Raw genomic sequence first — 113,647 nt, forward strand, 5'->3', positions numbered from 1 at the left:
GAGCTCGTCTCGCGATCTTTTGATCTTCTAAAAGATCGCGAGACGAGCTCGCTCCTACAAGCGTTAAGGCTTAGGCGCGCAGCAGGGTTTTCCAGGCGCGGTTCTGGTACACGGCAATGGCTTGTTGCTTGCGCGCGTTGAGCAGCAGGTCATTGCTCTCGGCGTCGTCAGTGATTGGCAAGTTCGCCAATTCTTGCAACTTGTTCATCTCACCGTACAAGCGATCGACTTCCGGGATCTCCAGCACGCCACGCGCCAGGCGCAACCAGGCCTGAATGCGCTCAATGCGCGGCAGTTGTTCGGCCAAGTCTTCTGGTTGCTGCTGGTAGCGGTTCAGACGCAGCGCAATGGCCTCGTCCGACAGCAAGCGCGGCAGCCAACTGGCCAATTGTGCAGCGCCCTGACGGTTGCCACGGGTGGTGCCACGGTCGACGGTCCAGCTGCGGGCCAGCAGCCAGCGCGAGGTGTTCAGCGAGAACTGGCCCCAGCGCGGGTCTTGCAGCTCTTCAAGGAACTGCTCAGGGGCGGCTTTACGCACGTCCTCATCGTCCTGGCCGATTTGCACAATCGGGCGCCAGTCTTCAAGCAGGGCATCCAGCTCGGCCCGCAGGGTGTGGGTCGACTGGCGCGGGGCGGCCTGGCCGAGGCTGCTGACCAGTGCACGCAGGTCAATCAACTGGTGCAGCCAGTCTTGCAGCAAGCGCCAGTGACCATTGAAGCGGTATTGCTCAGCCAAGCGCTGGCTGTTGCCCAACAGGTGCCAGGCCAACGCGGCAAAGGCGTCGTCCAGCGGCGTTTCCGGGGTCAACTCAGGGGCAGGCAGGGTGATGGTGTAGCTGTTGGCATCGAACAGGCGGTAGCCGCGCTCAGCCTTGCTGATGTCGCATGGCATCAGCGGCAGTTTTTCCGCCAGTTCGGCGGCCAGTTCCAGCAGGGCAGCTGGCTCGCCTTCGCGCAGCTCGAGCTCCAGCTCGCAGATTTCTTCTTTCTGCTTGCCGGCAATCACGTGGCCCAGGTCCAGCGCGGCTTCGATCACCACCTTGGCTTTGCCACGGCCCCACGAGATTTCAGCGCGCTCGCGAACGAAATCGGTGGTGAAGATCGGCTTCAGGGTTTTTTTGTCCAGCTCGGCCAGTTCGTCAGGCCAGCATTCGCCTTCGAGCTTTTTGATGTCGAGCTTGGCCTTGGGCAAGTGCCAGTCGTATTCGTTGCGCTCAGACAGCCCGGCAATGCTTTGGCCGCGGGTCTTGAGGGTTTGAATCACCTCTTCGCCATCGCGGCGCAAGCGCAGGGCAACCTTGGCCTTGGCCAGATCGCGCTCAGGCGTGTCGAAGTACTGGTTTAACAACTCACGGCTTTCCCAGCCACTTTTGTTGCGTTTTTTCAGCAGAGGGTGCTCGCGCAAGGCGGCGAGGGTTTCTCGGCTGACGCGGAGCTTGATTTCGGTTTCTTTTTGCATGGCCGGAAAATCCAGGAACGGTGCGCAGCCGGGGAAAGTGTGGCTGCCAAGGCCGTGCAGTGTACAGGACTCACCGCCCCGGCGCGTCGCGCGGGTTTATTCTGTGGCGCAGATGGCTCTATGATGGGCCTCGCCCAGCCAACAGGAAGCCAGCGCATGCCCTTACCGTCCCTCAAAGAGCAATTCGCTGCGTTGATCAGCACGCCGTCGGTCAGTTGTACTCAGCCCCATCTGGATCAGTCCAACCGCGCCGTGATCGATTTGCTGGCCACGTGGCTGGGTGAGTTGAGCTTCAGTTGCGATATCCAGCAGGTCAGCCCTGGCAAGTTCAACTTGCTCGCCAGTTTCGGCAGCGGCCCCGGCGGTCTGGTACTGGCCGGCCACAGCGACACGGTGCCGTATGACGAAGCCCTGTGGCAGACCGATCCGCTCAAGTTGACCGAAGTGGACAATCGCTGGGTAGGCCTGGGCAGTTGCGACATGAAGGGCTTTTTCGCCTTGATCATCGAAGCCGTGCGCCCGCTGCTGGACCAACCGTTCAAGCAGCCGTTGCTGATTCTGGCCACCTGTGACGAAGAAACCTCCATGGCCGGTGCACGTGCGCTGGTCGAGGCCGGGCGGCCGCTGGGGCGTGCCGCGGTGATTGGCGAACCGACCGGGCTCAAACCCATCCGCATGCACAAAGGCGTGATGATGGAGCGCATTGATATTCTGGGGCGCAGTGGCCATTCATCGGACCCAAGCCTGGGCCACAGCGCGCTGGACGCCATGCACGACGCGATCACCGAGCTCAAAGGGCTGCGCCAGCAATGGCTGAACGAGTACCGCAACCCACAGTTCAGCGTGCCGCAACCGACCCTCAACTTTGGCTGCATCCATGGTGGCGACAACCCGAACCGGATTTGTGGCCAATGCTCGCTGGAATTCGACCTGCGGCCTTTGCCAGGCATGGACCCGGCGCTGTTGCGTTCAATCATTCGCAGCAAACTCGACCCGTTGGCCGAGCGCCATCAGGTCAACATCGACTTCGCCCCGATTGCGGCGGGTGTGGCGCCGTTCGAGCAGGCCGCTGACAGCGAACTGGTGCGCGTGGCCGAGCGGCTCACCGGGCATCGCGCCGAAGCAGTAGCGTTTGGCACCGAAGCACCTTATCTTCAGCAGCTTGGCTGCGAGACCATCGTGTTGGGCCCGGGTGACATCACCTGCGCGCATCAGCCCGGTGAACACCTCGAAATGTCACGTTTGCAGCCGACAGTGCGTCTATTAAGCCAACTGATCGAACATTATTGCCTGACCCCGGCCCAGTAAATGGCCGCAGGCCCGACCCGTATACACAAGGAGAGCACGCGTGTTGCCAAGTTTGTTTCGACGATAACTACCAGCCTGCTGTGCGTTTGCTGTTTTTGCCCTTTTTAGGCGGCTCATTTTTTACAGGCTTTGGTTATGCACGATTACGTTAACTGGCTGCGTCATGCTTCCCCTTACATCAATGCTCACCGCGACTGCACCTTTGTCGTCATGCTCCCTGGCGACGGTGTAGCGCACCCCAACTTTGGCAACATCGTCCACGACCTGGTGCTGCTGCACAGCCTCGGCGTGCGGCTGGTGCTGGTTCATGGTTCGCGCCCGCAAATCGAAAGCCGTCTTGAAGCCCGTGGCCTGCAGCCGCATTACCACAAAGGCATGCGCATCACCGACGCCGCGACGCTGGAGTGCGTGATGGACGCCGTGGGCCAATTGCGCATTGCGATTGAAGCGCGCTTGTCCATGGACATGGCCTCATCGCCCATGCAGGGCTCGCGTTTGCGCGTGGCCAGCGGCAACCTGGTGACCGCACGGCCGATTGGCGTGCTCGATGGCGTGGACTACCACCATACCGGCGAAGTGCGCCGGGTCGACCGCAAGGGCATCAACCGCCTGCTGGACGAGCGCTCTATCGTGCTGTTGTCGCCCTTGGGCTACTCGCCCACCGGCGAAACCTTCAACCTGGCCTGCGAAGACGTTGCCACCCGCGCCGCCATCGACCTGGGCGCTGACAAACTGCTGCTGTTTGGCGCTGAGTCCGGGTTACTGGATGAACAAGGGCGGCTGGTGCGTGAGTTGCGGCCGCAGCAAATCCCGGCGCATATGAAGCGTCTGGGCAGTGATTACCAGGCGGAATTGCTTGAAGCGGCTGCCGAGGCGTGCAGCGGTGGTGTGGCCCGCAGCCACATCGTCAGCTATGCCGAAGACGGTGCGCTGCTGACCGAACTGTTTACCCGCCACGGCGGCGGCACCCTGGTTGCCCAGGAACAATTCGAAGTCACCCGCGAAGCGGCGATTGAAGACGTGGGCGGTTTGCTGGACCTGATCAGCCCGCTGGAAGAGCAGGGCATCTTGGTGCGCCGTTCACGGGAAGTGCTGGAGCGTGAAATCGAGCAATTCAGCGTGGTTGAGCGTGAAGGCATGATCATCGCCTGCGCGGCGCTGTATCAGATTGCGGATTCGGATGCCGGTGAACTGGCGTGCTTGGCGGTCAACCCGGAGTACCGTCATGGCCGTCGGGGTGATGAGTTGCTGGAGCGCATCGAAAGCCGTGCACGGGCGCAGGGGCTGAAAACCCTGTTCGTCCTCACGACACGCACGGCTCACTGGTTCCGCGAGCGCGGCTTTGAACCCAGCAGCGTCGAACGCCTGCCAGCAGCGCGGGCGTCGCTGTACAACTTCCAGCGCAACTCCAAGATCTTTGAAAAGGCGCTGTAAAACATACAAGGCCTGTAGCCGCTGACGAGGCACGAAGGCTGCGATGGGTTGCGAAGCGACCCTGGACGGCGGTCCTGCGGCCCGCATCGCAGCCTTCGTGCCTCGACAGCGACTACAGAGTCGCTGTGTCGCTGTGTCGCCTTAGTTACTGATCGCCAAAATACTCGCCTGGTACGAGGCCACGAACAGGTCGAAATCACCTTCTTCGATTTTCTCGGTCTCGGCTTGTTCGAGCAGTGATTGCTTGGCTTTGGCTTCGAATGCGGCCTGGTCTTCCGGGCTCAGCGGGGTGTCGCGGAAGTACTCCGCGTGGGCCTGGCTCTGGCGCATCGAAAACTGGGCGAAGCTTTCTTTGTGTTCAGTCATGTTGGCCAACACTTTGGCCGACGGGGTCAGGGACACGTCCTTAACCTTGGCAAACTGATCGTCCAGTGCCTTGCTGTGGGCGTCGCCGCCATGGACTTGGTCCAGCAATGCCGCCACCGGGGCGATTTTTTCCAGCAGTTCTGCCGCCCACTCTTTCAGTTCGACCGCTTGGCCCTGACGCTGCAATTGCAGACCCGGGCGGCGACCTTCTTTGACCACGCTCAAGAAGTTGGACGTGCAGTTGCCGCATTCGCTGCTCTCGAACTGCGGGCTCTCTTGCAGTGCGCAATACAGCAGGAAGGCATCCAGAAAGCGCGCTTGCGGCAGGTCGATGCCCACCGGCAGGAACGGGTTGATGTCCAGCAGGCGCACTTCAACGTACTGCACGCCACGGGCCACCAGGGCCTGGATCGGGCGCTCGCCGGTGTAGGTCACGCGCTTGGGGCGAATGTTGGAGTAGTACTCGTTTTCGATTTGCAGAATGTTGGTGTTCAGTTGCACCCATTCGCCATCTTTGTGCGTACCGATCTCGACATACGGCGGGTACGGCGTCGCCACGGCCTTGCGCAGGCTGTCGGTGTAGCTGTCGAGGTTGTTGTAGCAAGGCGTGAGGCCCGCCTGGGCGTTGCTCTGGTAACCCAGGTCGCTCATGCGCAGGCTGGTGGCGAACGGCAGGTACAGCGTGTCGGCATCCAGTTGCTCCAACTGGTGCGAACGGCCGCGCAAGAAGCCGGCATCCAGCGCAGGTGAGGCGCCAAACAAGTACATCAGCAACCAGCTGTAACGGCGGAAGTTACGAATCAGCGCGATGTAGGCGTCCGACTGGTAATCACGGTCGGTACCGACAAAGCCCTCTGCTTGCTTGAGCACCGGCCACAGGGCTTCAGGCAGGCTGAAGTTGTAGTGGATCCCGGCGATGCACTGCATGGTCTTGCCGTAACGCAGGGCCAGGCCCTTGCGGTATACGTACTTGAGCTGACCGATGTTGGACGTGCCGTAGTAGGCAATCGGGATGTCTTCTTCGGCCGGCAACGGGCACGGCATCGAAGGGCTCCACAGGAACTCGTTACCAAGTTTGCTGTAGGCAAAACGGTGAATCTTGTCGAGGCTGGCCAGCGTGTCCGCAGGGTCGGGCAGGGCCGGGGTGATGAACTCCAGCAGCGACTCGGAATAGTCAGTGGTGATTTGGTCGTTGGTCAGCGCCGACCCCAGTTCTTCAGGATGCGGGGTCTGCGCCAGTCGTGCATCGGCCGTTACGCGCAGGCATTCGCGCTCGATACCATGCAGGCACTGCTCGAGCAAAGAGAGGTGTGTGCGCTCGCCAAGTAAGTTCAGGCGGCGGTTGAGAAGTTCGCTCAAGTTAGATTCCTTCACGCGTCAGTCGCCCCAATATGGGGGTGGTCAGGACGGTCTACAAGGGTGAAGTTATACCGGCGTGGTCGCCTGGCTTTGTAGGGGTGATGCTCAGCCCCGTCCCTGTTTCGGTATTACGGCGCTCCGAGCGCATTTCGGCACTGCTTTCACAGTGCCGAAATTAACTCAAATGACCTGATGACCGCTACAGGACAGCGAACGTGCCTTGTGCTTTAGCGACCAGTTTGTCGCCTTGCATGACGTCCGCTTCGACGACAAACGTCCGTCGGCCGGGGTGGATGACCTTGGCGATGCACAGCACATCGCCATCGGAAACGGAGCGCAAGTAGTTGATCTTGCACTCGATCGTCACGCTTTGGCGGTCAAAACCATGGGCGCCGGAACAGGCCAGCCCCATGGTGATGTCGACCAGGCTGAAAATCACCCCGCCGTGCATTTTGCCGCCACGGTTGCGCAGCTGCGGCTCAAGGCTTAGCGCGACGTGCGCAATGCCGTCTTCTACCGACTCGACGCGACAACCGATCAACTCGCTGAACGCGCTTTGGGTCAAACCCTCAGGCAGCGTCATTAGCGTTTCTTCAGCTGTTTGGCATTGGCGAACAGCGAAGCCATTGCGTTGTTGGCCGGGGCAGCGGCGACTGTCTCTTTGCGTGGGGCCGAGTTTTGCTGACGAGGCGCCGAACCTGGGCGGGCACCGCGCGCGCCGTCGATTTTCTCGCCGGGGGTATCGCTCATGCGCATCGACAGGCCAACGCGTTTACGCGGGATGTCGACTTCCATGACCTTGACCTTGACCACGTCACCGGCTTTAACGGCTTCACGCGGGTCTTTGATGAACTTCTCGGACAAGGCCGAGATGTGCACCAAACCGTCCTGATGCACGCCAATATCGACGAACGCACCGAAGTTGGTCACGTTGGTGACCACGCCTTCGAGGATCATCCCCAGCTCCAGGTCTTTAAGGTCTTCAACCCCTTCCTGGAACTCTGCCGTCTTGAACTCGGGACGCGGATCGCGGCCGGGTTTTTCCAGCTCTTGCAGGATGTCGGTGACGGTCGGCAGGCCGAAGGATTCGTCGGTGAATTTTTTCGGGTCCAGACGCTTGAGGAAGCCGGCGTCGCCGATCAGCGAGCGAATGTCACGCTCGGTGTCCGAGGCGATGCGCTTCACCAGCGGGTAGGCTTCCGGGTGAACGGCCGAGGCGTCGAGCGGGTTGTCACCGTTCATGACGCGCAAGAAACCGGCGGCCTGTTCAAAGGTTTTTTCGCCCAGACGGCTGACTTTTTTCAGCGCTGCACGGGTTTTGAAGGCGCCGTTTTCATCACGGTGGGCCACGATGTTTTGCGCCAAGGTGGCGTTAAGGCCGGAAATACGCGCCAGCAGCGCGACCGAAGCGGTGTTCACGTCCACGCCCACGGCGTTTACGCAGTCCTCGACCACGGCGTCCAGGCCGCGTGCCAGCTTGAGCTGGGACACGTCGTGCTGGTATTGGCCGACACCAATGGATTTCGGGTCGATTTTTACCAGCTCGGCCAGCGGATCTTGCAGGCGGCGGGCGATCGACACGGCGCCACGGATCGACACGTCGAGGTCCGGGAATTCCGTGGCGGCCAGTTCAGAGGCCGAGTAAACCGATGCACCGGCTTCGGACACCATCACCTTGGTGACTTTAAGGGCCGGGTATTTCTTGATCAGCTCAAGGGCCAACTTGTCGCTTTCGCGGCTGGCGGTACCATTGCCGATGGCGATCAGCTCAACCGAATGCTTGGCGCACAGGGCGGCCATGATCGCGATGGTCTGATCCCACTTGTTGTGCGGCACGTGCGGGTACACCGTGGCGTGCTCAAGCAGTTTGCCGGTGGCATCGACCACGGCGATCTTGCAGCCGGTGCGCAGGCCCGGGTCCAGGCCCAGCGTGGCACGCGGGCCAGCAGGGGCGGCCAGCAACAGGTCGTGCAGGTTGTGGGCAAACACGTTGATTGCTTCGGTTTCAGCGGCGTCGCGCAGTTCACCCAGCAGGTCGGTTTCGAGGTGAGTGTAGAGCTTGACCTTCCAGGTCCAGCGCACCACTTCGCTCAGCCATTTGTCTGCCGGGCGGTTTTGGTTTTCCAGGCCGAAGCGCTGGGCAATCATCATTTCGCCAGGGTGCATCGTGCCGGGCAGTTCTTCACCAACCTTGAGCGACGAGCTGAGGATGCCTTCGTTGCGGCCCCGGAAAATCGCCAGCGCACGGTGCGACGGCATGCTTTTGAGCGGTTCGTCGTGTTCGAAGTAATCGCGGAACTTGGCGCCTTCTTCCTCTTTGCCAGCGATAACGCGGGCGCTGAGGGTGGCTTCCTGCTTCAAGAAGCTGCGCAGTTTATCCAGCAGGCTGGCGTCTTCGGCGAAGCGCTCCATGAGGATGTACTTGGCGCCATCGAGGGCAGCCTTGACGTCTGCCACGCCTTTTTCGGCGTCAACAAAACGTGCGGCTTCGGTGTCCGGGCTGAGGTTGGGGTCGTTGAACAGGCCGTCAGCCAGTTCGCCGAGACCGGCTTCCAGGGCGATCTGGCCCTTGGTGCGGCGCTTTTGCTTGTAAGGCAGATACAAGTCTTCGAGGCGGGTCTTGGTGTCGGCCAGCTTGATGTCACGGGCCAGTTCAGGCGTCAATTTGCCTTGTTCTTCGATGCTGGCGAGGATGCTGATGCGCCGTTCGTCGAGTTCACGCAGGTAGCGCAAGCGTTCTTCCAGATGACGTAACTGGGTGTCATCCAGGCTGCCTGTCACTTCCTTACGGTAGCGAGAGATGAAGGGTACGGTGGAGCCTTCATCCAGAAGAGCGACGGCCGCTTCGACCTGCTGCGGGCGCACGCCAAGTTCTTCGGCGATGCGGCTGTTGATGCTGTCCATAAAACCACCTGACAAATTGTGATGCAGGCTCGCAGGCCCGGGCTGTAAGGCTTGCGAGACTGGTTGAGCGGCCCGAAGGGCGCCGCTACCTGGGCCAAAAGGGCAGCCTGTTGACCCGTGAAATCAGCACATTACGGCAGGTATTGAAAAAATAAATCCTGGCGCAATGTTTGAAAAACCGAGATTGCCTGACACAAAAGGCGGCGCATTATAACCAGCGTTCCCGGATTCAGGGGATTGCGCGCTTCACCCGCTATACTCGACGCACTGGCCGTGAAGGAAAAATCTGCTAACAATGCACACGATGCGTATAACAGCAGCTAAGCCATAATGCGCGCCGAGATCACAGGAGCATCTAATGAGCAGCATTGCACAACCGGCTGAAGGCGAAAAAATTCTTATCGTTGATGACGATCCAGGGCTGAGCAGCCTGCTGGAGCGTTTCTTCGTCAGCAAGGGCTACCGTGCCCGCGCTGTGCCGAACGTCGAGCAAATGGACCGTTTGCTGGCTCGTGAGGTATTTAACCTGGTGGTACTGGACCTGATGCTACCCGGCGAAGACGGGCTGTCTGTCTGCCGCCGCCTGCGTGCCGCGGGTAATCGGGTGCCGATCATCATGCTCACCGCCAAGGGCGACGAGCTGAGCCGCATCAAGGGCCTGGAATTGGGCGCTGATGACTACCTGGCCAAACCTTTCAACCCTGATGAACTGATGGCGCGTGTGCGTGCCGTGTTGCGTCGTCAGTCGGCGCCTGTACCGGGCGCACCGGGCAGCGAAGATGAAAGCGTCACCTTTGGTGATTACGAGTTATCCCTGGCCACGCGCGAACTCAAGCGTGGCGATGAAGTACACATGCTCACCACCGGTGAGTTTGCCGTACTCAAGGCGTTGGTCATGCATGCGCGCGAGCCGTTGACCCGCGACAAGCTGATGAACCTGGCCCGTGGCCGTGAGTGGGATGCACTGGAGCGTTCAATCGACGTTCAAATCTCCCGCCTGCGCCGCATGATCGAGCCGGACCCTTCCAAACCGCGCTACATCCAGACGGTCTGGGGTGTCGGTTATGTATTCGTGCCGGATGGCAACGCAACCAAGTGATGTCGCCTGTGCAGGCGCGAGTCACCCAGTGGCCTTAGGGCGCCGGGTGGCTCGCACTTCATTCTATTGCGGGTCTTGGTACTCGTCCCTGCAACGTGTAAAGCGCCATCTATGAAAACCCCTCTGTGGTTCCCCCAAAGTTTTTTCTCTCGCACCCTCTGGCTGGTGCTCATCGTCGTCCTGTTCTCCAAGGCATTGACCTTGGTTTATCTGTTGATGAACGAAGATATGTTGGTCGACCGCCAATACAGCCACGGCGTGGGCCTGGTGCTGCGCGCCTATTGGGCGGCCGATGAAGAGAACCGCGCCAAGATCGCCGATGCTGCAACGCTGACGCGTGTGGTGGGCGGCGGGGTGCCAGAAGGCGAGCAACACTGGCCTTACAGCGAGATCTACGAGCGTCAGATGCAGGCCGAACTGGGCGCCGACACCGAAGTGCGTTTACGCATGCACTCGCCCCCGGCTCTGTGGGTACGTGCCCCGAGTCTGGGCGATGGCTGGCTGAAGGTACCGTTGTACCCGCACCCGCTGCGTGGGCAAAAAATCTGGAGCGTACTGGGCTGGTTCCTGGCCATCGGGTTGTTATCCACCGCCTCGGCGTGGATTTTCGTCAGTCAGCTCAATCAGCCACTTAAACGGCTGGTTTATGCGGCCAGGCAGTTGGGACAGGGGCGCAGTGTGCGCCTGCCGATCAGTGATACACCGAGCGAAATGACCGAGGTGTACAGCGCCTTCAACCAGATGGCTGAAGATGTGGAGCAGGCAGGCCGCGAGCGCGAACTGATGCTGGCGGGTGTGTCCCATGACTTGCGCACGCCGTTGACGCGCTTGCGTTTGTCGCTGGAGTTGATGGGCAACCACAACGACCTGACTGACGACATGGTGCGCGACATTGAAGACATGGACGCCATTCTGGATCAGTTTTTGGCGTTTATCCGCGACGGTCGCGATGAGCCGGTTGAAGAAGTTGACCTGTGCGAACTGATCCGCGAAGTCGTTGCGCCGTATAACCAGAATGACGAACAGGTGCGCTTGCGCTTGCAGCCCATTCAGCCGTTTGCGTTGCGTCGGGTATCGATGAAGCGCCTGCTCAATAACTTGATCGGCAACGCCTTGCACCATGCGGGGGATGACGTTGAAGTGGCCGCCTATGTATCGGGCGACACCAGCGCGCCTTACGTGGTGCTAAGTGTGATGGACCGCGGTGCAGGCATTGACCCGTCGGAGCTTGAAGACATCTTCAACCCGTTTATTCGCGGTGACCGTGCCCGAGGCGGCAAAGGCACAGGCCTGGGCCTGGCGATTGTAAAACGCATCGCCTCCATGCACGGCGGCAACGTTGAGCTGCGCAACCGTGCCGGGGGTGGCCTGGAAGCCAGAGTCCGGCTGCCGCTGGGTTTGATGTTGCCGCGCGGCGCTGTGTAGGCGGACTTGTAATGTGTAGGAGCGAGCTTGCTCGCGATCTTTTGATCCTTTAAAAGATCGCGAGCAAGCTCGCTCCTACAAGGTTTTCGGGGCGCCAGTAACGACTGTTAACCTTTGCCTTTAGTCCGCGTCATGTTCGGGCCGCTGTTTTTTTCCAGATGCTCAATGATGATCCCCGCCACATTTTTGCCCGTGGTGGTTTCGATCCCTTCAAGCCCCGGCGATGAGTTGACCTCCAGCACCAGCGGGCCGTGGTTGGAGCGCAGAATATCAACCCCCGCCACGCTCAAACCCATGACCTTGGCTGCACGAATGGCCGTCATGCGTTCTTCGGGGGTGATTTTGATCAGGCTGGCGCTGCCGCCACGGTGCAGGTTGGAGCGGAACTCGCCTGGCTTGGCCTGGCGCTTCATGGCGGCAATCACCTTGTCGCCCACCACGAAGCAACGGATATCGGCACCGCCCGCTTCCTTGATGTATTCCTGCACCATGATGTTTTGCTTGAGGCCCATAAAGGCTTCGATCACCGACTCGGCCGCCGTCGCGGTTTCACACAGCACCACGCCAATGCCTTGCGTGCCTTCCAGCACCTTGATCACCAGCGGTGCGCCGTTAACCATCTCGATCAAGTCCGGGATGTCATCCGGCGAGTGAGCAAAGCCGGTTACCGGCAAGCCCAGGCCACGACGCGAGAGCAATTGCAGCGAGCGCAATTTGTCACGTGAACGGGCAATGGCCACCGACTCATTGAGCGGGAACACGCCCATCATTTCGAACTGGCGCAACACCGCGCAGCCGTAGAACGTCACGGATGCACCAATGCGCGGGATCACTGCATCAAAGCCTTCCAGCGGCTTGCCACGGTAATGGATCTGCGGCTTATGACTGGCAATGTTCATATAGGCGCGCAAGGTATCGATCACCACCATCTGATGGCCTCGTTCGGTCCCGGCCTCAACCAGGCGACGAGTGGAATACAGACGCGGGTTGCGCGACAGCACAGCGATCTTCATGCAGCACCTTTGGAGGAGGTAGTAGTCACCGGAAACACCGGCTTGTCTTGAACGTATTTTTGCCCCGGGTTAACGACCAACTGGCCGTCGACCAGCGCTTTTGAGCCCAGCAACAGGCGGTAGCGCATCGATTTGCGGCAAGCGAGGGTGAATTCGACTTGCCACACATGATCACCCAGGGCCAAGTCAGTGCGTATGACATAGCGCACCTGTGTGTGACCGTTTGAGCTCTTAATGGTTTTAATCGCCACTAACGGCGCTTCGCAGCGACGGTGGCGCAGTTGTACCAACGTGCCCAAATGGGCATTGAAACGTACCCACTCGACGCCATCGCGCTCAAAAGGCTCGATCTCGGTGGCGTGCAAGCTGGAGGTACTGGCGCCGGTGTCGATTTTCGCGCGCAGGCCGGCAACGCCCAAATCGGGCAGCGCCACCCACTCGCGCAGACCGACAACGGTCAAATGATCAAATGTCTTCAATATAAGTAACCAGCGATTAACGTATTCAGGTTGCAGGAAAGGCCCTGCAGGTCACACATGAAAGCCAACAGGCGGTATTCACGCAGAATAGCTGGCAAATGGCGACAGTTTTCCTACGGGGGGATGCAATGCAGTGATTGAGCTGCAGTGTTGGCAGATGAGCATTCTATCGGGCGTATTCCTTCCTTGGTTCATCAAAAGTAGTAGTACAGTTCTGTGAATTTAAATGAAGGGGCTTCCAATGGCGCAGAAACAGGAAGAGGACGACAAAGTCCGGCTGGACAAATGGCTATGGGCCGCACGCTTCTATAAAACCCGGGCGTTGGCCAAGGCGGCCATTGAAAGTGGCAAGGTTCACTGCCGTGGCGAGCGTTGCAAGCCCAGCAAAGAGCCGCGTGTGGGTGATGAGTTGCAGATTCGGGTAGGGCTTGAAGAGCGCACCGTCGAAGTCAAAGCCTTGTCAGTCGTACGTCGTGGCGCCCCTGAGGCGCAAACGCTGTATGCCGAAACCGAACAAAGCATCGCCAAGCGCGAAAACGCGGCCGCGCTGCGCAAGGCCGGGGCGATGGGGATCAGTACTGACGGCAAACCGACCAAAAAACAACGTCGCCAACTGCACCAGTTGCATGATGTGAGCGATTTGTAACAACGGCGACGGCGGGTACGTTGTGGGCTGCCATTGCTTTGCCGTGCGTCGTGTCTGTGCAGACATGACTTGTAACTGCGTAGGTGAAACGCCATATAGGGTTATTAGCCAGCGGCCTGTTAAAGCCCCACCTACATTAAGTAACCCATTCAGAACTCTATTCTTATGTCCGATCTACTTAAAAACGACCTTCAAAAAGACGCCACCCAACGCTTTATGTTTGACACCTGCGATGCCCGTGGCGAGCTGGTTTCGCTGGAGCACAGCTACGCAGAAGTGTTGGCCAAACATAACTACCCAGAACCGGTCCAGCAATTGCTGGGCGAGTTGATGGCGGCAGCGGCGTTGCTGGTGGGCAACCAGAAAAACGACGGTTTGCTGAGCCTGCAAGCACGTTCCGAAGGCCCGGTGCCACTGTTGACCATCGAGTGCACCAGCGAGCGCGAAATCCGTGGCCTGGCCCGTTTTGATCCTGAGCAGATTGCCCCGGATGCCACCTTGGCCGACCTGCTGCCAGACGGCCTGCTGGCCATTACCGTTGTGCCAAAAGTGGGCGAACGCTCCCAGGGTTTTGTGGACCTGGATGGCGAAACGCTGGCGGATTGCTTTACCAATTACTTCGTCATGTCTCAGCAAGTGCCTACGCGCTTCTGGCTGAAAGCGGACGGTCTGCGTGCACGTGGCATGTTCTTACAGCAACTGCCGGTCGACGTGATCGATGACGAAGAGGAGCGTGCCGATAAGTGGAAAGAACTGCTGATGCTGGGCGATACGCTCAAGGCTGAAGAGCTGATGGGGCTGGACAACGAAACCATCCTGCACCGTCTGTACCACGAAGAAACCGTGCGCGTGTTCGACTCAGAAGCACTTGAGTTCAAATGCAGCTGCTCGCGTGAGCGTTCAGGCAATGCATTGACCAGCCTGGGCCATGAAGATGCGCTCAATCTGGTGGCCGAACACGGTGGTCATATCGAGATCGATTGCCAGTTTTGTAACGCTCAATACCTGTTCGATGCGGCCGATGTGGATCAATTATTCTCCGGCGCGGGTGTTCAGTCGCCTTCCAATACTCATCACTAAAACGTTTCAGCGCAGGTGAAACACCTGTCAATTACCGTTCTTGCGCGGTTCTGACAGGTGGGCCCTACTCTTTTTGGCCATTTCTGGCATAATCCGGCCCACTTTTTTCGCGGTAGTAGTGCAACTATTTCTACTACAAAACGTTTGGCGCACTCGGCCAATGGCCGACGGGGAACCTCATGACGCAAGCTAATAACGCCGTGCACATCGATCTGAGCATCGACGAACTGGTAAAAGAAGCCCTGAACCGTGGTGAAGGCGAGCTTGCCGACAGCGGTGCACTGGTTGTTCGTACCGGCCATCGCACGGGTCGTTCACCTGCTGACCGCTTCATTGTTGAAGAACCGACCACTCAGGACGCAATCGCCTGGGGCCCGATCAACCGCAAGTTCCCGGCCGACAAGTTCGACGCGCTGTGGGACCGTGTTTCGGCTTACGTGGCTGAGCGTGAGCGTTTCGTTTCTCACGTTCATGTAGGCTCTGATCCGGCGCACTACCTGCCCGTCAAAATGACCACCGAAACCGCGTGGCACAACCTGTTTGGCCGTTGCCTGTTCATCAACCCGGAACAGTACAACCCGGCGGGCAAAGACGAGTGGCAAATCATCAACGCACCGAACTTCGTGTGCGAGCCAGAGCGTGATGGCACCAACTCCGACGGTTGCGTGATCATCAACTTTGCAGCCAAAAAAGTGCTGATCGCAGGCATGCGTTACGCCGGCGAAATGAAAAAAGCCCTGTTCTCGGTTCAAAACTTCCTGCTGCCAGCAGTCGACGTTCTGCCGATGCACTGTGCGGCCAACATGGGCGAAGAGGGCGACGTGACCCTGTTCTTCGGCCTGTCGGGCACCGGTAAAACCACCCTGTCGGCTGACGAAAGCCGTTACCTGATCGGTGACGACGAACACGGCTGGGGCGTGGGCGTGGTGTTCAACATCGAAGGCGGTTGCTATGCCAAGTGCATCGACCTGTCCGAGAAAAACGAGCCGGTGATCTGGAAAGCCATCCAGCACGGCGCGGTACTGGAAAACGTTGTTATTGATCCAGTCACCAAAAAAGCGGACTACGCAGACGACAGCCTGACGCAAAACAGCCGTGCTGCTTACCCGCGTGAACTGATCGAAAAACGCGCACCGAAAAACCTCGGTGGCGAGCCAAACGCTGTGATCTTCCTGACCTGCGACCTGACCGGCGTTCTGCCACCGGTGTCGATCCTCAGTGAAGAACAAGCGGCTTACCACTTCCTGTCGGGTTACACCGCACTGGTGGGTTCGACTGAAATGGGTTCGGGCAGCGGCATCAAGTCGACCTTCTCTACCTGCTTCGGCGCACCATTCTTCCCACGTCCTGCTGGCGAATACGCAGAGCTGCTGATCAAGCGCATCCGCGGTTTCGGCTCCAAGGTTTACCTGGTTAACACCGGTTGGACTGGCGGCGGCTACGGCGTTGGCAAGCGCTTCAACATCCCGACCACCCGTGGCGTGATTGCAGCGATCCAGAGCGGTGCTCTGATCGGCGCAGAAACCGAGCACCTGGACACCATCAACCTCGACGTGCCATTGGCCGTACCGGGTGTTGACACTGCCCTGCTGAACCCACGTAACACCTGGGCTGACAAAGCAGCCTACGACGAAGCGGCCAAAGCCCTGGCTAGCCTGTTCGTTGAGAACTTTAAAAAGTTCGACGTCAGCGACGCGATCAAAGCTGCTGGCCCGAAGCTGTAAGTATCGGTTAGCGCATTGATCTACAAAAAAACCGCCTGAAAGGGCGGTTTTTTTGTGCCTGAAGATTTAAGGATCGCGAGACAAGCTCGCTCCTACAGGTCCCGTTCAGGCTTCTAGAGCTTGTGTGTCCCAATGCCCGAGTGTGATGGCTTCATACAGCATGCCAATGGTCAGCGGTACCTTGTTGCCCCGGCCTTTGGCGTTACGCTTGAAATGCGGGTCGTTGCCCGCTGGCTGGAAATAGCGATACGCATCGTAATCGGCCAGTTCCAGCCCGAAGCGCTCTTCCAAGCTTTCCATCAAATGCTGGGCATCGCTGCCATTGCAACCCAGGTCGAGGTTGATAGAGGTCTTGAGGCTGATGGTCTTGTGCTCGGGCAGGCCGATTTCTTCATGCAGCAACTGCATCAGCTCGCGCAGGGCTGGTGTGTCGGGGAGGGTGCTGGCGAGTTTCATGATCAGAGATCCATGTGGTCATCAAAGACAGGTCTTCAGGCGAATCGTCAGCACCATAAACCAAATTAAAAATCGATGCTCCGTGCTTCAGGTGGGTTCGTGAGGTTGCCATTCAAGGCTCTGGACAGCGACGAGCGCTTGACCCTGTATCATCCCCTCTCAATTTGCCCCCGACCTTTTCTCGATTCGCCGCAAACCCTGCGCTACGGTTCAGGACTCAGCGGCGGTCAATGGAGTGACAGCGATGTACAACACCCTGGAACAGGTTTTCGGTTATCCACAGTTTCGCGCAGGCCAAGAGGCGGCGATCAGTGCGGTGCTGGCCGGGCGTTCGGCGGCGGCGATTTTTCCGACGGGGTCGGGCAAGTCGTTGTGTTACCAGTTGCCGGCGTTGTTGCTGCCGCATCTGACGCTGGTGGTGTCGCCGCTGCTGGCGCTGATGCAGGATCAGTTGGCGTTTTTGCAGCGTCATGGCATTGCCGCCGCCAGTATCGACTCGGTGCAAAGCCGCGATGAGGCCAGCGCTGTCATGGCGCGGGCCAAGGCGGGGGAGTTGAAGATTCTGATGGTGTCGGTCGAGCGCCTGAAGAACGAACGCTTTCGCCACTTTTTGCAGCAGGTACCCATTTCGTTACTGGTGGTGGACGAGGCGCACTGTATTTCTGAGTGGGGGCATAACTTTCGCCCGGATTACTTGAAGCTACCGGACTACCAGCACCAGTTCAATATCCCGCAAGCTTTGCTGCTGACGGCCACGGCTACGCCCGCTGTGATCGCTGACATGCAGCGCAAATTTGCGATTGCCGAGTCGGATGTCGTCACCACCGGTTTTTATCGCGCCAACCTGGATTTGTGGGTCGAGCCCGTCACCGGCACGGCCAAGCGTCAGCGCTTGGTACAGTGGATGGGCGAGCGTCCAGGCCAGCCGAGCATTGTGTATGTCACGTTGCAAAAAACCGCCGAGCAGATCGCCCAACACCTGAGCCAACACGGGATCAGCGCTAACGCTTACCACGCAGGCTTGCCCCACGAGCAACGGGAAAGCATCCAGCGCCAGTTCATGGCGGGCCAACTCAATTGCATCGTTGCGACCATCGCCTTCGGCATGGGCATCGACAAAAGTGACATCCGCAACGTGGTGCATTTTGACCTGCCCAAGTCGATTGAAAATTACAGCCAGGAAATCGGCCGCTCCGGTCGCGATGGCGCAACGTCCGAGTGTCTGGTCCTGGCCAATCGCGACAGCCTCAATGTCCTGGAAAACTTTGTGTATGGCGACACGCCAGAGCTGCAAGGCATTCGCTGTGTGCTGGAAGAACTGAGTGCAGCGATTGCCGAAGGGCAGTGGGAGTTCATGCTGATGCCGCTGTCGGACCAGAGCAACATCCGCCAGTTACCCCTCAAAACCCTCTTGGTGCAGCTGGAGTTACGCGGCCTGATCGCCCCGCGCTACGCCTATTTTGCCGAGTACCGTTTCAAGTTCTTGATTGAACCCGACACCTTGCTGGCCAAGTTTGAAGGCGAGCGTCAACAGTTTGTAGCGGCGATTATCCAAACCTCCAGCCGTGCCCGGACCTGGGCCACGGTGAACTTTGACACCCTGTACGAACAGCATCAGGCGGACCGCAATCGAGTGGTCAAGGCACTGGATTACTTTCATGAGAAGGGCTGGATCGAGCTTGAAAGCAAGCAGATGACAGAGGTCTATAACGTGCTGGTGACGGAGGTGGATGCACAGGCGCTGAGCCTTGAATTGCATCAGTACTTCACCGCCCATGAGCATAGTGAAATTGCGCGCATTCACGCAATGTTGGCGCTGTTCTCCAGTGACACCTGCCTGAGTCATCGACTGGCGCAGTACTTTGGCGATGAGCAGGCGCCGCAGCAGTGCGGGCATTGTTCTGTGTGTGCGGGGCAGATTGCGCGCTTGCCCGATCCGCCCGCGCTGGCGCCGCTTGTGGATAAAAACTTTGAAGCGCTGTGCGGTGCTTTTATCCACAAGCATCAGGAGTACACAGGCAGTTATCCACCGGCAGAACGTGTGACCCGGTTTTTGTGCGGCATCAGCGTGCCGTTATTCACCAAGATCAAAGCGCGTTCGATTGCAGGTTTTGCCGCGCTGGAAAACTACCCCTACGCCGACGTACGCCACTGGGCCGAACACCACCTGGCAGATGAGTGGATTTGAACCGGTGGGAGCGGGCTTGCTCGCGATAGCATCGACGCGGTGTACCTGGATACACCGAGTCGTCTGAATCGCGAGCAAGCCCGCTCCCACACTTTATTCCCCCAGAAGTTCTTTCAACACGCGAGTGAAGTCCCGGCTGCTCACATCTTCATCTGCATGGCGCCTGTCACGCACCACCCATTGGCCGTTCACCACCACGTCACGGACCTGCCGATCGCCGCCGGCAAACAACCAGCGGTTGAGAATCCCGTCTTCCTGCGCCGTCGCCAGATACGGGTCGTTGCCGTCGAGTACCAGCCAGTCAGCCCGCTGGCCCACGGCCAACCCGGCTACCGGCTGGCCCATCGCCTGTGCACCGCCCGCCACGGCGGCGTCGTACAGGGTGCGCCCGATCATCGGCTGGTCACTGCGGTACAGGCGGTTGCGCCGTTGATCGCGTAAACGCTGGCCGTATTCCAGCCAGCGCAACTCTTCAACCACGCTCAGCGACACATGGCTGTCCGAGCCAATGCCCATGCGGCCGTTTTGCGCGAGGTAGTCCACGGCCGGGAAAATACCGTCGCCCAGGTTGGCTTCTGTGGTCAGGCACAGCCCGGCCACGGCCTGGCTGTGCGCCATAAGGCGCACTTCGTCGGGGGTCGCGTGGGTGGCATGCACCAGGCACCAGCGCGCGTCGACTTCAACGTTGTCATACAGCCATTGGATTGGGCGTTTGCCGCTCCAGCTCAGGCAGTCATCGACTTCCTTTTGCTGCTCGGCGATGTGGATATGCACCGGGCACGCCGTGTCGCTGGCGCGCAGCACGTCGTGTAGTTGTTCGGGGGTGACCGCTCGCAGCGAGTGGAAACACAGGCCCAGTTGTTGCGCCGGTTGTTGCGCCAACAGGGGCTTTAACTGTTGCTGCAAGCTCAGGTATTGCTCGGTGCTGTTGATAAAACGGCGCTGGCCATCGTTAGGCGCCTGGCCGCCAAAACCGGAATGGCTGTACAGAACCGGCAGCAACGTCAAGCCTATGCCGGTGGAGCGCGCCGCTTCACTGATGCGCAGCGCCAGCTCGGCCGGGTCGGCGTAAGGCTGGCCCGACAGGTCGTGGTGCACGTAATGGAATTCCGCCACCGAGGTGTACCCGGCCTTGAGCATTTCGATGTACAACTGGCGGGCGATGACGCCCAATTGCTCGGGGCTGATTTTGCCGACCAGCCGGTACATCAGGTCGCGCCAGGTCCAGAAGCTGTCGTTGGGGTTGCCCGCCACTTCGGCCAAACCGGCCATGGCCCGCTGAAACGCATGGGAGTGCAGATTCGGCATGCCCGGTAACACCGGGCCGTTCAAGCGTTGTGCGCCTTGGGCATCGGCATTGGCTTGAATACGGGTCAGAAAGCCGTCGGCCCCGACCTCGATGCGGACATGAGTAGCCCAGCCTGTGGGTAACAGCGCACGTTCGGCGAAGAAGACGGACATCGGTTGAGCACCCCATCGTGGAAATTTGTATATACATATACAGACGTTTGCCTGCCCGGTAAACTCCGGCAAGCTACGCCCCTTAACTCATGAACAAGGATTGCCTGTGTCGACTCCGCCTGTCGTGCCCCCGCTGGCCGCCCACATGGGCGACAGTCCAGCCCCGCTTTACGCTCGCGTAAAACAGATGATCACTCAGCAAATCGAGAGCGGTAACTGGCCGCCGCATTACCGTGTGCCGTCTGAAAGCGAGCTGGTCAGCCAACTGGGCTTCAGCCGCATGACCATCAACCGGGCGCTGCGTGAAATGACCGCAGACGGTCTGCTGGTGCGCATGCAGGGTGTTGGCACCTTCGTGGCCGAGCCAAAAACGCAATCCGCGCTGTTTGAAGTCAACAACATTGCCGACGAAATCGCCGCCCGTGGCCATAAGCACACCTGCAAAGTGATCAGCCTGGCCGAAGAACTGGCCGGTTCCGAGCGCGCCGCCGTCCTCGACATGCGTGAAGGGCAGAAAGTGTTTCATTCGTTGATCGTGCATTACGAAAACGGTATCCCCGTGCAAATTGAGGACCGTTTCGTCAACGCGCTCGTCGCCCCGGACTACCTCAAGCAAGATTTCACTCGGCAAACGCCTTACGCCTATCTGTCGCAGGTCGCACCGCTGACCGAAGGTGAGCACGTGGTCGAAGCGATTTTGGCTGACCCCAAAGAGTGCAAGCTGCTGCAAATTGAAGCCAGCGAGCCGTGCCTGCTGATTCGCCGTCGCACGTGGTCGGGCCGTCAACCAGTGACTGCTGCTCGTCTGATCCACCCCGGTTCCCGTCATCGCCTGGAAGGACGTTTCAGCAAATGAGTGAACTCAGCGTTTTACGCGCCGCCGATTACCCGCGCATGCCGTGGAAAAACGGCGGCGGCAGCACAGAAGAAATCACCCGCGATGCCGGTGAAGGCCTAGATGGCTTCGGCTGGCGCTTATCGATTGCCGACATTGGCGAGTCGGGCGGTTTTTCGCGTTTCGACGGCTACCAGCGAGTCATCACCGTGCTGCAAGGCGCGGGTATGCACCTGCAAGTGGACGGCGAGCAGAGCCGGGCGTTGTTACCGTTCGATGCCTTTGCCTTCAAGGGTGACAGCGAGGTCAGATGCGGCTTGATCGACGGGCCGATCCGCGACTTCAACCTGATCTACGCACCGCAGCGTTACAGCGCCCGTCTGCAATGGCTGCAAGCCGGTAGCCGCCTCTTCACCCCGGCGCAGACCGTGCTGGTATTCGCTGCCGATGAACACGTTGACGTGCACGTGGGTAACATGCGGCACGAACAACTGGGCCGTTACGATTGCCTGCAACTGAACGGTAATCGTGAGCTGCTTGAGATCGCCATCACCGGCCGTAGCTGCGTGATTGAGTTGAATAGGGTCTGAAAATGTGGGAGCGGGCTTGCTCGCGATAGCATCACTGCGATGTGCCTGATACACGGCGTTGTTTGCATCGCGAGCAAGCCCGCTCCCACAAGTCGAGTTAAGCCACGCCCCATCTTGTTACCTAACGCCCCAAAAAGACGCAAAACGCCCTTCAAGTAACATCCCTTTACTCTCCCTTCTGCATATTCACGCAAACCTTGTGCGTGCCTCAACGCCTTCATTTCCGGGCCTTTAAACAACTTTCGCGATGTTTTAATTGACAGCAAAGTCACGTTGGCCGCTTACTTGCATATGCTTGTATGTACAAGTACATAAGTGTTCACCTGCCCAGCACTGAGGAGTTACCCGTGACTTCAACTACCCCTAAATCGCCTGTCGCGTCCAACCGTCACCGCGAAGGTGAGATCCGCGCCGCCCGTGGCACTCAGCTCACGGCTAAAAGCTGGATGACTGAAGCACCCCTGCGGATGCTGATGAACAACCTTGATCCACAGGTGGCAGAAAACCCGACCGAGCTGGTGGTGTATGGCGGTATTGGTCGTGCGGCGCGTAACTGGGAGTGCTACGACAAAATCGTCGAAAGCCTGACCAACCTCAATGACGACGAAACCCTGCTGGTGCAATCGGGCAAGCCGGTCGGCGTGTTCAAAACCCACAGCAACGCACCACGGGTACTGATCGCCAACTCCAACCTGGTGCCGCATTGGGCCACGTGGGAACACTTCAACGAACTCGACGCCAAAGGCCTGGCCATGTACGGCCAGATGACCGCCGGCAGCTGGATCTACATCGGCAGCCAGGGCATCGTTCAGGGCACTTACGAAACCTTTGTTGAGGCCGGTCGCCAGCATTACAACGGCAGCCTGGTCGGCAAATGGGTACTCACCGCAGGTTTAGGCGGCATGGGCGGCGCACAACCGCTGGCCGCGACCCTGGCGGGCGCATGCTCACTGAACATCGAATGCCAACAAAGCCGCATCGACTTCCGCTTGGCCACGCGCTACGTCGACGAACAAGCCGCCGACCTGGATGACGCCCTGGCCCGCATCGCCAAATACACCGCCGAAGGCAAGGCGATTTCCATCGCGCTGTGCGGTAACGCCGCTGAACTGCTGCCAGAAATGGTGCGCCGTGGCATCCGTCCGGACATGGTCACCGACCAGACCAGCGCCCACGACCCACTCAATGGCTACCTGCCAAAAGGCTGGACCTGGGAGCAGTACCGCGACCGCGCCGTGACCGATCCGGCGGGCGTGGTCAAAGCCGCCAAAGCTTCAATGGGCGAACACGTAGAAGCCATGCTGGCGTTCCAGAAAGCGGGCATTCCGACCTTCGACTACGGCAACAACATCCGCCAGATGGCCAAAGAAGTGGGCGTTGAAGCTGCGTTCGACTTCCCGGGCTTTGTTCCGGCGTACATCCGCCCACTGTTCTGTCGTGGCATTGGCCCGTTCCGTTGGGTTGCACTGTCGGGCGATGCAGAAGACATCTACAAAACCGACGCCAAGGTCAAAGAACTGATCCCTGACGACGACCACCTGCACAACTGGCTGGACATGGCCCGCGAGCGCATCAGCTTCCAGGGTTTGCCAGCGCGTATTTGCTGGGTTGGCCTGGGCCAGCGCGCCAAATTGGGCCTGGCGTTCAACGAAATGGTGCGCAGCGGTGAGCTCAAAGCGCCGATCGTGATCGGCCGTGACCACCTGGACTCGGGTTCGGTGTCCAGCCCGAACCGTGAAACCGAATCGATGCAAGACGGTTCGGACGCCGTCTCTGACTGGCCGCTGCTCAACGCCTTGCTCAATACCGCCAGCGGCGCGACCTGGGTATCGCTGCACCACGGTGGCGGCGTTGGCATGGGCTTCTCGCAGCACTCGGGCATGGTGATTGTGTGTGACGGCACCGACGAAGCGGCCGAGCGCATCGCCCGTGTGCTGCACAACGACCCGGCGACCGGTGTGATGCGCCATGCGGATGCGGGTTACCAGATCGCCATCGACTGCGCCAACGAACAGGGCCTGAATCTGCCGATGGTCAACGGCTAACTCAAACGCACAACCTGCAGGAGCTTTATTGTGAATCGTTTAAACCTGATCCCGGGCCAATTGAGCCTTGCCCAACTGCGTAACATTTATCAGCAACCGGTGAGTCTCAGCCTGGACGACAGTGCTTCTAAGCAGATTGATGCCAGTGTGGCGTGCGTTGAACAGATCCTGATAGAAAACCGCACCACCTACGGCATCAATACCGGCTTTGGTTTGTTGGCGTCGACCAAGATTGCCAGCGAAGACCTTGAAAACCTTCAGCGATCGTTGGTGTTGTCTCACGCGGCGGGTGTCGGCGAGCCGCTAAGCGACGATATGGTGCGCTTGATCATGGTACTTAAGGTCAACAGCTTGAGCCGCGGCTTTTCTGGTATTCGCCGGATTGTCATCGACGCGTTAATTGCGCTGATTAATGCCCAAGTCTACCCACACATCCCACTCAAAGGCTCGGTGGGTGCTTCGGGGGACTTGGCACCGTTGGCACACATGTCGCTGGTGTTGCTGGGCGAAGGTAAAGCACGCCACAACGGTGAGTGGCTGGATGCCGTTGCGGCCCTGAAACAAGCAGGTTTAGAGCCGCTGACGTTGGCCGCTAAAGAGGGGCTGGCCTTGCTCAACGGTACTCAAGTATCGACGGCATATGCATTGCGTGGCCTGTTTGAAGGCGAGGATTTGTTCGCTGCCGCAATGGCATGCGGTGGCTTAACCGTTGAAGCGGTGTTGGGCTCGCGCTCGCCCTTTGACCCGCGCATCCATGCCGCGCGCGGCCAGCGTGGGCAAATCGATGCTGCCGCGCTGTACCGCGACCTGCTGGGTACGAGCAGCGAGGTGTCGGAGTCGCACAAAAACTGCGACAAAGTACAAGATCCGTATTCCTTACGCTGTCAGCCACAAGTGATGGGCGCCTGCCTGACTCAGTTTCGTCAGGCGGCTGAAGTGTTGGGCATAGAAGCCAACGCTGTGTCGGATAACCCGTTGGTGTTCGCCGAGCAAGGTGATGTGATTTCTGGCGGCAATTTCCACGCTGAGCCCGTCGCCATGGCCGCTGACAACATAGCCTTGGCGATTGCAGAAATCGGCTCGCTGAGCGAACGACGTATCTCTTTAATGATGGACAAGCATATGTCGCAGTTGCCGCCGTTTCTGGTGGCCAATGGCGGCGTCAATTCGGGCTTCATGATTGCCCAAGTGACCGCTGCCGCATTGGCCAGCGAGAACAAGGCGCTGGCGCACCCGCACAGCGTTGACAGTATTCCGACCTCGGCCAACCAGGAGGATCATGTATCCATGGCTCCTGCGGCAGGTAAACGGTTGTGGGAAATGGCCGCGAATACGCGCGGCGTGCTGGCAATTGAATGGTTGGCTGCTTGCCAAGGGCTGGACTTGCGCGACGGTTTGAAAACGTCGGCCAAACTTGAGATTGCCCGCATGACCCTGCGCAGCAAAGTCGCGACCTATGAAAAGGATCGCTTTTTTGCCCCGGACATTGATGCAGCTATTCAACTGCTGACCTCGCGTTGTTTAAATGCGCTGCTGCCTGCCCAGGCTCTACCAAGCCTGTAACCAACGAGAGCGCAGAGCGCGCCTTTTTGGCGTGATCTGCGTACCTGTTTTCGCCGACAAAAATAATTAAGGACGCGAAATGCAAAACCAAACTCAAGGTTTGAAACGCGGGCTGTCAGCTCGCCATATCCGATTTATGGCGCTGGGCTCAGCGATCGGAACGGGTCTGTTTTATGGTTCAGCCGCTGCTATCCAGATGGCTGGCCCCGCTGTTTTATTGGCCTACCTGATCGGGGGGGCAGCTGTTTTTATGGTGATGCGTGCGTTGGGCGAAATGGCTGTGCGCGACCCAGTGTCTGGCTCGTTCGGTCATTACGCCAGCACCTATTTGGGGCCTATGTCCGGTTTTATTCTCGGTTGGACCTATGCCTTTGAAATGATCATCGTGTGTTTAGCCGATATCACCGCATTTGGTATTTACATGGGGTTCTGGTTCCCCGATGTGGCTCGCTGGATCTGGGTTTTGGGAATCGTCCTGCTCATCGGTGGGTTGAACCTGTGCAACGTTAAAGTCTTCGGCGAAATGGAGTTCTGGCTGTCGTTACTTAAAGTGGCGGCCATTGTGGCAATGATTTTGGCCGGTTTTGGCATCATGTTGTTCGGCATAGGCACGTCCGGTACTGACGCTGCTGCCACAGGCATTAGTAATCTGTGGGCTTATGGCGGCTTTCTGCCCAACGGTGTTGGCGGTTTGATCGCTTCGTTTGCGGTCGTAATGTTTGCGTTCGGGGGGATTGAAATTATCGGCATCACCGCCGGTGAAGCCAAAGATCCGCAGCGCGTTATCCCCAAAGCGATCAATGCTGTGCCGTTACGTATCCTGTTGTTTTACGTGTTGACCCTGTTCGTATTGATGGCCATTTACCCGTGGACTCAGATCGGTAGCCAGGGCAGCCCATTTGTGCAAATTTTTGACAGCCTCGGCATCAGTTCAGCCGCCACCCTTCTAAATATTGTTGTTATCTCGGCCGCCGTGTCTGCGATCAACAGCGATATCTTCGGGGCGGGCCGCATGATGTTTGGTTTGGCCCAGCAAGGTCAGGCGCCAAAAGGCTTTGCCAAAATATCCCGTCATGGTGTGCCGTGGATGACTGTTCTGGTGATGGGCGTCACGTTGTTGGGAGGGGTACTGCTCAACTATCTGATCCCTAAAGACATCTTCCTGGTTATCGCCTCTATTGCGACCTTCGCGACGGTATGGGTGTGGTTGATGATTCTGGTCACTCAAGTCGCCATGCGTCGCTCAATGACTCGCGAGCAGGTAGCGGAGCTCAAGTTCCCGGTGCCTTTTTGGCCGTATGCGCCCATTGCTGCCATTGTGTTTATGGTGTTCATCTTTGGCGTGCTGGGCTATTTCCCTGAAACCCAAGCAGCGCTGATAGTAGGAGCGGTCTGGATTGTGTTGCTGATAGTGGCCTATTTGTTGTGGGTGAAGCCTGCTGCGGGTCAGGCGCTTGAAGTGGCTCCCAAGGTTTCCTAGGCGCGTCATTATTCCCCGGCCGATGATTATGTGGACCGTTTTGTTCAACGCCGTGCCGTGGCCGTTTAGCGTTAGAAAGGTGAGCGATGAGTAACGTACAGAATGAAGCACCCGTGATCGCTGCCGTGATCATCGACAATGCCCGCCTGCGCTGGCAAGACGTGGTCGCGGTTGCCCGGCATGGCGCGCGGCTGGAGCTGTCGGCGCAGGCCTGGGCGCGCATCGACAACGCGCAGGCCATCGTGCAGCGCATTGTCCAGAGCGGCGAACGTGCCTACGGCATCAACACCGGCCTGGGCGGTTTGAGCAACGTTTCGTTGCAGCACGAGCAACTCAGCGCGCTGTCGCGCAACACCTTGCTCAGCCATGCCTGCGGCGTCGGCCCGGCGCTGAGCAATGAACAGACCCGCGCGATCATTTGCGCGGCGGTGATTCAATACAGCCAGGGCAAGTCCGGCCTGCACCGTCAGGTGGTCGAAGCACTGCTGGCGCTGCTCAACCTCCAGATCACCCCGCAAGTGCCGTCCCAGGGTTCGGTCGGCTATTTGACCCACATGGCGCACATCGGCGTCGGCCTGCTGGGCGTGGGCGATGTCAGCTACCGTGGGCAGATCGTCCCCGCGCAGCAAGCGTTGGCCGCCGAAGACTTGAGCCCGGTGCAACTGGGCGCCAAAGACGGTCTGTGCCTGGTCAATGGCACGCCGTGCATGACCGGCCTGAGCTGCCTGGCGCTGGCCGATGCCGCGCAGGTGTTGCAGTGGGCCGATGTGACCGGCGCCATGAGTTTTGAAGCGCTGCGCGGCCAGATCGACGCCTTCGACCCTGAGATCCTCGCACTCAAGCCCCACGCGGGCATGCAGCAGGTTGGCCGCCACTTGCGCCGCTTGCTGGCCGACAGTGAGGTCATCGCCAGCAGCAAAGGCGTGCGCACCCAGGACGCCCTGAGCCTGCGCTCCATCCCGCAGGTGCATGGCGCCGCACGGGACCAGTTCAATCACTCGGTGGTGCAAATCGAAACCGAGCTCAACTCGGTCAATGACAACCCGATGGTGCTGGGCACGCCCGACGCCTACCGGGTGGTCAGCCAGGCCAACCCGCACGGGCAGTCCGTTGCACTGGCCGCCGACGGGCTGGCCATCGCCATGGCCGAGATCGGTTCAATTGCCGAGCGCCGGCTCGACCGTCTGATCAACCCGCATGTCAGCGACCTTCCGGCGTTTTTGGTCAGCCAGCCGGGCGTCAACTCGGGAATGATGATCACCCAGTACGTCGCCGCCTCACTGTGCGCGCAAAACCGCCAGTTGGCGCAACCCGCCGTGCTCGACAACTACGTGACCTCGGCCCTGCAGGAAGACCACTTGAGCCTGGGCACCAATGCTGCGCTCAAGCTGTTGCAAGTGCTGGAGAACGCTACCCAGGTGCTGGCCATCGAGTACTTGCTGGCTGCGCAGGCGTTTGAGTTCCATCAGCCCAAGCACTTCGGTGCCGGTACCCAGGTGGCCTGGCGCTTACTGCGTGAACACGTTGCGCCTTACGATCAAGACCGCTGGCTGGCCCCTGACATTGCCAAGAGCGCGGCGATCCTCAAAGACCCGCTGGCGTTGCAGTCACTGGCCGCTTACCTGGCGTGAGTCATCAAGGGAGTGATGCAATGAAAACGCTTTGGCAACACTGCAATGCCGCGACCATGGCCAATGGCACGTATTCGATCATCGAAGACGCCGCCATCGTGACCCGCGAGGGCTTCATTGAGTGGATCGGCCCGCGCCAGCAGGTCCCCGCCGGTGAATACGGCCACACCATCGGCCTGGACGGCGCGTGGGTCACGCCGGGGCTCATCGACTGCCACACCCACACGGTGTTTGGCGGCAACCGCAGTGGCGAGTTTGAACAGCGTCTGCAAGGCGTGAGCTATGCCGAAATTGCCGCTGCCGGGGGCGGCATCGCCAGCACCGTGCGTGCGACCCGTGCCGCCAGCGAAGACGAATTGTTCGCCAGCGCGCGTCAGCGTTTGCTGAATTTGCTGCGCGACGGCGTGACCACGGTCGAGATCAAGTCCGGTTATGGCCTGAGCCTGGAGAGCGAGCGCAAAATTTTGCGGGTGATTCGCCGTTTGGGCCAAGAGCTGCCAGTGACGGTGCGCAGCACCTGTTTGGCGGCGCACGCCTTGCCGCCCGAGTACAAAGACCGGGCAGACGATTACATCGAGCACATTTGCACGCACATGCTCCCCGCGCTGGCCGCCGAGGGGCTGGTGGACGCGGTGGATGCGTTCTGCGAGTACCTGGCGTTCTCGCCAGAGCAGGTCGAGCGGGTGTTCAAGGTGGCGCAGCAACTGGGCTTGCCGGTCAAGCTGCATGCTGAGCAACTGTCGTCGCTGCATGGCTCAAGCCTGGCGGCGCGGTATCAGGCGTTGTCGGCAGACCATCTGGAGTTCATGACCGAAGAAGACGCTGTTGCCATGGCTCAATCCGGGACCGTGGCCGTGCTGTTGCCGGGGGCGTTCTACTTTTTGCGCGAAACCCAGTTGCCACCCATGGAGGCCCTGCGCAAACACGGGGTAAAAATCGCCATCGCCAGCGACCTCAACCCCGGTACGTCGCCGGGCTTGTCGTTGCGCTTGATGCTGAACATGGCCTGCACCCTGTTCCGCATGACCCCCGAAGAGGCGCTGGCAGGCGTGACTCAGCGCGCCGCCACGGCCTTGGGCCTGGGCGAGAGCCACGGCTCGCTGGAGCCCGGCAAAGTGGCCGACTTCGTCGCCTGGAACATTGATCGCCCGGCAGACCTTGCGTACTGGTTGGGTGGGGATCTGGACAAACGCGTCGTGCGCAACGGCGTCGAGCTTTAGGAGAACAGGCTGTGGATAAGGTTCTGACATTCAAACAAGGCCGCGTGCCGTTGCTGATCAGCATGCCCCACGCGGGCATAAAACTGACCCCGGCGGTGCAGGCGGGCTTGATCCCCGAAGCGCAAAGCCTGCCGGACACGGACTGGCACATCCCCAAGTTGTACGAATTTGCCGCAGAACTGGGGGCCAGCACCTTGGCGGCCGAGTATTCGCGGTTTGTGATCGACCTCAACCGGCCCGAAGACGACGCGCCGATGTACGTGGGCGCGACCACCGGGTTGTTCCCGGCCACGCTGTTTGATGGCGTGCCGCTGTTTCGCGAAGGGCAAGCGCCATCAAAGCAAGAGCGCGCGACTTACCTGGAACGCATCTGGCAGCCGTATCACCAGACCTTGCAGCAAGAGCTCAAACGCCTCAAAGACCAGTTTGGCTATGCGTTGCTGTTTGACGCGCACTCTATTCGCTCACACATCCCGCACTTGTTTGAGGGGCGTTTGCCGGATTTCAACCTGGGCACGTTCAATGGCGCCAGCTGTGCGCCGCAACTTGCGGGTGATCTTGAAGCGATCTGCGCCGAACACCCGGCTTATCGTCATGTGCTCAACGGGCGCTTCAAGGGTGGCCACATCACCCGGCATTACGGCAGCCCGGTGGACAACATCCATGCCGTGCAACTGGAATTGGCCCAAAGCACCTACATGGAAGAGTTCGAACCCTTCAACTATCGCGAAGACCTGGCGGCGCCGACGCAGGGGGTGCTCAAGCAATTGCTGACGCGGATGATCGAGTGGGGCCAGGAGCGCTACGTGAAGGACTGATGGTCTGAAACCTGTGAGGTGGGAGCGGGCTTGCTCGCGATCCAGGCAACGCGGTCCGGCAGGCAGGCCGCGTTGATCCTTTCGCGAGCAAGCCCGCTCCCACAGGATTCTGTGGGGTCTTCAACAGGATTTTTATAACCCCATGCTCATTCCGCCAATCGGGTTTATGATGCCAAACGGCACTATTTTTTGATGTCCCCACCAGGGATGACCTCAACCCTCCCGCGGAGTGTGTAATGCAGACCTTGTTCCCGCAGATCAAACCCTACGCCCGGCACGATCTTGCTGTTGATGGGCCGCATGTCTTGTATGTCGACGAAAGCGGTACGCCCGACGGCCTGCCGGTGGTCTTTGTGCACGGCGGGCCAGGGTCGGGGTGTGACGCCAACAGCCGCTGTTATTTCGATCCGGGCGTGTACCGCATCATTACCTTCGATCAGCGCGGCTGCGGCCGCTCGACTCCACATGCCAGCCTGGACAACAACACCACGTGGGATCTGGTTGCGGACATGGAGCGGATTCGTCTGTTTCTGGGCATCGACAAGTGGGTGCTGTTTGGCGGCTCCTGGGGCTCGACCCTGTCGCTGGCTTACGCGCAAAGCCACCCGGATCGGGTCCACGGGCTGATCCTGCGCGGTATCTTTTTGGCCCGCCCGCAAGAAATTGAATGGTTCTACCAGGCCGGTGCCAGCCGTCTGTTCCCGGATTACTGGCAGGACTACATTGCGCCGATCCCGCCGGAGGAGCGCGACGACTTGCTCGGTGCCTTCCACAAGCGCCTGACGGGCAATGACCAGATCGCGCAAATGCACGCGGCCAAGGCCTGGTCGACCTGGGAAGGCCGCACCGCAACGCTGCGCCCCAACCCGCAAGTGGTTGAGCGCTTCTGCGACCCGCACCGGGCGTTGTCGATTGCCCGCATCGAATGCCACTACTTCACCAACAGCGCGTTCCTTGAGCCGGATCAACTGATCCGCGACATGCACAAAATCGCCCATTTGCCGGGCGTGATCGTGCATGGCCGCTACGACGTGATTTGCCCGCTGGACAACGCCTGGGAGCTTCACCAGAACTGGCCGGGCAGCGAACTGCAAGTGATCCGCGAAGCCGGCCACGCAGCCTCTGAGCCCGGAATCACCGATGCCTTGGTACGGGCTGCCGAGCAAATGGCTCGCAGCCTGCTCAACTTGCAGCCGGACGAAGCATGAAGGGTCTGCTGCAACGCGTAAAAGGCGCGCGGGTAGAGGTGGGCGGGGAGATTGTCGGTTCGATTGATCAGGGTTTGCTGGTGCTGTTGGCCGTCGAACCCGAGGACACCGAGGCCCATGCGGCCAAAATGCTGCACAAGCTGCTCAATTACCGGGTGTTCAGCGATGCCGAGGGCAAAATGAACCTGTCGCTGAAGGATATCGGCGGCGGTTTGCTGCTGGTGTCGCAATTTACCCTGGCCGCCGACACCAAAAGCGGCTTGCGCCCCAGTTTCTCCACCGCGGCCCCACCCTCCATGGCCGAGGCAATGTTTGAGCACGTCCTGGCTGAAGCCAAACGCCTGCATCCGACGGTCGAATCAGGCCGTTTTGGCGCCGATATGCAGGTGCATTTGGTCAATGATGGCCCTGTGACATTTCTGTTACAGATCTAAAACCTTGAAAATCTGTGTTTTCGTCAGAAAACATTAAGTTTTAGTTAGAAATACTTGGCGACAATAGATGCGTTGTAACGCGGGCTACTAGATAATCCCCGACTACCATAGAGACTAATCCGATACGTCAGGGGAATCATTCTTCCCTTTGACGGTCGGAACAGTGCTCGCCAACCCGGCATTTAGATCGCTGGCCGTTGGTTTCATCATCTGTTTTCGGCGAGGTTGCTCGTGATTGTTAGTCCATTAAATGCACCAAAAAGGTCTGCCAAGCGGTTACGCAACGCACTGGTGACGGGCTCTGCGCTCTTTTGCTTGCTCGGTGCGGGTCAACTGTGGGCCTTCAGTCTGGATGACGTAGCGGTTCAGGCTAAAGCCCTGGCCGAACAGAAATACCAAGCGCCGCGCAGCAATCTGCCAAACGAATTCCGTGACATGAAATTCGCGGACTATCAAAAGATTCAGTTCAAGCGCGAGAAATCCCAGTGGGCGGGCGACAAGACCCCGTTCAAGCTGTCCTTCTATCACCAGGGCATGCATTTCGACACGCCGGTGAAAATCAACGAAGTGACCGCCGACAAGGTTGAAGAGATCAAGTACGACCCGAGTCGTTTTGATTTCGGCGACGTCAAATTCGACCCTAAAGCCACCGAGAACCTCGGCTGGGCCGGTTTCCGCGTGTTGTACCCGATCAACAAGGCCGACAAACAAGACGAAATCATGACCATGCTGGGCGCGAGCTACTTCCGCGTGATCGGCAAAGGTCAGACTTACGGCTTGTCGGCACGTGGCATGGCGATTGATACCGCGCTGCCATCGGGCGAAGAGTTCCCGCGCTTTACCGAGTTCTGGGTTGAACGCCCAAAACCCAACGACAAACACCTGGTGATCTTTGCCTTGCTGGATTCGCCACGGGCGACCGGTGCTTACCGCTTCATCCTGCGCCCTGGCGTAGACACAGTGGTAGACGTGAAGGCACAAATGTACCTGCGTGACAAAGTGGGCAAGCTGGGCATCGCTCCGCTGACCAGCATGTACCTGTTCGGTGCGAACCAGCCGTCCAAAGTCCTCAACTACCGCCACGAGCTGCACGACTCGTCGGGCCTGGCGATCCATGCCGGCAACGGTGAGTGGATCTGGCGTCCGCTGAACAACCCGAAACACCTGTCGGTGAGCAACTTCGCCGTTGAAAACCCGCGCGGCTTTGGTTTGCTGCAACGTGGCCGTGACTTCAGCCAGTTTGAAGACCTCGACGACCGCTACGACAAGCGTCCAAGCGCCTGGATCGAGCCACAAGGTGACTGGGGCAAGGGCTCCGTTGACCTGGTAGAAATCCCGACAGCTGACGAAACCAACGACAACATCGTTGCGTTCTGGAGCCCGGGTACTCTGCCAGAGCCAGGCAAGCCATTTGATTACGCTTACCGCCTGCACTGGACCCTGGACGAAGCAGCACTGCACCCGGCTGACAGCGCCTGGGTTAAACAAACCATGCGTTCGACCGGTGACGTCAAGCAATCCAACCTGATCCGTCAGCCTGACGGCAGCGTGGCTTACCTGGTGGACTTCGAAGGCCCGGCTCTGGCCAAACTGCCTGCTGATGCGCCTGTGCGCAGCCAGGTGAGTGTGGGTGACAACGCCGATCTGGTTGAAAACAACCTGCGTTACAACCCTGAAACCAAAGGCTGGCGCTTGACCCTGCGCTTGAAAGTCAAAGACCCGAGCAAGTCCACGGAACTGCGTGCGGCACTGGTCCAGGACGTTGAGCAAGCCCCGGCAACCGTGGCCAAGGCTGAGAAAGTGGCGGCCAAGGTGCACGAGAAGAAAGAGCCAAAAGAAGCAAAAGCCAAGGACGCCAAGGATGCCAAGGGCACCCCGGCGCCTGCCGCCGAAGCTGCCCCTGCCACCCCAGAGCCGGTGAAGACTGAAAAAGTACTGACCGAGACCTGGAGCTATCAGTTGCCAGCCGATGAGTAATGCTCACTCTCAGCCAGTCTCGCTTGGCGAGTATCTGGCCCATCTGCCACTGAACGATGAGCAGCGCGCCGAACTGGCGAGCTGCACCTCGTTCGCCGAGTTGCATGAACGCCTGTCGGCGCGCGCGGACATCGACACCGCCGAGGCCGCCCAGGCTTCGGTGGCTTCGCGTCTGAACCTGAGCACGGCTCAAGAGCTTGAGGACGCAGAAATGCTCGCCCTCGACGCCAGTGGCCGGGTGATGCTCAAGGCCACGCCGCCGATTCGTCGTACCAAGGTGGTCCCGGAGCCATGGCGCACCAATATTCTGGTGCGTGGCTGGCGCCGCATGACCGGGCGCAGCAACCCTGCGTTGCCGAAAAAAGACGAAAATGTGCTGCCCAAGGCCCGCTGGCGTACGGTGGGTTCGATCCGCCGTTACATCCTGCTGGTGCTGATGCTGGGTCAAACCATCGTCGCGGGCTGGTACATGAAAGGCATCATGCCGTACCAGGGCTGGTCATTTGTTGACCTGGAAGAGGTGCTGCACCAGCCGTTGCTGCAAACCGCACAACAAGTGCTGCCGTACGCCTTGCAGACCAGCATCCTGATCCTCTTCGGGATTTTGTTTTGCTGGGTGTCTGCGGGCTTCTGGACCGCCTTGATGGGCTTCCTTGAACTGCTGACCGGGCATGACAAGTACCGCATTTCCGGCGCCAGTGCTGGCGATGAGCCGATCCCTGAGCAAGCGCGTACAGCGCTGGTGATGCCGATTTGTAACGAAGACGTCACCCGTGTGTTCGCGGGCTTGCGGGCAACGTTTGAATCGGTGGCTGCCACAGGTGATCTGGACCGCTTTGACTTCTTTGTCCTGAGCGACAGTAACGACCCCGATATTTGTGTCGCAGAACAACAGGCCTGGCTGGATGTGTGCCGCGAGACAGAAGGCTTCGGGCGGATTTTCTATCGCCGTCGTCGCCGTCGTGTGAAGCGTAAAAGCGGCAACCTCGACGACTTCTGCCGTCGTTGGGGCGGTGATTACAAGTACATGGTGGTGCTCGACGCCGACAGCGTCATGAGCGGCGAATGCCTGACCAGCCTGGTGCGCCTGATGGAAGCCACGCCAGACGCAGGCATTATCCAGACCGCGCCACGGGCGTCGGGCATGGACACCCTGTATGCACGCATGCAGCAGTTTGCAACGCGCGTATACGGCCCGCTGTTCACCGCCGGTTTGCACTTCTGGCAGTTGGGTGAATCCCACTACTGGGGCCACAACGCGATCATCCGCATGAAGCCGTTTATCGAGCACTGTGCCCTGGCGCCGTTGCCGGGCAAGGGCGCGTTTGCGGGGGCGATTTTGTCCCACGACTTCGTTGAAGCCGCGCTGATGCGCCGTGCCGGTTGGGGCGTGTGGATCGCTTATGACTTGCCGGGCAGCTACGAAGAACTGCCGCCTAACTTGCTGGACGAACTCAAGCGTGACCGCCGCTGGTGCCACGGTAACTTGATGAACTTCCGCCTGTTCCTGGTCAAAGGCATGCACCCGGTGCACCGTGCGGTGTTCCTGACCGGCGTGATGTCCTACTTGTCGGCACCGTTGTGGTTCTTCTTCCTGCTGCTGTCGACGGCCTTGCTGGCGGTCAACACGCTGATGGAACCGCAGTACTTCATGGAGCCGCGCCAGCTGTATCCGTTGTGGCCACAATGGCACCCGGAAAAGGCAGTCGCGCTGTTCTCGACCACCATCGTGCTGCTGTTCCTGCCCAAACTGCTGAGCATCATCCTGATCTGGGCCAAGGGCGCCAAAGAGTTCGGCGGCAAGTTCAAGGTCACCGTGTCGATGCTGCTCGAAATGCTCTTTTCGATGCTGCTGGCGCCGGTGCGCATGATCTTCCACACCCGTTTTGTTCTGGCTGCCTTCCTGGGCTGGGCCGCGACCTGGAACTCGCCACAACGTGACGACGATTCCACGCCGTGGAGCGAAGCGGTACGCCGTCATGGCCCGCAAACCCTATTGGGTGCTGCGTGGGCCTGCGTGGTGTTGTGGCTGAACCCGAGCTTCCTGTGGTGGCTGGTGCCGATTGTCGGCTCGCTGATGCTGTCGATTCCGGTGTCGGTGCTTTCCAGCCGGGTTAAGCCGGGCCTCAAGTCGCGTGACGAAAAGCTGTTCCTGATTCCTGAGGAATACGCGCCGCCGCGTGAGTTGTCGGCGACCGAGGAGTACACCCACGAGAACCGCTACCACGCGCTTCACGATGGCTTTGTACGGGCCGTGGTGGACCCGCAGCAAAATGCCCTGGCGTGCGCCTTGGCGACCTCGCGTCACCGTGAAGCCGAGCCGATCGAATGGCTGCGCGCCGAGCGCGTGCGTCATGCGATCAAGGTCGGCCCGAACGGTTTGAACAACAACGAGCGTATGGCGTTGTTGAGCGACCCGGTGGCGTTGGCCCGTCTGCACGCGTTGGTGTGGACTGACGGCCACGAGGACTGGCTCAAAGCCTGGCGTGATTCGGTGGCCGCCGATAACCACGCACCGTTGCTGGCGTTGCAGCCAGCGGCGTGATCCCAATCTCGCTCGCACCTCTACAGGGGGCGAGCGAGAAACGGTTTTTCGTAGCAGTTGCCGAAGGCTACGTCCGGCGGCAAAGCCGTCGTAAAACCCTACACTGCGCCGAACCTGATAAATCCCGCACTTAGCTTTTACGATCGCTTCGCAATCGAACGCAGCCTCGCAAAGCTCGGCAGCTGCTACGAAATGAGCCTCAGCATTCCCCCGCCTGTCGTGCTTTTAACGCGCAAAACTCGTCTCAAAACCTTCTGTGAGTTAGCATCCGTCCCCGAATGGGTGAGTGCCCGGCTTTGTTGGCTTTATCAAGCAAGCCCGCCGCAGGCCAACACCTTTATTGAGTCGGTTGAGGGGAGGTTGATGATGAAGAAGTTTCTGACGAAGCTGCTGTGCGGCGCCACTGCATTACTGGCAGTCAGCGCAGCCCATGCAGGCTCCATTGACGACGCGGTCAAACGCGGCACGCTGAAAGTCGGTATGGACCCAACGTACATGCCGTTTGAAATGACCAACAAGCGCGGTCAGATCATTGGTTTTGAAGTTGACCTGCTCAAAGCCATGGCCAAGTCCATGGGCGTCAAGCTGGAACTGGTGTCCACGGCCTACGACGGTATCATCCCGGCCCTCATGACCAACAAGTTCGACATGATCGGCAGCGGCATGACCCTGACCCAAGAGCGCAACCTGCGCCTGAACTTCAGCGAACCCTTCATTGTTGTGGGCCAAACTCTGCTGATCCGCAAGGAGCTGGCAGACAAGGTCAAGTCCTACAAAGACCTCAACGATCCACAGTACCGCCTGACCTCCAAAATCGGCACCACGGGTGAAATCGTCGCGCGCAAGCTGATGTCCAAAGCCCAGTACCACGGCTACGACAACGAGCCAGAAGCGGTGCTGGACGTGGTTAACGGCAAGGCAGACGCGTTTATCTACGACGCGCCTTACAACGTTGTAGCGGTCAACAAGTTCGGCAACGGCAAGCTGGAGTTCCTCGACAAGCCGTTCACCTACGAACCGTTGGCGTTTGGTCTGAAGAAAGGCGACTACGACAGCATCAACTACATCAATAACTTCCTGCACCAGATCCACGAAGACGGCACCTACGATCGCATCCATGACAAGTGGTTCAAAGACACCGCTTGGCTCAAAGACATGGAATAAGGCTGTTAAACCATTCGTCAACTTGCTCGCGCCTGCACACCACCTGTAGGCGCGGGCTTGCTCGCGATGGCGGCCTCCCTAGCGACACAAAACGTGGAACCTGAAAGTGATCAAACAAAAGAAAGCCCAGTGGCCCTGGCACGTCTTGACCGTGCTGATCCTCATCGGTCTGGCGGGGGCGCTGTATTACGCCACCTCGCTGATGTCCTACGAGTGGCGCTGGAACCGAGTCCCGCAGTACTTCGCCTATCAGGCCGAAGAAGCTCAGCGGGCCGCTGAAACCTCCACCGTGATTGAAGTGATACACAACGGCGGCAAAGCCGAAGTTGTACTGCGCGGCGACGATGGCGCTGAACAGCGTGTGACCGTTGCTGACAACAGCCTGCAATTGGCTGAGGGCGACGATGTCGCTGAAGGCGATGTGATCGGTGTGAACCGACATTGGGCTGCCGGGCCGCTGCTGCTGGGCCTGTGGACCACCGTTTGGCTGTCGCTGGTGTCTGGCGTGCTGGGTTTGCTGATCGGGCTGGCCACGGGCCTGTGCCGGCTGTCAAACAACCCGACTCTGCGTGACCTGTCGACGTTGTACGTCGAGCTGGTACGCGGTACGCCGTTGCTGGTGCAGATTTTTATCTTCTACTTCTTTATTGGCACCGTGCTGAACCTGTCCCGCGAATTTGCCGGCATTGCCGCGCTGTCGCTGTTCACGGGCGCGTACGTGGCCGAAATCATCCGCGCGGGCGTCCAGTCCATCGCCCGTGGGCAAAACGAAGCGGCACGCTCGCTGGGCCTCAACGCCAGCCAGTCGATGCGCTACGTGGTCCTGCCGCAAGCGTTCAAACGGGTGCTGCCACCGCTGGCCGGGCAATTTATCAGCCTGGTCAAAGACACCTCGCTGGTGTCGGTGATTGCGATTACCGAGCTGCTCAAAAGTGGTCGTGAAGTCATCACCACCTCGTTCTCGCCGTTTGAAATCCTGTTCTGCGTGGCGGGCCTGTACTTGTTGATCAACCTGCCGCTGTCGCACTTCGCCAGCCGGCTTGAGCGGAGGCTCGCGCAAAGTGATTGAAGTTCGCGAACTGGTAAAAGTCTTCGACACCCGCGGGCACATCGTACGCGCGGTCGACAACGTCACCACCAAGGTCGACAAGGGCGAAGTGCTGGTGGTGATCGGCCCGTCCGGCTCCGGCAAATCGACCTTTCTGCGCTGCCTCAATGGCCTGGAGGAGTTCGATTCGGGCTCCGTCAGCATTGATGGCGTTGATTTGGCCGACCCGAAAACCGACGTCAACGCCTACCGGCGTGAAGTCGGCATGGTGTTCCAGCATTTCAACCTGTTCCCGCACATGACCGTGCTCGAAAACCTCTGCTTGGCGCAGAAAGTCGTGCGCAAGCGCGGCAAGGCCGAACGTGAAGCCAAGGCCCGTGCGCTGCTGGAGAAAGTCGGGATCGGGCAGAAGGCCAACGAGTTTCCGTCACGCCTGTCGGGCGGCCAGCAACAGCGTGTGGCCATTGCCCGTGCGCTGGCGATGGAGCCCAAGGTCATGTTGTTTGACGAGCCCACCTCGGCACTCGACCCGGAGATGGTCGGCGAAGTGCTCGACGTGATGAAGACCCTGGCCCTGGAAGGCATGACCATGGTCTGCGTGACCCACGAAATGGGCTTCGCCCGTGAAGTGGCGAACCGCGTGCTGTTCTTCGATCACGGCAAACTGCTGGAAGACTCCGCCCCGGAAGACTTCTTCAACTCGCCAAAAGACCTGCGCGCCCAAGCGTTCTTGCGCCAAGTCTTGTAACGCCAAACCCCCGTAGGAGCGAGCTTGCCTCGCGATCTTTTAAACAATCAAAAGATCGCGAGACAAGCTCGCTCCTACCGGTTTAGACCCTGAATCGCCCCACCAACGTCTGCAGATGCGTGCCCAGGCGCGCCAGCTCAATGCTTGACGCGGCGGTTTCTTCGCTGGCGGCGGCTGTTTGATCCGACACATCACGCACATTCAGCACGCTGCGGTTGATCTCTTCCGCCACGGCACTTTGCTGCTCGGCGGCAGCTGCAATTTGCTGGTTCATGCCCTGAATAGCAGACACGGTACGGGTGATGTTGCCCAGCGACTGGCCCGCAGTACGGGTCAGTTCGACGCTGTTGTCGGTGAGGGTACGGCTGCTGTCCAGGCGACTTGAGACCTGCTGTGTGCTGCTTTGCAGGCCGGCAATCAGTTCTTCGATTTCCTCGGTTGATTGCTGCGTGCGTTGCGCCAGGCTGCGCACCTCGTCTGCCACCACCGCAAAACCGCGCCCGGCTTCACCGGCCCGTGCCGCCTCAATGGCCGCGTTCAGGGCCAGCAGGTTGGTTTGCTGGGCCACCGACTTGATCACGTCCAGCACACTGCCGATCTTGTCGCTTTCGCGCTTGAGGTGATCCATGGCCTCGGTGGAGTGCGCAACCTCGACGGCGAGCTTCTCGATCTGGGCAATGGCTTGTGCAACCACCGTGTCGCCTTCGTGGGCCTGCTGGTCGGCAGCACCGGCGGCTTCGCTGGCTTCTTCGGCATTACGCGCCACTTCTTGCACCGTCGCGGCCATTTCGTTCATGGCGGTGGCCACCTGGTCGGTTTCGACCTTCTGGCTGTTAACCCCGGCGCTGGTTTGCTCGGTGACCGCAGACAGCTCTTCCGCGGCGCTGGCAATCTGGGTGACACCATCGCGAATCCCGCCAATCAGCTCACGCAGGCCTACGGTCATGTTCTGGATGGACTTCTGCAATTGCCCCAGCTCATCACGGCGCTCAGTTTTAGTGTCATGGGACAGGTCACCGGCGGCGATGTACTCAACGGACTTGAGCGTGCGTTGTAGCGGCACCACGATCTGACGGGTGATGATCCAGGCCGCAATGATCCCGATCACCAACGCCAGCACGGCACAACTGACCAGCAGCGTTCTGGCCTGCTGGCTGTCTCTGTCACGCTTGGCGGTTTGCAGTGCCGAGAGCTTTTGGCTCAGGTCGATCAGGTTATTGCCTTGCAGGTGCATGCGCTCCAGCGCCTGATCGGTATTTTTACCTTGCGCCAGGTCATCGAAGGCCCGTTTGTACTCGGCGGCGGCACTGATCTGCTGATCGACCAGCGCCAGGTCTTCAGGCATGGTCAGCTGTTTACGCGACGAAACCAGAATAGTGTCCAGCTCGCGCAAGCGCTCATCCACCTGGTGCTGGGCATCGGCCTGGTGAGTGAGTTGATAATCGAGCCGCGCAATGCGCAGGTCTTTGGTCAGTCCGATGATCCTGGAGATGCTGGCCAGTTTGTCGCCCCGTTCAATCACCGACGCCAGGCCATTCCAGCCGGCGGCGGCGATCAACACGGTCAGAACCAGCACCAGGCCGAAACCCAGGCTGAGTTTACGATTGACGCTCATATTGCCGAGTAGGTGGGCTAATCGACGGTACATGGTGCTGCTCCTTTAAGGACCTGGATCGAGAGACGCAAAGTTGTCCGTTGCTTTGCGGTGCTCGTGACTTCACAGCGCATCGGCGTACCGGTAGATAACTGTAGGACGGCTGTCGAATATGTGATCCAGGTCGCAAGAAGTGGCCTATTGCCATGTGTGACTTGAGTCAATAGACGGTCAGACGGTATTCCAAGAATGCTCAACACAAAGGGAGGCAGGTGAGGCAACAGATTGAGTGTTGGTTTTAGGGGCTTGTTAGCTGTCCAGCTAATGATAGGCTTAGGTCAAATGTTTAGCAGACTGTTCAGCTTTAGCTGAGCAGCTAATGATGCATTTAGGGCTAAGAATATGAGCAAAAACCCACATCGTTCAGGTGTCGAATTCGAAAGGCAGGTATTGGAAGAGCTCACTGCGACGTTGGCGGAGGCGTTTGGTTCGGATGCCTCGGTGCACGATTTGGCAGGCCAGTTATTTTCTTCACCCGATTATCCCGAGCCTGACGGGTTGATAGAAATTACGACGCCCGGCAAAACTCTGATGATCTGCGTTGGGGTCAAAAAAGAGGTCTACCCGCGGGACATCAGAGACGCAGTGTGGAAGCTCAATAACTACCTGCGCTTTCAAGACCATCGCCAAGAAACCATCGGGATGCTTGCGGCAGGTTCACTTAGCCCTGGTGCGAAGGATGAGCTCAAGGCTCACAATATTGCTTACTTTGAGCCAGGCGGTAGCCTCTATCTGAAGCACGAACGTTGGCTAATCAACATCGTCAGGCCTACCAAGCGCTCCAAGAAACCCACCCACGGCGTAGACCTTTTTACAGATGCCCGTGAAAGCGTGATTCATGCGCTTTTGATGCATAGCAATGAATGGCTTACCGGGATTAAATTGGCCGAGCAGGCGAAGACCTCCTCGTACACCTGCTCACTGGTTTTGCAGGAACTGACGATGCGTGAGTGGGTGGAGTCTACTGGCGCAGGGCCTGGCAAGCGCAGAGCGCTTACCCGGCCCGAGAAGCTCCTGGATACCTGGGCTGAGCACTGGCAGGCGCGCAAGGAGCAACAGACGAAGTGGTACACCTTTGTCGAAAACCCCAACCAGATGCTGGCTCATCTGGCGGATCGGATAGATCGCCATAGCGTTGACTTCCCATGGGCATTCACAGGAACCGCCGCTGCCAATGCCGTCGCACCCTTGCTGACAAACACTGATGGTGCAGAAATTATTGTGCCCAAAGGTTATGCGCGCAAGATGGCTGACGTGCTTGGCTTGAGTCCTGTCAGCAAGGGGGCGAATGTCACGCTCATCGAGCGCGAGGAAGCGAGCTTGCTGTATCGATACCGGCATCCCGATCATCCTGCTTTCTTCGCAAGTGGATACATCCTGTACTTGGATCTGCTGAATGGTCGCGGGCGCAATAAAGAATTGGCTGACCACCTCAGGGCGCGCTTGGAGTCTTTATGGGAAAAGAATTGAAGCCGCGCACAGCAGCCGGGTATAGCACCGAAATTACTCTGGCCTGTGAGAGAACACTGCTTACGCTGCTCAGCGCATTTGGGAACCTGAAAGATACCCTGAGACTGGTCGGAGGCCTGGTTCCTCGCTACCTCACTCCTGAGACCCCTCCAGATATTCCGATGCACACTGGTACTTCTGACGTCGATATTGTGATCAATCTGGAAGTCCTTGCGATTGGCGATGAGTATGCCTGCCTCGCCGATCAGCTAAAGGCACGGGGGTTTAGCCGTTTGGTCAAGGATGGAAAACCCTCCTCTTGGCAATGGCGTCGACAGATCGATGAGCATGTCGAGGTGGTGGTTGAGTTGCTCAGGGATGCAGGCGATCAACAGCCGGGAAGGGCGATAAGTGTCAGTGGGGAGCAGGTCTCAGCGCTCACCATCAAGCATGCCGGAATCGTCCATGATTGGTATCAAGAGAAAGAAATCAGCGCCCAACTTTTGGATGGCGCAGGGTTGTCGGTAGACGTTGTGCGGTATGCAGATGTACCAGCGTTTGTGATCTTGAAGGCTCTGGCTCTGGACCATCGTCAGGAAAGAAAAGATGCCTCAGACCTCATCCATGTGATCAAGTATTCAGGCTCAATAGCGCAGGTAGCCGCTCTATTTGTCGAGCGTATCCGTTCCGGGCAACACCCGGAGGCGATGAATGAAGGGCTAGCGGCATTAGCAAGACGTTTTGGCGATGACCATCACGGAGCAGGGTTTGAGAAAGTGGGGGCTGTTGCCTACGCACGTTTTTATGGCGATGACGATGACGATGAATTAGTGGGCCGGCAGCGTTATGCCGCAGGATTGATTCAAAGCATGCTGGCGGAAATTGATGCTCAGTTGGCGAAAGCCTGCTGAGCCAGAACCCCAAAGGCCCCTCGGGAGGGCCTGTTCAAGATCAAAAGATCGCGAGACAAGCTCGCTCCTACGAGAGGCGGTGGGCTTAGAACAGCCGGGCGAGGAGGGCGGTGACGGCGGTTTCTACCCGCAGGATGCGGGCGCCAAGTTGTACCGGTTGCAACCCGGCGTTGACCAGCAGGTCGATCTCGTAAGGAATCCAGCCACCTTCCGGGCCGATGGCCAGGGTGACGGCTTCGCTCAGGCCGCGTGGGCAATCGGGGTAGTTGCCGGGGTGGCCGACCAGGCCCAAGGTGCCGTCGGCCATGGCCGGCAGGCGGTCTTCGACAAACGGTTTGAAGCGCTTTTCGATGATGATTTCGGGCAGCACGCTGTCGCGGGACTGTTCAAGGCCCAAGATCAACTGTTCGCGTATGGCCTCGGGCTCCAGAAACGGGGTTTGCCAGAAGCTCTTTTCAACCCGGTAACTGTTGACCAGCACGACCTTGGGCACGCCCATGGACGCCACCGTCTGAAGTACCCGACGCAACATTTTCGGGCGCGGCAGGGCCAGCAGCAGGGTCAGCGGGAGTTTTTGCGGCGGGGGCTGATCGAGGCTGAGGATCACCAGCTCGGCCTCTTTGGCTTCAAGACGCACCAGCTCAGCGCTGCCCATCAAACCGCCAATCCGCCCCACGCGCAGGGTGTCGCCCACCGCTGCCCGGTGCACGTCCTGCATGTGGGTCAGGCGCCGGTCGCGCAGGATCACGCGGTCGGCAGCAATGAAGTCAGCCTCTTCGAGGAGCAGCAGGTTCACGGCTGCGGTGCTGGCGGTTGGGCGTTGCTGTCACTGTCAGCCGGCTCTTCTTCGTCGCCGCGCTTGTTTTTGCTGATCAGGCTGCCAAACAGAATGCCTATCTCAAACAGCATCCACATCGGCACGGCCAGTAGCGTCTGCGAAAAGATGTCTGGCGGGGTCAGGATCATGCCGACCACGAAGCAGCCGATGATCACGTACGGACGGATCTTGCGCAGGTATTTGACGTCGACGATGCCGATCCAGACCAGCAGTACCACAGCCACCGGAATTTCAAAGGCCACGCCAAAGGCAAAAAACAGGGTCATGACGAAATCAAGGTAACTGCTGATGTCGGTCATCATGGCCACGCCTTCAGGGGTCGCGGCAGCAAAGAACTTGAACACCAGCGGGAAGACCAGGAAGTAGGCAAACGCCATACCGGCATAGAACAAAAAGATGCTGGAGATCAGCAGCGGTACGGCAATGCGCTTTTCATGCTTGTACAGGCCCGGCGCAATAAAGCCCCAGATCTGGTGCAGGATCACCGGAATGGCAATAAACAGCGAGACCATCATGGTCAGCTTGAGCGGCGTGAGGAACGGCGAGGCCACGTCGGTGGCGATCATCGTGGCGCCCACCGGCAGGTATTCACGCAGCGGCGTGGAGACCAGGGTGTAGATCTGCTGCGTAAAGGCAAACAAGGCGATGAAGATCAGAAAGACCGCCGCAATACAGCGCAACAAACGGGTACGCAGCTCGGTCAGGTGCGAGACCAGCGGCATTGGCTGGTCGTGTTCGGGCTGCTCGTTTTTGGAGGAGTCGCTCATGCGCTTAGGGGGCTCGCGGTGGCAGGGTTGGGTCGTGTGGCGCAGGCGCGTGAGGCGCTGGCCCGGCCTCGGTCTCGCTCAGGCTGGTCGGTGCCGGGCTGGCAGGCTCCGGGTGAGCCAGCGGGGCCACAGGCGCGACTTCGGGGGCTGCCACGGGCTCTGTGGGCGCCACGGGCGGCACCGTCGGCTGGAGCGGGGCCAAGATCTTCTTGGCTTCCTCTTCCATCGACAAGATGTGTTCGTTGTGCAACTGGCGACGAATCTCGTCAGCGCCGATTTCACGTTCAACTTCCTGTTTGATCGCATTGAAACTGCGTTTCAAGCGTCCGATCCACAGGCCGGCGGTGCGTGCAGCACCCGGCAGGCGCTCGGGGCCCAGCACCACGAGGGCAACCAGGCCGACAAGCAGCAGTTCACTGAAGCTGATACCGAACATGGGTTTTGGCTCACACGTCTTTGCGGGTCGGCTCTTCGACTTTTTGCGCCTGCACGTCGATGGTGTGCGGCTCATTCAGGGTCGAAGTGGTGTGCGGTGTCGGTGCGGCAGTTGGCTGCGCAGGAGGAACCACGGGTTCAGCAGGCTTTTCGTCGTCGTTCATGGCTTTGCGAAAGCCTTTGATCGACTCGCCCACGTCGGTGCCCAGATTTTTCAGTTTTTTGGTGCCGAAGACCAGGACCACGACTACCAGAATGACGATCCAGTGTTTCCAGTCAAAAATGCCCATGCTGTGCTCCTTGAAAAAAGGGTTTAGGCGGAAGGCCGGGAGGCTTTTTCCACGTGTCCGGAAGTGCCGATGCGGCGCTCCAGTTCATCCAGTACCGCCTGAGGATGCTGGCCCAGCTGGGCAAGCATGATCATGCTGTGGAACCATAAATCAGCCGTTTCGTAGATAACATCGCTGCAGTCACCGCTGATGGCAGCATCTTTGGCGGCAATGATGGTTTCGACCGACTCTTCGCCGACTTTCTCCAGGATCTTGTTCAGGCCCTTGTGGTACAGGCTGGCGACATAGGAGCTGTCTGGCGTGGCGCCTTTACGTGCTTCGAGCACCTGAGCGACGCGGTTCAGGGTGTCAGTCATGGGAGTGGCCTGCGTGATAAATGGCGTTCGGGTCTTTAAGCACCGGATCAACGGTCTTCCATTCGGCATTTTCATAAACGCGATAGAAGCAGCTTTGACGGCCGGTATGGCAAGCGATGTCGCCGATTTGCTCAACCATCAGGATGATCACATCAGCGTCGCAGTCCAGGCGCATTTCATGCAGTTTTTGCACGTGGCCTGATTCTTCACCTTTGCGCCACAGTTTGCCACGCGAGCGTGACCAGTAGATGGCACGGTTTTCTGCCGCGGTCAGGCTCAGGGCCTCGCGGTTCATCCAGGCCATCATCAGCACACGTCCGGTTTTATGGTCTTGGGCAATTGCCGGCACCAGGCCATCGTTGTCCCATTTGATCTCGTCCAGCCAGTCTTTCATGTTTGACTCCGCACTCGCGATGCCCACAGTTTGCCAGCCTCTCTCAAGAGTGACCAGAATTCCTACGATCGGCGCACGATCAGGTAAAGGCCCACCACCAGCAGGATACCCGCCGGCCAGTAACCGATGCTGCCCAAGGGGCCGACAGTTGCCAGCAAGGCACCCGCAACCACATGCCCGGCGCCCAGCAGGCGCAAGAACCAGCCGTCACGGGGCTCACGCACCGCCAGCGGCTGGTTTTTGGCGTGAGGTTGAGACATGCGTTCCAGCAGGTCGCGGGTCATGCCCGCCAGATGCGGGATCTGCTCGACCTGGCTGTGCAGGTTGCGCAGCAGGGTTTTGGGGCTGACGCGCTCGCGCATCCAGCGTTCAAGGAACGGCTGCGCGGTGCTCCACAGGTCAAGGTCGGGGTACAGCTGGCGGCCCAAGCCTTCGATGTTGAGCAGGGTTTTTTGTAACAAAACCAACTGCGGCTGGACTTCCATGTTGAAGCGCCGAGCGGTCTGGAACAGGCGCATCAGCACCTGACCAAAGGAAATCTCTTTGAGCGGCTTCTCGAAAATCGGCTCGCACACGGTGCGGATCGCCGCCTCAAACTCGTTGAGCTTGGTGTTCGCCGGGACCCAGCCCGAGTCGATGTGCAGTTGGGCCACACGCCGGTAATCACGCTTGAAGAAGGCAAACAGGTTGCGCGCCAGGTAGTCCTGGTCTTCGGGGGTCAGGCTGCCGACGATGCCGCAGTCGATGGCGATGTATTGCGGGCTCCACGGGCTGACCGTGCTGACAAAAATGTTGCCGGGGTGCATGTCGGCATGGAAAAAACTGTCACGAAACACTTGGGTGAAGAAGATCTCGACCCCGCGCTCGGCCAGCAGCTTCATGTCGGTGCGCTGGTCGGCCAAGGCCGCCAGATCGGTGACTTGCAGCCCGTAGATGCGCTCCATGACCAGCACTTTGGGGCGGCACCAGTCCCAGTAAATCTGTGGCACGTAAAGCAGCGGCGAACCTTCGAAGTTGCGCTTGAGCTGGCTGGCGTTGGCCGCCTCGCGCAGCAGGTCGAGTTCGTCGTAGATGGTTTTTTCGTAATCGCTGACCACGTCTACCGGGTGCAGCAGGCGCGCGTCGGCGCTCAAGCGCTCGGCGGTCTTGGCCAGAATAAACAGCCAGGCCAGGTCAGAACCGATGATCGGCTTTAGGCCCGGGCGGACGACTTTGACCACAACCTCTTCGCCGGTCTTGAGTTTGGCGGCGTGCACCTGAGCCACCGAGGCCGAGGCCAGCGGCTCAATGTCAAAACGGCTAAAGACTTCGCTGATTTTGGCGCCGAGCTGTTCTTCGATCAGCTTGACCGCCAGTTCCGGGTCGAAAGGCGGAACCCGGTCTTGCAGCAGCATCAACTCATCGGCGATGTCCGGGGGGAGCAGGTCGCGACGGGTCGACAGAATTTGCCCGAACTTGATGAAGATCGGTCCCAAGTCCTGCAAAGCCAAGCGCAGGGCTGCGCCTCGGCTCAGCTCCAGCTTTTTACGCGGGAACCAGCGCCACGGCAGGGCATAGCGCAGCGACAACAGCCACCACGGCAAGGGCAGGGCAAACAGCAGGTCATCCAGGCGGTAGCGAATGACGACGCGCTGGATGCGAAACAAACGGCGTATGGCAAGCAGCTTCATGCGTGATCGCTGGGCTTGAGGGATCGGCTGAGGCGCTCAAAGCGTGCCTCCAGGCGGTCCAGGTCGAGTTTAAGTCGGTCGATTTGCTCAAAGCGCGCTTGCGCTTCACGTTCGCCGACCAAGGTGCGGGCTTCTTCGCTCAGGTATTCGGCCAGGTTCTGATTGAGGCTGGCGAAACCTTGCTGGTACCAGTTGGCGCGGCTGCGCAGGTGGCCGCCGATCAACGCCGTAGGCACAGGGCCGAGCCAGCGTGAGAGTTCGTACTCCCAGTCCAGCTCAAGGTCTTGCAGCACGGCGGCCAGCGCCATCAGCGCGGCGCTGTCGCCTTCGAGGTCGACCTGCGGGCTGTGCAACACCGCGCTTTTGTCTTTGCTCAAGGCCAGGCGCAGCAGGGTCGACGTCGGGGCACGCAAGGTGCAGTCGGCGTCGGCGGCCCACTCAGCGGCCAGCAGCAGGCCTTCATCGCTGGGCAGGATAAACAGCTGAACCGTCGGGCTGCTGCCGCGCACCGCAATGACCTTACCGGTCAACGGGCGCAAGCGTGCCAAGGCCGTGCTGTCCAGGCGCAATACCCGGTTAACGCCGGTTTCGACGCTGGCGAGAAGGCCGCGCAGCAACATCAGGGCTTGATGCCGCGGTGCAGTGCGACGATACCTGAGGTCATGTTGTGATAGGTCACGCGGTCAAAACCGGCCTCGACCATCATCGACTTCAGCGTCTCCTGGTTCGGGTGCATGCGGATCGATTCAGCCAGGTAGCGGTAGCTGTCGGCATCGTTGAGCACCAGCTTGCCGACCATGGGCATAAAGGCGAACGAGTAAGCGTCGTAGACCTTGGACATCAGCGCATTGGTCGGCTTGGAGAACTCCAGCACCAACAGGCGGCCGCCCGGCTTGAGCACACGCAGCATGGAGCGCAGCGCGTCTTCTTTGTGGGTCACGTTACGCAGGCCAAAGGCAATGGTCACGCAGTCGAAGTGGTTGTCCGGGAACGGCAGCTTTTCGGCGTCGGCCTGAACGAACTCGATATTGCCGGCAACGCCTTTGTCCAGCAGGCGATCACGGCCTACCTTGAGCATCGAGGCGTTGATGTCGGCCAGTACCACGTGGCCGGTCGGGCCGACCAGTTGCGAGAACTTGCGCGCCAGATCGCCCGTACCGCCAGCGATGTCCAGCACCTTGTTGCCAGGGCGTACACCCGACAGCTCGATGGTGAAACGCTTCCACAGACGGTGCATGCCGCCCGACAGAACGTCGTTCATCAGGTCATATTTACCGGCCACGGAGTGGAAAACCTCGGCGACTTTGTCGGCCTTTTGGCTTTCCGGCACGTTCTTGAAGCCGAAGTGAGTGGTGGGTTCGGCATCGCTGCCTTTGCGCTGATCAGTCATATCGCTGTCACCAGAAGAGAATGCTGGCCATTCTAATCCCGGTAGCCGGCTTTGTCTTGGCGAGGGTCAATGTAAGTATAGTGATCGACTTTTTTACGAGGAAAGCAGCAATGGCAAACATCAGTGTTGAGCGCACCCACACCCTGGGTCTTGAGCAGGCACGGGTCAAGGCCCGGGAAGTGGTGGGCAAGCTGCAATCTCAGTACGGGCTAAGCCCTGAGTGGTCCGGCGACAAGGTGACCCTGAAGCGTTCCGGGGTCGAGGCCCAACTGGAAGTGGATGAGCGGCGGGTCAAAGTGGACGTGAAACTGGGCATGTTGATGTCGGCGATGAGCGGCATGATCCAGTCAGAAATTGAACGCTCGCTGGACAAAGCCTTGGCATAAACCTGTTTTAAACCTGCCTTGAAACTAGGCGGATTAAGGTCTAAACCTGTTACAGGTGAACATGTTGTTCACCTTGATGACGCGGCGCTTTGACTCAAAGACGTCGCGACTGAACATTGAGGGGAACACAATGGCTGCAAAGAAACCGGCTGCACCTGCAAAAGAAAGTCACTCATGGACCGGCAAGATAGAAGAGTACTCGCGCAAGATCTGGTTGGCAGGCCTTGGGGTGTACTCAAAGATTGATGCCGATGGCAGCAAGCTGTTTGACAGCCTGGTCAAAGACGGCGAAAAAGCTGAAAAGCTGGCCAAGAGTGCAGGCAACAAGTTTGTCGATGAAGCCAAGGCAACCACCTCATCCGCGCGCTCACGGGTTGAAGATGTGAAAGACCTGGCGCTGGAGAAGTGGAGCGAATTCGAAGAGGCTTTCGATAAACGCCTGAGCAGCGCGATCTCCCGTTTGGGCGTACCGAGCCGCGAAGAAGTCAAAACCTTGCATGCGCAAGTTGATGTGCTGACCAAACACATCGAAAAACTCACCGCCGCCGCCGCAAAGGTCGCCGCTACCAAAGCCACGCCTGCAAGCAAGCCCGCGCCAGCCAAAGCGACAGCCGCCAAGCCAGCCGTTAAGCCTGCCGCGGCCAAACCTGCTGCTGCCAAGCCAGCGGCCGCTAAACCAGCCGCCAAGCCTGCAACGGCTAAACCGGCAGCCAGCGCTGCGGCCAAGCCTGTGACAAAACCAGCCGCAAAACCTGTTACCAAAGCCCCCGCCAAGCCAGCCGCAAAACCGGCAGCCAAGGCAGCGGCCAAACCCGCTGCTAAAAAACCGGCGGCGGTCAAAAAACCAGCCGAAGTGAAGGCCCCGGAGCCAACCACCCCATCCTGAGTTGCCCACATCCAACCTGTAGGAGCGAGCTTGCCTAGCGATCTTTTGATCTTTAAAAAGCTCGCGAGACAAGCTCGCTCCTACAGTTGGCCAGGGTGCTACAGCATCAGCTTTACAACTGACACCGAAGGGTCGCGGGACTTGCCGGCGGCTTTGAGTTCGGCCAGGTAGTCCTGCCACAACTCATCCTGGCGTTTCCCCAGTTGATACAGGTACTCCCAGGTAAACAGCCCGCTGTCATGGCCGTCATCGAAGGTCAGCTTCAGGGCGTACTGGCCTGCGGGTTCGATCTTGAGCAAACCGACATTGATTTTGCCGAATTGCAAAATGGGCTTGCCGTGGCCCTGCACCTCTGCGGACGGCGAATGCACGCGCAGCAGTTCGGCCGGCAGGTGGTACTCCTCGCCAGACGGGTACTTGAGGGTCAGGGTTTTTGAGGCTTTGTGCAGGTTGATGGCGCTGGGGATCATGGTCATAACCTTTTGGTCTTCACACAAACACGAAGCCGCTGTCGCAGGCTGCGACAGCGGCTACAGGTGCCCGGCTTACAAGATGTAGCGCGAGAGGTCTTCGTTCTTGGCCAGTTCGCCCAAGTGGCTGTTCACGTACTCGGCGTCAATACGAATCGGCTCTTCGTTCTGAGCGCTGGCGATGTCACCGGCACTGAACGATACCTCTTCGAGCAGGCGCTCCAGCAGCGTGTGCAGACGACGAGCACCGATGTTTTCGGTTTTTTCGTTAACCTGCCAGGCAATTTCCGCCAGACGCTTGATGCCTTCAGGCTGGAACTCAATGTTCAGACCTTCAGTTTTCAGCAGTTCGCGGTATTGCTCGGTCAGCGAAGCGTGCGGCTCGCTGAGGATGCGTTCGAAGTCTTCCGGGGTCAGCGCCTTGAGTTCGACACGGATCGGCAGACGGCCTTGCAGCTCAGGCACCAGATCGCTTGGCTTGCTCAGGTGGAACGCACCGGAGGCGATAAACAGGATGTGGTCAGTTTTAACCATGCCCAGCTTGGTGTTGACGGTGCAGCCTTCGATCAGCGGCAGCAGGTCGCGCTGCACGCCTTCACGGGATACATCGGCACCGCCGACGTTGCCGCGTTTGGCAACCTTGTCGATTTCGTCGATGAACACGATGCCGTGCTGTTCAACGGCTTCCAGGGCTTTGGCCTTGAGTTCTTCGTCGTTGACCAGGCGGCTGGCTTCTTCGTCGCGCACCATTTTCAGGGCTTCTTTGACTTTCAGCTTGCGGCTCTTGCGCTTGCCTTTGCCCATGTTGGCAAACAGGCTTTGCAGCTGGTTGGTCATTTCTTCCATGCCAGGCGGCGCGGAAATATCGACACCGGCCACGTCGGCCACTTCGATTTCAATTTCCTTGTCGTCCAGCTGGCCTTCACGCAGGCGCTTGCGGAACAGCTGACGGGTGTTGGAGTCCTGCGGTGTCGCCGCCTCTTCGCCAAACGTGCGGGCAGGTGGCAGCAATGCGTCGAGAATGCGCTCTTCAGCGGCATCTTCAGCGCGGTGGCGGACTTTAACGATTTCTTGTTCGCGCAGCAGCTTGATCGCCGCGTCAGCCAGATCACGGATGATCGACTCAACGTCGCGGCCCACATAGCCCACTTCGGTGAATTTGGTGGCTTCAACCTTGATGAACGGTGCGTTGGCCAGTTTGGCCAGACGGCGCGCGATTTCGGTTTTACCGACACCGGTCGGGCCGATCATCAGGATGTTTTTCGGGGTGACTTCAACGCGCAGCTCTTCAGGGAGCTGCATGCGGCGCCAGCGGTTACGCAAGGCGATGGCAACGGCGCGTTTGGCGTCGTCCTGGCCGATGATATGGCGGTTGAGTTCGTGGACGATTTCGCGGGGAGTCATGGACATAATAATTGGCGTTCCTCTAGCTGAAGTCAGGTGCATACACGGGCCAGCGAACTGGCCCGGCAGGGGGCTTACTCAGCGAGGTCCTGCTCCTCAATAGTGATGTTGTGGTTGGTGAACACGCAGATGTCGCCAGCAATCCCGAGAGCGGTCTCGGCGATTTCGCGGGCCGGCAGGTCGGTTTTCATCAGCAGGGCGCGGGCTGCCGCCTGGGCAAAAGCACCGCCAGAACCCATGGCGATCAAGCCGTCTTCGGGCTCAACCACGTCGCCGTTACCGGTGATGATCAAGGACGCGTCTTTGTTGGCGACGGCCAACATGGCTTCCAGGCGGCTCAGCGAGCGGTCGGTACGCCATTCTTTGGCCAACTCGACAGCGGCGCGAACCAGATGGCCCTGATGTTTCTCAAGCTGGCCTTCAAAGCGTTCGAACAGGGTGAATGCATCGGCAGTTGCACCGGCGAAACCGGCGATTACCTGGCCGTGGTACAGGCGACGGACTTTTTTCGCGTTGCCTTTCATCACGGTGTTGCCAAGAGAAACCTGGCCGTCGCCAGCCATAACGACTTTGCCGTGGCGGCGAACTGAAACGATGGTGGTCAAGGGAGAGTCTCCACGCAGCGGGGCGAAAATGCCTGATGGAGATACATATGGGGGTTGTAGCGCGTATTTCAACAGCGGGAGGGGAATGCGGATGAATGGAGTGAGAGATTTGGCGCCGACCTTGTGGGAGCGGGCTTGCTCACGATGATGCCATCGCGAGCAAGCCCGCTCCCACAGGGTTCATGTCCCGGCGAGAGTGCTGGGTGTTAGCGGCGCTGCTGCAACAACAGGTTGTTGAAGCCGCCACCGGCCAGTTGCTTCTGGGCCACGGTCAGTTGTTCGCGGTTGCTGAACGGGCCGACCAGTACCCGGTACCAGGTTTCGTCTTTCACCGTGCCCGACTCTACCGAAGCGGTTTGGCCGAGCAGGATGATCTGAGCGCGTACTTTGTCCGCATCAGCCTGTTTGCGGAACGAGCCCGCCTGCAGGAAGAACTTGGTCGTCGACGGCGCTTCCTTGACCACCGGTGGAGCAGGCGGTGGCGTCAGGCCGTTCAGGGCCGCTTGAGCCCGCACGGTGTCGATTTTTGCCGCTTCAGCCGGTGTCACCGGCGCCAGAGGGGCCGTTGGCTGCGCAGGTGGGGTTTTCTCCGGCACGGCTTCTGGCGGCACGATCACTTCTGACTCGGGCAGCAAGGTATAGAAGTCGTACTTGGGCTTGACCGGCTGAGTCGGGCTCGGCGGCGTCTTGTTGGCTTCAGCCGCTTGCGAGGTTTTTTGCGCCTCTTGTTTGACCCGTTTGACGTCGTCGCCCTTACCCGGCTCGAGCTTCATCAGGAACACAATAAACGCGCCGACGGTGAGGCCGATGGCCAGCCACAACCAGCCCGGAATCGGCTTTTTGGCTGGCGCCTGATACCGGCTGGCGCCTCGCTTGGGTGCAGGTTTTTTCTTGGCGGCCAACTTACATGCGCTCCAGAGTTTCCAGGCCCAGCAATTCCAGGCCTTGCTTGAGGGTCAGGCCGGCCAGGGCTGCCAGGCGCAGACGGCTTTGTTTTTGGGCCTCGTCTTCGGCGTTCAGGATCGGGCAGTTCTCGTAGAAGCTGGAGAACAGACCGGCCACTTCGTACAGGTAGGTGCACAGTGTGTGTGGCGTGCCTTTTTCAGCAACGTTGTTCAGCACTTCACCGAATTGCGCCAGTTTTGCGGCCAATTCCTGCTCTTGTGGCGCCGCCAGGACGATGTGTCCCGGTACTTCGTCGAAACGCTTGCCCAGTTTGCGGAACACGCCCGCCACACGGGTGTAGGCATACAGCAGGTAAGGTGCGGTATTGCCTTCAAAGTTCAACATCAGGTCAAAGTTGAAGCTGTAATCGCTGGCGCGGTGCTTGGACAGGTCCGCGTATTTCACCGCGTCGATGCCGACCACCTTGGCGATGGCGCGCAGTTCTTCTTCGGCCAGCTCAGGGTTCTTCTCTTTCACCAGGGTGTAGGCACGTTCCTGGGCTTCGGTAAGCAGGTCGATCAGTTTTACCGTGCCACCGTCGCGGGTCTTGAAAGGGCGGCCATCAGCGCCGTTCATGGTGCCGAAGCCCATGTGTTCCATTTCCATCGGGTGGGTCACAAAACCGGCTTTGCGTGCCACGGCAAACACTTGCTGGAAGTGCAGGGCCTGACGCTGGTCGACGAAGTACAGGGCGCGGTCGGCCTTCAGTACACCGCTGCGGTAGCGGATGGCTGCCAGGTCGGTGGTGGCGTACAGGTAGCCGCCGTCTGCCTTAACGATAATCACCGGCAACGGCTCGCCTTCGGCGTTTTTGAACTCGTCGAGGAACACGCACTGCGCGCCGTTGCTCTCCACCAGCATGCCTTTGGCTTTGAGATCGTTGACCACGTTGATCAGGTCGTCGTTGTAGGCGCTTTCGCCCATCACGTCGTCCATGGTCAATTTAACGTTCAGCAGTTCGTAGATTTTTTGGCAGTGCGACAGCGAGATGTCTTTGAACTTGCTCCACAGCGCCAGGCAGTCCGGGTCACCGGCTTGCAGCTTGACCACCAGGCTGCGGGCGCGGTCGGCAAATTCAGGGGACTCGTCGAAGCGCTTTTTGGCGGCGCGGTAGAAGTTTTCGAGGTCAGACAGCTCGTCGCTGGTGATCGGGTTTTCTTCCAGGTAGGCCATCAGCATGCCGAACTGGGTGCCCCAGTCGCCCACGTGGTTCTGACGGATCACTTCGTCGCCCAAAAACTCCAGCACCCGTGCCACGCCGTCACCAATGATGGTGGAGCGCAGGTGGCCCACGTGCATTTCCTTGGCCAGGTTAGGCGCGGACATGTCGACAGCGGTGCGCTGGTGCGGGCCGGCTTTGCGCACGCCGAGCTTTGGGTCGGCCAGTGCAGCGTCCAGGCGCGAGGCCAGGGCTTGAGTGTTCTGGAAAAAGTTGAGGAAACCGGGGCCGGCGATTTCGACCTTGCTGATTTGCTCATCGGCTGGCAGCGCGGCAATGATTTTTTCAGCCAGATCGCGTGGCTTAAGGCCTGCAGGTTTGGCCAGCATCATGGCGATGTTGCTGGCGAAGTCGCCGTGGGTTTTGTCACGGGCGTTTTCCACCTGAATCGCTGGCGTCAGGCCTTCAGGCAACACACCTTCTGTGACGAGTTGAGCAAGGGCTTGTTGAATCAGCTGGCGAATGGTGTCTTTCATGGTCTTCTCTTTCGACCGCAAGCGCGGTAGCGCTTCAGTGCGCAGGTGGAAAAACTGGGTATTGTCCGCTAACGGAGCGGCGAGCTGCAAGCCTGTAGGAGCAGCCGGTCAACGCTCGATTGTCTCGCGATCTTTTGATCGTTTAAAAGATCGCGAGACAAGCTCGCTCCTACACGCCTTGCGTCAATACAAATCAACCGGGTCGACATCCAGCGACCAGCGGACTTGCCTGCCGCTGGGCATTTGTTCAAGGATCAGCAGCCAGTGGCTCAGCAGCCGATGCAGCGGCGCGCGGGCGTTGGCTTGTAAGAGTAGTTGAGCGCGGTAGCGTCCGGCCCTGCGTTCCATTGGCGCAGGCACGGGGCCCAGCAGTTCGATGCCGCTCAGGTTCAGCTCGCCCAGCAAGCGCTCGGCTTCGCTGCAGGCTTCATCCAGGAACCCTTCGGCTTGCCCCGGCTTGTGCGCTTCGGCGCGCAGCAGCGCCAGGTGCGCAAAGGGCGGCAAACCCGCAGCCCGGCGTTCACTCAAGGCCTGTTCGGCGAAGGCAAAATAGCCTTGCTCGGTCAGTTGAATCAGTAGCGGGTGGTCGGCCAGGTGGGTCTGGATAATCACCCGGCCCGGTTCTTCAGCCCGGCCCGCACGGCCTGCGACCTGCACGATCAATTGCGCCATGCGTTCGCTGGCGCGGAAGTCGCCCGAGAACAGCCCGCCGTCAGCATCCAGAATCGACACCAGCGTCACCCGTGGAAAGTGGTGGCCCTTGGCGAGCATTTGCGTGCCCACCAAAATGCACGGCTGGCCTTTCTGGATGGTGGCAAACAGCTGGTTCATCGCGTCTTTGCGTGACGTGCTGTCGCGGTCGACCCGCAGCACCGGGTAATCCGGGAACAAAATCGCCAGCCGCTCTTCGGCTCGCTCGGTGCCTGCCCCTACAGGGCGCAAATCAACCTTGGCGCATTGCGGGCAATTGCGCGGCACGCGCTCGACGTAACCGCAGTGATGGCAGCGCAATTCGCCTGAGCGCTGATGAACGGTCATGCGCGCGTCGCAGCGCTTGCACTCCGACATCCAGCCGCAGTCATGGCACAGCAGGGTCGGTGCAAAGCCGCGACGGTTGAGAAACACCAGTACTTGCTGGCCCGCCGCCAGTGTCTGGCCGATGGCTTGTTGCATCGGCCCGGAAATACCGCTGTCCAGTGGGCGACTTTTTACATCCAGGCGCAGGAATCGCGGCTGCTTGGCTCCGCCTGCACGTTCATTCAAACGCAGCAAACCATAGCGGCCGGTGTAGGCGTTATGCAGGCTCTCCAGCGAAGGAGTGGCTGAGCCGAGCACGATCGGGATGTTTTCTTGCCGTGCCCGCACCAGCGCCAGGTCGCGGGCGTGGTAGCGCAGGCCTTCCTGCTGTTTATAAGAGCCGTCGTGTTCTTCGTCGATGATGATCAGCCCGGGGTTTTTCATCGGGATGAACAGCGCCGAGCGCGTGCCAATAATAATGTCGGCCTCGCCGTCGCGGGCCGCGAGCCAGCTTTCGAGACGCTCGCGATCATTGACTGCCGAGTGCACCAGTGCGATACGGGCGTTGAAGCGCTGCTCGAAGCGGGCCAGGGTTTGTGGCCCCAGGTTGATTTCCGGGATCAACACCAAGGCCTGTTTACCGGCTTCGAGGGTTTCGCGGATCAGCTGCAAATACACTTCGGTCTTGCCGCTGCCGGTCACGCCCGCCAATAAAAAGGCATGGAAGCTGTCGAACCCGGCGCGAATTGCCTCGCAGGCAGCGCGTTGTTCATCGTTGAGCGGCAGCTCGGGCTGGGCCAGCCAGCGTTCATGGCGTGCACTGGGCGCGTGGCGGCGAATTTCGACGGCCACCAGCTCTTTGGCCAGCAACAGGTCGAGGCTGTCCTTGTTCAGCTTTAACTTGCTCAACAGCTGATGGGCCACGCCGTGCGGGTGCTGGGCGAGAGTGGCCAGGGCCTCGCGCTGGCGCGGGGCGCGAGCGATACGTGGGTCATCCAGCTTGGCGCCGGGGGCGATCTGCCAGAAACGCTCCTGGCGCGCTTCGGCCAGTTCGCCCTGGCGCAGCAGCACGGGCAGCGCCCAGCTCAGCGTGTCGCCCAAGCTGTGCTGGTAATACTGCGACGTCCACAGGCACAGCTTGAACAGCGAGGCGGGCAGCGGTGGCGTGCTGTCGAGCAGGGCAATGGCCGGCTTGAGCTTGTCGGCCGGAACTTCGCTGTGATCGACCACTTCGACCAGAATGCCGATCATTTCCCGTCGCCCGAACGGCACCCGCAAGCGCATGCCAGGCTGTAATTGACTGCGCAGCACGCCCGCAGGCGCCCGGTAGTCAAACAGGCGGCGCAAAGGGGAAGGCAGGGCAAGGCGCAAAATGGCGTCGGGCACGCGGGGCTCTCAAGTGGTCGGCGTTCAATATGGCCGGGAGCCTAGCAGACAACGCGTCCGGAAGCAGGTTCGGGGTGGCTGAAAACCCGTAGATGAAGATGAAGAAACAGCCGACCCCCGGTGCTTGCGTCTGTTTAAAGGTCTGGTATCATTCCCGCCCTAAATTTACGTGCGGTATTCAACAATGGTGTTGAGTGGCGGCACGCTAGCCTGAGGAATACCCCATGAAAGCCGATATCCATCCAGCGTACGAAGTGATCGAAGTAACTTGCAGCTGCGGCAACAAGTTCGAAACTCGTTCTAACCTGTGCAAGCCACTGGGTACTGACGTATGCAACGAGTGCCACCCGTTCTACACCGGTAAGCAAAAAACTCTGGACGTTGGCGGTCGTGTTGATCGCTTCAAGACTCGTTTTGGTGCTTTCGGCGCTAAAAAAGTCGCCGAGTAAGGCACATGACCTTGGCCAGGCTTTTGAGTCTGACCGGGTTAATGAAAAAGGCGTCCCTTGTGGGCGCCTTTTTTGTGCCCGCGATTTGGTATTCCACCGTTCAGGCGCAGGTACTGTGCCCGGCGCCGCGCGCAGTCAGCTACGCGCAGGTGGAGCGCGTGGTCGATGGCGACTCGCTGCGGCTTAAAGATGGCCGCAGCGTGCGCCTGATTGGCCTCAATGCCCCGGAAACCGGTAAAAAGGGCCGCCCTGACGAGCCGTTTGCCGATGCCGCACGCAAACGCCTGCAAGCGCTGGTCACGCAGAGTGACGGGCGTGTCGGCTTGCTACCGGGGTTGCAGCCGCAAGATCGCTATGGGCGTACTCTGGCCCATGTTTTCGGCGCCAATGGCAGCAATTTCGAAGCACAGTTGCTGGCTGATGGTCTGGGGTTTCAGGTTGCCCTGGCGCCTAACGTTGAACTGCTCGATTGCCAGCAGGCCGCCGAGCAGCGTGCGCGTGCTGCCTCGCTCGGCTTGTGGCGACAATCGCCGGTGCTGGCCCCGCAGCAGATCAACCGTTCGGGCTTCGCGCTGGTGAGCGCCAACGTCACCCGGGTGCAGCGAAACCGTGGCGGCGTGTGGATTGATCTGCAGGGCGGGGCGGTGGTTCGCATTGCCCCCGAGTACTTGCACAACTTCGATCAGGCAGTGCTCACCCGCTTGCAGGGCAAGCAAATCGAGGTGCGCGGCTGGGTGCTGGACCGTGCCCAACGGGGTGGTTTGAAATCAGGGCAGGCGCGCTGGATGCTCTCACTGACCCATCCAGGAATGATAAAAACCATTTCGAATGTAAAGTTGTAGACAATTTTATATTTAAATTGTGGACATTCAGCCCTTCTAGGTCGCGGCTCTTGGCCCAAAGTCGTAGGGTAAAGCCCTTGACACTGCTGACTGGTCAGTCTTGTCGGGACTTTACGACACGCGTATGCTCGGCGGTCCGTCGTCCAACAGAAAAAAAGCGGAATGCCTATATGTCTGATTTGAAAACCGCCGCTCTCGAATATCATGCCCAGCCCCGCCCGGGGAAACTGAGCGTCGAGCTCACCAAACCTACTGCGACTGCCCGCGATCTAGCGCTGGCATACAGCCCGGGTGTAGCCGAGCCAGTACGCGAAATCGCCCGCGATCCTGAGCTGGCCTACAAGTACACCGGCAAGGGTAACCTGGTCGCTGTAATTTCTGATGGCACCGCAATTCTGGGCTTGGGCAACCTCGGCCCGTTGGCGTCCAAGCCGGTTATGGAAGGCAAAGGCGTGCTGTTCAAGCGCTTTGCCGGTGTGGATGTGTTCGACATCGAAGTCGACGCCGAAAGCCCACAAGCTTTCATCGATACCGTTAAGCGTATTTCCATCACCTTCGGCGGCATCAACCTCGAAGACATCAAGGCACCTGAGTGCTTTGAGATTGAGCGCGCTCTGATCGAGCAGTGCGACATTCCGGTTTTCCACGATGACCAGCACGGCACCGCGATCGTGACCGCGGCCGGCATGATCAACGCCCTGGAAATCGCTGGCAAAACCCTGCCAGAAGCCAAGATCGTGTGCCTGGGCGCAGGCGCAGCGGCCATCTCCTGCATGAAGTTGCTGGTGAGCATGGGCGCCAAGATCGAAAACATCTACATGATCGACCGTACCGGCGTGATCCACTCCGGCCGTGACGACCTGAACCAGTACAAAGCGGTGTTCGCTCACGCGACCGAAAAACGCACCCTGGACGACGCCCTGCAAGGCGCTGACGTGTTCGTAGGCCTGTCCGGCCCGAACCTGCTGAGCGCTGAAGGCCTGAAGTCCATGGCGGCCAACCCGATCGTGTTTGCGTGCTCCAACCCGGACCCGGAGATCTCTCCGGAACTGGCTCACGCCACCCGTAGCGACGTGATCATGGCCACTGGCCGTTCGGACTACCCGAACCAGGTCAACAACGTACTGGGCTTCCCGTTCATCTTCCGTGGTGCTCTGGACGTTCGCGCCAAGCGCATCAACGAAGAAATGAAAATCGCAGCGGCCAACGCACTGCGTGAACTGGCCAAACTGCCAGTGCCACAAGAAGTGTGCGACGCCTACGGCGGCATCAAACTGGAATTCGGTCGTGAGTACATCATCCCGAAACCAATGGATAAGCGCCTGATCACCCTGATCTCCGATGCCGTGGCTAAAGCCGCTATCGAGACCGGTGTGGCCACCCTGCCGTACCCGAAACACTACCCGCTGAAAAGCGTGGATGACGTCTTCAACGGCTAAGCCCGCGTAGCGTCAAACCAAAAGCCCCGGCTCGAAAGAGTCGGGGCTTTTTGCGTTAAGGGGGGCTGAAAGCGACTGTTTCTCTGCTAAATCATTTCTTATGTATTTCAAGAATATTCCTACATCCAACACCAGCACTATCCGTTAGCGTCAGCTCTCCTTTTTTGACACCTCCCCATGACGCCCGCTGATATGCAGACACCTGTGCCCGTTTCCCAGAGTACCCGCCTTCAATTGGTCGATGAACAGGACCAACGTCACCACGATGGCCTGGACGCCACAGGGCGCGGCGCAATCGACGGAGTATTGCGTGTCCAAAGCCTCATGCTGTCGGGCGCAGGCCAGCAATGTGCCCTGAACCGCTACCAAATGGCCTTGGTGGCCGCGCACGGCGGCGGCATCCTGGAGCCTGCTGCGTCTGAGCGTCATGTTTATCGCCCGCTGTACCAGGACGTGGTCTATTCACAGCGTTTTCAACGGGTACCGGAGTCGTGCGATCAGCTGTTTATGGCCCACACCCCTGAACTGTTGCTGATCGCCGTGCGCGATCCGGGCCCGGCGACGGCCTTTTTGGGGGAGGGCGACCTTGAGCCGGTGCCCTTTGAAGAGGGGGCAGGCCGCGTGCATCGGGGCTTTTACCACGCCGCCATGCGCCTTTATGAGCGCGTAAGTGCTTGTCTGAATAACGGCTTCGGCGGGCATAAAGTGCTGATGTGCGGGCACGGTGTGAGTGGCGCCATTGCGCTGATCCTGTGCCAGATGCTGCGCCATCGTGACGTGCAGCTTTATACCTACGGCGCGCCCCGTGCGGGCGACGCTGCCTTTGTTCGGACGGCGCAATCGCTGGCGCATTACCGCATGGTCCACCATCACGACCCGTTGCCCAGCCTGCCGGGCAGCTGGATGAACACCCGGCTGTCGACGTATCGCGGGCACGCCACGCTGGGCCTTAACCATGGGCTGCCTGAGCTGGGTGTGTTTGTGGCGGGTCTCAGCGCGTTGACCAGCGAGCTGTATCAGCATCACGGAGCCTTGTGCCACTTCATGCCGCTGGCGTCCGGGCAGGAGAGTGCGCACCTGATGTGGGCACCCACGAGCGATATCGTGACCCAGCATGCGCTGAGTCTTTTGGTGTTTGAGCGGCTGCGTGACAGGCCCGAGTGCGACGGGATGGTTGGGGTCGGCCTTGGGGAGTCGTTGGGCGTAGACAGCTATGTGGCGAGCAGTTGGGTTGCATTGCAGCGCTCACAGGTCGCCCTGGAGGCTCGTGAACCCGAAGTGACAGAAGCTCTAATAAAGGCGGTTGACCTGGCGTTTGAGCAAATCGCCCAGCAACTGCGTCGTCGTTATCAGGCCGTGGTGAGTCAGGTGGATGCGGACCGGCATGAGCAAGAACGCATGATCAACCTGTTGATGCGTGAGCTGAGCCGGCTCCACATCACCCGCCAGCGCTTGTACGACATGAGGTTCAAGGTGCCATGCGTGGATGAGGTGTATGGCGACTGTACGCAGCAGTCCTAAACAAAAGGGGGCTAGCTGCAAGCGGCATGTAACGTGCCGCTTGCAGCTAGCCCCCCCCTTGACGCTCTCTTCGTCAGAAGAGATCTATTGGCGCCCCGTCTTCTGCTGGCAGCGGGCTGCCCGGTGCCGGGGTGCTGCCCAGTTCGCTGTTGGTCGGCGGTGTGTCTTCGCTTTTAAACAGTTCAAAGTAGGCGCCCGGTGTGCCCGGTGAGGCAATACGGCCGCTGGCCGGGTCGATGCGCAGGCTGAGGATGCCTTCCGGCTCGGCCTGGGTGTGGGCAGGTTTGCCTTTGAGCGCGCCGCCCATGTAGCTCATCCAGATCGGCAGGGCCACGGTGCCACCGTACTCGCGACGGCCAAGGCTCACGGGTTGGTCGAAACCGGTCCATACGGTGGTCACGTAATCGGCGTTGTAGCCCGAGAACCACGCATCTTTGGACTCGTTGGTGGTACCGGTTTTGCCTGCCAGATCGGTACGGCCCAGCGCCAGGGCACGGCGGCCGGTGCCGCGTTTGATCACGTCCTGCAGCATGCTGGTGAGGATGTAAGTGGTGCGCCCGTCAACGATACGCTCAGCGACGGCCTGGGTTTCTGCGGTGGGCAGGCCGGGCGCGGCGTTGATGGTGTCAATGGTCAGCGCGGCGGCCTCTGCAGGCACGTCTTTGCTGGCGTTTTTCGGAACGCTTGGCGGGTTGGCCACGAACAGGGTTTCGCCGTTGCGGCTTTCAATCTTGTCGATCAGGTACGGCGTGATTTTGTAACCGCCGTTGGCAAAGGTGCTCCAGCCGGTAGCGATTTCCATCGGCGTCAGGGTAGCAGTACCCAAGGCCAGCGACAGATTGCGCGGCAGGTCCTGCTTGTTGAAGCCGAACTTGCTGATGTAGTCGATGGTGCGGTCGACACCCAGGCTTTGCAGGGTGCGGATCGAGACCAGGTTGCGCGACTTGTACAGCGCTTCACGCAGCGGGATCGGGCCGAGGAAGGTGTTGGTGTCGTTCTTCGGGCGCCAGACCTTGTCCAGGTACTCATCGACAAACACGATCGGTGCGTCGTTTACCAAGGTGGCTGCGGTGTAGCCGTTATCCAGGGCGGCGCTGTAAATGAACGGTTTGAAGCTGGAGCCTGGTTGGCGCTTGGCTTGGGTGGCACGGTTATAGTTGCTTTGCTCGAAGGCAAAACCACCCACCAGTGCACGAATGGCGCCGTTGTCCGGGTCAAGGGATACCAGCGCGCCTTGCACGTCAGGGACCTGGCTGAACTTGTAGGTGCCGTTGGCTTGCGGTTGCAGGCGAATCAAATCGCCAACTTGCGCCACATCCGAAGGCTGCTTGGGCATGGGGCCCATGCTGTTGGTGTTAATGAACTTGCGCGCCCATTTCATGCTGTCCCACGGGACGTGAGCCTCGCCGTTACGGGTCAGCACTTGCAGGCCGTCTTTGTCGACCTGGGTCACGATGGCCGGCTCAAGCCCGCTGATAGTGCGCTGCTTGGTCAGCTCCTGAGCCCAGGCCGACGGGGATTTACCGGCAAAGCGTGCTTCGGGGCCGCGATAGCCGTGGCGCTGGTCGTAGACCATCAAGCCGTCTTCAACCGACTTGTTGGCCAGCTCTTGCAGGTCGCTCGGGACGGTCGTAGTCACGCGATAACCTTCGGTGTAGGCCTCGCTGCCATAACGGCCGACCATTTCAGCGCGGGCCATTTCAGCGATGTAAGGCGCGTTCACTTCTGGCGTCGGCACGTGGTAGCTGGCGTTCACCGGTTCGGCAATCGCGGCTTCATAACTGGCCTGGTCGATTTTGCCCAGCTTGTACATGCGGCCCAGAATCCAGTCGCGGCGTTCTTTACTGCGCACCGGGTTGGCCAGCGGGTTAAAGCGCGAAGGGGCTTTTGGCAGACCGGCAATCATTGCCATCTGCGCCAGGCTCAGGTCACGGATCGACTTGCCATAGTAAACCTGCGCAGCGGACTCGATGCCGTAAGCGCGGTTACCCAGGTAAATCTTGTTCACGTACAGCTCAAGGATCTCGTCCTTGGTCAATTCGCGTTCGATTTCCAGGGCCAGCAGGATTTCGTTGGTTTTGCGTGAAAAGCTCCGCTCACTGGTGAGGAAATAGTTCTTCGCCACCTGCATCGTGATGGTGCTGCCCCCCGATTGTATGTGTCCGCTTTTTACCAACTGGCTGGCGGCACGCATCAGGCTGCTCGGGTCGACCCCGTAATGATTGGCGAAGTTGTCATCTTCTGCCGAGAGCAGTGCATTGATGAAATTGGGCGGAATGTCGGCGAACTTGATCGGAGAGCGGCGCATTTCGCCAAACTCTGCAATCAATTTCCCGTCGCTGGTGTAGACCCGCAAAGGAATCTGCAACTGGATGCTTCTCAACGACTCTACGGACGGCAAGCCAGGACTAAGATAGAGAAACGCGCCGCTGAGCACGAGCAAAAGCCCGCAGACCACGGCAACGAAAGACCACCCGAAAAACTTCAGCAGACGAATCAAGGCTTTTGGATTTCCAGATTAAGAAATGGGTTTGCACGTCAGGGTAGTGCGCATGCTGCGCCGGGTCGACGATGCGGAAAAAAACGCCCGGCATTATAAGCATTTTTCGGCTGCCAGCGTCATGGGCCGCATGTCAGAACGGGTTATGAACGGATCTCATTTTTTACCCTCCGTAAGTCACGCAATGCATTAGGGAAAATCACAGTGCCCGGATATTTTTGTAAAGCCCGCCAGCGGTATGTGGGTGTCGACATTGGCTCGCACACGATAAAAATTGTCGAATTGAGCCGTTCAAACGGCCCCTTCCAGCTGGAGGCCTATGCGGTTGAACCGCTGCCCGCCACGCTCATGGACGATCAGACCAGCGCCGAGCCGAAAAGTGTCGCCCAGGTGCTGCTCAAGGCGCTGGGTGCCGCTTCGGTGTCGGCGCGCGAGGCGGTGGTGGCGCTCCCGGACACGCACGTCATCTGTAAACACCTTGAGGTGGACGCCGGGCTCAGCGATGACGATCTGGAGTTGTACGTGCGGCTTGAGGCCGAGCAATACATTCCGTATGCCCTGGACGAAGCCGCCCTGGATTTCGACGTGCTGGGGCCTTCACCGAACAATCCGCAACAACTGCAGGTGCTGCTGGTGACGTGCCGCCAGCACACCTTGGCGTGGTACGAGGCGGTGCTGAGCCAAGCCGGACTCAAGGCGCGGGTGGTCGCGGTTCAGGCCCATGCGCTGGCGCGTGCGATTGAAGGTGCGACACTGTTGGGTGATGAGACGCAACTGCCGGCCACCGTGGCCGTCATCGACGTTGCGGGCCACACCACGCTGCTCAGTGTCGTTCACCAAGGGCAGGTGCTTTATGCCCGGGAGCTGTTGTTTGGCGCCGATACGCTTGAAGGTGACGCCTTCACGACGGGCGCGCTGGAGCAGGTTAAGCGTGGGCTTGAGCAATACGCCGAATCAGTTGCCGCGCCCGCCGTGCAATCGCTTTGGTTAGCGGGGCCAATTGGCGCCCGCAGCGGCCTGAGTGCCTGGTTTGAGGCCCGCCTCGGGCTGCCCGTGCACGTTGCCAACCCGTTTTCGCAAATGACCATTAGCCCTTTGGTTACACCTCAAGCCTTGCGTTGCGATGCCCCGATGTTGTTGACTGCCTGCGGTCTGGCCTTGAGGGGGTTTGATTAATGGCGAGCATCAACTTACTGCCGTGGCGCACCCTGTTGCGAGAAAAACGACGTAAGCGTTTTGTAGTCGTACTGATCGCACTGTCAGCGGTGGCGGTAGGCGGGTTGTTTGTGATCGACCACTTTATTGACCGGGCTGTTGAACGGCAGCTGGCGCGCAACGACTTGATCAGAAGCTCGATGGTGCAACTGGATGGTCGTGCCGAGCAGATCGACCAACTGAAAGTGCGCCGCGAACAACTGCTTGAGCGCATGCAGACCATCGAAACATTACAAGGCAACCGGTCTGACAGCGGGATCATTTTGGAGCAGTTGGCGCGCAGCTTGCCCAAGGGCGTGTTTTTTACTGACGTAAAAATGTCTGACCAGACCCTTGTGATCACCGGGGTGGCGCAGTCCAACAGCCTCGTTGCCGAGCTGATGCGCAACCTTGACGCCTCGCATTGGCTTGAAGCGCCGGTGCTGATCGACGTGCAGGCAGGTCCCAGCCCAAGCGAAGGACCGCAGCGCTTGTTCCAAATGAGCGTGCGCCAAACGCGGCATGCCCACACCGGCGCCCAGTTCTGATGGTTGCTCACTGGTTGGCGCGCCTGAGCCATTTTGATCTGCGAGACCTGAACGTTGAGCGTGTCAGCAATGGCTCGTTCAGGCTCAAGGCCGTGGTTGTGTTGGTGTTAGTGAGTGCAGTGCTGGTGATGGGCTACGCGCTGATGCTACGGGCGCCGCTTAACCAGCTTGCTCAGCAGCGTGACGCCGAAGTGATGCTGCATGGCGAATTTGTTGCCAAGGCCGCTCAGGTCGCGAGCCTGGAAGCCCAGTTGCTGTCGATGCATGAGCTTGAAGCGGCGTTCAGCGACGTCTTGAAGCAGCTGCCCGGTCAGGCCCAAGTGCCCGGCCTGCTGGACGACATGTCTCGTCTCGGCCAGACCAGCGGCTTGCAGATCGAGCACATTCAGTGGTCGCCCGAGGTGCTGCAACCGTTCTACGCCGAACTGCCGTTAAAGCTGGTGCTGATTGGCGGCTATCACGACCTGGGGCATTTCGTCAGCCAGTTGGCGGGCCTGCCGCGCATTGTCACCCTGCATGACTTCACCCTCACCCCACTCAACGAGACAAACGACGGCCAATTGCGCATGACGCTGCTGGCCAAGACCTACCGCACCTACGATCAAGGATAGATCCCATGAGTGTTGGCTTTCGGCTACTCGGTGCCTGTTGTCTGGCGGGCCTGACGGGCTGCGATCATGCGCAAAGCCTGGCGCAACTGCAGGCGTCTTTACAGGCAGTTCCGGTGGGCCCGGTCACCGTTAGGGCGGCTGTACCGCGTGTCGAGCCTCCCGCGGTGGTGGCGTATGCAGCGGCGGGGTTGCGCAGCCCTTTTCAGGCGCAACTTGACGGCGGAGCAGGGCGCTGGCAGCCCAGCCTGCTGGTGGCTGAAGATCTGGACATCGACCGCCCCCGGCATTTTCTGGAGGGGCTGGCCCTTGAGCAATTCGAGATGGTCGGCACGTTTTCCAATGAGCACGGGGCCAACGCCCTGTTGCGCGCCAATGGGCTCGTGCACCGTTTGAAAGTAGGCGATTACCTGGGGCGCAATAACGGGCAGGTTGCCTCGATCAATCGCGCACGCGTTGAAGTGTTTGAAGTGATTTCAGATGGTCAGGGCGGTTGGCTGGAAAGGTCCCTGAGCATCCCTTTAAAGCAGCAGTCTTAACGGATAAACACCATGAAAAGGATTTTCCCGGTCTGTGCACTGGCGCTATGGAGTGCGCTGAATTCACAGACAGCGCTGGCCATCGTCCAGCATCAACCCCCGTTGTCAGCTAAATCCCCTGTCGTGGCGCCGCCCCCGGTGTATGTCGGGGAAAAGGTTTCGCTGAACTTTCAGGCCATTGAAGTGCGCACGGTGTTGCAGCTATTGGCCGAATTTACCCGGTTCAATCTGGTGGTCAGTGATGCGGTGCAAGGCAGCATTACCCTCAATTTGCAGGAGGTGCCGTGGGATCAGGCGCTGGACCTGGTGCTGGCCAGCAAAGACCTCGGTAAGCGTCTCGAAGGCAACGTGCTGTTGATTGCCCCCGCAGAAGAAATCGCCGCCCGTGAGCGCCACGAGTTGGAGGCACACAACCAGCGGGCTGAGCTGGCGCCGTTGCGACGCGAATTGGTGCAGGTCAATTACGCCAAGGCCAGTGACATCGCCAAGCTGTTCCAGTCCGTTACCTACGGCCAGGACGGCATGGGCCTTCGCGGGTCTATCACCGTGGATGAGCGCACCAATAACATCATCGCGCTGCAGTCGGACGAGCAGTTGGCCGAACTGCGGCGCATCGTGGCGCAACTGGACGTGCCGGTTCGCCAAGTCATGATCGAAGCGCGCATTGTGGAAGCCGGAGTGGATTTCGAACGCCATCTGGGGGTGCGTTGGGGTGGCACCTTGAATGCGGGGGGCAATTGGAGTGTCGGCGGCACTGGCGCTGGGGCGGGTGAGGTGAGTGCACCCTTTGTCGACATGGGCGTCAGGGGCAATACTTCGGGCCTGGGCATCGCCTTTATCAGCAATAACGTCTTGCTGGACCTTGAGTTGAGCGCCATGGAAAAAACCGGCAATGGCGAAATTATCTCTCAGCCCAAAGTGGTCACGTCCGACAAAGAGACCGCCAAAATCCTTAAAGGCACCGAAATTCCTTACCAGGAGTCCAGTGCCAGCGGCGCTACCTCTGTGTCATTCAAGGAAGCCTCCCTGTCGCTGGAGGTGACCCCGCAAATCACCCCGGACAACAGCGTCATCATGGACGTGGTGGTGACCAAGGACGAGCCGGACTACATGAACATGGTCAATGACGTGCCGCCGATCAAAAAGAACGAGGTCAACGCCAAGGTGCTGGTCAAAAATGGCGAAACCATCGTAATCGGCGGAGTTTTCTCAAATACTCAAAGCAATGTGGTAGATAAAGTGCCATTTTTGGGCGATCTGCCGTATGTTGGCCGACTTTTCCGTAAAGACGTTGTTCTGGAAAAAAAATCCGAGCTGCTGGTGTTCCTTACTCCGCGTATTATGAGCAACCAGGCGATTGCTGTGAGTCATTGATTCTGTGCGAAATTTGATTCTTGTTGGGCCCATGGGGGCTGGTAAAAGCACCATCGGACGTTTGCTGGCCAAAGAGCTGCACCTGCCATTTAAAGATTCCGATAAGGAAATTGAAGTGCGCACCGGTGCCAATATCCCGTGGATCTTCGATAAAGAAGGCGAGCCAGGCTTTCGTGATCGCGAGTCGGCCATGATTGCCGAGCTGTGCGAGGCCGATGGCGTGGTGTTGGCGACGGGCGGCGGTGCCGTGATGCGCCCCGAAAACCGCAAGGCGTTGTGGGCGGGCGGGCGCGTGGTGTATTTGCATGCATCGGTTGAGCAGCAGGTGGCCCGCACCGCGCGTGATCGCAATCGGCCCTTGCTGCGCACCGCCAACCCCGAGAAAACCCTGCGCGATTTGCTGGCCATGCGTGATCCGCTTTATCGAGAAATCGCCGACCTGGTGGTAGAAACCGATGAGCGGCCGCCACGAATGGTGGTTCTGGATATTCTCGAGCGGCTGGGGCAGCTGCCTCCCCGTTAAAGTGCGCCACGAAATGCGTTATCCTCGGCGCCGACCATGACCGCGCAGCGGCATGCCATCACTTGATAATTGCGAAACAAGGCACGGGGTTTCATGCAGACACTGAAGGTTGATCTAGGCGAGCGTAGTTACCCAATTCACATTGGCGAAGGTTTGTTGGATCAGCCCGAGTTGCTGGCCCCGCATATCGCTGGCCGTCAAGTGGCGATTGTGACCAATGAAACCGTTGCGCCACTCTACCTCGAGCGTCTGACGCGCAGCCTCGCGCAATATTCTGTGGTGCCGATCATCCTGCCGGATGGCGAGGCGCACAAAAACTGGGAAACCCTGCAGCTGATCTTTGATGGCCTGCTGACCGCCCGACATGACCGTCGCACCACCGTGGTCGCCCTGGGCGGCGGCGTAGTGGGTGACATGGCCGGTTTTGCGGCGGCGTGCTACCAGCGCGGCGTCGATTTCATTCAGGTGCCGACCACCTTGCTGTCCCAGGTCGACTCATCAGTCGGCGGCAAAACCGGTATCAACCACCCGCTGGGCAAGAACATGGTGGGCGCGTTCTACCAGCCCAACCTGGTGCTGATCGATACCCAAACCCTCAACACCTTGCCCGAGCGCGAGCTGTCGGCAGGCCTGGCAGAAGTCATCAAGTACGGGCTGATCTGCGACGAGCCGTTCCTGACCTGGCTTGAAGACAACATGGATGCCCTGCGCGGCCTTGATCAACAGGCCCTGACCGCAGCGATTTACCGTTCATGCGAGGCCAAGGCGATCGTTGTGGGCGCTGATGAACGCGAGTCGGGTGTGCGCGCTACGCTTAACTTGGGCCATACATTTGGCCACGCGATCGAAACCCACATGGGCTATGGCGTGTGGTTGCACGGCGAAGCGGTGGCAACTGGCACCGTGATGGCGCTGGAAATGTCTGCACGTCTGGGCTGGATCACTGACGCCGAGCGTGACCGCGGGATTCGCCTGTTCGAGCGCGCCGGTTTGCCGGTGGTGCCGCCTGCTGAAATGAGCCCGGCTGATTTCATGCAGCACATGGCAGTTGATAAAAAAGTGATCGACGGTCGTATGCGCCTGGTGCTGTTGCGTCGCATCGGTGAAGCGACAGTGACCGACGATTATCCACAAGAGGTTCTACAAGCCACGCTGGGTGCGGATTACCGCGCGCTGGCTCAGCTTAAAGGTTAATAAGATCCCGATGACTAGTTTGCATGCCGACGAGGCGTTCCTCGGTCACTTCCAGCTGACCCATGACCCGTTCGCCCCTCGGGTGCCGGGTTTCAAGTTTTTCCCTGCACAGCGCAAGCCCGTGCTGGGGCAATTGCACCACCTCGCCCGTTACAGCCAGTTGCTGCTGGTGGTGACCGGCCCTGAAGGCAGCGGCAAGACCTTGCTGCGCCAGGCACTGGTGGCCAGCACCAACAAGCAGTCCGTTCAGAGCGTGGTGGTGTCGGCGCGCGGTGCGGGCGATGCGGCAGGTATTTTGCGCCAGGTGGCACAAACCCTGAACGTGGCCCGGCCTGAAGTCGACGCGATCCTCAAGCAAGTGGTGCAATTGGCCCTCACCGGCCAAGAAGTCTACTTGCTGGTCGATGATGCCGAGCAGCTCGACGACTCAGCCCAGGAAGCCTTGCTGGGCCTGGCCGCCGGTACGCCGGAAGGCCGTCCGCATGTGTTCCTGTTCGGCGAGCCATCGATGATTGCCGGGCTTGAGCAGCTCAGCGGCGAGGAAGAACGCTTCCACGTCATCGAATTGCAGCCCTACACCGAAGAAGAAACCCGCGAGTATCTGGCTCAGCGCCTTGAAGGTGCAGGGCGCGGAATCGAACTCTTTAGCGCTCAGCAGATCTCAGATATACATGAGAGCTCTGGAGGCTGGCCTGGCATCATCAATCAGGTCGCCCGCGATGCAATGATCGAAGCCATGATTGCCAGCCGTTCAGCGGTCAAGCGTCCAAGTATGGGGTTCAAAATGCCGAAGAAGCACGTATTGGCCATTGGTGCCGTTGTGGTCGTGGCGGTTGCCGCAGCTGTGTTAATTCCTGGCCGGGGCAAAACGCCGACCGCGCCAAATGCTGAACAGGGGCAATTGCCGCTGGGTCAGGCCGCGCCGAAAAATGGCGCCAACCCGTCGATTGATTTCGCCGGCTCTTCCCAGCCGATGCCATTGCCGCTGGTTGGCCAATCGCAACCGGTGATGCGTGGCCCGCTAGCTGAAGCCGCCGGTGGTATTAGCGAAGGCGACGATGGCGGTGCGCCTGCGGTCGACGGCGGTGTGGCCAACCCGCCAACCGTAACCACCACCGCGCCACCGGTGGGCGTGCCTTCTGGCCCGGCTCCGGCGCCTGCACCGCGTCCAACACCAGCGCCTGCGGTGGCTGCGACCAAACCTGCACCTGCGCCAGCCGCCAAGCCTGCTCCGGCCCCGGCTCCCAAGCCTGCGGCCAAACCCGCTGAGAAGCCGGTGACCGTGGCCAAGGCTGCACCGGGCGGTAGCTGGTACGCCAGCCAACCGGCCAGCAACTACGTGGTGCAGATCGTCGGCACCAGCTCTGAAGCGTCAGCGCAAAATGTGGCCAAAGAGTTGGGTGGCGAAGCCCGTTATTTCAAGAAATCCTTGAACGGCAAGCCGCTGTATGTCGTGACTTACGGCAATTTCCCGAGCCATGCCGCCGCCACTGCGGCAATCAAGAACTTGCCAGCGAAGACGCAGGCTGGTAAACCTTGGCCTCGCACTGTCGCCAGCGTCCAACAAGAACTGGCAGCAGCTCGCTGATGAGCCGGCGACCTTACCCAGGTCGCCGTTCTAGTCCATCAAATTATTCGCCCAGCATGCGACTTAATCGAGTCGCATGCGTTGTGGTGTCTGCGCCGTGCGGCGGTCAACATCAAAAATGTTTTGACTAGCACGAGCAATCGCTTTAAACCTTCATCAATGCGACATAAATTTACGGTTAATCGCCGCTTAATTTGTGGGTCTTTGCGACGGTGTGTAAAATGGCCACCCTTTTGCTACCGCTAAGCTGGCGTACGTTCAGCGCGGAAAGCAGGTGGTTGAATTAAAAAGAAATTTGCCCCTTTTTGGGGCAGCCTGGTGAGAAAGTGTCTATGAAAGCAGGTCTGTACCACCCCGATGAATTCAAGGATAACTGTGGTTTCGGCCTGATAGCCCATATGCAGGGCGAACCCAGTCATACCCTATTGCAAACCGCCATTGAGGCCCTGACCTGCATGACCCACCGCGGTGGGATCAACGCAGACGGCAAGACCGGTGACGGTTGTGGCCTGCTGATTCAAAAGCCCGATCAGTTCTTGCGTGCAGTCGCCAAAGAACAGTTCGGCACTGATTTGCCCAAGCAATATGCGGTCGGCATGGTGTTTTTTAACCAGGACCCGATCAAGGCCGAAGCGGCCCGCGCCCACATGAACCGCGAAATCCTCGCGGCGGGCCTGCAATTGGTGGGCTGGCGCAAAGTCCCGATTGATACCAGCGTGCTGGGTCGTCTGGCGCTGGAGCGTCTGCCACAAATCGAGCAAGTGTTCATCGCAGGCGACGGCCTCAGCGATCAGGACATGGCGATCAAGCTGTTCAGCGCCCGTCGCCGTTCCTCGGTGGCCAACGCAGCGGACACCGATCACTACATCTGCAGCTTTTCTCACAAGACCATTATCTATAAAGGCCTGATGATGCCGGCGGACTTGACCGCCTTTTATCCAGACCTTAGCGACGAGCGCCTGCAAACCGCCATCTGCGTGTTCCACCAGCGCTTCTCCACCAACACCCTGCCGAAATGGCCGCTGGCTCAGCCATTCCGCTTTCTCGCCCACAACGGCGAGATCAACACCATTACTGGCAACCGCAACTGGGCGCAGGCCCGTCGCACCAAGTTTGCCAATGACCTGATCGGCGATCTCGACGAGCTCGGCCCGCTGGTTAACCGCGTGGGTTCTGACTCCTCCAGCATGGACAACATGCTTGAGTTGATGGTCACCGGCGGCATTGACCTGTTCCGTGGCGTGCGCATGTTGATTCCACCGGCATGGCAGAACGTTGAAACCATGGACCCCGACCTGCGGGCGTTCTATGAGTACAACTCCATGCACATGGAGCCGTGGGACGGCCCGGCGGGCGTGGTAATGACCGACGGTCGTTACGCGGTCTGCCTGCTCGACCGTAACGGCCTGCGCCCGGCGCGCTGGGTCACAACCACCAACGGCTACATCACCATCGCCTCCGAAATCGGCGTGTGGGACTACAAGCCTGAAGACGTGATCGCCAAAGGCCGCGTTGGCCCCGGGCAAATCCTTGCGGTCGATACCGAGACCGGCCAGGTGCTGGACACCGACTCTATCGACAACCGCTTGAAGTCGCGCCACCCCTACAAACAGTGGCTGCGCAAGAATGCCCTGCGCATTCAGGCCACCATTGAAGACAACGACCACGGTTCTGCGTTTTACGACGTCGATCAGCTCAAGCAATACATGAAGATGTATCAGGTCACGTTCGAAGAGCGCGATCAGGTGCTGCGCCCACTGGGCGAACAAGGCTACGAAGCCGTGGGCTCGATGGGTGACGACACGCCAATGGCCGTGCTGTCCCAGCGTGTGCGCACGCCGTACGATTACTTCCGCCAGCAGTTCGCGCAGGTTACCAACCCGCCGATCGACCCGCTGCGTGAAGCCATCGTCATGTCGCTGGAAATTTGCCTCGGTGCCGAGCGCAACATCTTCCAGGAATCGCCAGAGCACGCCTCGCGCGTCATCCTCAGTTCGCCTGTGATCTCGCCAGCCAAATGGCGTTCGCTGATGAACCTCGACCTGCCGGGCTTTGAGCGTCAGATCATCGACCTCAACTACGACCAGTCGATTGGCCTTGAAGCTGCCGTGCGCAACATCGCCGACCAGGCCGAAGAAGCCGCGCGCGCTGGCCATAGCCAGATCGTATTGACCGACCGTCATATCGCGCCGGGCAAGCTGCCGGTCCATGCCTCGCTGGCCGTGGGCGCTGTGCACCACCGCCTGACCGAAAAAGGCCTGCGCTGCGACAGCAACATCCTGGTCGAAACCGCGACCGCTCGCGACCCGCATCACTTTGCCGTGCTGATCGGCTTCGGCGCCTCGGCGGTGTACCCGTTCCTGGCCTACGAAGTACTGGGCGACTTGATCCGTACCGGCGAAGTGCTGGGCGACCTTTACGAAGTGTTCAAAAACTACCGTAAAGGCATCACCAAAGGCTTGCTCAAGATCCTCTCGAAGATGGGCATCTCGACCATCGCGTCCTACCGCGGTGCGCAACTGTTCGAAGCCATTGGCCTGTCCGAAGAAGTCTGCAACCTGAGCTTCCGTGGCGTACCAAGCCGCATCAAGGGCGCGCGTTTTGTCGACCTTGAAGCCGAGCAAAAACTGCTCGCCGCTGAAGCCTGGAGCCCGCGCAAAGCCATCCAGCAAGGCGGTCTGCTCAAGTACGTACACGGTGGCGAGTACCACGCCTACAACCCGGACGTGGTCGCCACCCTGCAAGCTGCTGTGCAACAGGGCGACTACAGCAAGTTCAAGGAATACACCGCCCTGGTCGACAAACGCCCGGTGTCGATGATCCGCGATCTGTTCCAGGTCAAAACCCTCGACACGCCATTGGCCATCGACGAGATCGAACCGCTGGACTCGATCCTCAAGCGCTTCGACTCGGCCGGTATCTCGCTCGGCGCCTTGTCGCCAGAAGCGCACGAAGCCCTGGCTGAAGCCATGAACCGCTTGGGCGCCCGTTCCAACTCCGGTGAAGGCGGCGAAGACCCGGCGCGTTACGGCACCATCAAAAGCTCGAAAATCAAACAAGTGGCCACCGGCCGTTTCGGCGTCACGCCGGAATACCTGGTGAACGCTGAAGTGCTGCAAATCAAGGTCGCCCAAGGCGCCAAGCCGGGTGAGGGCGGGCAACTGCCAGGCGGCAAGGTCAACGGCCTGATCGCCAAACTGCGCTATGCCGTGCCCGGCGTAACCCTGATTTCGCCACCGCCGCACCACGACATCTACTCTATTGAAGACTTGTCGCAGCTGATCTTTGACCTCAAGCAGGTCAACCCTAAAGCGCTGGTCTCGGTCAAATTGGTGGCCGAAGCGGGCGTAGGCACCATCGCCGCTGGCGTGGCCAAGGCGTATGCCGACCTGATCACCATCTCCGGCTACGACGGCGGTACCGGTGCATCGCCGCTGACCTCCATCAAATACGCGGGCGCGCCGTGGGAACTGGGCCTGGCGGAAACCCACCAGACCCTGCGCGGCAACGACCTGCGCGGCAAAGTGCGGGTGCAGACCGACGGCGGCCTGAAAACCGGCCTCGACGTAATCAAGGCGGCGATCCTGGGCGCTGAAAGCTTCGGCTTCGGCACCGCGCCAATGATCGCGCTGGGCTGCAAATACCTGCGTATTTGCCACCTCAACAACTGCGCGACCGGTGTGGCCACACAGAACGAATCGCTGCGTAAAAACCACTACATCGGCACCGTCGACATGGTGGTCAACTTCTTCACCTACGTGGCTGAAGAAACCCGCGAGTGGCTGGCCAAGCTGGGCGTGCGCAGCCTTGAAGAGCTGATCGGGCGTACCGACCTGCTGGACATCCTGCCGGGCGAAACCGCCAAGCAGCACAACCTCGACCTCACGCCGTTGCTGGGCAGCGACCACATCCCGGCTGACAAGCCGCAGTTCTGCCAGGTTGATCGCAACCCCCCGTTCGACCAAGGCCTGCTGGCCGAGCAAATGCTCGACATGGCACGCTCGGCGATCAACGACCTGAGCGGTGCCGAGTTCGACCTCGACATCTGCAACTGCGACCGTTCGATTGGTGCACGGATCTCGGGTGAAATCGCCCGTACCCACGGCAACCAGGGCATGGCCAAGGCGCCGATCACGTTCCGCTTCAAAGGCACTGCCGGTCAGAGCTTTGGCGTGTGGAACGCCGGTGGTTTGAACCTGTACCTGCAAGGCGACGCCAACGACTACGTGGGCAAAGGCATGACCGGCGGCAAGCTGGTGATCGTGCCGCCTGCGGGCAGCGTCTACAAAACCCAGGACAGCGCCATTGTCGGCAACACCTGCCTGTACGGCGCCACTGGCGGCAAGCTGTTTGCCGCAGGCACCGCAGGCGAGCGTTTCGCGGTGCGTAACTCCGGTGCCCACACCGTGGTGGAAGGCACAGGCGACCACTGCTGCGAATACATGACGGGCGGCTTTGTCTGCGTATTGGGCAAAACCGGTTACAACTTCGGCTCAGGCATGACCGGCGGTTTCGCCTACGTGCTGGATCAGGACAACACGTTTGTCGACAAGGTGAACCACGAGTTGGTGGAGATCCAGCGTATCAGCGGCGAAGCGATGGAAGCCTATCGCAACCACCTGCAACACGTGCTGGACGAATACGTTGAGGAAACCAACAGCGAGTGGGGCCGTAATCTCGCGGAAAACCTCGATGATTACCTGCGTCGTTTCTGGATGGTCAAGCCTAAGGCTGCCAGCTTGAAAACGTTGCTTTCCAGCATCCGTGCCAACCCGCAGTGATATGCGCCTGAAGAGTTTGATGAGGTTTTAACAATGGCTGAACGTCTGAGTAACGACTTCCAGTTCATCGATGTCGGGCGCAAAGATCCGAAGAAGAAACTGTTACGTCAACGCAAAAAAGAGTTCGTGGAAATCTACGAACCTTTCAAACCCCAGCAGTCGGCCGACCAGGCCCACCGCTGCCTGGGGTGCGGTAACCCGTACTGTGAATGGAAATGCCCTGTGCATAACTTCATTCCCAACTGGCTCAAACTGGTGGCCGAGGGCAACATCCTCGCCGCCGCTGAACTGTCGCACCAAACCAACACCCTGCCCGAAGTGTGCGGCCGGGTGTGCCCGCAAGACCGTCTGTGCGAGGGTGCTTGCACCCTCAACGACGGTTTTGGCGCGGTGACCATCGGTTCGGTCGAGAAGTACATCACCGACACCGCCTTCGCCATGGGCTGGCGCCCGGACATGTCCAAAGTGGTGCCGACCGGCAAGCGCGTGGCAATCATCGGCGCCGGGCCTGCGGGTCTGGGCTGCGCTGACGTGCTGGTGCGTGGCGGGGTGACCCCGGTGGTCTTCGACAAGAACCCGGAAATCGGCGGTCTGCTGACCTTCGGCATCCCGGAGTTCAAGTTGGAGAAAACCGTACTGAGCAATCGCCGCGAAGTCTTCACCGGCATGGGTATCGAGTTCCGCCTCAATACCGAAATCGGTAAAGACATCAGCATGGAAGAACTGCTGGCCGAGTACGACGCGGTCTTTATGGGCATGGGCACCTACACCTACATGAAAGGTGGTTTTGCCGGTGAAGACTTGCCGGGCGTGCACGACGCGCTGGATTTCCTGATTGCCAACGTCAACCGCAACCTGGGCTTTGAAAAATCCCCGGAAGACTTCGTCGACATGAAAGGCAAAAAGGTCGTGGTGCTGGGCGGTGGTGACACCGCCATGGACTGCAACCGGACCTCGATCCGCCAGGGCGCCAAATCGGTGACCTGTGCGTACCGTCGTGACGAAGCCAACATGCCCGGTTCGCGCAAAGAGGTTAAAAACGCCAAGGAAGAAGGCGTGAAATTCCTCTATAACCGTCAGCCGATTGCGATTGTCGGTGAAGGCAAGGTGGAAGGCGTGAAAGTGGTCGAGACCCGTCTCGGCGAGCCGGATGCCCGTGGCCGTCGCAGCCCTGAGCCGATTCCGGGTTCCGAAGAGATCATCCCGGCAGACGCCGTGATCATCGCGTTCGGCTTCCGCCCGAGCCCGGCGCCGTGGTTTGAGCAGTTCGACATCGCCACCGACAGCCAGGGCCGCGTGATTGCGCCTGAGCAGTCGCAGTTCAAGCACCAGACCAGCCACCCGAAGATCTTCGCCGGTGGCGACATGGTGCGCGGTTCTGACCTGGTGGTGACCGCGATCTTCGAAGGCCGCACCGCGGCAGAAGGGATCATGGACTACCTGGGCGTCTAACCTGCCCCCTGTAGCCGCTGCCGCAGGCTGCGATCGAGCCCGAAGGGGTCGTGCTTTTCTTTGAAGAGCGAAGGCCCTTCGGCCCTTATCGCAGCCTGCGGCAGCGGCTACAGGGCGGCGATGTAGTGCGTCACCCCCGCGTCAAATCGCCCCGATAGATAAAAGGCACGGCTCTTGCCGTGCCTTTTGCGTCTGTCTCTGAGAAAATGCCCCCACTTTTTTTCCGGATGCAGACATGACTGATCTCAAGAATGACCGTTTCCTTCGCGCTTTGCTCAAGCAACCCGTAGACGTAACGCCTGTCTGGATGATGCGTCAGGCCGGCCGCTACTTGCCGGAATACCGTGCCAGCCGCGCCAAGGCCGGTGACTTCATGAGCCTGTGCAAGAATGCTGAATTCGCCTGTGAAGTCACTATGCAGCCTCTGGACCGCTTCCCTCAGCTGGACGCGGCCATCCTGTTTTCCGACATCCTGACCATTCCTGATGCCATGGGCCAAGGCCTGTATTTTGAAACCGGCGAAGGTCCGCGCTTCAAAAAGGTCGTCAGCACCCTGGCCGATATCGAAGCCTTGCCGATCCCGGATCCGCAAAAAGACCTTGGCTACGTGATGAACGCGGTCAGCACCATCCGCCGCGAACTCAACGGCCGTGTGCCGTTGATCGGTTTCTCGGGCAGCCCGTGGACGCTGGCCACTTACATGGTCGAAGGCGGTTCATCCAAAGACTTCCGCAAAACCAAAGCCATGCTCTACGACACGCCGCAGGCCATGCACTTGCTGCTCGACAAGTTGGCGCAGTCGGTCACCTCGTACCTCAACGGGCAAATTCACGCGGGCGCGCAAGCGGTGCAGATTTTCGACACCTGGGGCGGCAACCTGTCGTCCGCGGCGTATCAAGAGTTCTCGCTGGCCTACATGCGCAAAATCGTCAGCGGACTGATCCGCGAGCACGAAGGTCGCAAAGTGCCGGTGATCCTGTTCACCAAAAATGGCGGCCTGTGGCTGGAAAGCATTGCTGATGCCGGCGCCGATGCGTTGGGCCTGGACTGGACCTGCGATCTGGGCGAAGCCCGCCGCCGCGTGGGCAACAAAGTGGCCCTGCAAGGCAACATGGACCCGACCGTGCTGTACGCGAACCCCGAGGCCATTCGCACCGAGGTTAAACGTATTCTCGCCAGTTACGGCAAAGGTTCGGGCCATGTGTTTAACCTGGGCCACGGCATAACCCCGGAAGTTAAACCTGAACACGCCGGTGCGTTTATCAGCGCTGTGCATGAGTTCTCGGGGCAATACCACGAATAAGTGCAGTTGTTGGAAGTGACCCTCGCTAAAACGCCCGGTTAATGCCGGGCGTTTTTTTATGCGTGCAAATAAAATAATTCAGACTTCCCTTATATATATTTAGGAAGAGTCCTACATATTTAAATATCAGAATAAGTAAAATTTCCCACCCTGATTTCGGGCGGCCATGAATTATTTAAAACTTTCAGGCTGTCACGTAGGAAGTTTCTTAGTTTGTTGTAGTTGCCCGTGGTAGGGCTCTCTCTGTCATATCGCGTTGTTTATATCGTTGTGCGTTTAACAGAGAGCGCAATTTTTATCATTTATATAAAAAATAGAATGAGGCTTATATGGCTATTACACTGTCAAAGTCCCGCAATTTGATGCTGTGCGCATCATCCTTAACGCTGATGGCTACCCTGTTTACGGCTCAACAGGCAGCTGCTCACGGTTACATGAACTCCCCGCCATCGCGGGCTTATGCATGTCAGCAAGGGCTGAACATTGATTGCGGCCAGGCCCAGTATGAGCCACAGTCAGTCGGCGAAGCGCCTAAGGGGTTTCCTGAGTTCGGCCCGGCCGATGGCAAAATCGCCAGTGGTGGCCATGCCAGCTTCGCGGCACTGGACGCCCAGTCTGCCAACCGCTGGCACCTGACTGAAATCAAGGACCACAACATCGAGTTCAGCTGGTTCTACACCGCTGCCCATAAAAGCACGCGCTGGCAGTACTTCATCACCAAAGGTGGCTGGAACCCCAACCTGCCGATTTCCCGCGACAGTTTTGAACTGACGCCGTTCTGCCAGGTGGAAGGGGGTGGCGGTATCCCTATCGACGGGGCTGAGGGCGGTACAGGCCAGGGCAAGGACAAACACAGCTGCTCGATCCCGTCAGACCGTAGTGGCCACCACCTTATTCTGGGTGTCTGGACGATTGATGACACCTCCGCTGCGTTCTATGACGTCGTAGATGTCAATATCACCGCGCAGAGCGCAGACCCGGATGGCTGGAAAAACGTGGGTTCTATCTCGCAAACCCAAACATTGCAGCCAGGTGATTCGGTCAAGGCACGCGCCTTTACCGGCAGCTCCGAGAGCGCGGAATATACCTTCGGCGTAACCATTGAGAAGCCAGAAGAAGGCCAGCCGGCCAACTGGTCCTACAAATTGGCAGAAACCGTGAACGCGGCGAACAAGCCTTTGGTACGTGCAGGCGTGCGCAATGAAAACGGTGACATTGAGCCGATCAAAGGCGCAAACACCCTTTACGTGAAGCCCGAGAGCGGCGTTACCCGCTACGAGATGCAGACCGTGATGGTGCCAGATCCGGGTGCCTACCTGCACCTGCATGATGTGGCGCCGGAGTACGTGCTGGACAAAGGCAAGGGCACTGTTGGCTTTACGGTAATGACCAACAAAAATGTCACGCTGGAAGCCACGGTGTTCAACGCCACCCACAAACAAGTGGGCTACACCAAGCAAACCGTCAGCGCTACCACGTCACCGGTCAGCATTGCGGTGACCAGCGCACCGGGCGAGCACTCCTTGAAACTGATTGCGACCAGCCAGGATGGTCGTGAAAACTTCCAGGACCTCAAGTCGATCAACCTGACCGGCGAAGGCGGTGCTCAGGAATATGACTTCGTGTTCCCTGAAGGCATTGCCGGTTACAAGGCGGGCACGTTAGTGCTTCAACCTAAAAACGACAAAGTCTATGAGTGCCAGCCGTTCCCGAATTCGGGCTACTGCATTCAATACAACCCGAATGCCAATGGTTTCGAACCGGGCGTTGGTGCGAGCTGGAACATGGCGTGGACTGAGAAGTAACTCCACGTGATCAAGTCTGGATAACGTTTTTAATTTAATCGTTATCCACCGACAACTGTAGGAGTGAGCTTGTCTCGCGATCTTTTAAAACAATCAAAAGATCGCGAGGCAAGCTCGCTCCTACACGGTTCGTTTTAACAGTGAGTGATTTTTTATTTATTAATGGCTTGCAGATGAAAAGGTTTTGAATAATTTTTCGGGTGCCATAACTCGCCACTTACCGCTCATCTTGAAGGTGCTGCTGTGGGGGGCGTGTTTCGGATATGGCGGGCACTTAGCCTGGCAAGAGTGGTTATACCGCCAGGCACTGGCCGCGCCGGTTATTGCCTCGGCTCGCCCGGCGCCCGCGCCTGCGCTTGAGTCTTTTCAGCCAGAGGCCATCGCCAGCGTGCTGGGCCTTGCGCCTGAAGGCGCATTGGCACACAGCGCCGAGCCGCTGGAGCTGCGCGCCAGCCTTGTGTCCAGCCATGGCGCGTCGCAGGCGTTGCTGGCGGGCAGCCAGCAAGCGCGCTTTTACCGCGTCGGTGAGCGGCTCCCGGGGGGCAGCGTGTTGCGCCGGGTCGAGGTGTCGCACGTGGTGTTGTGGCGCAACAACCGCGAAGAGCGCCTGCTGCTCAAGCCGCCCAGTCGCCATGTTTTACCCGCCAGCCAAACGCCCGCCACCCCGGCCCAGGCAACCTCCCTTTATCTGCGGCCCCTTGCCGAACAACCTTAGAGAAGCATCATGACCAGGCCCAACGTGTTCGGCATCGGCCGTCTTTTACTGTGTAGCGTTGTGCTCAGCACCGCGCTAGTGCAAAGCGAGGCGCTGGCCGATGAGCCGTATTGGCAATTGGCAATGAAAGACGCCGAGCTGCGCGAAATCGTGCAGGAAATGTCATCGGTACTGGGCGCCACCATCGTGCTCGACCCTCGGGTGCAGGGCCGCATCACTGTAATGTCTGAAGCGCCGCTGGACCGTGAAGGGGTGCGCGAGCTGTTTTACGCGGTACTGGATGCCCACGGTTTTGCCGTGGTCGATCAAGGTGATCGTTTATTGATCATTCCCGCCGCTGAGGCCAAAGCCCGCGCGGGCAACCCGGATGGCTCCGATCAGGCCTTTGTCACCCAGGTCATCGAACTTAATGCCAGCGTCGCGGCTGACGTGGCGGGGCTGCTGCGGCCCTTGGTATCGACCAACGGGTATGTCGGGCCTTCGGCGTCGGCCAATGCGTTGATCATTACTGACACCGCCTCCAATACCCGGCGTATTGCCGAGCTGGTTCGCCAACTGGATGGCGGCACGCGGCATGACTATTCGGTGGTCGAGTTGCGCCATGCGCAGGCCAGTGATGTGGCCAAGGTCATGCAGCAGTCGCTGGGCAAAAAAGCTGAAGGGCCGAGCAGCCAGGTGATTGCCGATGCGTCGGCCAACCGGCTGGTCATTCTGGGCAACAAGCCGGTGCGTGAACGCTTGAGCAAACTGGCGCATTCGCTGGACACAAAACCGACGCAACAGTCCGAAAACTCACGGGTCATTCGTCTTCGTCACAGTGACGCCAAGCAATTGGCCGAGGTGCTTGAAACCGTTGCCCAGGGCATGCAGCAAGACACCGCACTGGCCGGTGCCACGCAAAAGGCATCGACAAGCGAGGTCATGGTGGCCGCCGATGAAGGCCAAAATGCGTTGGTGATCATGGCTGATCCGGCGAAAGTGCGAAGCCTGGAAAGCATCGTGCGCCAACTCGATCAGCCGCGCTCGCAGGTGTTGATCCATGCCGCCATCGTCGAAATCTCTGGCGACATTGTGAACACCCTGGGCGTGCAATGGGGGGTGAACAGCGGCAGCGCTCAGGGTGGGATCACCTTCCCGGGCACCAATATCCAGGTCGGCGCACTCGCGGGGCCCAATCCTGCGCTGCCCGAAGGGGCTGTGCTGCAACTGGGCGGTGACCGCTTCAATGCGTTGATCTCGGCGCTGGCCAGTGACACCAACAACAACATATTGTCGACGCCAAGCTTATTAACGCTGGATAACCAGGAGGCGAGTATTTTAGTGGGGCAAAACGTACCCTTGAAGTCCTCTACTCAGAACAGCTCTGGCAACAACGATAACCCCTTCACCACATTTACCCGTCAAGACATCGGCATCAGCCTCAAAATCAAGCCGCACATCAACGAAGGTTCATTGTTGCGCCTTGAAGTCGAGCAGGAAAACTCCGAGTTGGCCCCTTCGCTGCAAGGCGAGGACTCAACGGATCTGATCACCAACAAGCGCACCCTGAAAAGCACCATCCTGGCTGAAGATGGTGAAATCATCGTCATCGGCGGTTTGATCAAAGACAGCGTACGCACCCAGGTCAGCGGCGTGCCGTTGCTGCGCGACATTCCCTATTTGGGCGCGTTGTTTCGCTGGAGCAGAGACGAGCACACCAAAACCAACCTGATGGTCTTTGTGCGCCCGACCATTGTGCGCAGCAAGCACGATATCCGTGAGATCAGCGAAGACCGATACAACGCATTGCGAAATCTCAGCCAACCGTCGTCCAAAGACACTAACTCGCTGCTGCTGCCCAGCGACCCGCACCAGATGTTTGACGGTAACCTGCAAGACCCGAATACCGTCGATCTGCGCCGCCCCAAAGCTGACCGCCCATGAGCCAGCCGCCAGTGCGCTTGCCCTACAGCTTTGCCCGGCGTTTTGGGGTGCTACTGGACACCTCGACCCAGCCTGCAAGCTTGCTGATACGCAGCGACACACCGCTGACCGTGTTGGCCGAAGTGCAGCGCTGGGCGGGTGTAGACGTGCAACTGCAACGGCTGCCGGATGCACTGTTCAGCGAGCGCCTGACCCACAGCTACAGCGCCGGGCAAAGCGCGGCCGAGCAAGTTGCCCAGGGGCTCGACAGCGAGCTCGACCTGATGAGCGTGGCCGAGCAAGTGCCGCAAACCGCCGACCTGCTGGAGCAGGAGGGTGATGCGCCGATCATTCGTTTGATCAACGCGCTGCTGCGTGAAGCCATGCGCGAGAAAGCCTCGGATGTGCACCTGGAAACCTTCGAGCATTACCTGTCGGTACGCATGCGCATCGATGGCCAACTGCGCGAAGTGCTGCGGCCCAAACGTGAGCTGGCGAACTTGCTGGTGTCGCGGATCAAAGTCATGGCGCGCCTCGACATCGCTGAAAAGCGCGTGCCGCAAGACGGCCGCATCAGCCTGCGATTAGCCGGGCATGAAGTCGATGTGCGCGTCTCGACCTTGCCTTCAGCCCATGGCGAACGGGTGGTGATGCGCCTGCTCGACAAACAGGCCGGGCGCCTCGACCTGCAATGCCTGGGCATGCCCGCAGCCACCCTGAGCCGCTTTGAACACATCCTGGCCCGGCCCCACGGGATTTTTCTGGTGACCGGGCCTACCGGCTCGGGCAAAACCACCAGCCTGTATGCCGCGCTCAGCCACCTCAACGCGCCGACCCGCAACATCCTGACCGTCGAAGACCCGGTGGAATACCACCTGCCGGGCATCGGTCAGACGCCGGTCAACAGCAAGGCCAACATGACGTTCGCCCGTGGGTTGCGGGCGATTTTGCGCCAGGACCCGGACGTGGTCATGGTCGGTGAAATCCGTGACCACGAAACCGCAGACATCGCCGTACAAGCCTCGCTCACCGGGCACCTGGTGCTGTCGACCCTGCACACCAACAGCGCAGTGGGCGCGGTCACCCGCCTGGTCGACATGGGCGTTGATGCCTACCTGCTGGCGTCCTCGCTGGTCGGCGTGCTGGCCCAGCGTTTGTTGCGCACCCTGTGTGCCGACTGCAAAACCCCGTATCGCGCCGACCCGCAGCAATGCCAGCGCCTGGGGCTCGATCCACAGGCTGGCATCACCTTGTACCAGCCGCAGGGCTGCCGCCAGTGCCAGCAAGGTTATCGAGGGCGCACCGGGATTTACGAACTGGTCGGCATCACCCCGGCACTGGCCGAGCTGATCCATCAAGGGGCCAGCGAGCCGGACCTCATACGCGTGGCGCGCGAGCACGCCCCCAGTTTGTTTCAGGACGGCCAGCGCCTGGTGCTTGAAGGCCTGACCAGCTTTGACGAACTGCTGCGCGTAACCCTGGAGGACTGAGCATGCCGACCTTTGACTACCGGGCGCAGGACGCCAACGGGCGCAACTGCCGAGGCCAGCAAGAGGCCGACAACGCCCGGCATGCGCGGCAGTTATTGCGCGAGCGCGGTTTGCGCCCGAGCCAGTTGAGCGAAGCCCGAACACACCGTGCGACGCAATCGCGGGGGCGGCTGGGCGTTACGGATCTGGCCCTTGTCACGCGGCAACTGTCGACCTTGATCCATGCCGGTTTGCCCCTCGAAGAAGCCCTGGGCGCGGTAGCGGCGCAGAGTACCAAGCGCCACGTCAGCAGTGTATTGCTCGCGGTGCGTAACCGCGTCACCGAAGGCCATGCCTTGGCGACAGCGCTGTCAGCGTTCCCCCGGGCCTTCCCGGAACTGTTTTGCGCCACCGTGGCGGCGGGCGAGCGCAGCGGCCATTTGGGCCATGTGCTCGAACAGCTCGCCGACTACACCGAAGCCCGCCATGCCTCGCGCCAGAAGATCCAGCTGGCGCTGGTGTACCCGCTGATTCTGTTGATTGCCTCGTTCGCCATCGTCGGCTTTCTGCTGGGTTACGTGGTGCCGGATGTGGTCAAGATTTTTGTTAACAGTGGCCAGCCATTGCCCGTGCTGACCCAGGCGATGATCGCCCTGAGCACCGGTTTGCGTGATTACGGCTGGCTGCTGTTGCTGCTGGTACTCGCCGCCCTGGGTGCGGCGCGTTGGGCGTTGTTGCAACCGGCCTTGAAGCTGCGCTGGCATGCGCTGCTGCTCAATGTGCCCATGATCGGCGGGGTGCTGCGCGCCATGGAGGCGGCGCGTTTTGCCAGCACCTTGTCGATCCTGGGCAAAAGCGCCGTGCCGCTGGTGGATGCCCTGGAAATCTCGGCCACGGTGATCGCCAACCTCGCCATCCGCCACCGCATGCTCGATGTCGCCCGCACCGTGCGTGAAGGCGCCACGCTGGCCCGTGGCCTGGAACGCAGCGGCGACATCCCGCCGATGATGCTGCACCTGATTGCCAGCGGCGAACGTGCGGGTGAACTGGACAGCATGCTGGCGCGGGCCGCCGAACAGCAGGAAAAAACCCTCGCAGCACGCATTGCGCTGGTGGTGAGTTTGTTTGAACCGATCATGTTGGTGCTGATGGGCGGCGTGGTTTTGCTGATCGTCATGGCCATCTTGTTGCCGATCCTTAGCCTCAATCAACTGGTGAATTGACCGATGAATACCCTTCGTACATCAACTCAACGTGGCTTTACCCTGATTGAAATCATGGTGGTGGTGGTCATCATCGGCGTGCTGGGTGCCATTGTCGTGCCGCAGTTCATGAGCCGCCCTGACCAGGCCAAAGTCACCGCGGCGCGCACCGACATCCAGGCCATCAGCACCGCCCTGGAAATGTACCGCCTCGATACCTTCAACTACCCCTCGACCCAGCAAGGCCTTGAAGCCTTGGTGACTCGGCCTGCGGGCACGCCGCTGGCGAGAAACTGGAACCCGCAGGGTTACCTCAAAAGCCTGCCGGTCGACCCTTGGGGCACGCCGTACCAATACCTCAACCCCGGCAGCCACTCGGCCGGGTATGACCTGTTTTCCTTTGGCGCAGACGGTGTGCAGGGTGGCGAAGGCTTTGCCACAGACATTGGCAACTGGAGCAACTGAGGCATGCGCGATTCATCGCTGGGTTTCACCCTGATCGAACTGATGGTGGTGATTGTCATGATTGGCGTGCTGGTCTCAATGGTGCACATCAGCCAGGGTGACAAACGCGCCCGCGATGCGCGGCAAGAAGCGCAGGTCATGCTCGCCCTGATGCAGGGGTTGCGCGAAAAGGCCGTGCTGGAAGGGCAGGAATACGGTCTGCGACTGGAACCCGAAGCCTATCAACAGATGCGCCTGCAAGGGGCGACCTGGCAAGCCGTTGAAGCGCCAGTGAAATTACCCCCCGGGGTGCTGCTGACCCTGGTGCTGGAAGGGCGTGTACACAGCCTTGTCGCAGGCGATCAAACCCCTCATTTGCTGTGGCTCAGCAGTGATGAAAACACCCCCTTTGCTTTGCACTTTGAGAGCCCGCCGCTGCGCTGGCAGAGCCTCTACAGCGATGGCCTTGGCAACCCGCTGCTCGAAGCGTCCGAGGTCACGGATGCGCACTGAAAAAGGCTTTACCTTGCTGGAAGTGATGATCACCCTGGCCATTTTCGCGACCCTGGCGGCGGCGGTCATGTCGGCCAGCCAATACGTCTTGGGGCAAAGCGCCCGGGTTGAAGCCCGGCTGCTGGCGGGCTGGTTGGCAGACAACCACCTGAGTGAACTGCATTTGCAGAGCGCCACCCTGGCCATGGGTTCAAAAACGCTCAACCCGCGTTTTGCCCAACGCGAGTGGCGCCTGTTTCAACACATCGCCAGCGAGCCCGACACAGGCCTGTTACGCGTGGAACTGAGCGTCAGCCCGGCGGGCAGTGATCAGGCATTGCTCAGCGTGACGTACTGGCTGGCGCGCAACCATGACTAAACCGCAAGCGGGCTTCACCTTGCTCGAACTGGTGATCGCCATCGCCATTTTTGCCTTGCTTGGGGTGGCTTGCTGGCGGCTGTTTGACGGCGTGCTGCGCGCTGAACGCAGCAGTAGCGCCCACGAGCAAACCCTGCGCGGCTTGCAGCGCGCGGTGGCGCTGATCGAGCGCGATATGTTGCACCTGCACACCTCGGCCAAGGCGCCGGGGCTGGCGCTGTATCCCAACCAGCTCAACGTGCGCCGCGCCAACTGGCGCAACCCGCTGGGCCAGCCGCGCAGCGAACTGCAAGACGTCAGTTACACACTGGAAAACGGCGAGCTTTGGCGCTACAGCCAGGGGCTGGAAGGCGGCGCACTGCAAAAGCAAAAACTGCTCACTGACGTGCGCGATCTGCGCTGGCGGCTGTACGACCCCGCCGTGGGGTGGCGCACCGATTGGCCCACTGGCAAAGCGGCCCCCAAGGGAACGCCGCAAGCCCTGGAGTTGCAGTTTTCGGCGGGGCGATTTGAGCAGCTTCGCCGCGTGATGTTGCTACCGGAGGGCCAATGATGCGCAAGGGGCAGCAAGGCATTGCACTGCTCACCGTGCTGCTGGTGATGAGCCTTGCGCTGCTGGTGACTGCCGGCATGTTGCGCAGCCACCGCCTGGCCTTGCACAGCAGCGCTCAGCAGCTCCATCAACTGCAATTGCGCCAGTCGGCGTTTGCCGGGGAGGCCTGGGGGCGAGAGCGTTTGCACACGTTGCTGGCAGACCCCAAGTTACCCGTTGCTGCAGGCCAGGCCTGGGCCAAAAGTCGGCCCGAATGGCTGATCGACAACGGCCACATTGAGGTAGACATCGAAGACTTGGCCGCCCGTTTCAACGTCAGCGCCTTGCTCACTCAAGGTGCTGTCGACGAGGTGCTGAAACAACGTTGGTTGCGCCTGCAAACTCAACTCGATCTGCCGCCCATAGACGCCAGCGCGCTGCAAGGTCTGAACCTGAGCGACATCAGCCAATTGCGCAGCGTGCCGGGTGTCGACGCCCGCTGGTACACGCGCATGCAGCCGTGGATCGCCCTGCTGGGCAAAGACGCGACACTCAACATCAACACCGCCTCCGTCACGTTGCTCGCTACCCTCGAAGGCGTGACACCGGCCATGGCCCGTCGCTCAGTGAGCGAGCGCCCGTTGCAGGGGTACGCCAGCGTTGAGGACTTCACCTTCACCCCGGCGCTGATCGGCCTGGGGCTTCAGGCGACAGGGCTGGGCACCACCAGCCGCTGGTTTCGCATTACCACCCACGTGCGTGTGGGGCAAAGCCGTTTACGCCTTGAAAGCGATATGGCCCGCGACCTCAAAACCGGCCGATGGCACCTTCTCCAGCGGCGCCTTTTGGCGCCTGAACACAGTGAACCTTCTTGATGAACAGCCGGCTTTATCTCAGCGCTCACAGCGATACGCGGGTCTACCTGTGGCACGGCGAAAAAACCGCACACGAAACCTCACTGAACGAGGTCGCCGAGGTATTGGGCGCGCACGATGTGCAGCTGATTCTGCCAATGGAAATGTGCAGTTGGCTGCTGACCGAACCCTGGCCGGGCAGGCGCCGACCCAGCGCTCAGGCCCTGGCCTTTGCGGTCGAGGATCAACTGGCGGACGATCTTGATGAACTGCACATCGCCGTCGGCCCCCTGGATGCGCAACGGCGTTATCCGTTGCTGGTGATTAACCGTCAGCGCTTCAAAAATGTCTTGGCGCAGTTGCAGGCCCGTGGGTTGAACATCGCCAGCGTGTACGTGGATGCCGACCTGTTGCCCCGTGAGCAACCGAGCATCGCGTGGTGGGACGGGCGCTGGCTGGCGGGCGGCGCGCTGGACTTGCGCCTTGCGTTAACCCCTCAGGCGCTGGAGGCCCTGAAAGACGGGCCGCTCGGTACGGCGGTTGAACACACGTTTGATCTGGGTAGCGTGCCGCTTGGCGCCATCAACCTGCTGCAAGGCGAGTACCGGCGCACGTCGCAGCGGCTGCCGTGGCGGGGTGTCAGTGTGGCCGCCTTGCTCATCGTTGCCATGGCCGTGGGGGCGAGTCACCTGCGCAGCAGCTTTGTTGAGAGTGAAGCGGCGCGCCTTTATGCCCAAAGTGAACAGCGTTTTAAAGCGTTGTACCCGGAGCACACCCGCATCGTCGATTTGTCTGCGCAGCTCAACGCCCTGCAACAACAAGGCGCGGCCCGGCAAAACGGGCACATGGCGCGCTTGCTTCAGCTAACCCAGCACGTGATCGGTGCCAGCAGCGTGGACGTGCAACGCATGGAATGGCGCGCCACGGTCGGCTGGACCTTAACCATCACCGCCAACAGCTTTGCCGAGCTTGAACACCTGCGCGAGCGCGGCCTGCAAAGCGCACTGCCGATCACCTTGGGCAACGCCAGCCAACAGGGCAACCGGGTGCAGGCTTTACTCACCCTGGAGGACGTTTTATGAAAGCTCGTGTGCGTGAGCGCTGGCGGCAACTGCCACGCCGTGATCGCCAATTGTGCGGTGTACTCGCGGTGTTCTTGTCGATGGTGTTTGGTTTTTATGGGTTTTGGCAGCCCGCGCAGCAACGGCTGGCGGCGGCGCAAACGCTGTATGCCCAGCGCGTTGCCCAAGCGGGTGAGGTGCAGCGAGCACAACCCACGCGCGCGATCCGGGTATATACGCAACCGTTGAGTAGCCGCCTCAGCGAAAGCGCCGCGAGCGCGGGGCTTCAGGTGCAGCAGTTTGACGTGGACACCCAACGGATACGCATCAGCCTGAGCGGCAATGCCATGGCGGTGCTAGCGTGGCTTAACCGTATCGAACAAGAAGGCGCCGAGTTCGAAAGCCTGAGCCTGGAAAAAAGCGCTCAGGTGCTGCAGGTGCAGTTAAAGATCAGCAACCTATAAACCACTTTCACAATCACAGCCTGCGCGTTCACGCGTTGTGGGTATTACCCGGCAACGCGGGCAGCTTGGCCAAACGCAACGCCACCAGCAGGGCAATCACCAGCAAACCGCCGATAAACGCACCGATGCCGTTCCAGCCCGCGTAGTGCCAGAAAAAGCCCCCGGCGGTCCCGGCCACACTCGACCCGGCGTAGTAACAGAACAGGTACAGCGACGAGGCCTGGCCTTTGGCTTTGGTCGCCCGGCGGCCGATCCAGCTGCTGGCCACCGAGTGCGCACCAAAGAAGCCGAAGGTGAACAGCAGCATGCCGATAATCACCAGCGCGATGGGTTCGAACAGGGTCAGCGCAATGCCCGCCAGCATCAGCACAATCACCGCCCACAGCACCTTGCGACGGCCCAGCTTGTCCGCCAGTGCGCCAATCTGCGCCGAACTGTAAATGCCCGACAGGTACACCACCGAGAGCAAGCCCACCACGGCCTGGTTCATGTTGTACGGGTCAGCCAGCAAGCGATAACCGATGTAGTTGAACAGCGTCACAAAGCTGCCCATCAGCAAAAACGCTTCGAGAAACAGCCATGGCAAACCGGCGTCACGAAAGTGCATGGTGAAGCCGTTCAACAGGCTGCGCGGGTTCATGGTTTGCGGGCGGAAGTTACGCGACTCCGGCAAGATCTTCACAAACACCATGGCCAGCACCAACGCCAGGCCGCCAATCACCAGCATCGCCGTGTGCCAGCTGACAAAGTCGATCAACACGCCGGTGATCAAACGCCCGCTCATCCCGCCAATCGCATTGCCGCCGATGTACAACCCCATCGCCAGGCCAATGTGCTGCGGGTGGATCTCCTCGCTCAAGTAGGTCATGGCAACGGCGGCCAGCCCGCTCAGCGACAAGCCCACCAGCGCGCGGGTAATCAGCACGCCTTCCCAGCTCGGCATCCACGCACTGAGCACGGTGAATACCGCCGCGCTGAACAGCGCCGAGACCATCACCGGCTTGCGCCCGATGGCATCAGAAATAGGGCCGGTTACCAACAGGCCGATAGCCAGCATCCCGGTGGCCACCGACAAAATCAGACTGCTTTGCGCGGCGTTGATCCCGTATTCATGGGACAGCATCGGCATCATCGGCTGCACGCAATACAGCAAGGCAAACGTCGCAAAGCCCCCCGAGAACAGCGCCAGCACCGTGCGCATGAACATCGGCGTGCCTTTCTCGATAAAAACGTCATTGAGTTGAGCGACAACATCATCCAGCGCCGTGGGCGGGATTTCGTGAGCGAGCGGGGCGACAGCAGTTTTCACGGGGACCTCATAACGCGTATAGCCAAACGGCAATGGCAAAAGAATATAGCCCCCTAACGATTCTTTCCAATATATTATTCGACCTGTTTGATAGGTTTAACGACTCAATGGAGCTTGCATGGAACTGCGCCATTTACGCTATTTCATCGCCGTCGCCGAAGAACTGCACTTTGGCCGGGCCGCCCAGGTGCTGGGCATCTCTCAACCGCCGCTGAGCCAGCAAATACAGGCGCTGGAAGAAGAGCTCGGCGCGCGGCTGTTTGAACGTACCAACCGTCGGGTCGCCCTCAGCGAAGCCGGGCGATTGTTTCTCGATGAAGCGCGCCAAGTGCTGGCGCAAGTGGATAAAGCCGCCGACGTCGCCCGCCGTGCGCAACTGGGCGAACTGGGTGAAATGAAAATTGGCTTCACCTCTTCAGCGCCGTTTAATTCAAGTATCCCGCAGGCCATTTTTGCCTTTCGTCAGGCCTTCCCGGCGGTGCACTTAAATCTCCTGGAAATGAGCAGCCGCGACGTGGCGGAAGCGTTGGTAGAAGAGTCGATAGAAATCGGCGTCATGCGCCCGTTTCCGCTGGCGGACTCGCTGGTGGCCGTCGAACTGTTCCGCGAGACTTTGGTGGCGGTCATCCAGGCCGAACACCCGCTGGCCGAAGGCAGCGAAAACGGCCTCTACATCGGGGCATTGGCTGACGAACCGTTCGTCTTCTTCCCACGCAGCTACGGCAGCGGGTTATATGCACAACTGCTGAGCCTGGCGCGTCAGGCCGGTTTCAGCCCGCACATCGCCCAAGAAGCGGGCGAAGCCATGACCATCATTGGCCTGGTCTCTGCGGGGTTGGGCGTGTCCGTACTGCCCGCATCGTTCCAGCACATGCGCATCAAAGGCGTCGTCTACCGCCCCCTGCTCGACGCCGACGCCAGCACCGCCGTGTGGCTGGTGCAACGCAAAGGCAACACCTCGCCAATGGCCAAAGCGTTTGCGGAGTTGGTGACACGCAAGATGGTGAAGCCCGAGAAGTGAACGGATATCGCTGACATAACAAAAAGGCCTTCCTGACGAGAGGGAGTGTTAGAAGCTGATGCCTTGGGTGTAACCTTTGGGCTACGTTTTGTGGATGATTGAAATTATCCGCAGCTCAAGTTTTTCGCGCTGGTTGGCAGATTTGCCAGACGGTCGGGCGCGTGCTCGTATCTTGCTCAGGCTTGATCGAATGGCCGAAGGCAATTTTGGTGATACCAAGTTTGTTGGGGCAGGATTGAAAGAGGCCCGTGTTGATTACGGTCCGGGTTACCGCTTGTACTTCATCCAGCACGGCCAATGCTGGGTGGTTTTATTGTGTGCCGGCGATAAAAGCAGTCAAACCCGCGATATCAAACAAGCGCGACTGATAGCCAAAGACTGGAAGGAGTACACCCTTTGACCGAAAAATTCACCCGCTGGGACAGCGCCGAATTCCTCAAAACCGAAGAGGATATAGGTTATTACCTGGAAGCTTGCATGGAGGAGGCCGGCGATGACCCTGCCTTTATTGCCAAAGCGCTTGGCACCATTGCTCGAGCGCGTGGCATGAGCCAAGTCGCGCGGGATGCAGGTCTTTCAAGAGAAAGCTTGTACCGAGCGCTGTCCGGGGAGGGTAACCCGGAGTTTGGAACCATACTCAAAGTGGCCAAGGCGCTAGGGCTAAAACTACACATCTCCAAGTGAGCGGGTGGGGCCTTCCTGATTCGGTTAGCGCCATATCACGGTTCATGCCGACGGCTGCGCTCGGCAGCGCAACGGCCAAGATCAAAAGATCGCGAGCAAGCTCGCTCCTTGGGTGGTGTGGCGCACACAAATCCTGTAGTCGCTGACGAGGTACGAAGGCTGCGATCGGGCGCGCAGCGTCCGCAAAACCATTCACAACGGCCACGATCAAAAGATCGCGAGCAAGCTCGCTCCTACAGGGTGGTGTGGCGCACACAAATCCTGTAGTCGCTGACGAGGTACGAAGGCTGCGATCGGCTGCGCAGCGTCCGCAAAACCATTCACAACGGCCACGATCAAAAGACCGCAGCCTGTGAACTTTTTTACCCCGCCAATAACTTATCCACAGACGCTTTGACCTGATGGATCAAATGCACCACCGCCAACGCTACGTCGCGGTTCAGGCCTTGCAGGTTATCGGCCGACGCATACGCCGTCGCAAGCGCGCACCGCAACAGTTCGTCAGTGTGTTCGAGGTTTTGTTCGTATTCGGGTGTGTGAGTCATGGTTTTACTCCGCTAAAAAGTTTGGGAGCTTTCACCATTTGCTTGCACACAAAGAGGGTGGCAGCTGTACGCGGGTGTGCAAGACCGGTCGATATAGAGCGGAGTTCCGGCAGGCCCGAAGACCTCCCACGTACAGCCACCATGAAACTGATTTTTCTGGCAGTCATTGTCTGGCTCTAACTTCGATTCGAACTTGCACGTCCGGCCATCCATGAGGGATGACGAACCGCAGGCTAGCGATCGAAAGAGGCAGGCGCAAGGCCAAGGGATTCTCTAGGAATAGTCCTGCAAAGGAAAGAGACGAGACTTGCGAGTGACCGGGTGAGGCTGGAGATTGAGACATGCGCGGTCATAAAACTCGCCTGGTCCCTTGAAGGCAAAGTTGCTCAGAATCGTTTCTTTTACTTCGGGTTCAACCAATGCCCCTCCTTTATCAGCCAAAAGAAGGCAGTGTGCTTATTTGTGACTTCAGGGGCCATGAAGTACCTGAAATGGTCAAAATCAGGCCTGTTGTAGTCATTCGTAAACACCGCACCAATAAACAGTTGGTGACGGTTATTCCTCTTAGCACAACTGAGCCCCAATCCATGCTGGGACATCACCTTGCGTTGCTGAGTCATTTGCAGGGAGCGAACCCTATGTGCTGGGCAAAATGCGACATGCTGTCGACCGTTAGCCTCGCTCGACTGGATCGAATAAAAACGCGGGACCGTCAGGGCCGTCGTTGTTATGTGGTTTCACAACTTGAAACAGATGAGTTTATTGCAATCAAAGCCGCAGTCCGCTGCGCTCTCGGCTTGTGACACGCGTTTGATTCGACCGACGGGACGTACTCAAGGTTGCCTTAAGCCTTCTTCAGCGCAATACTCGCCACGTTCCCGAAAGGGGCTTGTGAGACTCGGAGGATCCTGGGCAACCAGCCATCACCGAGCCGGACAGACACAGCGCGATGACAAGCCAGTCTGTTTGTGAATAAGGCGCCGCGAGGCGCCTTTGTCGTTTCTGGGGCCAGCCCCAGACGCTCAATTCACCTTCGACAAATCGCCTTTCAGCGCCACGCCCGCAATGATCGCGCCTGCGTGGCATTCGTAGGTTTTCGGGTCTTTGCGTTCGTTGCGTTTGTAGTAGCTGGTGATGTCGGTCACGGCGTTGGCACCGGCCTTTTTGGCCGCGTCATGCAGGGTGATCAACGCCGATTGCAGCGCCCAGGAACACGCCTGATAGTCAGTTTTGTTGAAGGCGTTGGTCTTTTTGTTGGTCACAGCGCCGGGGCTGAGCACGCTGACTTTGCCGCTCGGCGTGTTGCCCGCGAGGTAAAACTTGACGCTGCCGTCGATTTTGCCGGTGCTGATGGCTTCGGTGACCACCTGATCAAACGGCAGGTACAAGGTGGTGTCGCGGGCCTGGCTCACGGCAGGCAGGGCGGACAGCAGAAGGGTGGCAGCTGCCAGCGTTTTGATGTGCATAGGGGGTCTCCTTGACCTCATGACCAGCGGCGAAAGATCAACGAGGTGTTGACGCCGCCGAAGGCAAAATTGTTGTTCATCACATAGTCGTTGTGCATCACGCGGCTTTCGCCGCGCAGGTAGTCCAGTTCAGCGCAACGTGGGTCCACGTCGTGCAGGTTAAGCGTGGGCACGTAGCGGTCGCGGTTCATCATCTCGATGCTGAACCACGACTCCAGCGCGCCACAGGCCCCCAAAGTGTGGCCCAAAAAACTCTTTTGCGAGCTGATGGGCATGTGTTTGCCAAACACGTCATGGGTGGCCTGGGTTTCGGCGATGTCGCCTTGTTCGGTGGCGGTGCCGTGACCGTTCACATAACCGATGGCCTGAGCCGCAATACCCGCGTCTTCCAGCGCCAGTTCCATGGCCCGGCGCATGGTGCTGACCTCGGGGCGGGTGGTGTGCTGGCCGTCTGCGTTGCTGCCAAAACCGACGATTTCAGCATGGATGTGCGCACCGCGAGCCAGCGCATGTTCCAGCTCTTCAAGCACCAGCATGCCGCCCCCCTCACCGATTACCAGGCCATCGCGGCCACTGTCGTAGGGGCTTGGGCTGGTGTGCGGGGCGTCATTTTTAAGGCTGGTGGCGTACAGCGCGTCAAACACCATGGCTTCGGTGGGGCACAGTTCTTCGGCGCCGCCAGCAAGCATTAACGGCAGGCGGCCGAACTTGATGGCTTCGTAGGCATAACCAATGCCCTGGCTGCCGCTGGTGCAGGCGCTGGAGGTCGGGATCAACCGCCCGGTAAGGCCAAAGAAAATGCTGATATTCGCCGCCGTGGTGTGCGGCATCATGCGCACGTAGCTGTTGGCGTTGAGGCCTTCGGCCACTGAGTTGAGCAACATGTTGCCGAAAGCTTTGATTTCGTCCGTGCTGCCGGTGGACGAGCCACACGCCACGCCCATGCGCCCGTCCTGAATGATCGGGTTGCCCAGCAAACCGGCGTCTTGCAGGGCCTGTTCGGCCGCCCCGACCGCCAAGCGCGAGACGCGGCCCATGCTGCGCAGTTGTTTGCGGGTCCAGTGTTGGGGCACAGCAAAGTCATCAATCGGCCCGGCCAAACGGGTGTTGAGTTCAGTAAAACGGTCCCACTCGTCCATGCGCCGAATGCCGCTGCGGCCCGCCTCAAAACGGGCTGAGATGCTGGCCCAGTCACTGCCCAGCGAGGTGATGCCGGCCATGCCGGTAACGACGACGCGCTTCATCAGCACAAGCCTCCGTTGACGGCCAGCACCTGGCGGGTGATATAGCCCGCTTCGGCCGACATCAAAAAGTTGACCGCACCGGCGACTTCTTCCGGGGTGCCCATGCGTTGGGCAGGGATCATTTTCATCAGTTCTTCAACGGGCACATTCTCGTCCAGCATGGCGGTATCGATCAGGCCCGGCGCCACACAGTTAACCGTGATTTTGCGCTTGCCCAGTTCAATGGCGAGGGCTTTGGCGGCGCCGATCAGCCCAGCTTTGGAGGCGCTGTAATTGACCTGGCCGCGATTGCCGATCAGGCCCGACACCGAGGTGATGCACACAATGCGCCCGGCCTGACGACGGCGGATCATGGGCATCATGACCGGGTGCAAGACGTTGTAAAAACCGTCGAGGTTGGTGCGCATCACCTCGTCCCAATCGTCTTCGCTGAGGGCTGGAAACGCGCCGTCACGGGTCAGCCCGGCATTGAGCACCACGCCGTAATAAGCACCGTGGGTTTCAACATCGGCTTCCAGTATTGCCCGGCACTGGGCGCGGTCCGACACGTCGAACTGCAGCACGCGGGCGTTGCGGCCCAGCGCTTGCACGTGCGCCATGACGCTATCGGCTTCGCTGCGCCCACTGCGACAATGCAGCACCAGATCGAAACCGGCCTGGGCCAGACGCAACGCGATGGCACGGCCAATGCCACGGCTAGAGCCAGTGACCAAAATGGACTCAGTCATGGCGAGCCTCCTGAGATGCTTGAGCAAGGTAGTTTTCAGCCTGAGGCGGACGGAACACGTTCAGGCGGGCGGTGGCGTGGATCTGTGGGCCGGTCAGGTGGCACTCAAACACGCCCATGCCGTTGTCGTCTTCGAGCGAGCGCACGGCGTGGATCTGTAGCTCGGCGCCGAGCGGGAAGTGCTCAACGTTGCATTCAAACTTACGGGTGCCGAGCAAAAAGCCCAGCGCCACGGGGTTGCCTGCCTGGCGCGCGCGGCAACCGGCATAGGCGGCCACGCTTTGCGCCATCAACTCGACGCCGACCCAGGCCGGCAGGCTGCCGTCTGCGCGGTTAAACAGGCCGCCCGGGCGCACGGTCAGGCGGGTGTGGATGGTTTCTTCATCACAGGCCAGTACTTGATCGATCAAGATCATGTCGCCGGCGTGGGGCAGCAATTCGGCGAGCGGCCAATCAATCATGGAGCGTCTCCGATAATCAGGCTGACGTTATTACCGCCGAAGGCAAACGAGTTGCTCATCAGGCAGCGCGGGTGTTCGGGGGCCAGAGTAAGGCCGGGGGTGACCCAGTTCAGCGCGGGCAACTGCGGGTCGGGCTGGCCATCCCAGAGGTGCGGGGGCAAGGCGTTGCCATGGCTCAGGCTCAACCAGCAAAACGCGGCCTCCAGCGCCCCGGCGGCACCCAGGGTGTGGCCGGTCATGGGTTTGGTTGACGAGCACGGTACACCGTGTGGGAACACCTGGGCCACGGCCTGGCTTTCCATGGCGTCGTTGTGCTGGGTTGCCGTGCCATGCAGGTTCAAGTAGCCGATCTGGCTGGCCTGCAACCCTGCACGGTGCAAGGCCTGCTGCATGGCGTTTACAGCGCCCCGGCCGCTGGGCTCGGGGGCAGAAATATGGTGCGCATCCGAGCTGGCGCCTGCGCCCAGCAAGGCGATGGGTTGCGCGCCGCTGGCCTGTTTGCTCATTAAAAACAGGGCCGCGCCTTCGCCAATATTGATGCCGCGACGGTTGACCGAAAACGGGTTGCAGCGCTCATCGGCCACCGCTTCAAGGGCTGCAAAACCATTGAGGGTCAGCGTGCATAAACTGTCGACGCCGCCGCACAGCACCACGTCGCACAGGTTCATGCGCAGCAGGCGCTGGGCGCTCATCAGGGCGCGGGCGCTGGAGGTGCAAGCCGTCGAAATAACATAGGTCGGCCCGCTGATGTTTAGCCACGCGGCCAGAAACTCAGCCGGTGCGCTCAGCTCTTGCTGGCGGTAGTCGTAATCGCTGGGGAAGTGCTGGTGCTGCGCGTAGTGGGCAATACCATGGCAGGCTTCGTCGATGCCCGAGGTGCTGGTGCCCAGCACGACAGCGATGCGGTCGCGGCCATAGATATGGATCGCCTGCTCGATGTCATCGCCAATCTGCAATGCGGCCTCAAGCAATAGCTGATTGTTGCGGCTGCTGTGGCGGGCAAGGTGTGCCGGGATCGCTGGTAACTCGCCTTGCACCTGCGCCACCGCGACCGAGCGCTCAGGGATCCAGCCGGCTGTTTGCTGCATGCCCGAGCAGTCACCGGCAAACAGGTGCTGCGCGACGTCCTTGGGCCCGCGGCCCAGTGAACAAACGATGCCCAAGGCATTCAGGTACGCAGTCATGGGGCCGTCTCGGTGTTGAGTGGGCTGAGGGTGTAGTGCACGCCATTGTCCAGATCGATGCTAAACACCTGCGGTTGTACATAGTGCACCTGCCAGCGGCGGTCGAGCGCACGGCGATCAGCGCTGGAGGTTGCTTGCGGGTAAGTGTTGGCCAACTGGTCGGCAGGCGTGAGTGCAAACAGCAGCGCGGCGAACAACTCTCGGGCCTCGGGGTTGGGCGGCAGCAAACCGTCTGCTTGCCAGTGCTGGTTGTGCAGTAGTTGCCGCGCCAGCGGGATCCCCAGCGGGTCCATCAATGACCAGCGTAGCCCGGCGTCCTCTTGCTGAATCACCAGCAGCCAGTCCTGGCGCTGGTCGGCCTGCTGACGCTGGACATGCAACTGCATCGGCAGCGTCAGGCTGGGCGTGTGTGTGGGCAAGGGCAGGCTGGTGCAGCCACTTAACAACAGGAGCATGAAGATGCCAAGGGCTGCGAACAGGCTGTAACGGCGTGTCATTGAGCTTTGCCTTGCAACGGTTTGCGTGCGACCACGTTGACCAGGGTTTCTTCCCGTTGCCCCACCGGCTTGGCAGGGCGCAGGCCAAAGCGTTCCAACAGTCCGAAATCGGTCGCACGGCTCCACCACAGGTACGGGTAGGAGACGTTCTGCACGTCAAATTCAAAACCCTGGTCGCGGACCATTTCCAGGTATTGCGCCGCGCTTTTTTGTACGTGCATGGGGTGGCGGAACAGCCAGCGAATCACCCAGGTGTCGATGTAGGCTTCGGTGGACTCGGCGAACAGCAAATAGCCGCCCGGCTTGAGCACCCGATAAAACTCGGCCAGCGCCCGGTCTTGTTGCACCAGGTGGTGGAAGGTCTGGTGACAGAACAGCAGGTCGACGCTGGCATCGGGCACGTCCAGTTCAGCGCAGTCGCTGCCGATCAGCTCAACGTCGAACCCTTGGCGGCGGGCCTCTTCGCGGCTTAGTTCAAGGCTCAGCGGGTCGGCATCGAGCCCGATCAAACGCTTGGGGGCGAAGGTTGCCTGCAGGTACTGGAACGACTTGCCCTGCCCGCAACCGGCATCCAGGATGACCGGTGCAGACGGCGGCGGCTCGCTGAACAAGCCGCGCAAGTCATTGATCGCCACCCGCAGTACATGGTGTTGCCAGGTGTGGCTGCGCAAAAACCAAAACCCGAACCGGGTTTCTTCTACGTAGGTATCGCTAAGGGGTTTCATGGGGCCTCCGTGGCAATGAAGAATAACGCGGGGTGTGCGGCGTTTGCTCACCGGCCCACGGCGCCAGCATAAAGCTGAAGGCCAGGCCGAGGCTCACCGACAACCCGAAGTTGCTGACCGCGGGCGTGCTGGACACCGCCAGCAAACCGAACGACAGCCAGGTGGTCAGCGCGGCGAGCAAGGTGCCGAGCAGGCTGACGGCAGCCCCGCCGATGTGTTCACGCATCAAAATCGCGTAATCAACGCTGATCGCCGTCACCAGCAATAACCCGAACAGGCTGAACAGGGTCAGCGGCTGCCCCAACCAGCCGAGGCTGGCCACGCTGCACAGCGCGGCTAACAGCGGCAGTGCAACCATGCGCAGCGCGCCGCTTAAGCCAAAGGGCGCGATCAACAGCAAGACGATCAACACGCACGACAACAGCTTCAATTCTGCCGCGCTGATCTGGGTGGCCGCGAACACGCCATTCAAGTCGCCCAAGCGGTCCACCCACTGCACGCCGGGCAGGCCCTGGGCCTGTTCGCGCAACAGGTCGGGGTTGTTCAAGCCTTGCAGGCTGACCATGGCGGCCACGCCGTTGCCCTGTTTGCCCAGCCACAACGCGCGCCACGGTTCGGCCAATGGCCCGGTGAGCGCGGCGTCGATAGTTTGCTCGGGCAACGCTTCTAACTGTGCGAGTTCGTGTTGCAGCGCGGCCTCGGGCACGCCCAGTTCCAGCAGCGGTTGCCAGTGCTGTGGCAGTTGCTTCAAGGCCGTGCGCAGGTGTTGTTGCTCGCTCGGCAGGCTGACCAATTGGCCCAGGGCCAAATAGCCTTGTAGCTGGCCGGTGCTGACCAGTTGATCCAGCCGCTCGCGCAGCACGGTTTGGCGCTGAAGCAGTTGCTGCTCATTGTCAGCCCGCACCAAAAAGAACTGGCTGGTCGGTTGGTAGCCGGTAATGCGTGCAATGGCCTGGGCGTGTGCCGTCAGTTGAGGCGGTGCACCGACCCATTGGCGAATATCGTTTTTGCTGGTCAGTTGCCACAGGCCCGCTACACAAAAGGCCAGCAACAAGGCCAATAGCGCGGGCGTGGGGACTTTTTTCAAGAGCGCTGCCCGCGCATCCAGCAGGCGTTGCGCGAGGCGTAACGGCCATCGCGCGGGCTGTAACGTCATACCGTTGAGCAGCGCGGGCAGCAGGCACACGGCGCTCAGATACGCCCCGACCAAGCCTGCGGCCGAGAAAACGGCGATTTGGGTCAACGCTGGAAACGGGGTAAACGCCAAGGCCAGATAGCCGATGCAACTGGTGGCCAGGCTCAGGCTCAGGCCTGGCAATGTCAGGCGCACGGCAGGCCAACTGCGCCACGGCTTGAGGCTCCAGCTTTTAGACAGGTAATGCAGCGGGTAATCGACGGCCACGCCGATCAGACTGGAGCCCAGCACTAACGTCATCACGTGCAGGCTGCCAAAAAACCCGACACAGACCACGGCGCCAAACAGCATGCCCACCAGTACCGGAACAAAGGCCAGCAGCACGCGCCAGCGGCGAAACGCGAGCAGCAACAGGAGCAAAATTCCGAAGGTGGCACCGCCGCCTACCCAACTGATTTCACGGGTTGCCTGTTGTTGGCCGCTGGCGGCGTAGAGCAGGCCACTGGCGGCGAGTAGTTGTACGTTCTGGCTGGCCGCCTGTTCGCGGCTGCGTTCAACCAGTGCGGCCACTTGCAGGGGCAGCTTCATGTCAAAGGCATTGCCCTGCGTGCGGGCGCGCAGCAATACCCAGCTTTTGCCGTCGGCGTCAGCGATCAAGGCGCCGCTGCCGATGTCCAGTTGCACCGCACCACGTTGCGGCTGGCTGTTCTGGATGCGCCCGGTCAGGCCCAGCCAGTCGTCCTGGCTGGGCACCAGGCTGAAGCCGCTGAACGGGTCGAACAGCGCTTGAACGCGCTGCTGGATAAAGGCGTCAGGGTGTTCGATCAGTTGTGTGCGGTCAGCTTGCGCGAGCATTGCCAGGCGCCCGCGCAGCAGCTGCTCGCGCAGGCCGGGCAAGTCGGCTTGCAGGTTCCACTGGACCTTTTCAAACAGCCCGCTGGCCAGCCACTGCTCGCCCAACTGGCGAGCAGTGGTAATGGCTTGCTGGCGATCGGCGCTGCCCACCAGCAGCAGCACCTCTCGGTTGAGGGGTTCTTGCATGCGCTGCTCGGCGCTCTGTAGCAGTGCGTCCGGAGTGTGGCCGGGCACCAGTTCCATCAGGTTGGCCGACAGCGGCGGGCCATGCCGCCATTGCCAGCCGGCCAGGGCGAGCACGGCCAGCAGCAGGATCAAAAAGCCCCGGGGCAACCAGCGTTCACTGCGCAAAGTCGTGCTGCTCCGCGTCGCTCAAGGGTAAGTGGCGGGTGCTGTTTTGCAGCTTCAGCACGGTGCTGTCGCCTTGGGTTTCCTGCAACTCGATGCGTTGCACCAGCTCGCCGCCGTCGATGTTGATTTGTGTGAACACCTGCTTGAGCAACAGCGAGCGCGGGGTCAGGGTGAGCGTCCACTGCGTCGGTTCGCCTTGCAGACGCAGCTCGAAATCACGCGCAAGCCCGGTGCTGTCGCCTTGCAGCACGGCCAGGAACAGGCGGTTCTGCTCGGCGCCTGCGCTCTTGCCGGGGAGCATTTGCCACTCGCTGCCATTGCGTCGGGCAATGCCGAGGGCGGTGATGCGGTAGTCCTGTTTCAGCGGGGTGTTGAGTTGCCATAACAGGCCGTGATCTTTGGCCAGCACAAAGGTGCCGGTACTGGTCAGCGGCTTGGGGAGCGCGCGCAGGTGTTTTTCCTGGATGAAATCACCGTGGATCACCTGCGGCCTGGCCAGTTGATCGCTCAGTTGTTGCAGGTCGAAGGCGTGGGCCAATGGTGATAATCCGAGCAGCAGCGCCGTGCACAAAGCGCGAACGAACTTGCCCTCACCCCAACCCTCTCCCGCAGGGAGAGGGGGCTGATTGAGGTGGCCGTGAATGAGCGTGCGGTCAGTTCCCTCTCCCTCTGGGAGAGGGCTAGGGTGAGGGGTTTTTGATCGCCAAAAAAAGATCATGCCAGCACCTTCGCAATCGCATCGATCAAGCATTTGGGCGACGCCAGTTGCATTTCCCGGTCGGCAATCCTGACCGCGACCTGCACCGTGCAGGCGCGGGTCAGGCGTTCGCCGGTGGCTGCATCGGTGATCAGGTAGTTGATCTTCAGACGGTTCTCCCATTCCACCAGGCTGGCACGCACGTTGATTCGTTGGCCGAAAGTGGCACCGCGCACATAGCGCAGTTGCAGGTCGATCACCGGCCACGCGTAGCCCGCGTTGAGCATCTGCGTGTAGTTATGCCCGATGTGATCGAGCAAGGCGCAGCGGGCGACTTCGAGGTATTTGACGTAATGCCCGTGCCACACCACGTGCATGGTATCGATGTCGAAAAACGGCACCAGGACTTCGGTGTCGACGTGCAAAACGCCTTTGCTACGCATGCAGCCTCCAGTGTTGTTGGGCAATACGGGCCAGGCACAGGCGCAGTTCGGCTTCCAGTGCGCGGTCTTCAATGACGGGGGCGAAATCCTTGGCCAGTTCAGCGTGCATGTCGGCCAGTGCGGTGGGTAACGGGCGGGCGTCTGCGTCGCGGCTGCGCAGCCACACACCCTGGTGGGCAGCCAGCAAGGTCGCGGCGGCCACTTGCTCGGTCAGCTCCAGTACACGAATGGCGTCACGGGCGGCGATGGTGCCCATGCTCACTTTGTCCTGGTTGTGGCATTCGGTTGAGCGCGAGAAGACGCTGGCCGGCATCGTGTTTTTCAGGGCTTCGGCGGTCCAGGCGCTGGCGCCGATCTGCACCGCTTTGAAGCCGTGGTTGAGCATCGCCCGTTCGGCGCTGGCGCCCGAGAGGTTGCTTGGCAAGCCGTGGTTGTAACGTACGTCTACCAACAGCGCGAGTTGGCGATCAAGCAGGTCTGCAACGTTGGCCACCAGGGTTTTGAGGCTGTCCATGGCGAAGGCAATGTGCCCGCCATAGAAGTGCCCGCCGTGCAGCACGCGTTCTTCTTCGGCGTCGATGATCGGGTTGTCGTTGGCGCTGTTGAGTTCGACTTCGATAAACCCGCGCAGCCAGCTCAGGCTGTCAGCCAGCACACCCAACACATGGGGCGCGCAGCGCAGCGAGTAACGGTCTTGCAGGCGATGCAGCGGCGCGGTCGGGGCGTCGATGGCGAGGTCCTGGCGCAACCATGCCGCCACTTGCATCTGCCCCGGATGCGGCTTGGCAGCGAACAGGCGCTCATCGAAGTGTTCAGGGTTACCTTGCAACGCCACCACGTTGAGTGCAGTGATGCGGGTTGCCAGCTTGAGCAGGTAATCGGCGCGGGCGTACGCCAGGCACGCAAGGCCGGTCATTACGGCCGTGCCGTTCATCAGCGCCAGCGCTTCCTTGGGCCGCAGCACCAGCGGCGTCCAGTCCAGTTCGCGGTGCACGTCAGCCGCCAGGCGGCGTTCGCCGTTGAACATGACCTCGCGCTCGCCCGACAAGGTGGCCGCCACATAAGACAGCGGCGTCAGGTCACCGCTGGCGCCTACCGAGCCCTCTTCGGGGATGAGCGGCAAAATGTCGTGGGCGATAAACCCTTGCAGGCGCTCCAGCAGTTCAACCCGCACCCCGGACACCCCGTGGCACAGCGACTGCAAGCGGGCGGCCAGCACGGCGCGGGTGGCCTGGGCATCAAGCATTTTGCCCAGGCCGCAGCCGTGGAAGGTGTAGAGGTGACGTGGCAGCGCTTCGACATGCTCCAGCGGCACCGCCACCACGCACGAGTCGCCGTAGCCGGTGGTCACGCCGTAGATCACGCCTTCTTTGTCGAGCAATGAATCGAGAAAGCGCGCGCCTTTGGCGATGCGCTCGCGGTACTCGGCATCGCCTTGCAAACGGGTCGGCACCTCACGATTGGCCAGTGCCAGCACGTCTTCAATGCGCAATGGGGTTTGGCCGAAGGTTACTGGCTCATGCTGATGCGTCGTCATCGGTTTTCCAGAAAGGGTAAAAGTTAAACCATTGTTGCGGCGCCTCAAGGCAGTAATGCCCCAGCCGTTCGGCATAGCGCGTCGCCCACTCGGCGATCACCTGTTCGCGGTCGCTGCGCCGCCATTCGATGGCCTCGGCGAAGGGTTCGATAACCACTCGATAGCGGCCTTGGTGTTTCAGGCAAAACAATAAATTGACCGGGCACTTGAGCAACCCGGCCAGCAACCACGGGCCTTGCGGGAAGGGTGCCGGGTGGCCGAGAAAGTTGACCAGCGCGGTGCGTGCGCCATGCAGCGGCACGCGGTCACCGGCAATGGCCAGCCACTCGCCGTCTTCCAGGCGTTGGCTCAATTGCAGCATGACGCCGGGGTTGAGCTCGCTGACTTGAATCAGCCGCACATGCGTGGCCCCGGCCTCGCCCAGCAAACGGTTGAAGTGCTCGGCATGGCGGGTGTGCACCAGCACGTTCAGGGTGATTTTCTCGCCCAGCTCGGCGAGGGCCCGGCACACCTCCAGGTTGCCCAAATGAGCGCCCACCAGCATTTGCCCGCGTTCACTGCGCATTTGCTCACGCAGCCGGGCGGGGTCGATGATCTCGATGTCTTGGGTCTTGAGGCGGCCGTTCCACACGTCGAGCTTGTCGAGCAGCGCGTCGGCAAACGCCATGAACTGGCCGAACACCCGCCACGGCGTGGGGCGCAAGGCGGGCTGCCCGCTCCAGTCGGCCAGGTGCTGCTGGTAGTGCCAGATGCTGCGCCGGGCTTTGCGGCCGAAGACAAAAAAGTACAGCACGATGGCGTACAACACGGGGGCCAGCAGGCGGCGACCGAGTACTTTGACCCCGAAGGCCGTGAGCTTCATCAGCCAAAAATTGCCCCGCTCTTTATGCTCGGCCCAATGCTGTGGTGTATCGCTCATGCCCGCCAGCGCCTCCATAGAATGCTCGGCAAACGCACCAACATGCCGAAGAACAGCTTGGTGTGCATGGCTGAGATCAGGGCGTTGTCATGGAACAGGCGAAAGTGCGAGAGGCCGTCTTGCGGGTAATGCACTTTGGTCGCCAGCCACTGCATCGGCTGGTTGCGCCACGCCAGGCGCACGAGGATCTCGGGGTCGAAGTCCATGCGTTTGCCCAGCTTGACCGAGTTGAGCAGCGCCAGTGTCGGCGCCAGCGGGTACACCCGAAAGCCGCACATCGAGTCGGGAATACTCAGTGACAGGCTGTTAATCCACACCCACACGTGGGTCAGGTAGCGTGCATATAAACGGCCTTTGGGCACGCTGGCGTCGTATTGCGGGTAACCGCAGATCAGCGCCTCGGGGTTGTGCTGTGAGGCCTGGATAAAGGTCGAGACATCACTGAGGTCGTGCTGGCCGTCGGCATCGACTTGCAGCGCATGGGTAAAGCCCAGGCGTGAGGCCTCGCGCAAACCGGCCATGACGGCGCCGCCTTTGCCTTGGTTGACGGCCAGGCGCACCAGGTAGATGTGCTCGTGCCAGGCCAGTTCGGTGAGCACGGCGCTGCACGCGGGGCTGCTGGCGTCGTCGACCAGCACACAGGGCAAGCCTGCGGCCTGCAACGCCGCGACCACGGCGGGCACGGCGGTTTCATGGTTGTACACCGGGATCACGGCGCAGGGGTTATGCATGACGGTCGGCCTTTGTGGGAGCGGGCTTGCTCGCGATACAGGCGCTGCGGGTTTTCTGAAGCGGCGCGTTGATGCAATCGCGAGCAAGCCCGCTCCCACAGCTTTCACCGATCAACTTATCCACTGGCAGCCTCCAAAACAATACGGCCACTGGAGCAGGCGGCGTTGGCGTTGCGGTAGGCAAAATGCAATTTGCTGCGTTCGCGATCAAAGCGCAGGGTCAACTCGATTTCATCGCCGGGGCGCACCAGTTGCTGAAACTTGAGCACTTCCATCCCGGCAAAGCGGGGCGGCAGGTCGAGCAGTTGCTGGCCCAGGTTGATGGCCCAGTCCACTTGCACCACGCCGGGCAGCACCGGGGTTTTGGGGAAGTGCCCGCTGAAGTACGCAAGGTCAGGCGGGATCGACAGGTTGAGTGTCCAGCCGTCATCGCCGGGGTGTTGGCTGAGCACTTCAGGCAATGTTGGCCGTGGCGCCAGCAGCAACGCATCAACCTGCGCTTGCGGCAGTTTGCCTTGGCTGGTGAGCGGCATTTGCCGCAGCAACCGCCAGCGGCGCGGTAATGCCAGGGCTTCGCAATAGGGCCCAAGGTGCAGGCGCAGGGCCTGGGTGAGGGCTCGGCGGCCGTGTTCACGCAGGGCAAACAGCCCGCTCTCGCTGAGCACCAGCAAGGCGCCCAGCGAGGCACGGTTTTCATTGACCACGCCCAGGCGTGCTTCTGCAACCCATGGGTGGGTGCTCAAGGCGTGTTCCAGCAGGGGCAGCGAAATGCGTTTTTCTTCGAGTTTGACGATGCGGTCCAGACGCCCCAACAGCTCAAAGCGCCCATCGGCTTCAATGCGCGCCGCATCGGCCGTTTGCTCGACATGGCCTGCCATCAGGTACGGCGAGGCGATGCGCAGTGCGCCGTCCTCACTCTGGCTCAGGTGAACACCGGCAAACGGCTGCCACAAGGTTGGACCTTGGCGCCATGCAATGCCGCCGGTTTCTGAGCTGCCAAAAATCTCGGTTGGCCATTGGCCCAAGCGCTGCTCCAGCGCATGAGCCGCCTCGGCAGGCAATGCGCCGCCCGAAGAAAACACCCGGCGCACCTTGCTCAAGGCCGGCCAGTCGAGGTTGTCGGCCATGCGTTTGAGCAGGGCGGGGCTGGCCACCCAGGCAAATGCCGCGTGTTCGCAGCTGGCGCGCTGCATGTCTTCGGGGAACGCCAGTTGCTGGCGAGTAAAAACCCGGCCCGCACACAGCGGCCACAACACGCGGAACAACAGCCCATAAATATGCTGCGCGGCCACGCTGGCGATGATGCACGCATCGCCCAGTTCATGGCCCCACAGGTGTTCGAGGGTTTCTACCTCATTGGCCATTTGCCGCAGGCTTTTGTCGATACGCTTGGGCTCGCCGCTGGAGCCTGACGTGCACAGGCTTAGCTGGCACGCGTCCAGATCCAGCTCGGCAGGGGCCAATGGGGCGCCATACAAGGCGTGCAGCTCGGTGCTGGCGGTCAGCCACAGATCAACGTGGCTGGCCCAGCGCTCACGTGTGTGGGCTTGCAGGTCTGCGGGCAATAACACGCTGACCCCGGCGCGCCAGGCGCCCAGCAGCGCGATGGCCAATTCACCCGCGTCGTCCAGGTGCACGGCCATGCGTCGCACGCCACGTTGCTGCAACCCGCCCGCCAGGCTCAGGGCCTGCGCGCAGAGAGTGTGATGGGTGAGCGTTGGTTCAACGCTGACGGTGCGACGGGCATCGCCCTCAAGCAACAGTTGCTCAAGTTTTATCCACTTCATGCCTGGCCTCTTACCTTTTGTCGTATCAGCCATTCAATGGCAAACAGCAGCCCCATCAGCCCGTAGGCGATCAAGCCGTTGTACAACGTCCACCAGCTCAGCGGCGCCCACAATGTGAGGCTGGCCGCGATCAGGCCGTTGAGCATAAAAAACAGGCACCAGACCTGGGTGACCTGGCGCGTATAACGAATCGCGCTGTCGGGGAGTACCGGCTCACGCAGCCGGGCCAGACGCTCGACCATCGGCGGGCCGAACTTGAGGCTCAGGCCAAACAGGCTGAGCATCAGGCTGCTGATCAGTACGGGGTACCAGCGCAGCAGAGCCGGGCTGTTAAACAGCGCCAGCAGCGCACAAAACACCAGCGCGACCCCGGCGATCCACAGGCTGCCGGGGCGTCGTTCACCGGTCAGTACCCGTGCCAGCCACAGGCCGCCAAGCAGCAGCGCAAACTGCCACGGAGCAAAGTGGGCCATGCCGAAATGCACCGCAAAGGGGTACAGCAGGCCCGCCAGCAGCAGGCCCAGGCCGATCAGTCGGCTCATGCGTGCGGTTGCACCAAGTGGTAAACCGCTTCAACCACATCATTGACGGTGCGCACCGATTTGAAGGCTTCGGCGGCAATTTTTTTGCCGGTTTTGCGCTTGATGTGATCGATCAGGTCGACCGCGTCGATGCTGTCGATTTCCAGGTCCTGATACAAATTGGCCTCCAGCGTGACGCGTTCGGGCTCCAGTTCGAAGAGTTCGACCAGGGCGTCGCGCAGGATGTTGAAAATGTCTTCACGGGTTTGCATGGTTCGGTCTCAGGCAGCCTGTTTGGCTGTGACAAAAGCCGCAAGGCTGGTCACGTTGGAAAAGTGGTCACGGGTGTCTTTGGCGTCGGCATCTATTTTGATGCCATAGGTTTTTTGGATCGCCAGGCCCAGCTCCAGGGCGTCGACCGAGTCCAGCCCCAGGCCTTCGCCAAACAGGGTTTGGTCATCGCCAATGTCGCTGATGCTGATGTCTTCAAGGCCCAGGGCGTCGATGATCAGCTGTTTGATTTCATTGTGTAGATCGCTCATCTGTGGCGAGCTCCTTAATAAAGTAGTCATGCACGAAGTCGTTAAGCAGGCGCGAAGCCTTGGGCGGCGGGCCTGCTGCTGCAAAGGCATTTGGATCTATATCGGCCCCGACACAAAAACTGAAGTGCACACGGCGTTTGGGGATGCGGTACCACGGCTCGGCTTTGGTCAGCGTGGTGGGGCTGACCTTGATTACCACTGGGGTCAGGATTTTCGCACCGCGCAAGGCGATGGCGGCGGCCCCCCGATGAAAGGCCGGCATCTGGCCTGGCGGGGTGCGGGTGCCCTCCGGGAAGATAATCAGCGTCTGGCCTTGTTGCAGGGCCTCTGCGGCCTTGTCGAGCATGTCAATGCTGCCGTCGTTGCTGATGTATTGCGTGGCGCGTACGGGGCTGCGGGTGAACGGATTCTGCCAAAGGCTTTGCTTGACCACGCAATTGGCGTTGCGCACCAGCCCGATCAGAAACACCACATCAATCAGCGAGGGATGGTTGGCAATGATCATTTGGCCGGGGCGCCCGAGGCGCTCGGCACCTTGCACGTCATAGGTCAGTACACCCAGGCGGGCCATAAAGCGGATAAACAGCCAGAACAGTCGGCTGACGGTGTAACGCGCGCGCTCGCGCTGGCGCAGGGCGTCGCCTGGCAAGCAACTGAGCAGCGGGAAAATGACCAGCCGCAGGCACAGGCACCCAAACCCGAACAGCACGAAGCTGATGGCCGTGGCCAGCAGGCGCCAGTAGTAAGCATTAGCGGTTTTCACGACGTACGTTGCCACTGCCAGAGCCGGTTTTCCCAGGCGTGTTGAAACGACGTCTGGCCGCTGAGCAGGTGCTGTAACAATTGCAAAGCATGGGGCCACGGGGTTTGGGCGACATCAGCAGGTCGGCTGGACAACGACAGGTGCCACTGCTCACCGGGTGTCAGCAGCAGGCCTGCGGCATAGGCAAAGGGCACGTCGTCAACCCAGGGCCGGTAAGCCTCGGGTGGTAGTTCTTCAGTGATCACCAGCAGCACGGCGGGCGCGCCGTCATTGAGCAGCGCACAGGCTTCAATCAGGCCATGTTCGAGGCCGTCACCGGCGGCCGCGAGGGCGGTCATTTCGCTGGTTTCGCCGCGCATGATCGACCACAGGCCAATGACCGCATTGTGTACCGAGAGGCTGAACTGGGTGGGTGACAAGGGCTGCCTGGCTGCGAGCTCGTTCAGCATGTCAAAGGTGCGCGGGGTTTCGCCGTGGCGCGAAACAAACACCAGTGGCAGCGCCTCATGACCTTCAGCCAAAGGCCAGCCGACACTGAATGCCATGCGCGCCAGGCGACTGAGCCGGCGGCGTTGCATGGCCGGTAAAAACGACACGTCGGGGCTGGCATCGCTGGCGGCGATAACGTGGGGGTGCTGGCTCCAGGCCTGCCAATCGGCCACGCTGTCGAGGCCCGGAGCCCAGGCTCGCCAAGCGGCAATATTGAAGTTAATCACTGGAGGTTTATCCCGCCCTTGCGGGCTTCCTTGATGCGAAGGTAGGCAGCGGTCAATGCGGCACTAGTAACAAAGTGCCGCATTATCCCGGTGCTGTTGGTTCGTAGCAAATATCGCTTACATTTTTGTGCCAGTTTTTTTGGCTTATCGGACGAAATAGCTATCTTTTTGTAATCACTAAACTATGGGCGCCTGTATGACTTTGAAAAAATAGGTCTGTTCCGGCGTATATAGGGATAAATCTGCTTTGGTTGTAGCTCTTTTCTCTGCGAGGTAGCGAAGTTGTTCTCAGGGCATCTACACTCGGGCACTTATTGATACACGGAGGTTTTGAAATGCGTCGCGTGGTGTTCAACCAAAAAGGTGGTGTGGGCAAGTCCAGCATCGCTTGTAACCTGGCGGCCGTCAGTGCCAGCGAGGGGTATCGCACTCTGTTGGTCGATCTGGATGCTCAGGCCAACTCCACTCAATACCTCACCGGGCTGACAGGTGATGACATCCCGATGGGTATCGCCGAGTTCTTCAAGCAAAGCCTGTCTGCGGGCGTGGGGTCGAAGAAGAATCGGGTCGATATTTACGAAACACCGTTCGACAACCTGCACATCATTACCGCCACGCCCGAGCTGGCAGACTTGCAGCCCAAGCTTGAGGCCAAGCACAAGATCAACAAGCTCAAAAAGCTGCTGGATGACTTGGCTGAAGACTACGACCGCATTTATATCGATACGCCGCCCGCGCTGAATTTTTATGCGGTGTCGGCATTGATCGCCTGTGATCGTGTATTGATCCCCTTCGACTGCGACAGCTTTTCGCGTCAGGCGTTGTACGGCCTGCTGAGCGAAATTGAAGAGCTGAAAGAGGACCACAACGAAGACCTGCTGGTTGAAGGCATTGTGGTCAACCAGTTCCAGGCCCGCGCCAGCCTGCCCCAGCAAATGCTCGATGAGTTGATTGCCGA

Annotated in this window: 105 protein-coding genes (1 of these 105 cut by a window edge); 59 read left to right on the top strand and 46 right to left on the bottom strand. The window is 59.9% G+C overall.

All coding sequences use genetic code 11. The features are described 5' to 3' along the window. Positions 1-70: 70 nt before the first annotated feature. On the bottom strand, positions 71-1,459 hold the full coding sequence (locus AAEZ03_RS05970; protein WP_350576892.1) for a CYTH domain-containing protein: 1,389 nt from the start codon (positions 1,457-1,459) through the stop codon (positions 71-73). 156 nt (positions 1,460-1,615) lie between these two features. Between AAEZ03_RS05970 and argE the strand changes: the two genes are divergently transcribed. Both argE and argA read left to right on the top strand, forming a co-directional pair. After that, positions 1,616-2,767: an acetylornithine deacetylase gene (gene argE / locus AAEZ03_RS05975; protein WP_350576895.1), complete on the top strand. Its 1,152-nt coding sequence runs from the start codon at positions 1,616-1,618 to the stop codon at positions 2,765-2,767. A gap of 135 nt (positions 2,768-2,902) precedes the next feature. Beyond that, on the top strand, positions 2,903-4,201 hold the full coding sequence (gene argA, locus AAEZ03_RS05980; protein WP_048366768.1) for an amino-acid N-acetyltransferase: 1,299 nt from the start codon (positions 2,903-2,905) through the stop codon (positions 4,199-4,201). 141 nt (positions 4,202-4,342) lie between these two features. Here argA and gshA read toward each other — a convergent pair whose 3' ends face one another. The 3 genes from gshA to AAEZ03_RS05995 form a co-directional block, all read right to left on the bottom strand. Further along, positions 4,343-5,926, bottom strand: coding sequence for a glutamate--cysteine ligase (gene gshA, locus AAEZ03_RS05985; protein WP_278941990.1), 1,584 nt, complete (start codon positions 5,924-5,926; stop codon positions 4,343-4,345). 199 nt (positions 5,927-6,125) lie between these two features. Then, entirely contained in the window at positions 6,126-6,509 is a 384-nt protein-coding gene (locus tag AAEZ03_RS05990; RefSeq protein WP_048366766.1) for a PaaI family thioesterase, read from the bottom strand. After that, positions 6,509-8,830, bottom strand: a complete 2,322-nt coding sequence (locus AAEZ03_RS05995; RefSeq protein WP_350576900.1) for a Tex family protein — start codon at positions 8,828-8,830, stop codon at positions 6,509-6,511. The genes AAEZ03_RS05990 and AAEZ03_RS05995 overlap by 1 nt, the downstream gene beginning before the upstream one ends. Positions 8,831-9,188: 358 nt before the next feature. Between AAEZ03_RS05995 and ompR the strand changes: the two genes are divergently transcribed. Next, positions 9,189-9,929 (top strand): osmolarity response regulator transcription factor OmpR, encoded by a 741-nt coding sequence (ompR, locus tag AAEZ03_RS06000; RefSeq protein WP_350576903.1) that lies wholly within the window; start codon positions 9,189-9,191, stop codon positions 9,927-9,929. Positions 9,930-10,040: 111 nt separating this feature from the next. Continuing rightward, positions 10,041-11,354: an ATP-binding protein gene (locus AAEZ03_RS06005; RefSeq protein ID WP_048366763.1), complete on the top strand. Its 1,314-nt coding sequence runs from the start codon at positions 10,041-10,043 to the stop codon at positions 11,352-11,354. Positions 11,355-11,461: 107 nt separating this feature from the next. Here the strand turns inward: AAEZ03_RS06005 and rimK are convergent, their stop codons facing one another. Next, positions 11,462-12,367, bottom strand: coding sequence for a 30S ribosomal protein S6--L-glutamate ligase (gene rimK / locus AAEZ03_RS06010; protein ID WP_048366762.1), 906 nt, complete (start codon positions 12,365-12,367; stop codon positions 11,462-11,464). Further along, positions 12,364-12,846, bottom strand: coding sequence for a retropepsin-like aspartic endopeptidase RimB (rimB, locus tag AAEZ03_RS06015; RefSeq protein WP_048366761.1), 483 nt, complete (start codon positions 12,844-12,846; stop codon positions 12,364-12,366). The genes rimK and rimB overlap by 4 nt, the downstream gene beginning before the upstream one ends. A 241-nt stretch (positions 12,847-13,087) precedes the next feature. Between rimB and AAEZ03_RS06020 the strand changes: the two genes are divergently transcribed. The 3 genes from AAEZ03_RS06020 (at position 13,088) to AAEZ03_RS06030 (ending at position 16,296) form a co-directional block, all read left to right on the top strand. Continuing rightward, the gene (locus tag AAEZ03_RS06020) at positions 13,088-13,492 is read left to right on the top strand and encodes an RNA-binding S4 domain-containing protein (RefSeq protein WP_123751040.1); all 405 of its coding nucleotides are present in this window, start codon (positions 13,088-13,090) and stop codon (positions 13,490-13,492) included. Between the two features lie 165 nt (positions 13,493-13,657). Next, a complete protein-coding gene (gene hslO, locus AAEZ03_RS06025; protein WP_350576908.1) occupies positions 13,658-14,572 on the top strand; it encodes an Hsp33 family molecular chaperone HslO in 915 nt (304 codons plus the stop codon). Positions 14,573-14,751: 179 nt separating this feature from the next. Continuing rightward, positions 14,752-16,296 carry a phosphoenolpyruvate carboxykinase gene (locus AAEZ03_RS06030; protein ID WP_350576911.1) on the top strand — a complete coding sequence of 515 codons (1,545 nt, stop codon included), beginning with the start codon at positions 14,752-14,754 and terminating at the stop codon, positions 16,294-16,296. Between the two features lie 105 nt (positions 16,297-16,401). On the opposite strand, the gene AAEZ03_RS06035 is transcribed toward AAEZ03_RS06030, so the two are convergent. Next, positions 16,402-16,752, bottom strand: coding sequence for a DUF1493 family protein (locus AAEZ03_RS06035; RefSeq protein WP_278941402.1), 351 nt, complete (start codon positions 16,750-16,752; stop codon positions 16,402-16,404). Between the two features lie 244 nt (positions 16,753-16,996). Between AAEZ03_RS06035 and AAEZ03_RS06040 the strand changes: the two genes are divergently transcribed. Beyond that, complete coding sequence (locus tag AAEZ03_RS06040; RefSeq protein ID WP_350576915.1) at positions 16,997-18,940, top strand: RecQ family ATP-dependent DNA helicase; 1,944 nt, start codon at positions 16,997-16,999, stop codon at positions 18,938-18,940. 93 nt (positions 18,941-19,033) lie between these two features. Here AAEZ03_RS06040 and AAEZ03_RS06045 read toward each other — a convergent pair whose 3' ends face one another. Next, entirely contained in the window at positions 19,034-20,401 is a 1,368-nt protein-coding gene (locus tag AAEZ03_RS06045) for a formimidoylglutamate deiminase (protein ID WP_350576918.1), read from the bottom strand. A 145-nt stretch (positions 20,402-20,546) separates the two neighbouring features. Here AAEZ03_RS06045 and hutC point away from each other — a divergent pair, with 145 nt between their 5' ends. The 15 genes from hutC to AAEZ03_RS06120 all read left to right on the top strand — a co-directional run bounded on the left by hutC (position 20,547) and on the right by AAEZ03_RS06120 (position 39,707). Continuing rightward, the gene (gene hutC / locus AAEZ03_RS06050) at positions 20,547-21,257 is read left to right on the top strand and encodes a histidine utilization transcriptional repressor HutC (protein ID WP_153328128.1); all 711 of its coding nucleotides are present in this window, start codon (positions 20,547-20,549) and stop codon (positions 21,255-21,257) included. After that, positions 21,254-21,826 (top strand): HutD/Ves family protein, encoded by a 573-nt coding sequence (locus AAEZ03_RS06055; protein WP_350576921.1) that lies wholly within the window; start codon positions 21,254-21,256, stop codon positions 21,824-21,826. Before hutC ends, AAEZ03_RS06055 begins: the two co-directional genes overlap by 4 nt. Positions 21,827-22,173: 347 nt before the next feature. After that, complete coding sequence (hutU, locus tag AAEZ03_RS06060) at positions 22,174-23,871, top strand: urocanate hydratase (protein ID WP_048386427.1); 1,698 nt, start codon at positions 22,174-22,176, stop codon at positions 23,869-23,871. Positions 23,872-23,901: 30 nt separating this feature from the next. Next, entirely contained in the window at positions 23,902-25,434 is a 1,533-nt protein-coding gene (gene hutH / locus AAEZ03_RS06065; RefSeq protein ID WP_262123352.1) for a histidine ammonia-lyase, read from the top strand. Between the two features lie 79 nt (positions 25,435-25,513). Next, positions 25,514-26,914, top strand: a complete 1,401-nt coding sequence (locus AAEZ03_RS06070) for an L-histidine transporter HutT (protein WP_262123354.1) — start codon at positions 25,514-25,516, stop codon at positions 26,912-26,914. Positions 26,915-27,000: 86 nt separating this feature from the next. After that, positions 27,001-28,545 (top strand): histidine ammonia-lyase, encoded by a 1,545-nt coding sequence (hutH, locus tag AAEZ03_RS06075; protein WP_350576926.1) that lies wholly within the window; start codon positions 27,001-27,003, stop codon positions 28,543-28,545. A gap of 20 nt (positions 28,546-28,565) precedes the next feature. Continuing rightward, positions 28,566-29,765 carry an imidazolonepropionase gene (hutI, locus tag AAEZ03_RS06080; protein WP_350576929.1) on the top strand — a complete coding sequence of 400 codons (1,200 nt, stop codon included), beginning with the start codon at positions 28,566-28,568 and terminating at the stop codon, positions 29,763-29,765. A gap of 11 nt (positions 29,766-29,776) precedes the next feature. Continuing rightward, positions 29,777-30,583 (top strand): N-formylglutamate deformylase, encoded by an 807-nt coding sequence (gene hutG, locus AAEZ03_RS06085; RefSeq protein WP_262123360.1) that lies wholly within the window; start codon positions 29,777-29,779, stop codon positions 30,581-30,583. Positions 30,584-30,819: 236 nt separating this feature from the next. Continuing rightward, positions 30,820-31,791, top strand: coding sequence for a prolyl aminopeptidase (gene pip / locus AAEZ03_RS06090; RefSeq protein WP_048386416.1), 972 nt, complete (start codon positions 30,820-30,822; stop codon positions 31,789-31,791). Further along, the gene (dtd, locus tag AAEZ03_RS06095) at positions 31,788-32,225 is read left to right on the top strand and encodes a D-aminoacyl-tRNA deacylase (protein ID WP_350576934.1); all 438 of its coding nucleotides are present in this window, start codon (positions 31,788-31,790) and stop codon (positions 32,223-32,225) included. Before pip ends, dtd begins: the two co-directional genes overlap by 4 nt. Before the next feature lie 288 nt (positions 32,226-32,513). Beyond that, positions 32,514-34,202, top strand: a complete 1,689-nt coding sequence (locus tag AAEZ03_RS06100; RefSeq protein ID WP_153330846.1) for a glucan biosynthesis protein G — start codon at positions 32,514-32,516, stop codon at positions 34,200-34,202. After that, on the top strand, positions 34,195-36,747 hold the full coding sequence (mdoH, locus tag AAEZ03_RS06105) for a glucans biosynthesis glucosyltransferase MdoH (RefSeq protein ID WP_123751055.1): 2,553 nt from the start codon (positions 34,195-34,197) through the stop codon (positions 36,745-36,747). The genes AAEZ03_RS06100 and mdoH overlap by 8 nt, the downstream gene beginning before the upstream one ends. A 366-nt stretch (positions 36,748-37,113) precedes the next feature. Next, positions 37,114-37,911, top strand: coding sequence for a transporter substrate-binding domain-containing protein (locus tag AAEZ03_RS06110; RefSeq protein ID WP_350576938.1), 798 nt, complete (start codon positions 37,114-37,116; stop codon positions 37,909-37,911). Between the two features lie 109 nt (positions 37,912-38,020). Further along, positions 38,021-38,980 carry an amino acid ABC transporter permease gene (locus AAEZ03_RS06115; protein ID WP_390897335.1) on the top strand — a complete coding sequence of 320 codons (960 nt, stop codon included), beginning with the start codon at positions 38,021-38,023 and terminating at the stop codon, positions 38,978-38,980. Continuing rightward, positions 38,973-39,707: an amino acid ABC transporter ATP-binding protein gene (locus AAEZ03_RS06120; protein WP_048366739.1), complete on the top strand. Its 735-nt coding sequence runs from the start codon at positions 38,973-38,975 to the stop codon at positions 39,705-39,707. Before AAEZ03_RS06115 ends, AAEZ03_RS06120 begins: the two co-directional genes overlap by 8 nt. Before the next feature lie 82 nt (positions 39,708-39,789). Here the strand turns inward: AAEZ03_RS06120 and AAEZ03_RS06125 are convergent, their stop codons facing one another. Next, a complete protein-coding gene (locus AAEZ03_RS06125; RefSeq protein ID WP_350576942.1) occupies positions 39,790-41,355 on the bottom strand; it encodes a methyl-accepting chemotaxis protein in 1,566 nt (521 codons plus the stop codon). 348 nt (positions 41,356-41,703) lie between these two features. Between AAEZ03_RS06125 and AAEZ03_RS06130 the strand changes: the two genes are divergently transcribed. Beyond that, on the top strand, positions 41,704-42,831 hold the full coding sequence (locus tag AAEZ03_RS06130) for a type IV toxin-antitoxin system AbiEi family antitoxin (RefSeq protein WP_350576945.1): 1,128 nt from the start codon (positions 41,704-41,706) through the stop codon (positions 42,829-42,831). Next, positions 42,816-43,721, top strand: coding sequence for a hypothetical protein (locus tag AAEZ03_RS06135; RefSeq protein WP_350576948.1), 906 nt, complete (start codon positions 42,816-42,818; stop codon positions 43,719-43,721). Before AAEZ03_RS06130 ends, AAEZ03_RS06135 begins: the two co-directional genes overlap by 16 nt. Before the next feature lie 85 nt (positions 43,722-43,806). Here the strand turns inward: AAEZ03_RS06135 and AAEZ03_RS06140 are convergent, their stop codons facing one another. The 9 genes from AAEZ03_RS06140 to ubiE form a co-directional block, all read right to left on the bottom strand. Next, entirely contained in the window at positions 43,807-44,517 is a 711-nt protein-coding gene (locus AAEZ03_RS06140) for a 16S rRNA (uracil(1498)-N(3))-methyltransferase (protein ID WP_123751059.1), read from the bottom strand. Beyond that, positions 44,514-45,326 (bottom strand): twin-arginine translocase subunit TatC, encoded by an 813-nt coding sequence (gene tatC / locus AAEZ03_RS06145; protein ID WP_048366736.1) that lies wholly within the window; start codon positions 45,324-45,326, stop codon positions 44,514-44,516. Before tatC ends, AAEZ03_RS06140 begins: the two co-directional genes overlap by 4 nt. Positions 45,327-45,330: 4 nt before the next feature. Continuing rightward, positions 45,331-45,762: a Sec-independent protein translocase protein TatB gene (tatB, locus tag AAEZ03_RS06150; protein WP_123751060.1), complete on the bottom strand. Its 432-nt coding sequence runs from the start codon at positions 45,760-45,762 to the stop codon at positions 45,331-45,333. A gap of 10 nt (positions 45,763-45,772) precedes the next feature. After that, complete coding sequence (locus AAEZ03_RS06155) at positions 45,773-46,051, bottom strand: twin-arginine translocase TatA/TatE family subunit (RefSeq protein WP_048366734.1); 279 nt, start codon at positions 46,049-46,051, stop codon at positions 45,773-45,775. Between the two features lie 23 nt (positions 46,052-46,074). Then, positions 46,075-46,407, bottom strand: coding sequence for a phosphoribosyl-ATP diphosphatase (locus tag AAEZ03_RS06160; RefSeq protein ID WP_048366733.1), 333 nt, complete (start codon positions 46,405-46,407; stop codon positions 46,075-46,077). Beyond that, the gene (hisI, locus tag AAEZ03_RS06165; RefSeq protein WP_019412272.1) at positions 46,400-46,801 is read right to left on the bottom strand and encodes a phosphoribosyl-AMP cyclohydrolase; all 402 of its coding nucleotides are present in this window, start codon (positions 46,799-46,801) and stop codon (positions 46,400-46,402) included. Before hisI ends, AAEZ03_RS06160 begins: the two co-directional genes overlap by 8 nt. Before the next feature lie 62 nt (positions 46,802-46,863). Further along, positions 46,864-48,471: a ubiquinone biosynthesis regulatory protein kinase UbiB gene (gene ubiB, locus AAEZ03_RS06170; protein ID WP_048366731.1), complete on the bottom strand. Its 1,608-nt coding sequence runs from the start codon at positions 48,469-48,471 to the stop codon at positions 46,864-46,866. Further along, entirely contained in the window at positions 48,468-49,091 is a 624-nt protein-coding gene (locus AAEZ03_RS06175) for a ubiquinone biosynthesis accessory factor UbiJ (RefSeq protein ID WP_123751061.1), read from the bottom strand. The genes ubiB and AAEZ03_RS06175 overlap by 4 nt, the downstream gene beginning before the upstream one ends. Continuing rightward, positions 49,091-49,861: a bifunctional demethylmenaquinone methyltransferase/2-methoxy-6-polyprenyl-1,4-benzoquinol methylase UbiE gene (gene ubiE / locus AAEZ03_RS06180; protein WP_048366729.1), complete on the bottom strand. Its 771-nt coding sequence runs from the start codon at positions 49,859-49,861 to the stop codon at positions 49,091-49,093. Before ubiE ends, AAEZ03_RS06175 begins: the two co-directional genes overlap by 1 nt. Positions 49,862-49,971: 110 nt before the next feature. Between ubiE and AAEZ03_RS06185 the strand changes: the two genes are divergently transcribed. Both AAEZ03_RS06185 and AAEZ03_RS06190 read left to right on the top strand, forming a co-directional pair. After that, positions 49,972-50,247 carry a polyhydroxyalkanoic acid system family protein gene (locus AAEZ03_RS06185; protein ID WP_123751062.1) on the top strand — a complete coding sequence of 92 codons (276 nt, stop codon included), beginning with the start codon at positions 49,972-49,974 and terminating at the stop codon, positions 50,245-50,247. A 130-nt stretch (positions 50,248-50,377) separates the two neighbouring features. After that, positions 50,378-51,133 carry a phasin family protein gene (locus tag AAEZ03_RS06190; RefSeq protein ID WP_350576957.1) on the top strand — a complete coding sequence of 252 codons (756 nt, stop codon included), beginning with the start codon at positions 50,378-50,380 and terminating at the stop codon, positions 51,131-51,133. Between the two features lie 98 nt (positions 51,134-51,231). On the opposite strand, the gene AAEZ03_RS06195 is transcribed toward AAEZ03_RS06190, so the two are convergent. From AAEZ03_RS06195 to AAEZ03_RS06220, 6 genes are all read right to left on the bottom strand, one after another. Continuing rightward, positions 51,232-51,603, bottom strand: a complete 372-nt coding sequence (locus tag AAEZ03_RS06195) for a gamma-butyrobetaine hydroxylase family protein (RefSeq protein WP_406549858.1) — start codon at positions 51,601-51,603, stop codon at positions 51,232-51,234. Positions 51,604-51,678: 75 nt separating this feature from the next. After that, positions 51,679-53,013 carry an ATP-dependent protease ATPase subunit HslU gene (hslU, locus tag AAEZ03_RS06200; RefSeq protein ID WP_048366725.1) on the bottom strand — a complete coding sequence of 445 codons (1,335 nt, stop codon included), beginning with the start codon at positions 53,011-53,013 and terminating at the stop codon, positions 51,679-51,681. Between the two features lie 68 nt (positions 53,014-53,081). Beyond that, positions 53,082-53,612 carry an ATP-dependent protease subunit HslV gene (gene hslV / locus AAEZ03_RS06205; protein WP_048366724.1) on the bottom strand — a complete coding sequence of 177 codons (531 nt, stop codon included), beginning with the start codon at positions 53,610-53,612 and terminating at the stop codon, positions 53,082-53,084. A gap of 206 nt (positions 53,613-53,818) precedes the next feature. Continuing rightward, positions 53,819-54,514 (bottom strand): SPOR domain-containing protein, encoded by a 696-nt coding sequence (locus tag AAEZ03_RS06210; protein WP_123751065.1) that lies wholly within the window; start codon positions 54,512-54,514, stop codon positions 53,819-53,821. A 1-nt stretch (position 54,515) separates the two neighbouring features. Beyond that, entirely contained in the window at positions 54,516-56,252 is a 1,737-nt protein-coding gene (gene argS, locus AAEZ03_RS06215) for an arginine--tRNA ligase (RefSeq protein WP_123751066.1), read from the bottom strand. 183 nt (positions 56,253-56,435) lie between these two features. Next, positions 56,436-58,655, bottom strand: a complete 2,220-nt coding sequence (locus AAEZ03_RS06220; RefSeq protein ID WP_350576963.1) for a primosomal protein N' — start codon at positions 58,653-58,655, stop codon at positions 56,436-56,438. A 224-nt stretch (positions 58,656-58,879) separates the two neighbouring features. Between AAEZ03_RS06220 and rpmE the strand changes: the two genes are divergently transcribed. From rpmE to AAEZ03_RS06240, 4 genes are all read left to right on the top strand, one after another. Beyond that, complete coding sequence (gene rpmE / locus AAEZ03_RS06225; RefSeq protein WP_048366720.1) at positions 58,880-59,104, top strand: 50S ribosomal protein L31; 225 nt, start codon at positions 58,880-58,882, stop codon at positions 59,102-59,104. 5 nt (positions 59,105-59,109) lie between these two features. Continuing rightward, the gene (locus AAEZ03_RS06230) at positions 59,110-59,946 is read left to right on the top strand and encodes a thermonuclease family protein (RefSeq protein ID WP_350576965.1); all 837 of its coding nucleotides are present in this window, start codon (positions 59,110-59,112) and stop codon (positions 59,944-59,946) included. A 170-nt stretch (positions 59,947-60,116) separates the two neighbouring features. Beyond that, the gene (locus AAEZ03_RS06235) at positions 60,117-61,385 is read left to right on the top strand and encodes a malic enzyme-like NAD(P)-binding protein (protein WP_048366718.1); all 1,269 of its coding nucleotides are present in this window, start codon (positions 60,117-60,119) and stop codon (positions 61,383-61,385) included. A gap of 204 nt (positions 61,386-61,589) precedes the next feature. Continuing rightward, positions 61,590-62,906, top strand: a complete 1,317-nt coding sequence (locus AAEZ03_RS06240; protein ID WP_350576968.1) for a lipase family protein — start codon at positions 61,590-61,592, stop codon at positions 62,904-62,906. 73 nt (positions 62,907-62,979) lie between these two features. On the opposite strand, the gene AAEZ03_RS06245 is transcribed toward AAEZ03_RS06240, so the two are convergent. Beyond that, positions 62,980-65,403 carry a penicillin-binding protein 1A gene (locus AAEZ03_RS06245; protein WP_409348651.1) on the bottom strand — a complete coding sequence of 808 codons (2,424 nt, stop codon included), beginning with the start codon at positions 65,401-65,403 and terminating at the stop codon, positions 62,980-62,982. A 207-nt stretch (positions 65,404-65,610) separates the two neighbouring features. Here AAEZ03_RS06245 and pilM point away from each other — a divergent pair, with 207 nt between their 5' ends. The 23 genes from pilM (at position 65,611) to AAEZ03_RS06360 (ending at position 91,829) form a co-directional block, all read left to right on the top strand. Then, on the top strand, positions 65,611-66,582 hold the full coding sequence (gene pilM, locus AAEZ03_RS06250; protein WP_350576970.1) for a type IV pilus biogenesis protein PilM: 972 nt from the start codon (positions 65,611-65,613) through the stop codon (positions 66,580-66,582). Continuing rightward, a complete protein-coding gene (locus AAEZ03_RS06255) occupies positions 66,582-67,148 on the top strand; it encodes a PilN domain-containing protein (RefSeq protein WP_048386385.1) in 567 nt (188 codons plus the stop codon). The genes pilM and AAEZ03_RS06255 overlap by 1 nt, the downstream gene beginning before the upstream one ends. Next, complete coding sequence (locus tag AAEZ03_RS06260; protein WP_123751072.1) at positions 67,148-67,759, top strand: type IV pilus inner membrane component PilO; 612 nt, start codon at positions 67,148-67,150, stop codon at positions 67,757-67,759. Before AAEZ03_RS06255 ends, AAEZ03_RS06260 begins: the two co-directional genes overlap by 1 nt. A gap of 5 nt (positions 67,760-67,764) precedes the next feature. Beyond that, positions 67,765-68,295, top strand: coding sequence for a pilus assembly protein PilP (locus AAEZ03_RS06265; protein ID WP_278938365.1), 531 nt, complete (start codon positions 67,765-67,767; stop codon positions 68,293-68,295). Positions 68,296-68,307: 12 nt separating this feature from the next. Beyond that, the gene (locus tag AAEZ03_RS06270) at positions 68,308-69,669 is read left to right on the top strand and encodes a type IV pilus secretin PilQ (RefSeq protein WP_278938364.1); all 1,362 of its coding nucleotides are present in this window, start codon (positions 68,308-68,310) and stop codon (positions 69,667-69,669) included. Positions 69,670-69,673: 4 nt separating this feature from the next. Next, the gene (gene aroK, locus AAEZ03_RS06275; protein WP_048366711.1) at positions 69,674-70,192 is read left to right on the top strand and encodes a shikimate kinase AroK; all 519 of its coding nucleotides are present in this window, start codon (positions 69,674-69,676) and stop codon (positions 70,190-70,192) included. Positions 70,193-70,285: 93 nt separating this feature from the next. Further along, complete coding sequence (gene aroB / locus AAEZ03_RS06280) at positions 70,286-71,386, top strand: 3-dehydroquinate synthase (protein ID WP_048366710.1); 1,101 nt, start codon at positions 70,286-70,288, stop codon at positions 71,384-71,386. 10 nt (positions 71,387-71,396) lie between these two features. Beyond that, positions 71,397-72,974, top strand: a complete 1,578-nt coding sequence (locus tag AAEZ03_RS06285) for an AAA family ATPase (protein WP_278938363.1) — start codon at positions 71,397-71,399, stop codon at positions 72,972-72,974. A 332-nt stretch (positions 72,975-73,306) separates the two neighbouring features. Continuing rightward, on the top strand, positions 73,307-77,755 hold the full coding sequence (gene gltB / locus AAEZ03_RS06290) for a glutamate synthase large subunit (RefSeq protein ID WP_153334101.1): 4,449 nt from the start codon (positions 73,307-73,309) through the stop codon (positions 77,753-77,755). A gap of 33 nt (positions 77,756-77,788) precedes the next feature. Continuing rightward, on the top strand, positions 77,789-79,207 hold the full coding sequence (locus AAEZ03_RS06295) for a glutamate synthase small subunit GltD family protein (protein WP_350576974.1): 1,419 nt from the start codon (positions 77,789-77,791) through the stop codon (positions 79,205-79,207). 235 nt (positions 79,208-79,442) lie between these two features. Next, positions 79,443-80,510 (top strand): uroporphyrinogen decarboxylase, encoded by a 1,068-nt coding sequence (gene hemE / locus AAEZ03_RS06300; protein WP_350576977.1) that lies wholly within the window; start codon positions 79,443-79,445, stop codon positions 80,508-80,510. 329 nt (positions 80,511-80,839) lie between these two features. Then, positions 80,840-82,315 (top strand): N-acetylglucosamine-binding protein GbpA, encoded by a 1,476-nt coding sequence (gene gbpA / locus AAEZ03_RS06305; RefSeq protein WP_350576980.1) that lies wholly within the window; start codon positions 80,840-80,842, stop codon positions 82,313-82,315. A 184-nt stretch (positions 82,316-82,499) separates the two neighbouring features. After that, positions 82,500-83,030, top strand: a complete 531-nt coding sequence (locus AAEZ03_RS06310; RefSeq protein ID WP_350576983.1) for a type II secretion system protein N — start codon at positions 82,500-82,502, stop codon at positions 83,028-83,030. Positions 83,031-83,039: 9 nt separating this feature from the next. After that, on the top strand, positions 83,040-84,953 hold the full coding sequence (gene gspD, locus AAEZ03_RS06315) for a type II secretion system secretin GspD (protein WP_350576986.1): 1,914 nt from the start codon (positions 83,040-83,042) through the stop codon (positions 84,951-84,953). Further along, positions 84,950-86,422 (top strand): type II secretion system ATPase GspE, encoded by a 1,473-nt coding sequence (gene gspE, locus AAEZ03_RS06320; RefSeq protein ID WP_350576989.1) that lies wholly within the window; start codon positions 84,950-84,952, stop codon positions 86,420-86,422. The genes gspD and gspE overlap by 4 nt, the downstream gene beginning before the upstream one ends. 2 nt (positions 86,423-86,424) lie before the next feature. Beyond that, positions 86,425-87,624, top strand: coding sequence for a type II secretion system inner membrane protein GspF (gspF, locus tag AAEZ03_RS06325; RefSeq protein ID WP_350576992.1), 1,200 nt, complete (start codon positions 86,425-86,427; stop codon positions 87,622-87,624). 3 nt (positions 87,625-87,627) lie between these two features. Next, positions 87,628-88,068 (top strand): type II secretion system major pseudopilin GspG, encoded by a 441-nt coding sequence (gene gspG, locus AAEZ03_RS06330; RefSeq protein WP_153335341.1) that lies wholly within the window; start codon positions 87,628-87,630, stop codon positions 88,066-88,068. Positions 88,069-88,071: 3 nt separating this feature from the next. Beyond that, positions 88,072-88,560: a type II secretion system minor pseudopilin GspH gene (gspH, locus tag AAEZ03_RS06335; protein ID WP_153335342.1), complete on the top strand. Its 489-nt coding sequence runs from the start codon at positions 88,072-88,074 to the stop codon at positions 88,558-88,560. Continuing rightward, positions 88,550-88,918: a type II secretion system minor pseudopilin GspI gene (gspI, locus tag AAEZ03_RS06340; protein ID WP_350576995.1), complete on the top strand. Its 369-nt coding sequence runs from the start codon at positions 88,550-88,552 to the stop codon at positions 88,916-88,918. The genes gspH and gspI overlap by 11 nt, the downstream gene beginning before the upstream one ends. Next, positions 88,911-89,471 (top strand): type II secretion system protein GspJ, encoded by a 561-nt coding sequence (locus tag AAEZ03_RS06345; RefSeq protein ID WP_123751086.1) that lies wholly within the window; start codon positions 88,911-88,913, stop codon positions 89,469-89,471. The genes gspI and AAEZ03_RS06345 overlap by 8 nt, the downstream gene beginning before the upstream one ends. Then, positions 89,468-90,325 carry a type II secretion system minor pseudopilin gene (locus AAEZ03_RS06350; protein WP_350576999.1) on the top strand — a complete coding sequence of 286 codons (858 nt, stop codon included), beginning with the start codon at positions 89,468-89,470 and terminating at the stop codon, positions 90,323-90,325. The genes AAEZ03_RS06345 and AAEZ03_RS06350 overlap by 4 nt, the downstream gene beginning before the upstream one ends. Further along, positions 90,325-91,386 carry a type II secretion system protein GspL gene (gene gspL, locus AAEZ03_RS06355; protein ID WP_350577002.1) on the top strand — a complete coding sequence of 354 codons (1,062 nt, stop codon included), beginning with the start codon at positions 90,325-90,327 and terminating at the stop codon, positions 91,384-91,386. Before AAEZ03_RS06350 ends, gspL begins: the two co-directional genes overlap by 1 nt. Next, the gene (locus tag AAEZ03_RS06360) at positions 91,383-91,829 is read left to right on the top strand and encodes a type II secretion system protein M (RefSeq protein ID WP_350577005.1); all 447 of its coding nucleotides are present in this window, start codon (positions 91,383-91,385) and stop codon (positions 91,827-91,829) included. The genes gspL and AAEZ03_RS06360 overlap by 4 nt, the downstream gene beginning before the upstream one ends. 28 nt (positions 91,830-91,857) lie before the next feature. On the opposite strand, the gene AAEZ03_RS06365 is transcribed toward AAEZ03_RS06360, so the two are convergent. Next, positions 91,858-93,105: an MFS transporter gene (locus AAEZ03_RS06365; RefSeq protein WP_423814843.1), complete on the bottom strand. Its 1,248-nt coding sequence runs from the start codon at positions 93,103-93,105 to the stop codon at positions 91,858-91,860. 151 nt (positions 93,106-93,256) lie between these two features. Between AAEZ03_RS06365 and AAEZ03_RS06370 the strand changes: the two genes are divergently transcribed. From AAEZ03_RS06370 to AAEZ03_RS06380, 3 genes are all read left to right on the top strand, one after another. Then, the gene (locus tag AAEZ03_RS06370; RefSeq protein ID WP_350577009.1) at positions 93,257-94,159 is read left to right on the top strand and encodes a LysR family transcriptional regulator; all 903 of its coding nucleotides are present in this window, start codon (positions 93,257-93,259) and stop codon (positions 94,157-94,159) included. 94 nt (positions 94,160-94,253) lie between these two features. Continuing rightward, a complete protein-coding gene (locus AAEZ03_RS06375) occupies positions 94,254-94,559 on the top strand; it encodes a type II toxin-antitoxin system RelE/ParE family toxin (protein ID WP_350577012.1) in 306 nt (101 codons plus the stop codon). Continuing rightward, positions 94,556-94,843 carry an addiction module antidote protein gene (locus tag AAEZ03_RS06380; RefSeq protein ID WP_048366693.1) on the top strand — a complete coding sequence of 96 codons (288 nt, stop codon included), beginning with the start codon at positions 94,556-94,558 and terminating at the stop codon, positions 94,841-94,843. Before AAEZ03_RS06375 ends, AAEZ03_RS06380 begins: the two co-directional genes overlap by 4 nt. A gap of 362 nt (positions 94,844-95,205) precedes the next feature. Here AAEZ03_RS06380 and AAEZ03_RS06385 read toward each other — a convergent pair whose 3' ends face one another. Continuing rightward, the gene (locus AAEZ03_RS06385) at positions 95,206-95,388 is read right to left on the bottom strand and encodes a DUF6124 family protein (RefSeq protein ID WP_048366692.1); all 183 of its coding nucleotides are present in this window, start codon (positions 95,386-95,388) and stop codon (positions 95,206-95,208) included. A gap of 419 nt (positions 95,389-95,807) precedes the next feature. Here AAEZ03_RS06385 and AAEZ03_RS06390 point away from each other — a divergent pair, with 419 nt between their 5' ends. Continuing rightward, on the top strand, positions 95,808-96,191 hold the full coding sequence (locus tag AAEZ03_RS06390; RefSeq protein WP_278938350.1) for a type II toxin-antitoxin system PemK/MazF family toxin: 384 nt from the start codon (positions 95,808-95,810) through the stop codon (positions 96,189-96,191). A 219-nt stretch (positions 96,192-96,410) separates the two neighbouring features. Here AAEZ03_RS06390 and AAEZ03_RS06395 read toward each other — a convergent pair whose 3' ends face one another. The 19 genes from AAEZ03_RS06395 to AAEZ03_RS06485 form a co-directional block, all read right to left on the bottom strand. Continuing rightward, a complete protein-coding gene (locus AAEZ03_RS06395; RefSeq protein ID WP_048366690.1) occupies positions 96,411-96,854 on the bottom strand; it encodes a hypothetical protein in 444 nt (147 codons plus the stop codon). A 17-nt stretch (positions 96,855-96,871) separates the two neighbouring features. After that, a complete protein-coding gene (locus AAEZ03_RS06400) occupies positions 96,872-98,098 on the bottom strand; it encodes a beta-ketoacyl-ACP synthase (RefSeq protein WP_350577017.1) in 1,227 nt (408 codons plus the stop codon). Continuing rightward, positions 98,098-98,826, bottom strand: a complete 729-nt coding sequence (gene fabG / locus AAEZ03_RS06405; protein WP_123751093.1) for a 3-ketoacyl-ACP reductase FabG2 — start codon at positions 98,824-98,826, stop codon at positions 98,098-98,100. Before fabG ends, AAEZ03_RS06400 begins: the two co-directional genes overlap by 1 nt. Further along, on the bottom strand, positions 98,819-99,286 hold the full coding sequence (locus AAEZ03_RS06410) for a hotdog family protein (protein WP_123751094.1): 468 nt from the start codon (positions 99,284-99,286) through the stop codon (positions 98,819-98,821). Before AAEZ03_RS06410 ends, fabG begins: the two co-directional genes overlap by 8 nt. Continuing rightward, complete coding sequence (locus tag AAEZ03_RS06415) at positions 99,283-100,470, bottom strand: beta-ketoacyl-[acyl-carrier-protein] synthase family protein (protein ID WP_350577021.1); 1,188 nt, start codon at positions 100,468-100,470, stop codon at positions 99,283-99,285. The genes AAEZ03_RS06410 and AAEZ03_RS06415 overlap by 4 nt, the downstream gene beginning before the upstream one ends. Beyond that, on the bottom strand, positions 100,467-100,967 hold the full coding sequence (locus AAEZ03_RS06420) for a DUF3261 domain-containing protein (protein ID WP_350577024.1): 501 nt from the start codon (positions 100,965-100,967) through the stop codon (positions 100,467-100,469). Before AAEZ03_RS06420 ends, AAEZ03_RS06415 begins: the two co-directional genes overlap by 4 nt. Further along, entirely contained in the window at positions 100,964-101,692 is a 729-nt protein-coding gene (locus AAEZ03_RS06425; RefSeq protein WP_350577026.1) for a class I SAM-dependent methyltransferase, read from the bottom strand. The genes AAEZ03_RS06420 and AAEZ03_RS06425 overlap by 4 nt, the downstream gene beginning before the upstream one ends. Then, positions 101,679-104,033, bottom strand: coding sequence for an MMPL family transporter (locus tag AAEZ03_RS06430; protein WP_350577029.1), 2,355 nt, complete (start codon positions 104,031-104,033; stop codon positions 101,679-101,681). Before AAEZ03_RS06430 ends, AAEZ03_RS06425 begins: the two co-directional genes overlap by 14 nt. After that, entirely contained in the window at positions 104,023-104,604 is a 582-nt protein-coding gene (locus AAEZ03_RS06435) for an outer membrane lipoprotein carrier protein LolA (protein WP_350577031.1), read from the bottom strand. Before AAEZ03_RS06435 ends, AAEZ03_RS06430 begins: the two co-directional genes overlap by 11 nt. 143 nt (positions 104,605-104,747) lie before the next feature. Next, complete coding sequence (locus tag AAEZ03_RS06440) at positions 104,748-105,173, bottom strand: acyl-CoA thioesterase (protein WP_153373531.1); 426 nt, start codon at positions 105,171-105,173, stop codon at positions 104,748-104,750. Further along, positions 105,166-106,710: an HAL/PAL/TAL family ammonia-lyase gene (locus tag AAEZ03_RS06445; protein WP_350577033.1), complete on the bottom strand. Its 1,545-nt coding sequence runs from the start codon at positions 106,708-106,710 to the stop codon at positions 105,166-105,168. The genes AAEZ03_RS06440 and AAEZ03_RS06445 overlap by 8 nt, the downstream gene beginning before the upstream one ends. Further along, positions 106,691-107,629, bottom strand: coding sequence for a lysophospholipid acyltransferase family protein (locus tag AAEZ03_RS06450; RefSeq protein WP_350577036.1), 939 nt, complete (start codon positions 107,627-107,629; stop codon positions 106,691-106,693). The genes AAEZ03_RS06445 and AAEZ03_RS06450 overlap by 20 nt, the downstream gene beginning before the upstream one ends. Beyond that, positions 107,626-108,360 carry a glycosyltransferase family 2 protein gene (locus tag AAEZ03_RS06455; RefSeq protein WP_350577038.1) on the bottom strand — a complete coding sequence of 245 codons (735 nt, stop codon included), beginning with the start codon at positions 108,358-108,360 and terminating at the stop codon, positions 107,626-107,628. Before AAEZ03_RS06455 ends, AAEZ03_RS06450 begins: the two co-directional genes overlap by 4 nt. Before the next feature lie 116 nt (positions 108,361-108,476). Further along, positions 108,477-110,147: an ApeI family dehydratase gene (locus tag AAEZ03_RS06460; RefSeq protein WP_350577040.1), complete on the bottom strand. Its 1,671-nt coding sequence runs from the start codon at positions 110,145-110,147 to the stop codon at positions 108,477-108,479. After that, positions 110,144-110,689: a COG4648 family protein gene (locus AAEZ03_RS06465; protein WP_123751103.1), complete on the bottom strand. Its 546-nt coding sequence runs from the start codon at positions 110,687-110,689 to the stop codon at positions 110,144-110,146. Before AAEZ03_RS06465 ends, AAEZ03_RS06460 begins: the two co-directional genes overlap by 4 nt. Continuing rightward, the gene (locus AAEZ03_RS06470; protein WP_123751104.1) at positions 110,686-110,940 is read right to left on the bottom strand and encodes an acyl carrier protein; all 255 of its coding nucleotides are present in this window, start codon (positions 110,938-110,940) and stop codon (positions 110,686-110,688) included. The genes AAEZ03_RS06465 and AAEZ03_RS06470 overlap by 4 nt, the downstream gene beginning before the upstream one ends. 9 nt (positions 110,941-110,949) lie before the next feature. Beyond that, positions 110,950-111,210, bottom strand: coding sequence for a phosphopantetheine-binding protein (locus AAEZ03_RS06475; RefSeq protein WP_123751105.1), 261 nt, complete (start codon positions 111,208-111,210; stop codon positions 110,950-110,952). Continuing rightward, a complete protein-coding gene (locus tag AAEZ03_RS06480; protein ID WP_406549855.1) occupies positions 111,191-111,973 on the bottom strand; it encodes a lysophospholipid acyltransferase family protein in 783 nt (260 codons plus the stop codon). Before AAEZ03_RS06480 ends, AAEZ03_RS06475 begins: the two co-directional genes overlap by 20 nt. Then, on the bottom strand, positions 111,970-112,689 hold the full coding sequence (locus tag AAEZ03_RS06485; protein WP_123751106.1) for a beta-ketoacyl synthase chain length factor: 720 nt from the start codon (positions 112,687-112,689) through the stop codon (positions 111,970-111,972). Before AAEZ03_RS06485 ends, AAEZ03_RS06480 begins: the two co-directional genes overlap by 4 nt. A 335-nt stretch (positions 112,690-113,024) precedes the next feature. Here AAEZ03_RS06485 and AAEZ03_RS06490 point away from each other — a divergent pair, with 335 nt between their 5' ends. Further along, positions 113,025-113,647 carry the 5' portion of a ParA family protein gene (locus AAEZ03_RS06490; RefSeq protein WP_262125549.1) on the top strand. It continues 151 nt past the right edge of the window, so 623 of the gene's 774 nt are visible here — the first part of the coding sequence; its start codon is at positions 113,025-113,027; its stop codon lies off the right edge, out of view.

The organism is Pseudomonas sp. HY2-MNA-CIBAN-0224 (genome assembly GCF_040310285.1).
Taxonomy (GTDB): domain Bacteria; phylum Pseudomonadota; class Gammaproteobacteria; order Pseudomonadales; family Pseudomonadaceae; genus Aquipseudomonas; species Aquipseudomonas helleri.

Excerpts from the sequence above, each read along its gene's own strand:
- AAEZ03_RS05970 (WP_350576892.1), bottom strand. The coding sequence starts at position 1,459 with ATGCAAAAAGAAACCGAAATCAAGCTCCGCGTCAGCCGAGAAACCCTC.
- argE (WP_350576895.1), top strand. The coding sequence starts at position 1,616 with ATGCCCTTACCGTCCCTCAAAGAGCAATTCGCTGCGTTGATCAGCACG.
- argA (WP_048366768.1), top strand. The coding sequence starts at position 2,903 with ATGCACGATTACGTTAACTGGCTGCGTCATGCTTCCCCTTACATCAAT.
- AAEZ03_RS05990 (WP_048366766.1), bottom strand. The coding sequence starts at position 6,509 with ATGACGCTGCCTGAGGGTTTGACCCAAAGCGCGTTCAGCGAGTTGATC.
- AAEZ03_RS05995 (WP_350576900.1), bottom strand. The coding sequence starts at position 8,830 with ATGGACAGCATCAACAGCCGCATCGCCGAAGAACTTGGCGTGCGCCCG.
- ompR (WP_350576903.1), top strand. The coding sequence starts at position 9,189 with ATGAGCAGCATTGCACAACCGGCTGAAGGCGAAAAAATTCTTATCGTT.
- AAEZ03_RS06005 (WP_048366763.1), top strand. The coding sequence starts at position 10,041 with ATGAAAACCCCTCTGTGGTTCCCCCAAAGTTTTTTCTCTCGCACCCTC.
- rimK (WP_048366762.1), bottom strand. The coding sequence starts at position 12,367 with ATGAAGATCGCTGTGCTGTCGCGCAACCCGCGTCTGTATTCCACTCGT.
- AAEZ03_RS06020 (WP_123751040.1), top strand. The coding sequence starts at position 13,088 with ATGGCGCAGAAACAGGAAGAGGACGACAAAGTCCGGCTGGACAAATGG.
- hslO (WP_350576908.1), top strand. The coding sequence starts at position 13,658 with ATGTCCGATCTACTTAAAAACGACCTTCAAAAAGACGCCACCCAACGC.
- AAEZ03_RS06030 (WP_350576911.1), top strand. The coding sequence starts at position 14,752 with ATGACGCAAGCTAATAACGCCGTGCACATCGATCTGAGCATCGACGAA.
- AAEZ03_RS06035 (WP_278941402.1), bottom strand. The coding sequence starts at position 16,752 with ATGAAACTCGCCAGCACCCTCCCCGACACACCAGCCCTGCGCGAGCTG.
- AAEZ03_RS06040 (WP_350576915.1), top strand. The coding sequence starts at position 16,997 with ATGTACAACACCCTGGAACAGGTTTTCGGTTATCCACAGTTTCGCGCA.
- AAEZ03_RS06045 (WP_350576918.1), bottom strand. The coding sequence starts at position 20,401 with ATGTCCGTCTTCTTCGCCGAACGTGCGCTGTTACCCACAGGCTGGGCT.
- hutC (WP_153328128.1), top strand. The coding sequence starts at position 20,547 with ATGGGCGACAGTCCAGCCCCGCTTTACGCTCGCGTAAAACAGATGATC.
- AAEZ03_RS06055 (WP_350576921.1), top strand. The coding sequence starts at position 21,254 with ATGAGTGAACTCAGCGTTTTACGCGCCGCCGATTACCCGCGCATGCCG.
- AAEZ03_RS06070 (WP_262123354.1), top strand. The coding sequence starts at position 25,514 with ATGCAAAACCAAACTCAAGGTTTGAAACGCGGGCTGTCAGCTCGCCAT.
- hutH (WP_350576926.1), top strand. The coding sequence starts at position 27,001 with ATGAGTAACGTACAGAATGAAGCACCCGTGATCGCTGCCGTGATCATC.
- hutI (WP_350576929.1), top strand. The coding sequence starts at position 28,566 with ATGAAAACGCTTTGGCAACACTGCAATGCCGCGACCATGGCCAATGGC.
- pip (WP_048386416.1), top strand. The coding sequence starts at position 30,820 with ATGCAGACCTTGTTCCCGCAGATCAAACCCTACGCCCGGCACGATCTT.
- dtd (WP_350576934.1), top strand. The coding sequence starts at position 31,788 with ATGAAGGGTCTGCTGCAACGCGTAAAAGGCGCGCGGGTAGAGGTGGGC.
- mdoH (WP_123751055.1), top strand. The coding sequence starts at position 34,195 with ATGAGTAATGCTCACTCTCAGCCAGTCTCGCTTGGCGAGTATCTGGCC.
- AAEZ03_RS06110 (WP_350576938.1), top strand. The coding sequence starts at position 37,114 with ATGAAGAAGTTTCTGACGAAGCTGCTGTGCGGCGCCACTGCATTACTG.
- AAEZ03_RS06125 (WP_350576942.1), bottom strand. The coding sequence starts at position 41,355 with ATGTACCGTCGATTAGCCCACCTACTCGGCAATATGAGCGTCAATCGT.
- AAEZ03_RS06130 (WP_350576945.1), top strand. The coding sequence starts at position 41,704 with ATGAGCAAAAACCCACATCGTTCAGGTGTCGAATTCGAAAGGCAGGTA.
- AAEZ03_RS06135 (WP_350576948.1), top strand. The coding sequence starts at position 42,816 with ATGGGAAAAGAATTGAAGCCGCGCACAGCAGCCGGGTATAGCACCGAA.
- tatC (WP_048366736.1), bottom strand. The coding sequence starts at position 45,326 with ATGAGCGACTCCTCCAAAAACGAGCAGCCCGAACACGACCAGCCAATG.
- tatB (WP_123751060.1), bottom strand. The coding sequence starts at position 45,762 with ATGTTCGGTATCAGCTTCAGTGAACTGCTGCTTGTCGGCCTGGTTGCC.
- AAEZ03_RS06155 (WP_048366734.1), bottom strand. The coding sequence starts at position 46,051 with ATGGGCATTTTTGACTGGAAACACTGGATCGTCATTCTGGTAGTCGTG.
- AAEZ03_RS06160 (WP_048366733.1), bottom strand. The coding sequence starts at position 46,407 with ATGACTGACACCCTGAACCGCGTCGCTCAGGTGCTCGAAGCACGTAAA.
- hisI (WP_019412272.1), bottom strand. The coding sequence starts at position 46,801 with ATGAAAGACTGGCTGGACGAGATCAAATGGGACAACGATGGCCTGGTG.
- ubiB (WP_048366731.1), bottom strand. The coding sequence starts at position 48,471 with ATGAAGCTGCTTGCCATACGCCGTTTGTTTCGCATCCAGCGCGTCGTC.
- AAEZ03_RS06175 (WP_123751061.1), bottom strand. The coding sequence starts at position 49,091 with ATGTTGCTGCGCGGCCTTCTCGCCAGCGTCGAAACCGGCGTTAACCGG.
- ubiE (WP_048366729.1), bottom strand. The coding sequence starts at position 49,861 with ATGACTGATCAGCGCAAAGGCAGCGATGCCGAACCCACCACTCACTTC.
- AAEZ03_RS06185 (WP_123751062.1), top strand. The coding sequence starts at position 49,972 with ATGGCAAACATCAGTGTTGAGCGCACCCACACCCTGGGTCTTGAGCAG.
- AAEZ03_RS06190 (WP_350576957.1), top strand. The coding sequence starts at position 50,378 with ATGGCTGCAAAGAAACCGGCTGCACCTGCAAAAGAAAGTCACTCATGG.
- AAEZ03_RS06195 (WP_406549858.1), bottom strand. The coding sequence starts at position 51,603 with ATGATCCCCAGCGCCATCAACCTGCACAAAGCCTCAAAAACCCTGACC.
- hslU (WP_048366725.1), bottom strand. The coding sequence starts at position 53,013 with ATGTCCATGACTCCCCGCGAAATCGTCCACGAACTCAACCGCCATATC.
- argS (WP_123751066.1), bottom strand. The coding sequence starts at position 56,252 with ATGAAAGACACCATTCGCCAGCTGATTCAACAAGCCCTTGCTCAACTC.
- rpmE (WP_048366720.1), top strand. The coding sequence starts at position 58,880 with ATGAAAGCCGATATCCATCCAGCGTACGAAGTGATCGAAGTAACTTGC.
- AAEZ03_RS06230 (WP_350576965.1), top strand. The coding sequence starts at position 59,110 with ATGACCTTGGCCAGGCTTTTGAGTCTGACCGGGTTAATGAAAAAGGCG.
- AAEZ03_RS06235 (WP_048366718.1), top strand. The coding sequence starts at position 60,117 with ATGTCTGATTTGAAAACCGCCGCTCTCGAATATCATGCCCAGCCCCGC.
- AAEZ03_RS06255 (WP_048386385.1), top strand. The coding sequence starts at position 66,582 with ATGGCGAGCATCAACTTACTGCCGTGGCGCACCCTGTTGCGAGAAAAA.
- AAEZ03_RS06260 (WP_123751072.1), top strand. The coding sequence starts at position 67,148 with ATGGTTGCTCACTGGTTGGCGCGCCTGAGCCATTTTGATCTGCGAGAC.
- AAEZ03_RS06265 (WP_278938365.1), top strand. The coding sequence starts at position 67,765 with ATGAGTGTTGGCTTTCGGCTACTCGGTGCCTGTTGTCTGGCGGGCCTG.
- AAEZ03_RS06270 (WP_278938364.1), top strand. The coding sequence starts at position 68,308 with ATGAAAAGGATTTTCCCGGTCTGTGCACTGGCGCTATGGAGTGCGCTG.
- aroB (WP_048366710.1), top strand. The coding sequence starts at position 70,286 with ATGCAGACACTGAAGGTTGATCTAGGCGAGCGTAGTTACCCAATTCAC.
- AAEZ03_RS06285 (WP_278938363.1), top strand. The coding sequence starts at position 71,397 with ATGACTAGTTTGCATGCCGACGAGGCGTTCCTCGGTCACTTCCAGCTG.
- gltB (WP_153334101.1), top strand. The coding sequence starts at position 73,307 with ATGAAAGCAGGTCTGTACCACCCCGATGAATTCAAGGATAACTGTGGT.
- AAEZ03_RS06295 (WP_350576974.1), top strand. The coding sequence starts at position 77,789 with ATGGCTGAACGTCTGAGTAACGACTTCCAGTTCATCGATGTCGGGCGC.
- hemE (WP_350576977.1), top strand. The coding sequence starts at position 79,443 with ATGACTGATCTCAAGAATGACCGTTTCCTTCGCGCTTTGCTCAAGCAA.
- gbpA (WP_350576980.1), top strand. The coding sequence starts at position 80,840 with ATGGCTATTACACTGTCAAAGTCCCGCAATTTGATGCTGTGCGCATCA.
- gspD (WP_350576986.1), top strand. The coding sequence starts at position 83,040 with ATGACCAGGCCCAACGTGTTCGGCATCGGCCGTCTTTTACTGTGTAGC.
- gspE (WP_350576989.1), top strand. The coding sequence starts at position 84,950 with ATGAGCCAGCCGCCAGTGCGCTTGCCCTACAGCTTTGCCCGGCGTTTT.
- gspF (WP_350576992.1), top strand. The coding sequence starts at position 86,425 with ATGCCGACCTTTGACTACCGGGCGCAGGACGCCAACGGGCGCAACTGC.
- gspG (WP_153335341.1), top strand. The coding sequence starts at position 87,628 with ATGAATACCCTTCGTACATCAACTCAACGTGGCTTTACCCTGATTGAA.
- gspH (WP_153335342.1), top strand. The coding sequence starts at position 88,072 with ATGCGCGATTCATCGCTGGGTTTCACCCTGATCGAACTGATGGTGGTG.
- gspI (WP_350576995.1), top strand. The coding sequence starts at position 88,550 with ATGCGCACTGAAAAAGGCTTTACCTTGCTGGAAGTGATGATCACCCTG.
- AAEZ03_RS06345 (WP_123751086.1), top strand. The coding sequence starts at position 88,911 with ATGACTAAACCGCAAGCGGGCTTCACCTTGCTCGAACTGGTGATCGCC.
- AAEZ03_RS06350 (WP_350576999.1), top strand. The coding sequence starts at position 89,468 with ATGATGCGCAAGGGGCAGCAAGGCATTGCACTGCTCACCGTGCTGCTG.
- gspL (WP_350577002.1), top strand. The coding sequence starts at position 90,325 with ATGAACAGCCGGCTTTATCTCAGCGCTCACAGCGATACGCGGGTCTAC.
- AAEZ03_RS06360 (WP_350577005.1), top strand. The coding sequence starts at position 91,383 with ATGAAAGCTCGTGTGCGTGAGCGCTGGCGGCAACTGCCACGCCGTGAT.
- AAEZ03_RS06370 (WP_350577009.1), top strand. The coding sequence starts at position 93,257 with ATGGAACTGCGCCATTTACGCTATTTCATCGCCGTCGCCGAAGAACTG.
- AAEZ03_RS06375 (WP_350577012.1), top strand. The coding sequence starts at position 94,254 with ATGATTGAAATTATCCGCAGCTCAAGTTTTTCGCGCTGGTTGGCAGAT.
- AAEZ03_RS06385 (WP_048366692.1), bottom strand. The coding sequence starts at position 95,388 with ATGACTCACACACCCGAATACGAACAAAACCTCGAACACACTGACGAA.
- AAEZ03_RS06390 (WP_278938350.1), top strand. The coding sequence starts at position 95,808 with ATGCCCCTCCTTTATCAGCCAAAAGAAGGCAGTGTGCTTATTTGTGAC.
- AAEZ03_RS06395 (WP_048366690.1), bottom strand. The coding sequence starts at position 96,854 with ATGCACATCAAAACGCTGGCAGCTGCCACCCTTCTGCTGTCCGCCCTG.
- AAEZ03_RS06400 (WP_350577017.1), bottom strand. The coding sequence starts at position 98,098 with ATGAAGCGCGTCGTCGTTACCGGCATGGCCGGCATCACCTCGCTGGGC.
- fabG (WP_123751093.1), bottom strand. The coding sequence starts at position 98,826 with ATGACTGAGTCCATTTTGGTCACTGGCTCTAGCCGTGGCATTGGCCGT.
- AAEZ03_RS06410 (WP_123751094.1), bottom strand. The coding sequence starts at position 99,286 with ATGATTGATTGGCCGCTCGCCGAATTGCTGCCCCACGCCGGCGACATG.
- AAEZ03_RS06415 (WP_350577021.1), bottom strand. The coding sequence starts at position 100,470 with ATGACTGCGTACCTGAATGCCTTGGGCATCGTTTGTTCACTGGGCCGC.
- AAEZ03_RS06420 (WP_350577024.1), bottom strand. The coding sequence starts at position 100,967 with ATGACACGCCGTTACAGCCTGTTCGCAGCCCTTGGCATCTTCATGCTC.
- AAEZ03_RS06425 (WP_350577026.1), bottom strand. The coding sequence starts at position 101,692 with ATGAAACCCCTTAGCGATACCTACGTAGAAGAAACCCGGTTCGGGTTT.
- AAEZ03_RS06440 (WP_153373531.1), bottom strand. The coding sequence starts at position 105,173 with ATGCGTAGCAAAGGCGTTTTGCACGTCGACACCGAAGTCCTGGTGCCG.
- AAEZ03_RS06445 (WP_350577033.1), bottom strand. The coding sequence starts at position 106,710 with ATGACGACGCATCAGCATGAGCCAGTAACCTTCGGCCAAACCCCATTG.
- AAEZ03_RS06450 (WP_350577036.1), bottom strand. The coding sequence starts at position 107,629 with ATGAGCGATACACCACAGCATTGGGCCGAGCATAAAGAGCGGGGCAAT.
- AAEZ03_RS06455 (WP_350577038.1), bottom strand. The coding sequence starts at position 108,360 with ATGCATAACCCCTGCGCCGTGATCCCGGTGTACAACCATGAAACCGCC.
- AAEZ03_RS06460 (WP_350577040.1), bottom strand. The coding sequence starts at position 110,147 with ATGAAGTGGATAAAACTTGAGCAACTGTTGCTTGAGGGCGATGCCCGT.
- AAEZ03_RS06465 (WP_123751103.1), bottom strand. The coding sequence starts at position 110,689 with ATGAGCCGACTGATCGGCCTGGGCCTGCTGCTGGCGGGCCTGCTGTAC.
- AAEZ03_RS06470 (WP_123751104.1), bottom strand. The coding sequence starts at position 110,940 with ATGCAAACCCGTGAAGACATTTTCAACATCCTGCGCGACGCCCTGGTC.
- AAEZ03_RS06475 (WP_123751105.1), bottom strand. The coding sequence starts at position 111,210 with ATGAGCGATCTACACAATGAAATCAAACAGCTGATCATCGACGCCCTG.